Genomic DNA, 115343 nt, shown 5'->3' on the forward strand with positions numbered 1-115343 from the left:
GTGAGCCAGAACTCATCTTCTTTGCTCGAAACGTGGAGGCAAGTTGTTGCCGACCTCAACACTTTGAGCCAGCAACCCGATAGTGGCATTGCGCCATTAACCCCCACCCAACGCGCCTACCTCAACCTTGCCAAGCCAATTGCCATTGTTGATGGTTATGCCGTGTTGTCCACCCCGCACTCCATGGCAAAACATGCCATCGAGCAGGACCTCAGCGAATCACTAACCAAGGTGTTGTCGCTGCGTATGGGCCGTTCTTTCAGCTTGGCAGTCAGTGTCGAGCCAGACCAAGAACCAGCCGAAACTCCTGCCCCCACCCAGCAGGAATTCAAATATCAGCCGCCTCAACAGCAGCAACCGCAACACCAACAGCCTCAGCAACAAGCTGCGCCGGCCAACCACAACAGGGCCCCCGGGCAATATGAAGTGGGGCAGCAGCAGGACGCGTCGCAAAGCAATGGTTGGGAACGCACCCACGCTGACCCCGGGTTTGAACAGCCCACCCCGCAACGTATTCCGCGTGAAACCCCTGCTCACAACCCTAATCGTGAGGTGTCACTGAACCCGAAGTACACCTTCGAAAGTTTTGTGATTGGTCCCTTCAACCGTTTTGCCAATGCGGCAGCGGTGGCCGTGGCGGAAAGCCCAGCGAAAGCATTTAACCCACTATTTATTTCTGGTGGTTCGGGCTTGGGTAAAACTCACCTGCTGCACGCAGTGGGAAATTACGCTCAAGAATTGCAGCCTGGCCTGCGTATTAAGTATGTGTCCAGCGAAGAATTCACCAATGACTACATCAACTCCGTGCGTGATGACCGTCAAGAAACCTTCAAAAGGCGTTATCGCAACCTCGATATTTTGATGGTTGATGATATCCAATTCCTGGCCGGTAAAGAAGGTACCCAGGAAGAGTTTTTCCATACTTTCAACGCATTGCACCAGGCAGATAAGCAAATTATCCTGTCTTCAGACCGTCCTCCCAAGCAGCTCACCACGCTGGAAGATCGTCTGCGCACCCGTTTTGAAGGTGGCCTGATCACCGATATTCAGCCACCAGATCTGGAAACGCGTATTGCGATTTTGATGAAGAAGGCCCAAACCGATGGCACCCATGTGGATCGCGAAGTTCTCGAGCTGATTGCCAGCCGTTTTGAATCTTCGATTCGCGAGCTCGAAGGCGCGCTGATTCGTGTTTCTGCTTATTCTTCTTTGATTAACCAGCCGATTGACAAAGAAATGGCAATTGTGGCGCTGCGCGATATTTTGCCAGAGCCAGAAGATATGGAAATTACCGCTCCGGTGATCATGGAAGTCACCGCGGAATATTTTGAGATTTCCGTTGATACCCTGCGCGGAGCTGGGAAAACTCGTGCGGTTGCGCATGCTCGCCAGTTGGCAATGTATCTCTGCCGCGAATTGACAGATATGTCTTTGCCCAAGATTGGTGATGTTTTTGGCGGTAAGGATCACACCACCGTGATGTATGCCGACCGTAAGATCCGCCAGGAAATGACAGAAAAGCGCGATACTTATGACGAGATCCAGCAACTAACCCAGCTGATCAAATCGCGCGGCCGAAACTAGGACATAAAACTAAGAAATATCTGACACCGGTCGAATTACAAAAGAGGGCCTTGCTGCAATGTGCTGCGGTAAGGCCCTCTTTTTGTCATTTTGGGTAAGTTTCCACAGGTTTTTGGGTGATTTTTTGTTATTTCCGCAGCTCGGGGAGTGGCCTCAAAAGTTATCCACAATGTTAGTCACAGCCCTGTAATTACAAACTTGTAATTCCGTGAGCTTCATCACTTTCAAAGAGGGAGGAGCTTACTCAAAGCCCTGTGCATAAACCTCCCAAAACTGGGGATAAGCTGGGGATACATTTAGCTAAAATGTGTATAACTATGACCCCGCGGAATCTATCCACAGCACCTCGAAGTTATCCACAAGCAATTCACAAGCGCCTTCACACGGCGGAATTTGGCAGCTACCTTGGCTAATGAGGGTCTATCCACAGTTTGAACAGGACTTACTGTTACTACCAATTTTCTTACTAAGAGTTAAATAAAAGAAAGAGGGGTTGGGGAGAACATCGTGAAATGACAAAACTTCCGGTCGTGCTCATTGAGCAACAAGCGGCAAAGACGGAATTACAAATTCCTGAACTACCGGGTTCCCGGGTAGGTTGGGTTTGTGTAATTCAGAGGATTAACCCTCAAGGCCCAAACTTCGATCATGAAGTTTGACCTATTAGTGAAAATCTGAATTTAGTTAAACCTTGAACTAATTTGATCTATCTTTCCCAAGGAGCTTTAAAACAGCATGGAGTCACAAAATGTGTCCTTCCGTGTGGCCAGGGAGGACCTGGTTACCGCGGTAGCCTGGGTTGCTCGAAACCTGCCCACCAAACCGACTCAGCCGGTATTGCGCGCCATGCTGATCACTGCCGATGATGAAGGCCTAGAACTTGCAGGCTACGACTACGAGGTTTCCACCCGTGTTCGTCTTTCAGCAGAGGTTTCCCAGCCTGGCCGCATCGCCGTAGCCGGTAAGCTGCTCTCCGAAATCACCGGAACCCTGCCCAATAAGCCAGTTGATTTCCGTATCGACGGCTCAAAGGTGCTGGTAACTTGTGGTTCCTCCCGCTTTGAGCTGCCATCAATCCCACTTGATGACTACCCTTCATTGCCAAAGCTTCCAGAATCCACCGGTTCCATCAATGCCAAGCTTTTCACCGAAGCTGTTTCCCAGGTTGCAGCTGCTGCCGGCAAGGATGACTCCCTGCCCATGCTCACCGGCGTGAACATGGAAATCACCGGAAATAGCATTAATTTGGCTGCTACCGACCGTTTCCGTTTGGCACTGCGCACCTTTGAATGGGATTCCAAGGATCCAGAGCTCAATGCGAAGCTGCTCATCCCGGCAAAAACTCTGCTGGAAAATGCACGTTCCCTCGACACCGGCATCAACGATCCCATCGACATTGCCGTTGGCACTGGCGAGCAGGTTGGCCGCGAAGGACTTTTTGGCATTCACACCGATAACCGGGAAACCACCACTCGTTTGCTCGACGCAGATTTCCCCAATATCGCACCTTTGTTGCCTAAAGAGCACACCGCAATGGCCTCGGTAGAGATTTCTCCGCTGGTTGATGCGATTCGACGCGTATCCCTCGTGGCAGACCGAAATGCCCAGGTCATCTTGCAATTTAGCGAGGGCCAGGTCATTTTGTCCGCAGGCGGCTCCGATGCCGGACACGCTGAAGAAACCCTGCCTTGCGCATTTGTGGGTAAGGATCTCACCATCGCCTTCAACCCGGGTTACCTCAAGGATGGACTTTCTGTAGTTCCAACTCCGCGGGCTGTTTTTGGTTTCACCGAGCCTTCTCGCCCGGCAATTATGATTCCGGAACCAGAAGAATTCCCTGAAGCAGATGAGCGTGGCGTTTTCCAAACTCCGGAAACCTACTTCACCTACCTGCTCATGCCAGTACGCCTACCAGGCTAAATAACCTCGCACCCCAAATAGCGCCTGTCTTGTAATTTTTAGCAAGGCAGGCGGCTTTTCAGCTCAAATTTCTTTAAAGGAGGCCATGAGTCATGTACATCCGTTCTTTGGAATTACGTGATTATCGCTCATGGCCAGAGCTCAAGGTTGATTTAGAACCTGGAATTACCATGTTCATCGGCCGTAATGGCTTTGGAAAAACAAATATCGTCGAGGCCATTGGCTATTTAGCGCATTTATCCTCCCACCGGGTATCCCAGGATGCTCCGCTGGTTAGGGCAAATGCTGCGAATGCCAGAATTTCTGCAATCGCAGTTAATCAGGGCAGAGAACTTGCGGCTCATTTGTTGATCAAACCCCACGCCGCCAACCAAGGGCAGCTAAATCGCACCAAAATGAAGTCCCCGCGGGAAATCCTCGGGGTCATCAAAACTGTGTTATTTGCTCCGGAAGATTTGGCATTGGTGCGCGGTGAACCAGCCGAGCGGCGCCGCTACCTAGATGACATTATCGCTACTCGCCAGCCGCGCATGGGAGCTCTTAAAGCTGATTACGACAAGGTGCTCAAACAAAGAAACGCCCTGCTCAAGACGGCTACCATTGCGCTGCGTCGCGGTTATGGCAATGAGGAAGGCGCAGCAGCGCTTAGCACTTTGGACACCTGGGATGGACAGTTGGCACAGCTGGGCGCTCAGGTGATGGCGGCGCGTTTTGCGCTGCTCAAGGAGTTGGGCCCTAAAATTCACGAGGCCTATGCCACGATCGCGCCGGAATCCCGCCCGGCGCAGGTGAATTACAAAACCACCATCGATCACGGCCTTGCTCAATTCGAGGAATTTGATGCTGGCATTATCGAGGCAACCCTGCTGACAGAGCTTGCCGCCAAGCGCCAGCGCGAGATCGAAAGAGGATCAAGCCTAGTCGGCCCGCACCGCGATGACCTGGAGTTATTGTTGGGTGATCAGCCTGCCAAGGGCTTTGCCAGCCACGGCGAGACCTGGTCTTTTGCGCTTTCTTTAAGAATCGCGGAGTTCAATTTGTTGCGCTCTGATGGCACCGATCCGATCCTCATCCTCGACGATGTTTTTTCAGAACTTGACGCTGGCCGCCGCGAAAAATTGGTGTCCATCGCCCAAGATGCTGAACAAGTAATCATCACCGCCGCCGTTGGCGATGACCTCCCTGACAACCTCAAGGATGTGATTTCCGCGCAGCACACAGTCTCCGTCGCCGACACCGAAACCGGCCGAATCTCCCTGCTGGACGCGCCATGACCGACCCCATCGATCAGGCTTTTGAACGCATCCGCCAAGAAGCCAAAAAGCGCAACGGCAAGGTGCCTGACCTGCACCAAAAGGATGCTTTTCGACGAACCCCTGCGCGCCGTAGCCAACAAGGTAGCGTCGAAAAGCACAAAAAGGGCCGGCCCACCGGCCTTGACGGCCGCTACAAGCGTTATGAACGCAGCGCTGAGTCTTTGGGATCCATTCTTAACAAGGAAATTCAGAACCGGGGCTGGGCGAAGGAGATCGCGGGTGGCTGGGTCACAACAAATTGGGAAGAGCTGGTGGGGCCGAAGATTGCGCAGCATACCAAGGTGGAAATGATCAAGGATAAGAAGCTTTTTATCACTTGTGATTCCACCGCGTGGGCCACCAATTTACGCCTGATGCAGAAGCAGATTCTGCAGGTCATCGCCCAAAAGGTGGGTCCAAATATTATTGTGGAGCTGCGTATTTATGGCCCTCAAGCACCCAGTTGGCGTAAAGGTCCTTTGCACGTTAAAGGACGCGGTCCGCGCGACACTTATGGTTAATTCGGAAACAAAAATCGCCAAAAACCTACCTATTTTCCCGTTTAACGCCTTATGCCTCGTACCGTGTGGGGACCTAAACGTGTAAGATGAAAAGGTCTGTATCGGATAAGTAGCGAGGAGTGTTCGTTAAAAGTGGCAAACACTGAACACAATTATGACGCTTCATCGATCACCATCCTTGAAGGTCTTGAGGCGGTACGTAAACGCCCGGGCATGTATATCGGTTCCACTGGACCGCGCGGCCTGCACCACCTAATTTGGGAGGTCGTTGATAACTCGGTGGATGAGGCCATGGCTGGTTATGCCACCAAGGTCGATGTCACCCTGCTCGAAGACGGTGGCGTCCAAGTCATCGATGACGGCCGTGGCATCCCCGTCGATATGCACCCATCAGGTGCACCAACGGTGCAGGTCGTGATGACCCAGCTGCACGCCGGCGGTAAGTTTGACTCCGATTCCTATGCGGTTTCCGGTGGTCTACACGGCGTTGGTATTTCCGTGGTTAACGCCCTTTCCACCCGTGTTGAGGCTGATATTAAGCTGCACGGCAAGCACTGGTACCAAAATTTCACCAACTCTGTTCCCGATGAACTCATCGAAGGCGGAAACGCCCGCGGAACCGGTACCACCATCCGTTTTTGGCCGGATGCAGAAATTTTTGAGACCACCGAGTTTGACTTTGAGACAATTTCTCGACGTCTCCAGGAGATGGCATTCCTTAACAAGGGCCTGACCATCACCTTGACCGATAGCCGCGCTACCGATCAAGAACTCGAATTGGAAGCATTGGCAGAGCAGGGCGAAACTGCCCCTGAGCTGTCCCTGGATGAACTCGACAATGAAACCGAACTTGTCGAAGAAGCCGGCGATGCGCCAAAGAAGCCTAAAAAGCGCGAGAAGAAAAAAGTCTTCCACTACCCAAACGGTCTTGGGGATTATGTTAACTACCTCAACCGCAGCAAGACTGTCATTCACCCATCTATCGTGGCTTTTGAAGCCAAGGGTGAAGACCATGAGGTAGAGATTGCTATGCAGTGGAATTCCTCCTACAAGGAATCTGTACATACCTTCGCCAACACCATCAACACCCATGAAGGTGGCACTCACGAGGAAGGTTTCCGCTCTGCGCTAACCTCCCTCATGAACCGCTATGCCCGCGAGCACAAGCTGCTCAAGGAAAAGGAAGCAAACCTCACCGGCGACGACTGCCGTGAAGGTCTTTCCGCCATCATCTCGGTGCGTGTTGGTGATCCTCAGTTTGAGGGTCAGACCAAGACCAAGCTGGGCAACACCGAAATCAAGTCCTTCGTGCAGCGTATGACCAATGAACACGTGGGACACTGGTTGGAAGCTAACCCTGCTGAAGCCAAGGTCATTATCAACAAGGCCGTTGGATCTGCGCAGGCTCGCATGGCTGCCCGTAAGGCCCGTGACCTGGTGCGACGCAAGTCTGCAACCGATCTTGGTGGTCTTCCTGGCAAGCTTGCCGATTGCCGTTCCAAGGATCCTGAGAAGTCCGAACTCTACATCGTGGAGGGCGACTCCGCAGGTGGCTCCGCAAAGTCCGGCCGTGACTCCATGTTCCAGGCCATCTTGCCGCTGCGCGGAAAGATCCTCAACGTGGAAAAAGCACGCCTTGACAAGGTGCTAAAGAATGCCGAAGTTCAGGCCATTATCACCGCGCTTGGCACCGGTATTCACGATGAGTTTGATATCAACAAGCTGCGCTATCACAAGATTGTGTTGATGGCCGACGCCGACGTTGACGGTCAGCACATTGCAACCTTGCTGCTTACTTTGCTCTTCCGCTTTATGCCAGAACTTGTTGCACAAGGCCACGTCTACTTGGCACAGCCACCGCTGTACAAGCTGAAGTGGCAGCGTGGCGAGCCAGGCTTCGCCTACTCCGATGATGAGCGCGATGAGCAGCTCGCTGAAGGTCTGGCCGCTGGTCGTAAGATCAACAAGGATGACGGCATCCAGCGTTACAAGGGTCTCGGCGAGATGAACCCGAATGAGCTATGGGAAACCACCATGGACCCAACCGTGCGTATCCTGCGTCGTGTTGATCTTAATGACGCACAGCGTGCCGATGAGCTCTTCTCCATCCTTATGGGTGACGATGTTGTGGCCCGCCGCAGCTTCATTACTCGTAATGCTAAGGATGTTCGCTTCCTGGACGTCTAAAGCTTGGGAATCATTTTCAATTACTCGCCCTATCCTGCAATTTTTGTGGGATGGAGGCGGGTTTTTGAGTCCCGCGAGTGGTGGGAAGGGAATAAGCGTGCGGATTTACGAAAGTGCAGGCTTAATTTGTACTTTTCTTCGTAAATCCGCACCGCATGGGACGTTTTCTGATCCCTATTCGCCCCAAAAATGGCTCTCAAGACCTCAGCTTGCGTAAATCCGCACGCCTGGTGAATAAAACTCCAAAAGAGGCTGAAAAACTAAGGCTCTCAGAGGCGATTTAAGGCCCTTTATTAGCAAGGTTGAGGCAAATACTCATTTGCGCTACCTCGAAGCCTTATATGGGAGAGAGGAAAGTTCTGCGAATTTCCCCAAAGTGAATACCCTGGGAATAGTGAAATCAATTGAACCAACCACAACTTCTCATGTGCCAATGCCTGATGGATCAACCACTCCGGTGCAGATCTGGGCTGCCGCAGATCCACAGGCAACACTTGTAATGGTGTGGCCTGGGTTTGGAATGGGCGGATACTATTATCGACCACTTGCATCTTTGCTGCTAAAAGCAGGTTTTAACGTAGCAATCGGAGAGTTAAGAGGTCAAGGGCAAAGCACAGCAAAGGCCACTAAGAAAAATCAGTGGGGCTATCATGACCTGGCTGCCATTGATTTTCCATTACAGATTGCCGCAGCTAAACAGGCTTTGGGTCTAAAAGCGGATCATCCCATGAGGTTTCTTGCACATTCGATGGGTGGGCAGATTTCTTGTCTTTTTGCAGGCCGTCCCGAGGCGAAAACTTATAATCTGCAAAGCATTTTTGGTGTTGGTTCAGGTTCACCGTTTTTTAAGGCTTTTGGCCCTAAAGAACGTAGAAGGCTGGGTGCTGGCGCTGTCTTATTAGGTGGTGTCGGCGGGCATGTTTTGGGATTTTGGCCCGGAAAGATCTTCGGCAAGGACATTGTGGGTTATGGCAGGCAGTCTGGCACCCATATGAAAGAGTGGCAGCACTTTAATCGCAAGAATTCCCTCGAGAATCTCACTGGCCAAGATCTCAACTATGTTCAGGAAATGAAAAAAGTCAGCATACCGCTGACTTTGTGTAGAAGTGCCAATGATGAGGAATGTCCTGAGGCTTCTATTGATGCATTGGCAAGCTTTTTGCCCACCGCGCCCCTGTGCAAATTGATTGTGCCAGGGGAGCTGGGACATAATCGCTGGGCTCGAGAGCCAGCGGCGACGGTGGAGCTATTTAAGCAGGCTTAATAGCCGATTGAGCGCAGGCAGAGCTTGCGCCATTGTTTAACAAAAAATCCGATGAAGAAGGCGGCAAAGATTGTGCCTTCGCGAACTCCCACTAGCTCTCCCATTGCAATCAATGAGATGATGCCGGCGATGATTACCAAGGTCCAGTCCACAATTTGTTTCATAGAGCCAAATTGCATGGAGGGGAACTTCCGTACCAGCGCATAAACAAAACCTTCGCCGGCGATATAGGTGATATTTGGAAGCACCTGGATAAACACACCAATGGACATCAATAAGGTGGCGCTGATAACCCACACCCAGGCCAAGATGTAATTATCGGTTTCCGCCCAGCCGGTTACTAACAGGTTGAGATCACAAAGAAATCCGAAGACAAATGCCCAAAGAAGTTGGATGAACATGTTCATCTTGAAATCTTTGCGCAGCACAATCATCTGGCCGATGATCAAAATGACATTAAAGAGGATCGTCGTGGTGCCAACCGAGAGCGGGCTAATAAACGACCACACCGCGGGGATTGCGGAAATGGTGGTGGTGCCCAAACCCACGTGCACGGTCATGGCAATGGCAAAAGACATGATGTAAATGCCAATAAAAAACATGGCCCAGCGAGTCGGCAGGTTAAAACGCTGCGCCGGATCGAGGGGCTTCTTTTGTGGTTCCGGCGCAGCTGAATCGGTAGGAGACACGTGCCTTAGTGGGTGTTTTTCTCAATAAGTGCGCCGATGGCAGGGAGTTCTTCAATAATGACCTTGGAAGCCTTGCCACGCACGCCCTTGTAGACCTTGCCAAGTCCTGGCACAGTGATGGTTTCGGCATTGCGGTCAGCGACATTGAGGATGGCATCCATCGCACGCTGCTCATTCGCGGCTAGGAATACACCGAAGTCAGAGCCACCGGAGGTGGAATATTCCTGCCACAGGCCATCAAGGGAGTCTGCCATCTCAGGCAGGAGGCGTCGTGAGCCCTTGGCGACGATATCGGCGTCTACCTTGGTGGCGGCTGCAAGCGCGCCCTTAAGCGCCATACCGGTGAGGCCAGACTGCTTTTCGACGGTGGTGGTGATAAAAGATGCCATGTCATTAACGGCGGCATCGAAGTTTGCAGAGACGATGAGTTCTTTAAGTGTGGTCATGGACTCATCTTAGGTGAATGAGAAAAGGTCGGCGCTCAAATGGGACTTGAGGGGCCGACCTTTTTCGCACACAGTGTTGCGATCCTTCCTCCACAAAAAACTGAAACCACAACAGCCTCTGTAATCACAACAGTCACAAAGCTTACATATCTTCACAACTATGCTGCAACAAATGCCAAAGGATCTTGTCTGATGGGATGTAAAGCTACATGGATGGCCGCCGTGCGCAGGATATGGGAATCGGCACGTTGAATGCGTAATTGGCTGCCAGTGGATTCGCGTAGGCGAGTGACCACAATGCGCAAGCTATCTGGATCCAAAGTGAAGGCTTCACCAGCAAAAACGATGGAATCAGGATCCACTACGTCCACTGCGGAAATCACCGCGTCAGCAAGCTTGTGGGCGCGTTCATTAAGGATTTCGCGGGCTACGGTTTCGGTCCGAGCTCGGCTGACCAGCTCGGCGAAAGTACGGGCAGCAATGCCGCGTCGAGACGCTTCTTTAAGGGTATTGGAATTACCAAAAGCTAGTGGAGTGCGTCCGGAATTGGGTCGGTGCACGGCACCATTAAAAATCCAGGCGTGTGAAACAACCTCACGCGCATAAAAGTACAAGGTAGAAGGCTCAAAATACGGCGTGGGATTAAGTGGGGCGTTGATAATTTCGGTGCCCGCCATCGCCGCTACACCGGTTCCGATGGAGATAGGGAAGGGGAGAAACTGCTGAATATCCACCTTTTCCCAGCCATAAGCAGGTGAAGTAACAGTGCCGTCCGGTGCCACATGGGCGGAAAAAGCCAGGCCAATATTAAGCGGATCGGGCAGCCCGGCACCCAGATTTTGCAATTGATTAATCACAAAATCGAGGGTTTCTGGCGGTGTGAAATTAGTGACATCATGGTCAAGCTTTTGGTGCCTAATAACACGTCCTGCCAGGTCACAGACTGTAATTTCAGAGCTGCGCACACCGATGTGAGCACCCCAGGCGACCAAATGGCGGCCATCAATGCCCAGTTTGGTGCGGGGGCGTCCGGAGCGCGTGCCGTCCTCATTTTGAGCCCGAGTTTCTTCCACCAAACCAGCATCAATCAGCGCGGATACATGCCGGGTGATACCAGCCTGTGAAAATCCCAAATCTTGTTGCAGCGATGTGCGGTCGGCATCGGTGGCGCGAATTTGATGGAAAACGCGGGCGATGGGAAGCTGCGGGGCGCAGATGTGGATCGGCGTGATTTGCTGTGTGAGTATAGGCACATGCTAGACAGAGTGGTCTTTAAAGTCATTATTAAAATTCACCACATTTAGGTGTGGAAATAAAGAAAATCTAGACTAATTGGTCTATATATTGCGACTAAGTAGGATGCGCTGAGTGACGGCGGCAAAAGTTTCATTACGTCCGCTTAGTGGCTCCAAAGTGCGAATCAACTCGGAGACCCGCGCCGCCATGGCCTCTGCGGAAGCGTGTACCTCAACTCCATAAAAGCTGGCCGTACTCACGGCTGATATCGCTGCCAGCGCTGCAAAATCGCGCACTACCACGCCGTGTACCGCCCCCACTTCATCGGCGATTACCAGCAATTGCTCGGGACTTAAGCCCCTCATCGCTGCTGCCTAATACGCTTTTCGACGCTTGCATACTCGGCCACGTAACCGCGTGCCAGCTCTGCGACCTCGGCGTCTTCCAAAGCGCGGCCGGCGGCCGCAATGATCGCGCGAATTGCAGCTTCCTGTTTGCTGCAACCTTGTGCCCGGGCAAGCAGGGTGAGCGCGCGGTCCTGGGCGTCGTTAAGCCTTAAAGTCATTGCCATGAAGAAATGGTATCGCTTTGATACCACTTTATGGGGCTACAGGGCGTTAAAAAGCTCTGTGGACTAAAATTAGGCAGGTTGACACGAAGAAAGGTGATCAGTGAGCGACGACAATACCGCACAATATGACCGCATCAATCCCATTGATATCAATGAGGAAATGCAGTCGAGCTATATCGATTACGCCATGTCCGTCATCGTCGGCCGTGCCCTCCCAGAGGTTCGCGATGGCATGAAGCCGGTTCACCGCCGTGTGCTTTATGCGATGTTTGACAATGGTTACCGCCCCGACCGCAGCTATGTGAAGTCCGCAAAGCCAGTGGCAGACACTATGGGTAACTTCCACCCACACGGTGACTCCGCAATTTATGACACTTTGGTACGTATGGCTCAGCCATGGTCCATGCGTTATCCGCTGGTAGATGGCCAGGGTAACTTCGGTTCCCGCGGCAACGACGGCCCGGCAGCAATGCGTTATACCGAGTGCCGCATGACTCCATTGGCGATGGAAATGGTGCGCGATATTCGCGAAAACACCGTTAACTTCTCTCCAAACTACGATGGCAAGACTCTCGAACCAGATGTTTTGCCATCTCGTGTGCCAAACCTGTTGATGAACGGCTCCGGCGGCATCGCCGTGGGTATGGCCACCAACATCCCACCACACAACCTTAATGAGCTTGCCGACGCCATCTTCTGGATTCTGGAAAACCCAGACGCCGAAGAATCTGAAGCACTCGAAGCTTGTATGAGCTTTGTGAAGGGGCCGGACTTCCCAACTGCTGGCCTGATCATCGGTGATAAGGGCATCCACGATGCCTACACCACCGGCCGTGGCTCAGTTCGTATGCGTGGCGTGACCTCTATTGAAGAAGAGGGCAACCGCACCGTCATTGTTATTACTGAGCTGCCTTTCCAGGTAAACCCAGATAACCTGATCTCTAACATTGCCGAGCAGGTTCGCGACGGCAAGCTCGTGGGCATCTCCAAGATTGAAGATGAATCCTCCGACCGTGTTGGTATGCGCATTGTGGTTACCCTCAAGCGCGATGCCGTAGCTCGCGTGGTGCTGAACAACCTGTTTAAGCACTCCCAGCTGCAGACCAACTTTGGTGTGAACATGCTGTCCATCGTTGATGGCGTGCCTCGTACCCTGCGTCTGGACCAGATGCTGCGTTACTACGTGGCGCACCAGATCGAAGTCATCGTGCGCCGCACCCAATACCGCCTCGACAAGGCTGAAGAGCGCGCCCACCTCCTTCGCGGCCTGGTCAAGGCCCTGGATATGCTGGACGAGGTCATCGCGCTCATCCGCCGCAGCCCAACCCCAGATGAAGCCCGCACCGGCCTCATGTCGCTTCTCGACGTCGACGAGGCGCAGGCTGACGCAATTCTGGCAATGCAGCTGCGTCGCCTGGCGGCACTGGAACGCCAAAAGATCATCGATGAGCTCGCTGAAATCGAGCTGGAAATCGCTGACCTGAAGGACATCCTGGCAAGCCCAGAGCGTCAGCGCAGCATTGTCCACGATGAGCTAAAAGAAATCGTCGACAAGTACGGTGACGAGCGTCGTTCCAAGATCATTGCCGCTACCGGCGACGTCTCTGAAGAAGACCTCATTGCCCGTGAAAATGTGGTGGTCACCATTACTTCCACCGGTTACGCAAAGCGCACCAAGGTTGATGCTTATAAGTCCCAAAAGCGTGGCGGTAAGGGCGTACGTGGCGCGGAGCTCAAGCAAGACGACATCGTGCGCCACTTCTTTGTGAGCTCCACCCACGACTGGATCCTCTTCTTCACCAACTATGGCCGTGTCTACCGACTCAAGGCCTATGAGTTGCCAGAGACCTCTCGCACCGCACGTGGCCAGCACGTAGCTAACCTTTTGGAATTCCAGCCAGGTGAGCAAATTGCCCAGGTTATCCAGATCGAAAGCTACGAGGATGCTCCTTACCTCGTCTTGGCAACTGCACATGGCCGCGTCAAGAAGTCCCGTCTTTTGGACTATGAATCTGCCCGTTCCGGTGGACTCATCGCCATCAACCTCAACGAGGACGACCGTCTGATCGGTGCCGCTTTGTGTGGCGAAAATGATGAACTGCTCTTGGTCTCTGAATACGGTCAGTCCATCCGCTTCACTGCTGATGATGAGCAATTGCGCCCAATGGGCCGTGCCACCGCCGGTGTGAAGGGTATGCGTTTCCGTGAAAACGATCAGCTGCTGTCCATGTGTGTAGTTCGCGATGGTGAATTCTTGCTGGTAGCTACCTCTGGTGGTTATGGCAAGCGCACCCCACTGGAGGATTACTCCACCCAAGGCCGTGGTGGCCTGGGTGTTGTGACCTTCAAATACACCCCGAAGCGTGGACGTCTCATCGGTGCTATCGCCGTGGAAGAAGATGACGAGATCTTCGCCATCACCTCTGCCGGCGGCGTAATCCGTACCGTGGTCAACCAGATTCGTCCATCTTCACGTGCCACCATGGGCGTGCGTTTGGTAAACCTCGAAGAAGGCGTCGAGTTGCTAGCCATCGACAAGAATGTCGAAGATGAAGGCGAAGAAACCGCAGAAGCAGTAGCAAAGGGTGCAGTCGAAGGACCAGCTTCCAAGGCAACTGCAGAAAGCACCGTTGAAAGCACAGACGATAGCGACGAGGAGTAAACCTTGGCATCTCGAGAAGTATCCATAACCCGAATTTCGCCACTAGCCACCTTCCGCGTGGCACTGGCCATGTCCATCATCGGACTCGTGGCGTGGATCATCTGCGTGTCTTTGCTTTATTTCGGACTCAATGCAGCAGGTGTTTGGCAAAACCTGAATACTGTCATCGGTGGAGTTGGCGCAGAACAGTCCATCACCTTCGGTCTAGTACTCAGTGTGTCCGCACTGCTGGGTGCGATCGCCGCGATCACCATTGCAATTCTGGCGCCTTTGGCAGCCATTATCTACAACGCGATTGTTGATCTCTTTGGTGGCCTGAGAATTCAGCTCCAAGAAGAAGTTGATTAACTCTTAAAACAGTCCCTGCTTAAACCCTTGAAAAATAGGGTTTAAGCAGGGGATTTGTTAGTTTAAGAAGTTATGGGTAAAGTCTTACCTCGTTCCTAAGGGGCCTATAGCTCAGTCGGTTAGAGCGCATCGCTGATAACGATGAGGTCGCAAGTTCGATTCTTGCTAGGCCCACCAGGAATAAAGGGGCATTAGCTCAGTTGGTAGAGCACCTGCTTTGCAAGCAGGATGTCAGGAGTTCGATTCTCCTATGCTCCACAGTTCAAAAAGAACCACTTTCCGGATCGGGGAGTGGTTCTTTTTCTTTTCTCCCGTTTTTTAGGGGCTGGGAAAAGGGGCTTTGCGCTGCCGTTTTGGTAGTTGCCAAGCTTGTCGGTAGAGTCTTTCATTGTTCCCATAAGGGCCTATAGCTCAGTCGGTTAGAGCACATCGCTGATAACGATGGGGTCGCAAGTTCGATTCTTGCTAGGCCCACCAAATAACTAAAACACCGGGTGTTAAGAATTAATTTTCTTAACACCCGGTGTTTTTGATTTCTGCCGGATTAGCCCTGATTAACAGGCTTAGCGGTTGTTATATGAAAAGCAGGGTCATTTTCATGTGCAACTTCTAATGTTGCTGTGCTTCGTCGGAGTTCTCCGCCAGCGGATAAAGCTGCAATAAGGAAGACAATGAGACCAGCGAGGGTTACTAGCGCGCCAGCCAATAGGGGAGATGCGTATCCGAGTCCAGCAGAGATGGTTAGTCCACCGATCCAGGCACCTAGAGCATTGCCGACGTTAAAAGCTGCGATATTCGCACCTGAACCCAAAGTTGGGGCTTCGGTGGAATAGGACATGATTCGCATCTGAAGTGCTGGGACAGTTGCAAAACCAAAGCCACCCATGAGGAATAGCGCAATGATGGTAGCGATCTGATTGCCAGCCACCTGAGAGAATATGGCGAGGATGATCACTAGCCCGATGAACAGAGTTAATAGAGTACGTCCAAGGTTCTTGTCAGCAGCACGCCCACCGAGGAAATTGCCCACAAAGAGGCCCACGCCAAACAAAACCAGCAGCCATGGCACGGTTGTGCTGGCGAATCCCGAGACGCCAGTCAAAGTGAATGCCATATAACTAAATGCGCCGAACATACCGCCATAACCAAGCACGGTAATCAGAATTGAGGCCCACACCTGCCCCGAGGTGAAGATGCGGAACTCGCTGAGGATGCTGCCATTGTTTTGTGGCTGTGCAGCAGAAGCAGGAATTAGGACAATAATGCCGATGAGTGCGATGACACCAATGATGCTGATCGCCCAAAAGGTTGCACGCCATCCGGCTGCTTGTCCCAGAAATGTGCCTAGTGGAACGCCCAAGACATTCGCGCTAGTTAAGCCGGCGAACATCATTGAAATTGCGGCAGCTTGGCGGTTTGGAGCTACTAGTCCAGCTGCAACGACGGAGCCGATGCCAAAGAACGCACCATGGCAAAGTGCTGCGATTATGCGACCCAGCATAATAATTTCATAACTTGGGGCAAGTGCCGAAAGCATATTCCCCATGATGAACAAGACGAGCAAAGCAACCAGCGCCACCTTGCGATTAAGCCGTGTCATGGCAATGGTGAGGATAATTGCGCCGACAGCGACGGCGAGTGCATAGCCGGAGATGAGATAACCGGCGACAGCCTCGGTGACATTAAAATCTGCAGAAATTTCGGGTAGCAGTCCCATAATGACGAACTCGGTGAGTCCGATTCCGAACCCGCCGATGGCGAGTGCGAGCAGTGCGAGAGGCAATGCGTGGTCCTTTCGGAAAGAGCATCAATGAAGTGATAGATGCATAAGCAATTAAGCGCGTATGCAATAGTTGCAAACGCAATGAAAATATACTTGCACACGCGCACTATCGGCGCAAGTAGTGTATTCTGAGCAAGAGTAAAAATAAGGAGGGGTTCATGGGAATCACGGATGATGCAGTGGAGATTCGGGCACGTGGTTGGCGCACTTTAGCGGCCTTGCACGGACTTATTGAAGCTGAGCTGGAGCGCAGCCTGCAGAAGGAACATGGACTCTCTGTCGTAGAATTCACGGTTCTTGATGCACTTAGCCGACAGGATGGTTGGAATATGCGTATGAGACAGTTGGCCCGTGCTGCAGCTTTATCCAGTAGCGCTACAACTCGCCTGGTCACCCGCTTGGAAGATCGCAATCTTCTCACCAGGATCTTGTGTGAAGATGATCGCCGCGGTATCTACACTGAGCTCACTCCCGAGGGGCAAAAGCTTCTCCACGACGCCCATCCAACCCATGATGAAGTATTGGCGTCAGCACTTGATCAAGCCAGGGAACTGCCGGAGCTAGCCCCTCTTGTTTCTGCTATTTATGAATCGCAAACCGCCGTCTAAAGTTGCTGATTTTTTTCTTTAGGGTGTGTGGGTGTAAGATTTGAAGAGCAATTTGGGGCATTAGCTCAGTTGGTAGAGCACCTGCTTTGCAAGCAGGATGTCAGGAGTTCGATTCTCCTATGCTCCACAAATTAAAGGATCCCGAGCCAGAAATACGGCTCGGGATCCTTTGCGTTTTAAGGCTCCCGAAAATGTCGTTGACCTTTTGCTCTTGGCACCACATGTTAAGGCCTTAGAGGGGCGTACAGCGCGTGGGTTTTCAGGTTGTAAAATGGGTTTTATTCACAAGGTGTGCCGATTCAGACCAATTGGCGTGGAGCGGCCATGTATTTACGTAGATTAGGGCCCCAAATTCCGGTAGTTAGAGCCCAATCTACGTAAAGTAGATAATGTGAAGCATATTTTGGGGCGGATTGGGACCACATCAAGACGGTTGCCGGAAAATGTGGAGCAGGCAGCGGATTTTTTTATAAAGCATGTTCGGGTGTAACATAATAAGAGCAATTTGGGGCATTAGCTCAGTTGGTAGAGCACCTGCTTTGCAAGCAGGATGTCAGGAGTTCGATTCTCCTATGCTCCACAAATGAAAACCTCCTTGGAAAATTATTTCCAAGGAGGTTTTTGCTTATTCAGCTGTTTTGGAGATGGTCTCTTCCAGGGCAGCCTGGATTTTCTCCATGGTCTGCGGATAAGCGGCGGTGATGTCGATGTTTAGCTTGTCGGCAAGCACAAACACCCACCACATGGTTTCGGAGAGTTTGTGCTCTAGCTCGGCACGGGCATCGCCGTCGATATTCCAGGTGCCTTCTTCGGCAAGCAGCAAACGGCCGATATTTCCGACATCGTTGGCAAAGCCGATCTGTAATTCGTGCATAGACCAGGTTTTGCCATTAAAGCGCTCTTCGAGAATTTCATACAGCTTGCGGACTTCTAAAGCTTGGTCGCGTGCATCAGATAGTGGATTTGTCATTTAAGAAATACTTCCACAAGAGACGTCGAAAAGCGCTTTCTAAAGCGCCTAGCCAGTCACCCCGGTGAGCTCATTTGGGGTGGCAGGCAGGGTAGCGGAGGATAGGATCTTGCCATTGCTTAGGTCAACAACGTGCAGTTTATTGGTGGCGGGCTCGGAAACATAGGCGCGATCTCCCTGGATGAAGAGGGTTGGGCGAGCTTCCTGCCAAACTTCGGGTTCCATCCACGGCGCAATGACCGGGTAGGTGTGCAGAATTGAGCCGGAGTTTTGGTCGATAATATGCAGTTGGCCATCGGTGCCAAGCACTACGGCTTCGCCTGCAGGTCCGCGGCCGAGGGAGCGGAAGGAATAGGAAGTTCCCAGGTCAACGAGGGTGAGCTGGCCGGTTTCAGTGTTGGTCAAGGAGATGCGCTCGGGACGCTCCAGCTTGGCATTTTTATCAACTTTGTAGTCACCCAGGATCACTGGAGACATGTCACTGCCAGCCTGATTGCCGATGCGTCCATAGGAATCGGGGGCTTGAATCTTGCTGAATTTGCCATCTTTGTAGATCAGCACGCCGTCTTCACAACCCAGTGCGATTACCTCATTGGCTGCCGCGGCCTCGCCGTGAACTCCCGGGCATTGTTCATTACGTGCAATTTCCTTGCCCTCGGCATCAAAAACAATGGCACCATTACGAGAATCAGAATTTCCCAGGGTGTGCAGCAAATCGCCATTTTCCAAGGCCACAGCCACACCATGATGAGGTTCCAGGGCTTCTTTTACCATTGGCTCAGCGTCTCCATTTTCCTGGAGATCAGCGGATTCAAAAATTTGAATTTTGCCATCGCCGTCACCAAAGAGCACGGTTTTGCCAGCATGTCGCACTACGTGACCTGGCTTTTGGGTGCCATAAACAGTGTCGGTGAGCTCAGGTTCGGCGGTGTAGCTGTGGGTATGATCGCCATGCGGTTCGGTCCAGGCACCAGCATCAAAAACCTGGAAGCCCGCGCCGGTTGAGACAAAGACGTGTCGGCCATCGCCTGCGGAGTTGAGGCGATTAAAACCTTCGAGCGGGGTATCTTCCAAAACTTCCAAAGTATTGGCATCGAGGGTCAAAATGCCGCCATCGTAGGTGGTCACAATGCGTGCCTGCGGAGAATCCGCTTCCTGGGCAGTGCCACTACCGTGAGCTTCGTGTCCATCTTCAGCGTGCATAGCGCTTGTCGACGCCGCTGCGCTGGAGGAGGTTGCACCAGAATCAACTGTTTGGGAACTGCAGCTGCTGAGCAAAATGGAGGTGGTGGAAATCGCTGCTATGGCCAGCAATTTATGTGAAGGCTTCATATCATCTCCTAAAGATGGGCTTGGGTCAGTGCATCTGAGATGCGTTGGGCATTGATCTTTTGCATGCTGAGGTAATCGCCGGCTTCACCATCAGCTGCGGTGAGAGATTCGGTATAGAGGGGCACTACTTGCACCTTGATTCCGGCGTTGCTGGCTAGCACGTCGGCAAGCTTTTGCGGGCTGGAGGAATCGGTGAAGATGGCTGGCACGCGGTTCTCGGTGATGGCAGTTGAGATATCTGCCAGGTCAGCTGCAGAAGGTGCGGCTAGGGTGCTGCCGCCCGGGATGATGGTGGCGATCACGGAATAATCAAAACGCGCGGCGAGATATCCAAAAACATGGTGATTGGTGACCAGCTTGCGGTTTTGTGGTGCCACCTTATTAAGTAAGGTGCTCACTTCTCGATCCAGCTCTTGTAACTGGGTGCGATATGCGCTGGCAGATTGAGAAATTTCGGCGGCCTGCGCCTCATCCACATTTGCGATGAGTTCAGCCTCGATGATCTCGGTGGCGGTAATCATGCGCGCCGGGTCGGTCCAAAAGTGTGGATCTTTGACGCCAGGGGAGTACTCAATGGGATTGATGAGCTCTCCCACCTCAATCACCTCAACTCCCTGACTGCGTGCATTATCCAGATTGGCTAAGAGGCCCTTTTCAAGCCCCAGACCATTGGCGACAATCAGATCGGCATTTTCCATCGCAGCAGCTTCCTGTGCAGAAATCCCAAAAGAATGTGGATCGGCATTGGGCTTCATAAGTACCTGTACATCGGCGGAATCTCCCACCAATTGGCTAACAACATCGCCCAGAATATTGGTGGTAACCACGATGTCTGGGGTGGTGTCAGTGGTGGAGCATGCGGTGATACCGAAGGTAAAAGTGCAGCACATAGCCACTAAAGCGGCACTGCGTGCACCAACCCTTTGCCTGTTATTGAAAATTTGTTTCAGTATCACGCGTTGCAGTTTAACTTACTAATGACATTCTTTGTCAATAAGCAAATAAAGAAAATCACAGCACTTAATAAGGTGATGGTGGCGCCCGCGGCGGTATTGGCATGCCAACTAATCAATAGGCCACTATAAATTTCTGCACATCCAAGTGCTGCAGCAAGGGTCATGATTAAGGGGATACGTCCGGTGTGTGCAGCTAAAATACATGCCGTTGCAGGTGGTCCAATAAGCAGTCCAAAGACTAAAAGGGTGCCCACAATTTGGAAAGAAACCACTGTCGCCAAAGCGATCAGGATCAACATGATCAGGTGGGTAAGGCGGGGGTGAAGGTTGAGGGTGTGTGCCTTGCGTTCATCAAAAGTCAGCGCCAAAAAAGGGCGATGGAAAATCCATAACATCAGCGCGCCCACCAGAACTGCGGCAATGATGAGGTAAATATCTACCGTCCGTACGCCTAAAATATCGCCAAAAAGAAACGCTGTAAGGTCAACTGCCTGGGAATCTGAGCGGGAGACTATCACCACGCCAAGGGAAAGCATGGTGATAAATTGCAGGCCAATGCTCACATCCTGGGAAAGTGTGGATTTACGCGCGGTCCACACCACGCCACCGGACATGATTAGCGCACTAATTCCGGCGCCGATCATGAGGTTTCCGCCAAGGAGGGATGCGATGGCGACTCCGGGCAGCATGCCGTGAGACATGGCATCGCCAAAAAATGTCAGTCGGCGCAGAATTACCCAGGTGCCAATGAGTGCACATAAGACGGCGACCAGACAGCCAGCTATTAGTGCGCGGAAGACAAATGAGGCGGCAAAAGGTTCGATGAAAAACTCCATTTGGAAATGATAACCGTTATCATTAAGGAATGGGAGAAATCAGAGTAAAGGACCTTAGCTGCGCATATCGCAATGTCACAGCCTTAAAGAACATCAACGCCAGCTTTCCCCAGGGCAGTCTCACGGCACTAATCGGCTCCAATGGCTCTGGAAAATCCACTCTTCTAGGAGCTCTAGCCGGCACCATCACACCTGTCTCGGGGAGTATCAGCGGACTGCCTAAAGAAATAGCTTTTGTACCGCAGCGCAGCCACGTTCCGGAAAATTTACCAATCAGCGTGTGGCATACCGTGAGCATGGGACGCTGGCTCAGCCGCCGCCCCTGGCAACGCCTCAGCGCGAGCGACCGCAACATTATCAACAGCGAACTAGAACGCCTGGGTATCAGTGACCTCGCCAGCCGCCCGCTTGGCGAGTTGTCCGGTGGCCAGCGCCAAAGGGCGCTTATAGCGCAGGGGTTAGCGCAGCAGGCACCGCTTTTGCTTTTCGACGAACCCCTCTCTGCCATCGACGCCGATGCTACTTTATTAATAGCCAAGGTCATTGCAGAGGAAAAGGCAGCTGGCAAAACCATCATCATCGCCACGCATGATGTAGCGCAGACGCGAGATGCAGATCGGACCATCACCTTGGAAAGGGGTGAGATAAAGTGCCAGCACAAAGCGTCTGAATCGATAATGTGACCTGTGGAAAGTTTGACTTGTGCCTCTGACCTGCGTTGACTTAAGCAAATGAAGCTTCCAAAAATCGCTGCGTTATTAGTTAGCGCAACACTCCTCTTAACAGGTTGTTCGGCAACCGGTGGGGCCCCCAGGGATACCCAAGGAGAAGGAGGCGGGGGAACCGTCGATACGCCCCGTCTTGTCGTGGCAATGGTAAGCCACGGCGCTCCTGGTGATACTTTTTGGGATTTGGTCCGCCAAGGTGCTGAAGACGCTGCGCAAAAAGACAATATTGAGCTGCGTTATTCCTCCAACCCCGAGGTTCCTGAACAAGCCAACCTTATTCAAAATGCCATTGATTCTGGTGTAGATGGCATCGCCATGACCATGTCTAATTCCCAGGCACTCGGACCTGCTGCGCAAAAAGCTGTTGATGCAGGTATTCCAGTGGTGGGACTTAATGCTGGAATGACGGACTACCAAAACTATGGAATGTCTGGATTTTTTGGCCAGGATGAAACTGTCGCTGGCACCAAAGCTGGTGAGCGCTTGGCTGCAGAAGGTGCACAGGATGTGCTTTGTGTAATTCATGAACAAGGCAATTCTTCACAGGAAGCACGCTGCGCTGGTGTGGCCCAGGGCCTCGGCAAAAAGGTGGAAAACCTTTATGTCAATGGCATGGATCTGACCTCGGTGAACTCCACTCTGCAGGCAAAATTGGCGCAGGATCCCAATATTGATTGGGTGATGGGGCTAAATGCAGCTGTGTCTATGACCATTGCTGATGCTGCAGCCTCGGCAAATTCTGCGGCCAAGATCGCCACCTTTGATACCAATGCCCAGCTTATGGATGCAATCCGCACTGGCAAGATCCAATTTGCCATTGATCAGCAGCCTTATTTGCAAGGCTATATGGCAGTGGATTCCCTGTGGTTAGCCCACCGCAATGGCACAACCGTAGGAGGCGGACGCCCGGTTTATACCGGACCAAGCTTTGTGGATTCCAGCAATGTTGAGGTTATTGCAGAAGCCGTCAAGGAAGGTCTGCGATGAGCATAAATACCAAAAGCAGGGGTGCGTCGACAAGCGTTCTTGAACGCGCCCTGAAGCGCCCCGAACTGACCAGCCTGGTTGGCGCAATTATTGTTTTTATTCTTTTTATGGCGGTGGCGCCGGCGTTTAGGTCCTGGGATGCGATGGCGACGGTGCTGTACGCCAGCTCGACAATTGGCATTATGGCGGTGGCCGTGGGGCTGCTGATGATCGCTGATGAGTTTGATCTATCAACCGGCGTGGCCGTGATTACGGCGGCGCTGGCGGCCTCGATGTTTAGTTATAATCTGTGGCTAAATACGTGGGTCGGCGCGCTGATCGCATTGGTGATTTCCCTGGCCATCGGCTTTTTTAATGGTTATCTGGTGGTGCGCACCAAGATCGCGTCCTTCCTGATTACCCTGGCTTCTTTCCTCATGCTGCAGGGTATTAACCTGGCGCTGACCAAGCTTATTTCCGGTACGGTGGCCACACCCACCATCGCTGATATGGAGGGTTTCCCCTCTGCACGCGCGGTTTTTGCCAGCTCAATCCCTATTTTTGGGGTAAATGTCCGAATCACTGTGTTTTGGTGGTTGCTCTTTGTCGCGCTCGGTACCTTTGTGCTCTTTAAAACCCGCTTTGGCAACTGGATTTTCGCCGTTGGTGGCGATGAAGATGCAGCTCGCGCCGTGGGTGTGCCAGTGCGTCGAGTGAAAATTTCGCTCTTTATGTTTGTGGGTTTTGCTGCCTGGTTTGTGGGCATGCATAACCTCTTTATGTTTGATTCCATCCAAGCTGGCCAAGGTGTGGGCAATGAATTTCTCTACATCATTGCAGCAGTTATCGGTGGAATTTCCATGACCGGCGGCCGTGGCACGGTCATTGGCACCATGATTGGCGCGCTGATTTTCGGCATGACCAACCAAGGCATTGTTTATGCAGGTTGGAACCCTGATTGGTTCAAATTCTTCCTCGGTGCAACGCTTTTGCTCGCCGTGCTTTTGAACCATCGTTTTGAAAATTTCAATAAGGAGCGCTCATGACCGCCTTGATTGAATTACGTGAAATTTCCAAAAAATATGGCAGCTTCCAGGCACTTTCCAATATCAACCTGAGCGTGCGCGCCGGGGAAGTCACCTGCGTGCTGGGCGATAATGGCGCCGGCAAATCAACCCTCATTAAGATTTTGGCCGGACTGCATAATGCCAGCTCAGGCCAGATTTTATTAGAGGGGGAGGAGCATCAATTTAATTCCCCGCGTGATGCTCTTGATGCCGGAATTGCCACCGTCTACCAAGATTTGGCAGTGGTGGGGCAGATGAGTGTGTGGCGCAATTTCTTCCTCGGCCAGGAACTTACCGGCGCTTTCGGAGTCCTCAAAAAGGACGAGATGCGCCAGATCACCGAGCAGCAATTGCGTGAAATGGGCATTGAGCTGCGCGATGTGGAGGTTCCGGTGGCCTCCCTTTCCGGCGGTCAACGCCAGGTGGTGGCCATTGCGCGCGCCATTTATTTCGGCGCGCGCGTGCTGATTTTGGATGAGCCAACCGCAGCACTCGGCGTGAAACAATCCGGCATGGTGTTGCGTTTTATTGCCGCCGCCCGCGATAGGGGGATTGGTGTCATTTTTATTACCCACAATCCCCACCACGCCTATTTGGTGGGCGATCATTTCATTTTGCTCAACCTCGGCAAGCAGATCCTCGACGTGCCCCGCGCGGGGGTCACCCTCGAGGAACTGACCGTGCAGATGTCGGGTGGCGGGGAGCTTGACTCCCTCAGCCATGAATTACAGCGTTAAAAACCCGCTTTTCGACGCCGCCCCGCACCGCCTGGCGCCCCCGGCAGGGGCGTGCTACTTGTCGCCCTTTTTATCGAACTCAGCCTGAATTTCTTCAGCCTCAGTGAGTTCCTCCGCAAGGTCCTCCTCGATTTCAGCTTCAGTTTCAGCTTCGAGGGGGACTTCGCTGTCTACTACAGCTTCTTCCACTGGCTCAGCCTCTTCGTTTACCGGAGTCTGGGTGGAGTACACCAACTTTGGCTCTTCCTCTACAATTTCTGGCTGCTCAGCGGCCTTCTTGAGCTGTACCTCAACACGTGGAGGCTGGGTGCCTGGGGCATCCTTCTTTTTCTTGTTGATCACGGCATAGGCAATTGCTGCCACACCGGAGGTAGCCAATGCAGCCAGGGAAAGGTTACGAACCCAGTGAGTTTCTGGTTCGCCCTTGACCTTCTTTACTGCCTTATCCTGCACCTTTGCCGCCTTCTTGCTGAGCTTCTTGCCGGACTTACGAGCATCCTTCAAGCTGGCAGCACTTTGCTTTTGTGCCTCCTCCAGCGCCTTTTCGAGGCGAACGCGGGCAGCCTTGGTGACATTTCCGGCCTTATCGCGGGACTCAGAATAGATATCCTTGGCAGATTCGACAGCCTGATCTGCCTTTGGAGCATAGGTTTCAGCGGCACTGGACAAAGCTTCATAGGTTTCAGAAACCTTACGGTCACGGTAGTCGCTGTAGGCATCATAAGCCTTGCGACCTGCAGCCAAAGCAAGATTTAGATTGGCAAAAGCACTCATGTTCTACTCTCCTTAGATCGGTAGATTTTCTTAAACTCCACACTAGTGAAACCACGGGACATGTGGTTGGCGTTATGATGGTGACTATGACTTTAAAGACCGCAACCGCGATCATGCATACAAATCGCGGAGATATTTCAATCGAGCTTTTCGGCAACCACGCCCCTGAGACCGTAGCCAACTTTGTTGGTCTTGCTCAGGGCACCAAGGAGTACCGCTCCGAGAACGCTAAGGGTGGCAATGAAGGCCCATTCTACGATGGCGCTGTTTTCCACCGCGTTATCGATGGCTTCATGATCCAGGGTGGAGATCCAACCGGCACCGGCCGTGGCGGCCCTGGCTACATGTTCGGCGATGAATTCCACCCAGAGCTGCGCTTTGACCGCGCATACCTGCTGGCTATGGCAAATGCCGGCCCTGGCACCAACGGCTCTCAGTTCTTCATCACTGTGACCCCAACCCCTCACCTCAACAACGCTCACACCATCTTTGGTGAAGTTACCGATGCTGAGTCCCAGAAGGTTGTGGATGCTATTGCAACCACCGCGACCGATTACTCCGATCGCCCAACCGAGCCAGTTATTATCGAGTCCATCGAGATCGTCGAATAATTCCTGTTAAATCTTTCAGGCCTGCCACATGTTGGCACGGCCTGATTTTTTATGTCGCGACCTAATATAAAGGGCACTATCTGCTCAGTTTTGGGCGGCTGACAAACCACCATGTGGAGACGACCCTTGCCTATGAACCTTGAACGCATCTTCCGCCAAGCCCCGGCTACCAATACTATTTCCTTGGCTATCGTGGCGGTTTATCTTATTACAGCTTTTCAATCACGATCCTTAGCCAATAATTTGAGTTTCAGTTCTCTGGGCGATTCGTGGATTCTCTATGCTCCCGCCATGACACATGGTTTTGGACCATTAAGAGCAGTGGGAGCCATCTTCTTGCATATTGGCCCCGGACATATGTTGCTGAACTTAATGCTGCTGTGGCTGTTGGGTAGAGAACTAGAAAAGTACTTTGGTGCTGCACTCTTTATGCTCATCTATTTAATTGGTGGCATTGGAGCTTCAGCGGCGGTGGTGTGGATGGATCCGCTTTCTCCAACAGCTGGAGCATCTGGCGCAATTTATGCCATGATGGCCATTTTGGTGGGCCTTTTTGCACGTCGTGGTGCTGATCTACGCGCGCCCATGGTGTTGATTGCGGTCAATTTGGGATATACCTTTTTGGCTACCAACGTCTCTTTATGGGGTCATCTTGGTGGATTAATTACCGGCGCACTGTTGGCATGGCCATTAATGAAGGCCACTACACGACGCGCACAGTGGAAGATTACAATTTGTGCCTTGATTGCAGTTGTCATTGTGCTCTTTTGGGGAATTCCATATCCATAAAGCTGATTAACTTAAAGAAAAATCGCCCTTTCTTTGCTCTTAACAAACAGCAAAGCGGGGGCATTTTTTGTACCTATTGTTGAATAGGTACCCTTTTAAATTACAAAAATGTAATTTAAGGCAATCTCAGGTTTGAAAAAGGTTGTCCACAATGTGTGCAGTGAATAATTATGCATTTATACACAAGAATAACTCTTTAATCTAACAACCTTGTGCACAATACTGGAAATAATTGTGGATAACTTTAATTCCCCAGATTTATCCACAAGAGTTATCCACACTGTGGATAGTCACATTCTTGTAATTTAAAGACCTTTGAGGTGGTCGTAAAATTCGAACATGAACTCAATCTGGAATTTTGGCTTCCTCACAATCCTTATTCGAACATCGGAGGGATAAGTGGAAACTGTTCACAGAGTTATCCACAGCCTGTGGAATGGATGGGGATAGTGGAAAAATAATGCAGAAAACAAGCCATTCACATTTTTATCCACAGATTGTGGATAACTCTCAAGTCAAGGATGGGTAGAAACTTATCCACAGGAGAATGTGGGGAACTATGAATGTCTGTGGATAACTAGGGTAAGGCGCCTCCAGTTCCTTAAACTGCGGAATCGAAAACATTTTCGTACGGTTCGGGGGTAATGGATTTAAATAACTAATAATCCGCTAAGTGGTTTAGCTTCGGCTTCTATTGCAATTTGGAGGTGAACGAGAGGTGAATTGGGGAGGTTGACACTTTGTGTACCCATTTCCCATAAGCCGGACACTTTTAGCATTGTTTACCCATCTAATCCGGGATTTAATTTCTATAGATCATTCGAAATGCTCAGGTGGGAAAACATAAAGGAGGTACGCATAATGCCAACAACACTTATTCATGGTGGCACAGTGGTTAGCTCAACTGGTCGGGGAGCAGCGGATGTTCTGGTAGAAGATGAAAAGATCGTGGCGCTATTAGCTCCAGGGTCAGTGCTCTTGGGGGAAAATCTTAAAGAAAATGTAGATAATCTCGTCGACGCCACGGGAAAATACGTGGTACCAGGCGGAATTGATGCCCATACCCATATGCAAATGCCCTTTGGCGGCACAGAAGCCTCCGATACTTTTGAAACTGGTACCCGCGCAGCAGCCTGGGGCGGAACTACCACGATTGTGGACTTCGCTATCCAAAAGCACGGGGAAAGAGTCTTTGATGGTCTGGAAGCCTGGCATGACAAAGCTCGTGGAGAATGTGCCATTGATTATGGCTTTCATCAAATTATCGGTGAAGTAAACCGAGACTCCTTGGATGCCATGGACCACCTCATGGATGAAGGTGTTTCTAGCTTTAAACTTTTTATGGCTTATCCAGGCGTTTTTTATAGTGATGACGCCCAGATCTACAAGGCGATGCGGAAATCTGCCGATACCGGTTTGCTTTCCATGATCCATGCAGAAAACGGGCCGGCTATCGACGCGATGGTGGAGGAACTGCTCGCCCAAGGAAAAACGGATCCTTATTATCACGGTGTGGCACGCGCTTGGCAGATGGAAGAAGAAGCTACCCACCGCGCCATTATGCTGGCGAACCTTACAAATGCGCCGCTTTATGTAGTGCATGTTTCGGCCAAACAAGCAGTCGCCCAACTAGCAGCTGCCAGGGACAATGGGCAAAATGTCTTTGGTGAAACCTGCCCGCAGTACCTCTATTTATCAATGGAGGATCAATTGGGGGCAGAAGGTTTTGAAGGTGCAAAGTGGGTCTGTTCTACACCTTTACGTTCAAAGCATGAACATCACCAGGAACATATGTGGCAGGCCTTGCGCACCAACGATATTCAAATGGTTGCCACCGATCACTGCCCATTTTGTTTTAAGGGACAAAAAGAAATGGGTATTGGAGATTTCTCCAAAATTCCCAATGGCATTGGATCTGTGGAACACCGCATGGACTTGATGTACCAGGGTGTTGTTGATGGACAAATCTCCTTGGAACGTTGGGTCGAAATCACCTCAACCACTCCGGCTCGTATGTTCGGCATGTACGGACAAAAAGGTGTGATTGCACCCGGTGCTGACGCTGACATTGTGCTTTATAACCCTGCTGGTCACACCTCTATTGGTGTAGACAAAACCCACCATATGAATATGGATCACTCCGCCTGGGAGGGATTTGAAATCTCGGGACATGTTGACACTGTGATGTCCCGTGGCCGCGTTGTGGTGGATAACGATACTTACCTGGGCAGCAAAGGACACGGAAAGTACATCAAGCGCGAGGCTTGCCAATACCTCGTCTAAAAACCACATCCTATTGAGAAAAGAGGCACTACATCATGACTATCTCGCTTACCCCAGAACAGCTCTTCCTCGAGGATTTTCACGACACCTATCAATTTGGAGCAACACCGGCGAATGGAGTGGATCGCCAAGCAGGCACCCGTGAACATGGTGAAATCAGAGATTGGTTCACTAAAAAGGCACAAGCCGCCGGAATGGAGGTACGTGTTGATTCAGTAGGAAACGTTTTTGCGCTTTATACCTGGAACCCTGAGGCAGATTATGCGCTGTTGGGATCCCACCTGGATTCCCAACCTTTGGGTGGCCGTTTTGATGGATGTTATGGCGTCATTGCTGCCTTACATGCAGCTCAGCAACTTAATGAAGAAGTACTAGCTGGAAAAGTCGAACCAAAACACAATATTTGTGTTGTTGATTGGTTTAATGAGGAAGGTGCTAGGTTCCAGCCCTCGATTATGGGTTCCTCGGTTTATGCCGGGTTCATGGATGAAAAGAAAATCCTCGATACCAAGGATGCCAAAGGCATCAAGGTTCGAGACGCTTTGGAAGAAATTGGGTATTTGGGCACAGATAAAGCTCCAATTCCAGTGGCATATGCCGAAATCCATATTGAACAAGGCCGTTTGCTTGAACGTCATGAAATTGAAATCGGTGCGGTAACTCAGTCGTGGTACACCCAAAAATTGCTGGTCACCGTCAATGGTGAACAATCCCATACCGGTGCAACTTATATGGCTGATCGTCATGATGCACTCACTGCAGCTGCAGAAATTGTCCTCATGACAGAAGCCGTGGTGGAAGGATTCCCTGGCGAAGAAATTGTCACCTCAGTAGGGCAATTAACGGTGGAACCTAACTCTCCAATTGTGGTGCCACGCCAGGTGGATATGGTTATTGATCTTCGTGCTCACCTGCGCAGCCAAGTAGAAGAAGCGCGCGCCACCTTATTAAGCCAATTTAAAGATTTGGAAAAGCGTCGCGGCTTAACTGTCTTGGCTCAAGACTTTGATATTCGTGATCATCAGTATTATCCCCTCGATGGAATTGAACTCACCGAAAAAGCTGCTGCTGAAGCAGGTCGCAGTTGTATGCGCATCGAGACGATGGCTGGGCATGATTCAGTTCCACTAAATCGCATTGTGCCAACAGTGATGGTTTTTGTGCCATCAGTTGATGGAGTTTCCCACTGCGAAAGGGAATTCTCCCGCGATGAAGACTTGGTTGCAGGACTTAAAGTACTTAAAGAAATCGCATTTCAGCTGGTTGGTGGCTCATTAGATGCCGATGAAGCAAAGGTAGATAGCGCTCTAGACGCCATGAAATAAGTGCTTATGCACTAACAACATCAGCTTTGGATTGGGTATCGCATGACCACAACAGTTCTTTCCGCACCACCGTTGAAGCAAACACCGCGTCCACCTTTAACAAAGATGCAAAAACGAGCACTTTTGGGCGCCGGAGTTGGACAGTTTATTGAGTTTTACGATTTTGCACTTTATGGCATTGTCTCCGTAGCACTTGCGCATCACTTCTTCCCGGCAAGTTCTGCCACCGCCGGCCTGCTTATGCTTTTTGCCACCTATGGAGTGTCGTTTTTATTCGACCAGTTGGCGGGCTATTTTTCGGCTCGCTCGGTGATCGTTATGGAAGGAAAGTGGTGCTAAGTGCCTCCATTTTGCTTATTGGTTTTGCCACAGGATTGATTGGATTCCTGCCCACAACAGCTACCTGGGGATTCGCGGCAACTGTTGGTCTAATTTTTTGTCGTTTGCTCCAGGGGTTTTCCGCCGGTGGAGAATCGGTAGGTTCTCCAGCTTTTGCCTTTGAACATGCACCACGGGATCGTCGCGGATTTTTTATCACGATCACTATTGCGGCTACGGCCTTACCAGCAGTTTTTGCCTCTTTGTTGGTGTTGTCGCTGCAATCCTGGCTTGGTGAAGAAACCTTTATGCAATGGGGTTGGAGGATTCCATTCCTGGTGGCAATTCCATTGTCCGTTTTAGGATTGTGGATTCGCCGTCGGACTGAGGAATCACCTGCTTATATGCAGATGGTGGAAGCTGCTGAGCAAAAGGATATCGGAAGTCCACTGCGCGAATCCTTCCAATTAAATGGAGAGAAAATCTTCCAGGTCATTATCATCATGGGATTTACTGCCATGGGATTCTATTTCCTGTCGGGATATTTCATTCCCTATGTGCAAACTGCAGGTAACCTCAGTGGAATTCAAACTTTGGCTATTAACGCTGGTGCCATGACTTTATATACCGTTGCTTTGCCTTTGTGGGGTCTCCTTGGCGACAAGGTCGGACGCCGCAAGATGCTTATTAGCGGAAGTATCGCGGTTGCAGTGACAATCATTCCGGCATTTATGTTGGTATCCAGCGGAAATGTGTGGCTGGCACTGCTTGGTCAGATCATCTTCGTATTGGCAATTACCAGTTATGGTGGCGGTTGTTATGCCTTCTTCATTGAGGTTTTTGATACTCGCACCCGAATGACTTCCGCTGCCTTTGCTTATAACGTTGGCTATGCAATTTTCGGAGGCACTGCTCCCTTTATTGGCACGCTTATGGTGGAGAAATCCGGTGTTGGATATGCGCCGTCTTTTTATATCTTGGCGCTTGCAATCGTTGTCTTGCTGACAATTTGGCTGACCAAGGTTCCTGAAACTAGGGAAGTAGTGTCATAAACTAAATTTTCTTTCTCACCCCAGCCGTACTGCATTGCGCAGTACGGCTTTTTTGTATGTCTAAAAATGCCGGGTTTGCTCACTAAAAATTGCTTTAGTGAGCAAAACCTCCACCCTGAAGAAAGTGATTTTTACCTCAAAACGCGCTGAGCGGCAAGGATTTATTCAAGAAAATTTGGCACTGGTAACACCTGTGTTTTATATTAGAAACGCCTTATAAGGGATAAGGGCTTGTTAAGAAAATGCTTTACCAATTTTTGGGGAAGAAGGAAATAAAAAGCGGCATTTTTCAGGCTAAACGCCTGGTCTCCCTATCTGTGGCGGCCAGTCTTTCACTTGGGATTTTCACCTTAACAGCGCCTGATGCTGCAGCCTATGATGTCTCAGGAATGCTCAGCTCTTCTCGTGGTACTGCTGATTACTCTGCTTCTCGCGCAGCTGATTTAAATGCTCAAGAAGCTGAGATCATCAATTTGGTTAACCAGCACCGCGCAAACAATGGTCTTGCTCCACTTGCCGTTAGTGCCGAGCTTTCTGCTTCTGCGAAGCAGTGGTCACAGCGTATGGCAAGCGATGGACGCTTGTATCACTCCGGTCTTAACCTTGGCGAAAACTGTGGTTGGGGAAGCTACAATATGACCCCTCAGGAGATTGTCCAAATGTGGATTGATTCCCCAGGTCATAATGCAAATCTGCTCAACCCGGACTATAGCGTAATTGGCGCCGGAATCGTCATTGATTCCAAGGGTCAAACTTGGTCGACCACTCAGTTTTACTTCTAAAAATTTATAAAACAAGAAGCCTTTCTCATGAAAATGGGGAAGGCTTCTTGTTTTGTCATGGGCACTGTGTTCAAAAGATTGTCATTGACGGCACAGATTGAGGCTTTAATACCTGTCGTTCTATTGGTTTACTAAAAGGGTCTTCACCTCATTGAGGAACACCTCAAATACCCACATCCCAATTACAGGGAGGAGTAAACCATGACCACATTTCTTCCGACACCAAAATTCTTAAGCGGCGGGGAAGTACATCCACCGATGGCAGCTGCTGAAGCCGTCGCGGAAGCAAACCGCTGTTTGTACTGTGCAGATGCCGCTTGTGTGCAGGCCTGTCCCACACATATTGATATTCCGGAATTCATTCGAAAGGTTTCCACGGAAAATACCACCGGCGCTGCCACCACCATTTTGGAAGAAAATTTTCTGGGTGCCACCTGTGCCCGAGTTTGTCCGGTTGCGGAACTCTGCCAGGGCGCTTGTGTGATGAACAAGATGGCGGAAAAGCCGATTGAAATTGGGCGCCTCCAAAGGTTTGCCACCGATCACCTTGTTGAACAGGGGATTAAGCCATTTACTGCAGGAACTCCAACCGGCAAGAAAGTACTTGTGGTTGGTTCAGGTCCGGCAGGTTTGTCTGCTGCAGCAGAGCTGGCCAAAGCCGGTCACGCGGTTACCATTTGGGAGCGTCGCGAGCTTGCCGGCGGCTTGTCCACCTATGGCATTATCACTTTGCGCGAACCCGTTGAGGTTGCGCAAAGGGAAGTGGATATGGTGCGTGAGCTGGGTGTTCAGATTGAAACAAACACCTCTCTAAAAAATGCAGAGCAACTACACGACGTCGCAAAGCACTATGATGCCGTATTCCTGGGCCTCGGACTGGGCGCGGTGCCCGCGCTGGACATCCCCGGTTCGGAATATATTTTGGATGGGCTGCACTATATTTCTGAGGTTAAAACCAATGCGCCACAGGCGCCCGAGCCTCGCAACGTGGTTGTTATTGGCGCAGGTAACACGGCAATTGACGCCGCAACCACGGCGCGCACCCAGGGTGCGCAGGCTACCATTGCTTATCGACGAACCGCTGCCGAGATGACTGCATTTGAAGATGAATACCTTTTTGCAGTAAAAGCGGGCATAAACTTTGTGTTCTTAGCCAATCCGGCAGAAGTATTAACAACAGATGGCAATGTCACCGGACTACGTTGTACCCGGATGACACTGGGACCCGCTGATGCGCAGGGGCGTCGACAAGCAATTCCCTCCGGGGAAGCAGACCTTGTCCTGGCCTGCGACACTGTGATCGCAGCGATTGGTCAAGAAAAATTCGACTCAGAAACTGGCTTTGAGCTGCCACTTAACTCCGGATACTTGGATGTTGCAAAGGACCTAGCGCTCGCGGCAGCCGAGTTGGACAACGTTTTTGCCGGCGGTGATGCCATCCGCAGAACGGGCGACGCCTCCACCGTCATGGCAGTTCAAGATGGAAAAATCGCAGCGCGATCCATCACTGCCTTCTTGGAAAAGGAGCAGCACAATGGCTGATTTGAGCACTAACTTCCACGGAATTAAAAGCCCCAACCCTTTTTGGCTCGCCTCCGCGCCACCCACCAACTCCGGTTACCAAGTAGATAAAGCTTTTGAAGCTGGTTGGGGCGGCGCAGTATGGAAAACCATCGGGCCACCGGTACAAAATATTTCCAACCGCTATGGCTCTTTTACTAAAGATGGCCACCGCATGATGGCGATTAACAATGTGGAACTAATTTCCGATCGCCCTTTAAGAATCAACCTTAAAGAGATCGCCGAGGTGAAAAAGCGCTGGCCAGACCGTGCTGTCATCGTCTCCGCCATGGTGGATGCAGACCCCAACGCCTGGCGCACCATCGTTAAACAAATTGAAGATACCGGCGCCGATGGCATCGAATTGAACTATGGATGCCCACAGGGAATGTCCGAACGTGGCATGGGATCGGCAGTTGGCCAATCGCCCGAAGCCTGCGAAATGAACACCGCCTGGGTCACCGAATACGCCAGCATTCCGGTAATCCAAAAACTTACTCCCAATGTCACCGATGTCCGGCTCTCAGCCCGCGCCGGAGTTCGTGGCGGCGCTCAGGGATTATCCCTGATCAACACCATCAACTCAATCACCAAAGTTGATCTAGATACTTTCACCGTTTCCCCCACAATTGGCGGACGCTCCACCCACGGTGGATATGCCGGACCTGCGGTAAAACCCATCGCCTTGCATATGCTCTCTGAACTAATGCATGATCCCACTATCCAAGAATCCGGCTTGCCGATCTCTGGAATGGGCGGAATTTCCACCTGGAAAGACGCCGCGGAATTCTTACTCCTCGGTGCTACCTCCCTGCAGGTATGCACCGCTGCCATGACCTATGGCTTCCGCATCATCGATGATCTTTGCGATGGTCTTTCCAATTGGATGGATTCCAAAGGTTTTGACACCATTGCAGATTTCCGTGGCAAGGCAATTGACGTTCACGGCGACTTTAATGATCTAGACCTTGCCCACAAATCAGTAGCCCGCATTGATCCTTCCAAATGTATTGGCTGCAATCTTTGTGTTACTGCCTGCCACGACACTGCCCACCAATGCATTGACCTGGTCGGACCCAATGGAACCGTGGTTAATCCCGGCTTTAATCCTGATCTCAATGGAAAAATCACCTTGGATATTAGGCCTACTCCGCAGGTCCGAGAATCCGATTGTGTGGGATGTGCTCTTTGTGCCAATGTCTGCCCAGTTGATGACTGCATTGACATGGTGAGTGTGCCTTCCGGCCGGGAATCCGTGACTTGGAATCAACTCACCGCTGCCAACCCCGAGATCGCCAATGACTGGGATGTCATGGAGAAATGGCGAGAGGAGGTTGGCATTGAAATCCATTAACCTCGCCAAGCTGTCCCTTCCTCCATGAGCGCTCAAATAAGCGCCTGGAGTTTGGGTCGCCCCGATTTACCTGCGGTCTTGCCGTTGGTCTTGCTCTCGGTCTGGCCTGCGGTCTTGCCGGCCACGTCCTGACACGTCAAGTTTTTAACAATCCCGTTTGTTCCCGTTCAAACCCGTACACAACAACCACTGGAAAAATCTAAAAACCTTGAACTTCTTGAATCTCTCGAGCCCTTATACATTTTTGAACCGCACCCGAAGGAGCCACTGTCATGAGTACCCCAGTGACGAGCAATTATTATGACAGCACTTTATACAATGCTGATCTCCGACCAATTCCCCGCAAAGCCCGCACCTGGAATAGCTGGGCATATATGGCGCTGTGGATCGGCATGTGTATTAACGCAGCAACCTGGACCCTAGCCGCAGCACTCATTGCCATGGGCATGGACTGGATCCAAGCAGTTATGACCATCGTGGTGGCTAACATGATCATTCTCATCCCCATGGTGTGTAATAGTCACGCCGGTGCAAAACACGGTATTTGCTTCCCGGTTTTCTCCCGCGCAGCATTCGGAACCCGCGGTGCTAACCTCCCTGCGCTGATTCGTGCCACCGTCGGTTGTGGTTGGGCAGGTATCCAAACTTGGTTTACCGCTCTTGCACTCGACCTCGCCATCGGCGCAGTTGTCGGCTCCGCCTGGACTGAAGCTCCCACTCTTTCCCTCGGATTTATCGGCGAAATGCGCATTACCCTCTGGGCTTGCTTCCTAGTTACTGCAGTTCTGCAGGTTATTGTCATCGCCAGGGGCTTTGAAGCTGTAAAGCAGATCCAGCAGATCTCCGGACCAATTATCACCGTGGCAATTGTTGTCCTGCTGGTTTATTTGCTCATCCGCAGTGGTGGAAACCTCGGCCCAGTTGTAAGCCAGCCTTCCCAAGTTGGTTGGGGCAAAGAGTTCTGGCTTGGTGCTTTCCCTCCTGGTCTGATGGCTAATATCGCTTTCTGGGCTGCACTTTCCCTCAACATGCCAGACTTCACCCGCTTTGCACAGGATCAGAAATCCCAAATCCGTGGCCAGATCTTTGGACTTCCCACCTCAATGTTGGCTTTCTCCCTGCTTGCTGTACTTACCACCTCCATCGCAGCTTATGTTTTTGATGTGCTTCCCGATACCCTCTGGAGCCCAGATGCACTTGTTGCAGTATTGGGTAACCCGGCAGTTGTTGTCATCGGTGCCCTGATTATTACCCTGGCTAACTTCTCCACCAACGTTGCAGCGAACATGGTTGGACCGGCACTGGACTTCACCAATATCTTCCCGCGTTATATCTCACGCAGCACCGGCGTCATTCTGGTAATGGTCATCGGAACCTGCATGTTGCCATGGAAGCTGCTGGCTAGTCCCGAATCCTATATCTTCGTGTGGCTTGGTTTCTACGGTGGCGTCACCGGCGCTATCGGTGGCATCTTGATCGCCGATTATTGGCTGATGCGTCGCACCAAGCTTAATGTTCCTGCACTTTTCCTCCGTGAAGGTGAATACACCTACAACAAGGGTTGGAATATGAAGGCAGTTATCGCCTTTATCGCTGGCGCCATTGCCGCAGTGGGTGGCGCTTACTCCGACATCGTTGATGGCGTAGCTACCGGACCGTTCCCCGAGCATGGCTTCATCCCAATCTTGCAGCCACTATATGACTACAACTGGGTTGTCAGCTTTGTGGTCGGCATGGCGGTCTACCTGCTGCTCAACGTTCCAAATATGGGTTACTTCAAAACCGTAAAGGATATTCCTTTCCCTGAAGTTCATGATGTTGCTGGCCCAGCTACCTCAGAACCTGTAGTTGGTGCAGCCCCAGTAGTTGCCAAGGTCTAAAAATTTTTAAGAAATCACAAAATGCCATCTCCTTTAAGGGAGATGGCGTTTTTATTTATGCCACCCAGAGGTGGCAGGGGTTTTAAAACGGCGCTTTTCGACGCAACCGAGTTTAGGATCGTGCACGCACCGCTAGTGAAAGGGTGAACTGGGTATCTCCATCATTGAGATCAACACCCAAAAGCCTTTCAATGGTGGAAATACGTGAATAAAGTGCCGTGCGGGAAAGATACATGGCATCTGCTGCAGCTGACCTGGAAGTAGGGAAGCGCAGAATGGTTTCCAAGGTTTCCAAGAGATCTGAACCATGGCGGGAATCGTGAACCAGCAAAGGCTCTAGGGTGGAATCCACAAATGCTTGTACTCGGACATCACCGCTAAGCGAATGCATAAGTCCATCAATTCGGTCACGGGAAACTCTAAAAAGATGCACTCCATCGGCGCTTCCCAAGAATTCTGAACGCCTGACCTGGTGCAATGCAGATGATAGGTCGACTGGGCCAGTTAGATCGCTAGAAATAATAATGGAGACCCGTGGTGCGAGGGAACGTAGTCTATCCATTAGTTGATTGCAACGCTGCGGAATATTGCTTTCGGCAGTTAGCGTCCATGCACAGTTAATGCGATCGGGAAATTCTGGGGAAACTGCAGCTAAGGCAAAGGAACGGGGCGCAGTGGATTCCAAAATGCGGCGGACTTCTTCAGCTGCAATTCGGTTGCCGTGGAATCGAATATCCAGCGCTAAGATTTGTCTATCCCGGGTCGGGAAGCCGGTAGCCTCCAGTACCGTCCTTTCACCATCGACCGTGGTGAAGCGGTTATCCATTAACCTTTGCAGCGATACACGATCCACTAATTCATTCCAAGAATTTGGATTGGCAGAAGCTACCCTTTCAATGGCTAAGGCCATAGCTGCATGGCGCAAAATATAAGATCCGTGCGCTGGATTTTCAGTAGTGCCGCGGAAATACAATCTGCCCCAGTGGCTTCCCTGAGCTTGAATATCAATAAAATCCCAGGTGATAGTGGGATCAGTAGGGTCACATACTCGGATTGGTTCAGCAATAAGACCTTGATGACGGTTTTCCAAAGACCATAATCTGGACTTCTTTTCCCAGTCTGCAAGAAGTTCAGAAGGTAGTTCATGACCTTCCGAATAGTAGATCACGCGGTGGGCTAGATCTTCTAGTACTACGGGGCAACCAAGGAGACGGGACGCATGAATAACAAGTTGTTCAGTGGGTGCGCCATTAAACATCAGGGACCAAAAAGATTCTGAAATATCGCGCATGGCTGCAGTTTGGGCAAACTGCTCGTTGAGAATGCGAGTGTGAACTTCTTCAGTAACACTGACAAAGCGCAGCTCACGGTGGGTAACAATGAGGGGAAGACGATGTCTTTCACATTCTTTTTGCACAGCTGGGGGAAGTTGCTTCCAATGAGTGCCTAATTCCACCAAAAGGCCGGTGGCTTCTGCGCGGGCAAATTGGTCAATATTCATCCTGATCTCGGTATCGTCCTCACCAAGCCCAAGACCAGTGGTTAAAAGCAGCTCATGGCCACGCAGTAATTTTCCAGCGCGGGGAGATTCGGCAACATGTACCCAGCGCACATTGTGGTCTAATTGCTCATGCCCATAGAGAACTTCAACCTGGGCACGTCTGAGAACGGGGAGCTCAAGGACCTCTTTTAAGGTAATTGTTGATGGTGGTTCAACTGAAGAAAGAGGCGTGCGTGCGTGGGGATGGAGTTTAGGCTGTTGCCCTGTGCTCCGGCCCACGGCGGAAGAGTTCATTGGGACAGGCATGGACTTCACTTTCGGCTTTAAGGATGGGCATCAGCTAGTTGGTGCCTTTTAAAGACAATCATAACTGTCAACCAATAGAAAATTTCTTCGGCCACCCAATATTGCCGCCTAAAAGTGTGAACATTGTGTAATTTTCTTCCACTTACCTGCCACAGTATGAACCTATAAAGCTATAGATATTGCTGTCATACTGGGATCCACGGAAGTATTTAACGTCAGTTTTTGCCCTTGAAGGTGCTTTGAGCTGAGCTTTTAGTTAACTCCGCAGCAGTGCCCAAAAATTCATTAAAAAGTTAAATCACAACTGATTTGAAAACAAAAGTAACTAACACAGTGTCATTGTGTGGTTCGCCAACTTTTTTTAAAAACCCCAAAATCCCCAGGAGATAAGCAATGTCACAAACCCTTAGTGCCACCCTCAGCACTACCTCGGAGTCGCCTGCGACGGCCAATGCAACAGCACAGCCACCCATTATTGGGCACATTATTAATGGCCAGCCACACACTGAGAGCGAACATTTCAGCAAGGTCTTTAACCCAGCGACAGGGCAGGTCACTGGACATTTAGCACTAGCCACCACGGAGACAGTCGCTGCCGCAATTGCCGCAGCACAGGCTGCCGCACCGAGTTGGCGGGCTACTGGCCTGGCAAAACGTGCAGCTGTGATGTTCAAATTGCATGAGATCATCACCTCGCGCCGGGATGAACTGGCGCTGATTATCAGTAAAGAACAAGGAAAAGTACTGTCCGATGCCCAGGGTGAGATCACCCGTGGTTTGGAAAATGTGGAGTTTTGCGCTGGTCTGGTCCATCACATGAAAGGCGAGTACCTGGAACAAGCAGCTCAGGGTCTTGATGTTCATCAAATCCGGCAGCCACTCGGCGTTGTCGCATGTATTACTCCCTTCAATTTCCCCGCCATGGTGCCACTGTGGATGATCACCACCGCCATTGCCGCCGGCAACACCGTCATCCTCAAACCCAGCGAAAAAGATCCCAGCGCCGTTAACTGGATCGTCGAAGCCTTCCATGAAGCTGGGTTGCCAGCCGGTGTGCTTAACCTCGTGCACGGAGATAAAACTGCAGTGCAGACGCTTATCGATGACCCCCGCGTGCAGGCCATCAGCTTTGTGGGGTCTACACCCATTGCGCGCGCTATTTATACCCAGGCCACTGCCCAAGGTAAGCGTGTGCAGGCGCTCGGCGGCGCCAAAAACCATATGGTGGTCATGCCTGATGCAGATCTTGACGCAGCCGCGGATGCCGCCATTTCCGCTGGCTTTGGCGCTGCCGGTGAAAGATGCATGGCCATTAGTGTGGTGGTTCCAGTGGGTGATATCGCTGATGAACTCATCGCAAAAATCTCCGAACGAATGGCAAAACTTACCATCGGTGCTGGCACTGATCCTACTTCTGAAATGGGGCCAGTAATTACTGCCGAAGCTAAAACTCGTATCGAAGGCCTTATCGATGGAGCCACAGCCGACGGAGCCACAGTAGTTGTTGATGGTCGCGTACTGGAATTGCCGGCAGCTGGATTTTTTGTGGGACCAACACTCATCGACAATGTTGTCCCGGGCATGGCTGTTTATGATGAAGAAATTTTCGGTCCTGTTCTTTCGGTGGCCCGTGTCAGCAGTTTTGATGAGGCCGTGGCATTGATCAACAACTGCCAATTTGCCAATGGCACAGCGGTATTCACCCGTGATGGCCGTACTGCCCGCGAGTTTGAGTACGCCATCGAGGTAGGAATGGTTGGCATCAACGTTGCCATCCCGGTTCCCATTGGTGCTTTTTCCTTTGGCGGTTGGAAGGACTCACTTTTTGGTGACACTCACATCTACGGCCCGGAATCCTTCAACTTCTATACCCGCCGCAAGGTGGTTACTTCCCGCTGGCCACAGCCCGAAGAATCCCAGATCAACCTCGGTTTCCCCACCAACTAAAAGGAGCAAGAACATGACAACGGTAGCTGCCCCAACATCCCATGTTTTTCATTCATGGTCGGCCCAAGACCACGTTGATTCTTTACATGTTGTCGCCGGACAAGGCGTATTTTTTGAAGATGACAAAGGTCAGCAATATCTAGATTTTGCCTCCCAATTGGTCAACCTCAACTTAGGCCACCAGCATCCTCGACTAGTCAAGGCACTGCAGGCACAAGCTGAAAAACTAGCTACTATCCAGCCAGCCTTTGCTAATGATGCCCGTTCTGAGCTGGCCCGTTTAATTTCTGAGGCAGCACCCAGATCGCTTAACCAAGTGTTTTTTACCAATGGTGGAGCCGATGCCAATGAACATGCGGTAAGAATGGCTCGCTTACATACTGGACGCAGAAAAGTTATGTCTATGTACCGTTCCTATCACGGCGCTACGACGACGGCGATTAGTTTGACCGGCGATCCTCGCCGCTGGGCTAATGAGCCCAGTGATAGTTCAGTTGTGCACTTTTTCGGCCCCTACGCCTATCGCTCCGCCTTTTGGGCAGGATGTGAAAAAGAAGAATGTGAACGCGCTTTGGCACATTTGGAAGCACAAATCATTTTAGAGGGCGCAGCTACTATCGCAGCCATCATCATTGAAACTGTGGTGGGAACCAATGGCATTTTGGTGCCACCGCCTGGTTATCTTCCAGGTGTGCGCGCCCTGTGTGATAAATACGGAATTGTCTATATCGCAGATGAAGTCATGGCAGGTTTTGGCAGGACTGGCACCATGTTCGCAGTGGAGAATTTTGGGGTGGAACCTGATCTTTTAACCTTTGCTAAGGGCGTGAATTCAGGTTATGTCCCATTGGGTGGTGTGGTTATTTCTGATGATATTGCCGCTACTTTTGCTCATACTGTGTATCCCGGTGGTTTGACCTATTCCGGGCATCCTTTGGCCTGCGCGGTAGGTGTGGAAACCTTCGCAGTGTTTAAAGATGAAGATATCTTGCAGCGCACTCAAACCTTGGGGCAAGAAGTGGTGGCACCATTTTTGGCTGATCTTTGCAAGGACTTTGAGCAAGTAGGTGAGGTTCGTGGCCTGGGCTTATTCTGGGCAATAGAGTTGGTTAAGGATTCTCGCAGTAGAGAAGCCTTGGTGCCTTTTAATCCGAGTGCGGAGGAAAATGCGCCAATGTTACGCATCGGAGCAGCCCTCAAGGCAGCTGGCTTGTGGCCGATGATTCAACAAAATCGAATCCACATCGCACCGCCATTGATTATTTCGGAGGCAGAGCTAAAGCGGGGGTTGGAGATTATTAAGCAGGTACTCAGCGCAGAATTAAGGGGGTAAGTGACAGAAAGTGTGTCCGGATACGAGGGTGTCAGATGGTTTGTGTGTGAGGGAATCCCCACACATCAAGGAGATGAACCAGAATGACTACCGTGGCTAAACGAGATCCAGAAGATTCCGCACGGATCAAAGCAATCGAAGAGAAACTACTCGCCAATCCCGAAATGGCGAAGCTCATCGGTGAGCTCGGCACCTCCACCACCGACGCCAATGACCTGGTTAGGGGCCTACTCCAGGCCTCGATCAACCGGGGTTTGAATGCTGAAATGGATGCCCACCTCGGCTATGAGCACGGTGATCGGGATGGTAAAACAGAAGCTGAACAGGGCAATCATCGCAACGGTTACTACCCCAAGCGGGTCGATTCCAACTACGGTCCCGTCGATGTTGCTGTCCCCAGAGACCGCAACGGCTCTTTCTTGCCCACGATGGTACCCAAAGGCTCCCGCCGGCTCACCGACGTCGATGACATGATCATCAGCCTCTATGCCGGCGGGATGACCGTACGCGATATCCAACACCACATGATCACCTCCATGGGTGTCGATATTTCCCACGAGACGATCTCCGCGATCACCGATGCTGTTTTGGATGAGGTGATGATCTGGCAAAACCGCCAACTCGATGACTTCTACCCGGTGATCTTCCTCGATGCACTACGCATCAAAGTCCGTGACGGGGGCCGGGTGGTCAACAAATCCGCCCTCACCTGGCTATTGGGGTGGATATGGAGGGTATCAAGCACATCCTGGGTATCTGGTTGGCTAAGGAAGAAGGAGCATCATTTTGGGCTCATGTGTGCGCCAACCTGGCCTCCCGTGGGGTCCAGGACGTGTTCATCGTGTGCTGTGACGGGCTCAAGGGCCTGCCGCAGGCCGTGGAAGCCACCTGGCCTGATTCGATGGTCCAGACCTGTGTGGTGCACCTGATCCGGGCGGCGAACCGGTGGGTGGCCTACGGGGATCGCAAGGCGGTATCGGCCCAGCTGAAAAAGATTTACACTGCCCCGACCGAGGACACCGCACGCGCGGCGTTGGAGGAGTTTGAAGCATCTGAACTGGGGGTCAAGTACCCGCAGTCGGCGAAGGTCTGGCGGGATGCCTGGGATCGGTTTATCCCGTTTCTGCAGTTCCCGCCGATGGCACGGAAGGTGATCTATACGACGAACTCGATTGAGTCGATGAACAATGAGCTGCGCAAAGCTACCCGGAACCGGGTGCAGTTCACCAATGATGAGTCTGCGATCAAGACGCTGTGGTTGATGATCTGCAATATTGAGGATAAGCGGGCGGCGAAACGCGCTAAGCAGGGAAAACGGGTGGCTGCCAGCAGCGGCCGGTTGATTGAGGGTCGCAAGGTTGCCAATTGGAAGCAGGCGATTAATCAGATGGCGGTGGCGTTCCCAGACCGCTTCGAGGCTTACCTTTAACTTTTAAATCCGGGAGCCCCACACACAAACAACTTGACACGCTCCCGGATACCGGAATAACCCCAGACCACCACCCCTAAACCAAGGTTAAATAGCTCCCCAACAGCTATTCACCACTGCTTAACCCACCCCAAACCACCAATCTGGTAGATGCCATCGGTTGGATATTTCCCCGTGACAACCAACCGACCACGCTGCCCCGTATGCAGCAACACCACCAAGAAAAACGGCACCACCACCAAAGGAACCACCAGGTGGCGATGCACCCACTGCGGACACAGCTTCACCAGAACCACCCAAACCACCCACCAACACGCCGCGACTTTCAGACTGTTCATCACCTGGATCACGGGCAAGAAATCTTTGTCTGAACTTGCCCACGAACACGGCTGCCACCGCCGTACCCTGGCCAGGAAATTCACCTGGTGCTGGTGGATCCAACCACCCACCACCCCAGACCCTCATCGTGTCTACGACCAGATCTTCCTCGACGGCACCTACCTCAACGGCGGCTGTTTGCTCATCGCCTCCACCACCGATCACGTTATCTCCTGGCACTGGTGCCACAAAGAAAACAAGGCCGCCTACACCGCCCTATTACAACCACTGACCCCACCACTAATCGTGGTCATCGACGGTGGCCAAGGAGCCTACTCAGCCATCAACACCCTCTGGCCGACCACGAAAATCCAACGCTGCCTGGTCCATATCCAGCGCAACGTCCGCCGCAACACCACCAGCAGGCCCAGAACCGATGCCGGCAAAGCCATCTACCGCATCGCCTTAAACCTCACCAAGGTCACAACCCCAGAGCAAGCAGCAACCTGGGTAACCCACCTGCATGATTTCAACACCGTCTACCGCAGCTATATGGACGAAAAAACCTACATACCGAAAAATCAACGCTCCGGTGACAAAGCATGGGTTTTCACCCACGCCCGGGTGCGTAAGGCCTACAACCAGCTGGAATACGCCTACAAGCGGGGATTCTTATTCACCTGGCTCCAACCACCAGCAGGCATCCTCGACCCAGAAACACTCGCCTCGACCACCAACGCGCTGGAAGGCGGCGTCAACGCCCCACTGAAAGAACAAGCCCGGTTACACCGTGGCCTGCCGACACACCGCCAACGCGTCGCGATCGACTGGTGGCTTTACTTAAAAACGCAAGCACCCGACGACCCTGTTCGGATCGCCGGGCGCCAGTAGTGGGGTCACCACGCACGTCTACTTGCACATGAAGTAACTGAGACTGACATCGTAAACATCCACGGACACGATGACGGTCGGCCAGCTACCTACGACAACGCGATCGACACCACGTATTCATACTCTATGGGTATCCGGCAGGGATCGGTAGGCCGATAACCCGGGGACTGGCTCCTGTGACACGCCGGAGCCAGACACACTTTTTGTCCCTTAACCCGAATTAGTTAACGCAATAAAAAAGCTCTTAGCGTTTCCCGCTAAGAGCTTTTTTGGTGGCGGTTAGCGCCAACCCATGGTCATCAACAAGCCGATGATCATCAGGCCAAAGCCAATGCCATAGTTCCAGGCACCAAGCTGAGCCATAAATGCAATATCCTCACCAGCAAGGTAATTGGTGATCAACCAGGCCAGGCCGATGATCATAAAGGCAAACATGATCACCTTGTACCACATTGGGGTGCCGGTGGAATTGATCTTCACCGGAGTGCGGTTAGCGCTGGGATTGCTGGAAACCGGAGTTGCTGCGTTATTGGTAACTCTTGCCTTTGGCATTGTTCACACCTTCATGTTTCTATTGCTTGCTTTTAATCGGAGCCCGGCAACCGGTACTTTCTCATTTCGAGCTTAATGTACCAGCTGCCGGGAGAGGTAGCTTAAGGGCTGGGAACCAGGGCAGTGAGATTAAATTGATACAGCCTAATCGTCACTGAGGCATCTTTACGGAACTCTGTTTTTGGTGTTGGGCTTTGGAATCCGATGGTGTTTTGATCAACCAAGGCTGCGGTTGGAATAGGTTCGCCCACAATTAGTGACTGATCAGGGGCGGTCCAACCAGCTGCCCGCAGTGCCGCAAGTGCCTCCTGGGTATTCATCCGTGCCAAATCAGGGGCAGTGATAATCATGCCGTTTGAAATTTGTACCGAAATGGTGGAACCCTTAGGCAATTCGGTGCCTTCATTGGATACTGAAATAACTTCACCGGCAGGCAGTGAACTATCCACCTCAGTTACCTCAGGAACAAAACCTAGAGAGATCAGGTTTTGTTGGGCTTGCTCCCATTTCATACCAGTAGTCAGTGGAACTCGAACATTTTCCACACCTGAGGATACTGTCAAAGAAACCGCTGCTCCGATGGCTACTTCCTGGCCAGGCGTAGGGGTTTGGCTAATAACATTTCCAGCGTAAACAACGGCAGAGTATTCTTCGCTGACATTTTGGTTGAGGGTCAGGCCTGCTGCTTCAATTGCTTGAGCTGCAGCTTCCAAGGACATTCCAGAAACATCAGGAACCTGCACCATTTGGCGCCCGGTGGACACGGTCAAGGTAACGGTGGCTCCGATGCGGATATCTGAACCAACATTTGGGCTGGTCCGGATAACCAAACCGGTTGCTACATCGGCACTAGCTTCTTGCACAATGTTGACCACAAAGCCCGCAGCTTCCAATTCTGTCTGTGCCTCTTGCTGTGGCAAGCCTTGGACATTGGGGATCGTGCGGGTGGTGGGTGCTGCTGTATTGCTGGTGTAATCATAGGTAAATGCAGCTGCAATACCTATTGCACCCAGTCCCAAAATAAGCGCCAGGGCAGTGAGGATCCGAGCTTTGCGCTTGGATTTCTCGCGTTGGCGGGCACGCGCTTGGGAGCGAGATTCTTGTGGCACTCCGTTAGGAGTGTCAGCCTGGGAACCCGCAGCCGCCGCGCCGGCGGCGATTGCGGTGGAGGTGCGCGTCGCAACGCGCGTTGGTGCTGCAGGTTCTGCGGCAACTTCTTCGGGTTTTTCTACATGTGCTTTGGCTGCATGGGAAATTGCATTGCGTGATAAACGTCCCAGGTCAGAAGCCATCTCACGGGCCGATTGATAACGGTCTGCGGGATGTTTAGCCATGGCAGTCAAAATTACAGCATCAATATTTAGCGCCGCGGTTGGCGTAAGATCCGCAATGAAATCCGAGGGCGGAGTGGGATCATCTTGGACGTGCTGATAAGCCACCGCAAAGGGAGACTCGCCTTCAAAAGGTGGTTTACCGGTGACAAGTTCATACATCACGCAGCCAGCGGCATAAATATCGGAACGTGCATCGGCGGGCTTGCCACGAGCCTGTTCCGGGGAAAGATACTGCGCGGTGCCAATTACCGCAGAGGTCTGAGTCATCGCGGAAGTGGAATCATTTAGCGCGCGGGCAATACCAAAGTCCATCACCTTCACTCCACCGGTGTTGGTGATCATGATATTTGCGGGCTTTACATCGCGGTGAATAATGCCTGCTTCATGGGAAGCCTGCAGCGCCTCGCACACTGGAATCATGACAGTGGCAGCTTCGGTAGGGCTAAAAACGCCATCCTCGGCAACAATATCGCGCAGGTTTCTACCCTGGACCAGCTCCATCACAATAAAAGGCACGGAAATGCCATCGCGATCAACTTCACCGGTATCAAAAATCGCGACAATGCTGGGGTGGCTTAGCTGTCCAGAATTTTGAGCTTCGCGGCGGAAACGTTCCCTAAAATTGGAATCCTTGGCCAGGTCTGAGCGCAGCATTTTTACTGCGACCTCCCGCCCAATGAGGGTGTCGGTGGCCGCGAACACTTCGCTCATGCCACCGGAACCAATATTGGCTCCGAGCGCATAGCGATCAGCGATCACAAAGGTCACTGCGCTTCTCCTACTTCCATTAATTGACTAACAGCCTCGGCTAGTTCAGAAACTGCAGCATCAGTCTCGTTGGGAGTGTTATCGCCGGTAGGCATTGGGGTGACGGAAAAACGAGAGCTTGAACTAGTGGTTGAAGGGGTTTCTTCTTCCGAAGTTGTTGAAGGTGTACTGGTCTCTTCACTTGTCGTTGGACGCTGTGAAGTTGTTTCAAGGGAGCTGCTTGGCACCCGTGAAGTGGTACGCGGTGGAACATACACCGAGGTGGTTTCTTCCACCGTTGGCGTAATGGTCTGAGTAATTGTCTGCGGAGTGGTAGTTTCCTCAGGAGTTTCTTGGAAAAGCATACCTGTGGCACCCGCATAAATGACAGCACCAATAATAATTGCGAGCAAAGCAGCAATAAAAAGCCCAATGCCAATACCTGAACCACGCAGGGGAGCTGCTTCTTGGGTAATCGTCGCAGGCCGGGCCACCTTGCCTAACATCGCCGTGGAGGCGCTTGGCGACGGCGCCTCGGCCTGCACCATCAAGGCCTCAGTGCGCGGTTGCGGTGGCCGCTTACCCAAACGCACTGCTGAAACGGCTAAAGCCATTTCATTTCCATCCGGGAATCGACGACCCGGATCCTTGCGCAAGGCAATGCCAATGAGCTCACGCGTTTGGGCAGTGATGCTGGTGGGCATCTGTGGCGGTGCCTGGTTGATATGCGCAATTGCCACCGAAACGGAAGAATCGCCACTAAAAGGCCGACGGCCAGCCATCATTTCATAGCCGACCACACCCAAAGAATAAATATCAGAAGCTGCCGTTACTTCCTTGCCCTGCGCCTGCTCCGGGGAGACATATTGCGCAGTACCCACCACCATGCCAGTGCGAGTAAGTGGCACCGCAGCTGCCGCCTTGGCGATGCCAAAGTCCGTAATCTTCACAATGCCATTGGCAGTAATGAGCATATTGCCCGGCTTAATATCGCGGTGCACCATGTTCATGCGGTGAATCACGGAGAGGCCGTGCGCTGCTTGCTCCAGCACATCCAAGGCGAGATCCTCAGCTAGGCTGCCTTCTCTTTCCAAAAGGTCCGCCAGGGATTCACCGCGCACAAACTCCATGACAATAAAGCAGAAGGTGTGGCCAGCGGGATCAGGGACCTCGCGATAATCATAGGTGGCTACAACATGTTCCGAATCGATATTTTCCGCAGCCTGCGCCTCATTTCGGAAACGGCTGAGGAACTCCCGGTTGTCAGAGAACTCAGGGCGCAGCACCTTAATGGCTACTTCGCGATCATTAATAATGTCATCAGCCAACCACACCGTGGACATGCCACCATGGCCAATAATCCACTGCAGGCGATAGTCATCGCCGATGAGCTGTTGGAGACGTTCGATACCGGTGTTGTCTTCTGCACTCATGATTTAAAATCCTCCCGCTGCCTGCAACACTGCACGGCCAATTGGGGCTGCAACCTTGCCACCAGTTGCAGTGGTGCCAAATCCACCACCATCTTTAACTAACACAGCAACGGCAACGTCATTATTAAATGCCACGTACCAGGTGTGTGGTGGGGTATTTTCATCACCATGTTCTGCAGTACCAGTCTTGGAGGCAATCTCCACTCCGGCATAACCGGAAGTATGACGCTCTGAAGCCTTCATGAGCTCAGTGAGCTGCTCTGCAATTTCTGGCTCAATTCCGCCAGCAGATTCAGGCTTATGGCTGCTGAGTTCACTAAGATCCTGGCCGGTCACGCGGGAGACCAAATAGGGTTCCATGCGCACACCACCATTGGACACAGTGCCAGCCATGACAGCGGCCTGCAGCACAGTCATTTCTACATCGCGCTGACCAATGCTGGACTGACCGAGAGCCGCATCGTCTGGGATTTCGCCCAGGTCGCCAGGGACATTATCCAGACCAAGGTCATAGGATTGCCCCACGCCAAAGTCTTCCGCAGCAGCACGCATAGCATCTGCTCCGACATCAATGCCGGTTTCTACAAAGGCAGTATTACAGGAATATTGGAAAGCGGTTAGCAAGGTTGTGGTGCCACCACCATCACAGGTTTGGCCACCATAGTTGGTCAAGGTGGTGGTGGTGCCAGGCAGTGTTACTTCCGAAGCGGCGGTCACCGTGGAATCTGTAGAATAACCATTTTCCAAGGCAGCGGCAGAGGTGATGATCTTAAAAATAGATCCCGGAGGCAAAGATTCCTGAGTGGCGTGGTTGAGCAAAGGAGCACCCTCATCAGAGGTGTATTCCTCCCAGGCAGACTCAGCGGTATCTGGATTTACAATCTGATTCGGGTCATAACTAGGGGAGGAGGCCATGGCCAATACCTCGCCTGTGCTTGGGCGCAAAGCTACCACTGCACCCTCATAATCACTTTGGCTAAGTTGCTCATAGGCGACTTCCTGCACTGCAGGATCCAGGGTTAATTCCACATTGGCACCATGTGTTGTCTTGCCCGAAATAACATCAAGCCACTGCGAGGTAAACAGGGAAGAGTCGGTGCCATTCAGCACGGAGTTAAGTCCAGATTCTAAGCCGGCAGCGCCATAAATATCAGAGAGATAACCTACCACTGGGCCAAAGGCTTCTGGCTCGGTGACATATTCACGCTGATAGAGCTCATTGGCATCTTGGTTGGACTGCGCCAAGATTTGACCACCTGCAGAAATCTGGCCACGTGGAGTAGATTTCATCTCCAAAAAGGCACGGCCATTAAGGGGGTTCTGGGCCAAGTCATCTTCGCGGAAGGTTTGAATCCAGCTGAGGTTGGCAATAAGCACCAGAATCAACAGCAGGGAAAAGAGCGAGGCAATTCTTATTGAGCGGTTCATGCGTTGACCCCCGGATTAGCAGTATTGCCTGAAGTCCCTGCCACCTCTGGATCAATGCCCTGTTGCTCGAGCTGTTTGATCATGGCAGGCCGGCGAGCGCTATCAGAGATGCGCAAGAGAATGGCCAACAAAATGTAGTTAGCCATCAGGGAAGAGCCGCCCTGAGACATATATGGAGTGGTAAGACCAGTCATCGGCATCAGTGCGGAGATACCAGCTACCACCACAAAAATCTGAATCATAATGGTCATAGACAAGCCGGAAGCAACCAGCTTGCCATAACTATCGCGTGCCAAGGTAGCGGTGCGCAGACCGCGGGTAACCAAAATTCCGAAGAGCACAATAATGGCAGACAAACCGATCAATCCCAGTTCCTCACCAATAGCAGCGAGAATAAAGTCCGAGTGCACCACCGGAATCATATTGGGATAACCCTGGCCGATGCCGGTTCCGGTAATGCCACCCCAGCTCATTCCGAAGAGTGATTGGGAGAGCTGGAAACCAGTGGTGTCATAGTGTGCAACTGGATCAATGAAGTTCTGCACACGTTCCTGGATCTTGCCGGAAACTTGGTAGACCGCATAAGCACCGGTTGCCACCAGCACTGCACCAATGAGCAGCCAAGAGCCACGTCCGGTGGCTAGATAAACCATGGCCAACACCGTGCTAAAGAGCAGCAGCGCGGGGCCAAAGTCATTGGCGCCAGCCATGATGAGGATGGCCAAAGCCCACACCACCAGAATGGGGGCGAGGTCACGCAAACGCGGGAAGTCCATGCCTAGGAAGCGGTAACCCGCCACTGTAAACAGCGCACGCTTGGTAGCCAAAAGCTGAGCAAAAAACAGCAGCAGCAAAATCTTGGAAAACTCACCTGGCTGGATGGAAAAAGGCCCCAACCAAATCCAAATGCGGGCTTCCACGCCACCTGGTTGTGGCCACACCAAAGGCAAGGCCAAAAGTACAAGGCCGATAACACCAAGCAGATAGGAATAGCGGGAGAGTGACTTATAATCGCGCAGCAGCACCAGAACTACAACCATGAGGACAGCGCCCACCAAGGTCCACATCAACTGGCTATTCACAGTGGAGTAGCCAGTGGCTAGGTCGAGACGATAAATCATCACCAGTCCAATGCCATTAAGTAGTGCCACTACCGGCAGCATAATTTGATCGGCGAAGGGAGCAACCCATGCCATCGCTAAGTGGGCAATGGTGAATACGCCAATGTATCCGCCGATGAGCATGACGATGTGCATGCCCAGTTCGTTGCCCAAAGCAACTTCGAGGCTGATAAACATGACTGCCACAACGACAGTGGCCAGCAGCAGAAGCCACATTTCAGTGCGGCGTAGCTTTAGTCTTTCCAGTGTGCTCATGACACCTCCCTGCAGTTAACTCCGGGTTCGTTGCGATCTCCACCGGTGGTTGTTTCTTTATTCACACAAACGGGTAAGGCTTGAGCCGCGAGTCTTTGCATTTGTGCTTGGACTTCGTCATAGGATCCTGATGGTAGGTCTGCGACACTACCGCGCAATGACTCAGGAAGATCATTAATAGAAAAAGCAGCAGCTCCCTCACATGATTCTTTGAGAGTCAGGGTGCCGGCGCCATCTAAACAGGCCACTTGGAATTGCGAGTGCAAATCCTTGCCAAAGACCCGATAATCAACGCCTTGTTCAATGGAGATTGTTTCCTGGTCATTCACAGCAACATAGAAGGTGCTGTCAATACGGGAGTAGCCCCACCATCCTGCGGCAACTACACCGATGAGGATGACCAGGGCTACAACCAAAACCGCAAGCTTGCCAGAACTCTTCTCCGGTGGATCCTCAATTTCAGGTCCCTCCGGAGCTCCGGAATCTGATGATATTTCCGGCGCCGGATCAATCACCTTAGGTCGCCGCGTAATTGCGGCTGCTCTGCCTGCAGCAGTATCTGGGTGTGATTCCTCGGTTGGCTCACCATTAAGTGCCCCAGCGGTAACTGGTACCGAGGCTGCATCTGCAGAATCAGAATCAGAATCTGGAGCAGGTACAACATCTGCCACCACCACGGTGACATTGTCTGGACCACCAGAGCGCAAAGCTAATTCAACAAGCTTCTGGGCAGCTTCCTGTGGAGTGCCAACACGCAAAGTTTCTTCAATAGTGGAATGGGTTACCGGATCGGAGAGGCCATCCGAGCACAACAGGAGTCGATCACCAGGCTGAGCTGGGAATTGCTCAAGGGTTGGTTCAATTGGGTGGCCGGTATAAGCCTTCAAAATTAAAGAACGCTGTGGGTGGGTGGATACATCTTCTGGATCCAGCTTGCCCTCAGCAACCAAGGACTGTACAAAAGTATCATCCACAGTGACCTGCACCAGTTTGTTCTCGCGCATGACGTATCCACGACTATCGCCCACATGGCATAGTGCCAGGTCAGTGCCGTTAAACATAAAGGCCGTCAGGGTGGTGCCCATGCCATCGCGCGCCGGGTCTTCATCAATGCCAGCAGCGATGGAAGCATTGGCCTCATTAGCAACCAAGCCAATGAGTGCCAGCATGTCATTGTCACCAGGGTCCACGTCGAGTGCCCGCAGGTGGTTAATCATTAACTGGGAGGCAACCTCACCAGCTGCGTGGCCACCCATACCGTCGGCAAGCGCTAAGAGGTGAGGACCCGCATAAGCGGAATCCTCATTATTTCCTCGCACCAGGCCGCGGTCAGAGGCCACCGCATAATTAAGTTTCAGCATTAGGGAACAAGCCTCACTGTTGTACGACCAATCCGGATATCTGTGCCTACTGCAACCTGTTCAGGTTGATCAATGCGCACGCCGCCCACAAAAGTGCCGTTGCGGGAATCCAGATCCTCGACAAACCATTCAGAACCACGCTTAAAAATGCGTGCGTGGGTGCCAGAGGCGTAATCATCGCCGACCACAAAGGTGCAATCAGGGCTCCGACCCACGGTCATATCCTCGCTGACCTCGATAGAGGAACCCGCAAGCGGACCCTCCACCACAGTAAGCAGGCGGGGAGCGCTGGAACGGTTAAACGCGCGCGCTAAACCTTGGGGGGCATTAACAGTGCTTGTCGACGCGGGCCCGGCCACCTTCAAATCGGCGCGCATTGCGCGCAAGGCCATTAAAACGAAAAACCACAACACAACAAGAAGCGCGATGCGCAGCCCCAAAAGGACCAGAGAATCCATACTCAACCTCTCCCTTTAAGGGCTAACAATGCGAACTTCGATATTGGAATGCCCAACGGTGATGACATCGCCATCAGCCAGGAGCCAATTGTCAACCGGAGTGTCATTAACTGTAGTGCCATTGGTGGACTTCAAATCAACCAAGATGGCATCTCGGCCATCCCAGGTGATTTCTGCATGCTGGCGTGAGACGCCAGTATCCGGCAAACGGAGGTCTGCGTCATTGCTGCGACCAATGATATTGGAACCTTCTTGCACCACATAGGTGCGGCTGGAACCATCTTGGAGCAGGAGAGTGACAGTTGGGCCACTACGCTTCATGGCATTGAGGCGATTGGCTTCCATCTGAGACTGTGATACTCCTTGAGCTAGAGGCCGATCCGCAGACTGCGCGGGCAGGAACTCCGTGCCGGTATAAGGGGAACTATCAGACACGTTCTTCGACTCACTTTCCGCGATCGGCAGGATGCCGTCGCCTTCCAAAGGCAGATAACCGCTACTCAACTCGGGATCGGGATCTTTTTCCGATACCGACTTCAACTGGCCGGTGTGCAAAGAAGAATCTTCTGCAATCAGTACAATCACCGGGCCAGGTAATGTCCAGCCACTGTTCCTGCAAAATCTCATCATTTGATCAGTGAAACGAGCTGGCTGATCAGGGAAACGTTCAATGAGATTTTCAAAATCTTTAGGGCTCACCGAAACTTTAAAAATATTCGGTGCTTCAACATAGCCATCCGCAGTATGAACAACATTGTCCTCAGCCTGCTGCTTGAGAAGTTCCTCAAGCTCGGCTGGAACAACACGACCACGGAAAACAAACGCCAACGCGTTATCAAGGCCGCGTTGTAAAGAACTGTCTAGCTTGGCGAGACTGTTCATCGCATTAGCCACTCGACTTGAATTAGCCAATTGCTCGCGACCTCCTTTTCCTTAACATGTTGGGTGTTCCATAGGTGCTTCCTTTATGAAAACGCCTAAGGGCATGGCTTTGTCCCGCCCTGTGGCTGGGTTTTTAATTAAAATCCCAACACAGAGATAAGGAGCAAAGCGCACGATAGCGTCATTATAGAGGTGAAGACGCCTGTAGTTATAGGCGAAACCATCAAAAGCGGAATAGTTATCGCATTGTTGCCAACTAAAAACTAATCTTTTAGCTGGTGATTTGGTATTTCCACGGGTCCTCATGATATCTTTATCAAGTCGCAAAAATGACACCCTGCCCGGGTGGCGGAATTGGCAGACGCGCTGGCTTCAGGTGCCAGTGTTCGCAAGGACGTGGGGGTTCAAGTCCCCCCCCGGGCACAAAAAGTAGTTTTCGAGCTGCTCAGCCGGAGTTCACATTCTTTATTGACTGTGAACTCCGGTTTTTTGTATTCCCGGTTTTGGTGCTTAACCCTTATTCAAAATCGAGGCGGAAGTGCTCGGGCTTTACCCAGCCCAACTTGGAGTAGAGCCAGCTAAAAAAGACTGAAAAGAAGATTGGGGCAATAATAAAGACCCCTACGACGATGGTGATGTTGCTAGTAGTCCAGCCCCAGCCTTCATAATTAAGTGCTGCGAGTGGACCAACGAGGCCAGAAATACCAAAACCAGCAGAAATCGGAGTGCCGGAGATTTTAAAGATTCCGCCGAGTGCTCCGAGGACTGCTGCTGTCGAGAGAATAGGCAAGAAGTTTAATGGCCGGCCCCAGACGTTTGCCATTTGCACCTTCGGTGATCCCAGTAGTGGAAGCAGTGATTTACCTGGTCCATTTGCTTTCCAGCCGGTGATACATAGGCCAAAACCAGCTGCGACAACACCTAGGTTGGCAGTGCCGGAGGAGACGCCGGTCATCATAATGGCGGTTGCTAAACCAACGGTGGAAACAGGGGAGACGATCATGACGCAGAACACCACTGAAAGCACGATGCCCATGACGATTGGTTGCAGATCGGTTGCACCGTTGACCAAGCTTCCGATCCAGGCCGTTAATTGTTTGACGATGGGGTAGGTGACAATCCAGCCGATTCCGCCTGCAATCACGACGGTAATTGTTGATAAGAACAAGACGGTATATGAGCCGAGTCGGTGTCCGATGAGAAGGAGAAGACCAACGGCGATTGCGGCCGTGAGGCCGGAATTCAGTACGAGGCCTGTGCCTTTAACAATGAATCCACCAGCTTCTTGGGGAGTTGCAACCCCTGAGCCCAAGACACTGGCCAGGCCCACGCATGCTGTTTGGATGGGACTCAGCTTGAACTGCAGGCCCACCATGACACCGATCAGAATTGGCAGCATTGCCGAGGACAAGCTCACCATATTGATCAGGGTTTGGCCCTGAGGAAAGACCGGCAGCAAGGCGGTGAAAATTTCACCAAGCAGGGCTTGAGGTACAAGTGCCACAACCACTGCAATGGAAATACCATTGAGCACGTTCATGGTGAATTTGCCGGCAGTGAGTTTTTCCTGCGGCTCATCTGGCCCGGTGGGTGAGACTGCTCGAATTGGCTCTGCGGATTCCGGACTGGTGGAAACCGGGGTATTGGCCGATTCATTATCAGTGGATATTGTCATACAGATTAATTTAAGGCCCGCCATGGGAAAATCACGGAATTAATTGCATACTACAAACCATAAGGCGATTAGAAAATATATCCATTATGGTATTTAAGTGGTGTGAATAATCCTGCGCGGCCGGCGTTGGGGCGTTGAATATTGAAGATTTGGGCACACGGTTCCGGGCCGTGACCTTCGTTCTTGAACTGTATGCACGCTGATTGCCTGTCTTGCGCGTCTCTTTTTTGCAATGTCTGCATATTCAGACAAGTAGCTAGATAAACTAAGCAGTGGGAATTAGTTCAGATTCCTGGTGCTAAACCTTCATAAAGGAAATACCCATGACTCTAAATTCAGAGCATTCTTTTGAACCCCACGCCGCCAGCCATCACGCACGCCTGAATTGGTTGCGCGCCGGAGTCCTCGGCGCAAATGACGGCATCGTCTCTATTGCGGCTTTGCTGCTGGGTGTTATTGCCACCGGCATGGGGGATGGGGCGATCTTACTTGCCGGTATTGCTTCCACCATTGCGGGTGCAGTGTCCATGGCTTTGGGTGAGTACGTTTCTGTTTCCGCACAGCGAGATTCTGAAAAGAGTCTGGTGGCTTTGGAGCGTCGCGAGCTTAAAGAACAACCGGAGGAAGAACATCAGGAATTGGTGGGCATCCTTTCCGGTTATGGAATTTCCAACGAGACTGCGGTTAAGGCTGCGCGTGAAATTGAAAAAAGCGATCCACTGGCAGCGCACCTGAAGCTGGAATTGGGTATGGATAGTGATGAACTCACCAGTCCTGTTGCAGCAGCGGTTTCCTCTGCAATTTCTTTCTTGGCGGGCGCCTTGCTGCCAATGCTGTCAGTATTCCTCGCACCAGATGGCACAAAGGCCATGGTGGTTACGATTGTCACCCTGCTTACCTTGGCTTTGACTGGTTATATTTCAGCCATGTTGTCTGGAACTTCTCGAGTGCGTTCTTGCCTGCGTCTGCTTATCGGCGGTGCTTTAGGTCTCGCGCTTACCTATGGTTTGGGTTCGCTTTTCAGTTAAAGAGAACATGCTGGTCGGGTTTCCCCATCTTTTAGGTAGGAAATTATCCCTAGATTGCCAACTAATTTTTCTAAAATCTAAAAAGAATTTTTAGACCAGATGAGGCCTTCTTAATTGTTGAGACGGTAGGAGCTGGTTGCGCTTCCCGAAAGGCTCAACAATGTTAGAGATCTTTGGTCTTCCTGCTCATATTCTTTTCCTGCACGCTGCAGTTGTACTTGCCCCAATTGCTGCCATTGTGGGCATAGTTTATGCGGTCCGCCCGCTATGGCGCCGTGTAATTGAATGGCCAGCAGTGATTGTTACCTTCATTGCCACCATCGCTACGCTTTTAACCGCCAGTGCTGGTGAAGCCCTCGAGCATGCCATGCCGCGCAATGAGCTTATCCGTGAGCACGCAGAACAAGGCGACCTTATGAAAATTGCAGCACTGCTTTTTGCGGCGTCGCTCTATGTATTGATTGCGCTTAATGGTCCATGGTTTGCTGCAAAACTGAAGTTCTTGGGTAAATTACAAGAAATGCGTTGGTTGCATGTTCTGTTTCAGGTACTGACTGTTATTGCTGGCATTTTTGTTATCTACCAGGTAATTGTTACCGGTAATACCGGTGCTGCAGCAGCGTGGTCGGATTGGCAGAATTCCTAAAAATTAAGATCTTTCCCTCCAGCGACTAAGCTTGAAACTGAGTTTAATCATATTTTTGTGATGGAGGGTTTAGTGATGTCCGAGGATAAACCTCAATTAGGCCGTCGTGAGCGGAATAAGCAGGAAAAACTCGAGCGCATCACGGCCGCAGCAACTCAGCTTTTTGCCAAGCATGGGGTAGCAGATGTTACTACCCAGCAAATTGCGGAAGCTGCCGATATCGGCACTGGAACCCTATTTCTTTATGCAAAAACTAAGGGTGAGCTGCTGCTGCTGGTGCAAAATAACAATTATGCAGCTGCTTTAGCTCGTGGTAAAAAAGCTGCTGCTCAAGAATCTTCCGTACTAGATGCAGTAATGGCGCTGGTTACCCCAGTGATCCAATGTAATCGAGTGCAGGAGTCTAATGGACGCACCTATTTACAAGAGATGGTTTTTGGCGATCCTAACGAACCACATCATGCTAAAGCTTTGGAAATTGTGGGGGAGACCGAGCAAGAAATTAAAGCCCTCATTATGCAATATGCAGGCATCGAGGAAACTGAAGCTGCTGCATTAACGCAGGTGGTTTCGGCAACGATGTTTGTGACACTATCCTCGGCCTTAAATAAGGAGAAAGGCCCAACAGAGCTAATTGCAGAACTCCGTGGGCTTTTAAGTGTGATTTTTAAAGGTTAGAGCTAAAAACTGTCTTGCCGCGGACAGTGGAATTATCCAAGGATTTGAGAGCTGCTGGTATCTGGGTAAAGGGAAGCGTTTCTCCGACCACGGGACGGATCAGGTTGTCGTCGATTAGCGTGGTTATTTTTTTAAGCTGTGCGCCGGAGGCGTGCATAAAGAGGAACTGGTAGCTCACACCTAACTGCTTGGCGCGACGTCGGGTTTTGAAGCTGAGGGCGGCGGTGGCGAGGCGCACAATGGGGTTGAGTCCGGCGTCTGCGGCAAATTCTGGGGTGGGAGGACCGGAGATTCCCACAGCAATGCCACCTTTGCGCAGGATATGCAGGGATTTGAGGAGGTTTTCGCCACCCAAAGTATCCAGTACCACGTCAAAATCAGAGAGTACGGTGGAGAAATCTTGGCTACGATAGTCGATGACTTCATCAGCGCCAAGTTCCAGTAAGAATTCCTTATTCTTGGCTGAGGCAGTGGTGGCCACATGAGCGCCAAGGTGCTTAGCTAGCTGGATGGCAAAATTTCCCACACCACCGGCACCTGCATGAATGAGCACTTTGTGGCCGGGTTGGACATTGGCAATTTCTACTAGTGCTTGCCAGGCAGTCAGCGCCACTAGCGGCAAGGAAGCTGCTTCTGCCGTGGTGATTGAGGTAGGTGCGAGGGCGATATCATTTTCATTTACTGCAATACGCTCGGCAAAAGTACCAATGTGGAAATCGCGGGGGCGGCCATAAACTTTGTCACCAACCTGAAAGTTTTGGACTTTAGAGCCAACGGAAAGCACTGTGCCGGCTAGGTCATGGCCTAAAATGAGTGGCATTTTATAGGGCAAAATAGCCTTAAATTCGCCGGTGCGGATTCTCTCATCCAAGTGGTTGAGGCCAGCTGCTTCAATTGCGATCAGCACATCATGTTCGCCGATAGTGGGCTCTGGGACTTCTTGTTCTTCAACCTCTGCTTGGTATTTACTGAGGACAAATGCGCGCATAAGGGGTACTCCTGAATTTATGTGAGTGTAATCAATTCTGAGTTTACTCATATTTTCCCCTTGGAGAAACAGGGTTTCAGGAATAAGAAACTATCCCAAATGCCCATGGGGGTATATGGTGGGAAGATCAAATAAAGGAGAATTTCATGCAACTTGATCCCGACGAGCTCAAGCCAGCACTTAATCGCCTCAAGCGTGCACAGGGCCAACTTTCCGCTGTGGTGCGCATGTTGGAGGAAGGACGCGAATGCAAAGACGTGGTCACCCAACTTTCAGCAGTGACTAAAGCACTTGATCGCGCTGGTTTTGCCATTATTGCCGCAGGCCTTGAACAGTGCTTGGCGGATCCAAATGGCGAAATGGATAAAAAAGAGATGGAAAAGCTTTTCCTGACCCTCGCTTAGGAAAAATACAGGACTAAATAATACCTGAGCTTTAGGTCTCTCATGCGATAGTAACCTTTCGGATAGTATCGTCGCTATGAATTTAGCTGAGATCTCCGCAGTGGCCGGGATAAATGCCACCATCGGCCATACTCCTTTGGTAAGGCTCGACCGCCTCAGCACACGCCCAGATATTCATATCTGGGCCAAACTTGAGGAATTTAATCCCGGTCGCAGCACTAAGGATCGCACCGCTGCAGCCCTGGTTAAAGCAGGAATTGCCGATGGCACCTTGAGTGCCGGAGTCAGCGTGATTGAATCCAGCTCGGGAAACCTCGGCATGGCTTTAGCACGGGAATGCCTTCTGCATGGTTGGCCTTTTCATTGTGTGGTGGATCCACGTGCCAATCCGCGGGCACTAGCCATTATGAAAGCCTTTGGCGCCATTGTGCACCTGGTGGAGCGGCCTGATTCTGAAACCGGTGATTGGCTAATTGCGCGCCGGGCACTTGTGCACACGCTTCTTAAAGAAATCCCCAATTCAATTTCGCTGGATCAATATTCCAATAAGGCTGCTTTTGATGCCCATGCTGAAGGCACCATGAGCGAAATCCTCCACGATCTTCCTAACACTCCGGATGTTTTGATGGTTGCTATGAGTACCACTGGCACAATCGGCGGTTGTATAAAAAAGCTGCATGAGGTGGGCGCTGCAACCCACGTAATCGGAGTGGATGCCCAAGGCTCAGTCCTTTTTGGTGGCGCCCGAGGCGTTCGTACCCTGCCGGGATTTGGGGCAGGTGTGGTGCCGGAATTAGCTACTTCTGTCCATCCTGATGAGGTTGTGCGGGTTTGCGATATTGATGCCGTTGCCGGTGCGCGGATCTTGGTAAAAAGAGAGGGAATTTTAGCAGGAGCCTCTGGCGGTGCGGTGGTTGCTGCATTGTTGCCCAAAATTAAGGATCTACCTGCAGGTTCAGAGGTTGTTATTATCCTCCATGATGCTGGTGCTGCTTATGTGGACACTATTTTTGATGATGCTTGGGTGTTAGAAAACCTCGGCGTGAGGGCCCTTGAACTTGAACAGAAAATGGCGCAGCTATGAGTACGCCAATCACCGTCGCCATTATCGGTGCAGGTCCCAGGGGTTTGTGGGCTGCAGAAGAATTGTTATTTCAAGCCAAAACCCATGGGGTAGCAGTCCATATTGATATGTGGGATCCCCAGGAAGTGGGAATTGGTGCAGCGTATAACCCAGCGCAACCGGATTATTGGCGGCTAAATGTTAATGCCAGCCTCATTCGTAGTCGCACCACAACATTTAATCAGTGGCGCACAGATTCCAGTGACCCTTTTCCGCCACGCGCGTTGGTAGGCAAGTTTTTTCAGGCAACGTTTGTGGAATTACAAGAAAACCTCCCGCCGGGCTGCACCATCAAACACATTAAAAAGCGAGCGGACTCTTTGGAACAGGCCGGCGAGCTGTGGAACGTGGAGGGCAAGCTTTATCACGAGGTACTTCTAGCAACCGGCCATGCCCACAGCTGGGACGGCGCTTTGGAAAACGCACTGAAGGTGTATCCGCATGCTCAATTGGCACAGATTTCAGCTGGTCGGCGGGTTGCTGTCCGTGGTGCTGCCTTAACTTTTATTGATGCTGTTTTAGCGTTAACTGAAGGGCGCGGTGGCTATTTTGATGAAGCAGGTTATCACCAAAGTGGAAAAGAACCGGCAAAAATTTATCCTTTCAGTCGCCGTGGCCAATTTATGGAGGTCAAACCAGATCCTGGGATTTTCACCATTAATCCCGAGATTATTAATCGATATGCAGCAAAAATTAAGATCGCCCGCGATATGGACGATTTTAAAGAAATTTTAAGCAATTGCGCCTCGGACCTATTGGGTACAAATGACAAAAGTGCTGTTCAGGCCATTCTTGCGTGTCACGGCCAAGAGGATCCCGTCGCAAAGCTTCGTCTTTCCCTGCAGGTTGCGCGCGGCGAGGTACCCCCTGGCGCCGAGTGGGCGGTAGGGCAGGCGTGGCGCTCGCTTTATCCGGCAATTGTGCAGCGCACCTCTTATGGCGGGCGCGCCAGTTTAGCTGGATTTGCCCAGCTTGCAGCCCATCTAGAGAGCTTAGCTTTTGGGCCTCCGCCAGTTAATGCGCAAAAGATTTTGGCGCTTATCGACGCCGGCATCGTCGATACCGCAGCCTTGTCACCGGCCGGCAGGCTGCCAGCAGTCGACGCCACAATCGATGCCGTATTGCCTCCACCAGGACTTAATTCCCCGCTCAGAAATAGCCCGATTGCCCAGCTTGCGGCCCATAATCCAGGGCAGTGGTTGGATGCTCAGGGCGGGGTGGTTGGCCTTAAACATGTGGCTGTAGTGGGCCGTGAAAGTGAAAATGTTGTTTTAGGTCCCGATACTTTATCGCGGACTCTCCATAATGTGATCCCGAGGTGGGCTGCAACAGTGATCAAAAATTCTGCACCAAAAACCCTAGCAAATCCGCGCATGATGGCAATAGAGCCGTTGACCGCCAGGTTGGAGCCTTGGGCTATTGATTTATTAGATGATAGGCAGCGCTGTCAAGAGATCGTGGCAGAGTTTGGCTCCCCGGCAAATGTGCTGCACCATGCGCCTTTATTAAGAAATTGTGCAGAATTGGTGGCTGCCGGTGCGGATGCTGGTGTGGAAACCAGAGTATTTTTTGCCCGCAAAGCCAATAAAGCTCTGACTTTTGTTGATGCCATTCGCGATGCCGGACACGGTGTGGATGTGGCAAGTTTTAGGGAGCTGCAACAGGTGCTTAATCGTGGGGTTAAGGGTGAAAATATCATTCTCAGCGCCGCGATTAAACCAGATCCATTGCTGGAACTTGCTCTCAAAAATGATGTACGGATTTCGGTGGATTCGGTTGCTGAGCTGCAGCGCATTAGGGAATTGGCTAGCCAACTTCAGCTCACAGCATCAGTGGCACCACGTTTGGCCCCTAATCCTGCGCGTTTGCCCGCTACCCGTTTTGGCGAGCTCCTTGATGTGTGGATTGCTCAGCTGCCCTCATTGTCTAAGGCAATACAGCTGGTGGGAGTCCATTTTCATCTACACGGATATAGCGCTAACGATCGAAAAACTGCCCTCCAAGAAGCTTTTGTGCTTATCGACGCCGCGACCGCAGCGGGTCACCGCCCCAGTTTTATTGATATTGGCGGTGGGGTACCGATGAGTTATCTCGACGATGCTCAGCAATGGGAATCATTCCACGATTCTTTGCAGCAAATGAACGCAGGCCATAAGCAACCTTTTACTTGGAAGGGTGATCCTTTGGCGAACACCTATCCTTTCCATCAAACTCCTACCCGTGGAGCGTGGCTTGCAGAAGTTCTTGCAGGTACTGCACCTGAGTTTATTAAGCGCGGATTGCGGCTCCACGTGGAACCGGGACGTGCAGTTTTGGATGGTTGTGGCGTTATTTTGGCACGGGTGGCATTTCTAAAACACCGCAGTGATGGAGTTCCTTTGGTGGGTGTGGAGATGAACCGAACTCAGTGTCGCACCACCTCGGACGATATTTTGCTAGATCCTATTTTGGTACCGCAGCCGGTCGATGCATGGCCGGGTGTGGGTACGCATTGGGAGCCAGGAGCTCGTGGCTTTTTGGTCGGCGCCTATTGCATTGAAGATGAGGTGATTATTAGGCGTGACATGGTCTTCCCGGAGGGAATTGCAGTAGGGGATATTATTGCCATTCCCAATACTGCGGGTTATTTCATGCACATTGTAGAAAGTGCTTCCCATCAGATTCCCTTGGCTAAAAATGTGGTGTGGGGTGCGGAACTTAGCGTTGATGATATCGATATTTAATAATCTATGGACAATAAACTAAAGGATAAACTAAACTTTGGTTTAATATTTGAGTCGAAGGGAAAATCATGCGCAAGGTCTTGATCGCCGTGGTCACATTAATGCTGCTAAGTACCCCAATTGCTGCAGCTCAAGATGTTTTTGATGGTGGCCGAGTAGGGGGTGCTGTTAGTAATTTAAGCAGTGGTTCATCAACTCCTGGAGCTGAACTAAGTGAGGTTGAAACCCCCGTCAACCTCGAGCAATATGCTGGCAAGTGGTATCAAATTGCAGCTGTGCCACAGCCTTTTACTTTGCAATGTACCAATAACACCACGGCAGAATATGGGGTACTAGATGCCCAAACCATTTCTGTTCGTAATTCCTGTGGCACGCCTTTTGGTCAAACCTCAGTTATTGAAGGTAGCGCAACTGTGCGTTCGGAGGCTTCTTTAAGAGTTAACTTCCCGGGCATCCCTTTTCAGGATCCTAATGGGCCGGTTAACTACCGCATAACCTATCTGGCCGCGGATTATTCACTGGCAATTGTGGGAGATCCGCAGCGTAAATCCGGATTTGTACTTTCCCGAACTCCTGCCATTAGTGATCAAAAGTGGGAAGAGGTGCGATCCACTATTAGTGCACGTGGCTGGTGGGATTGTTCCTTTTTAAGCTCTCCAACAATGGGGGGACGCAGTGACGTCACCCCATTGTGCTTAATGTGAGGAAGACTCGAACCAATCCACGCCCTCAAGTAATAGTTCTTGGGTCATATCTTCAAAGAACCTAATAACAACTTCGCGCTCTTCTGGCGTGAGGCGTGCGGCAGATTGGAAGCGTTTTGCATGCTGCTTGCCAACCGTCTGCATGGCAGAGGTTCGCGTGGAAGGGGTTACCTCAATGGCAAAGGCGCGACGGTCAAAGGGGTGCACTTCACGAACGATGTGCCCTCCTTTTTCCAGGCGATTGAGTAACTTGGTAATAGATGCTGGTGACAGGTTGAGGTAGTGGCCAAGCATGCCAGGAGTAACTACTTCATTCTGGTGTTTGGCGACAATAAGATAATGCAAGGCGCGCATGTCTTGGGTATTGAGCTTCATATATTTCTCGGAAGCTTCAGCCACGGCGCGTTCGGCGTTTCTTAAGTCGGCAAGGGACTTCATGACTCGCCCAATCTGGGCGACTTCTTCGGTGCTTAAGGAAGAACGATCCACAAGTTCACTATTTGGGTCGCTGGAATCTACATCGAAGAGGTTTTGTGAAATCGCCTGCCATTGTTGGGGTTCTTGCGGATCGGACATAGATGGATATTAACCCTTTTTTTAAGAAAATGGGATACCTTACACTGTTGGATAATTTAACAATTTGCATATATAAAGGTTTAAGGCCATGAAAACCCCTCTTCAGAGCGTATTTCCCGGCATCTTGCGTAAGCTCTTGCCCTTGGTGTTAATTCTTGTCTGGCTGCTGGGTGCCGGAATTGGCGGACCATATTTTGGAAAAATTAGTGAGGTCTCTACCAATGATCAAACTCTCTACCTACCAGAATCTGCCGATGCCAGTAAAGTGCAGCAGCAGGTGGGAGCTTTTAGGGATTCTGAAGACATCCCTGCAGTTGTAGTTTTTGCAGCTCAAGAAGCTTTAAATGGGGAGCAACTGGCACAACTTAAACAAGCGGTAGCTCAGTTGGAAAGTATCCCCGGAGTTGCTGCAGGAATGTCGCCTCTGATCCCTTCGGAAGATACCAAGGCAGCAGAAGTTTTTGTGCCCATTTCCAGTTCGGCGGTGGTCGGAGACACAGTTGCAGAGATCTCACAGTTCCTGGCAGAATCTACCCCGGCTGGAGTGGAAAGTTATGTCACTGGACCTGCTGGTTTTGCCGCTGATATTGGTGCAGCCTTTGCAGGCATTGATGGGCTCTTGTTAATTGTAGCCCTGGCAGCGGTGTTTATTATTTTGATCTTTGTTTATCGATCCCTGCTTTTGCCGATTATGGTGCTCTTAACCAGCCTTTTTGCTCTAAGTACGGCAATTTTGGCGGTATGGTGGCTAGCTAAGTGGGGAGTTGTTTTAATTAGTGGCCAAACCCAGGGTATTTTGTTAATCCTGGTGATTGGTGCTGCCACTGATTATTCCTTGCTTTATGTGGCACGTTTTCGCGAACAGCTAAGGGGGCATCAAGATAAATGGGTGGCCAGCAAGAATTCCATCAAGGGTGCGGTGGAACCAATCGTGGCATCCGGAAGCACAGTTATAGCTGGTCTTTTGTGTCTGCTGCTTAGTGATTTGAAATCAAATAGCACTCTCGGCCCGGTGGCAGCCATCGGCATTGTTTTTGCCATGTTGGCAGCTTTGACGCTGCTCCCAGCGCTACTCCTCATCTTTGGCCGCGCAGCTTTTTGGCCCAAACGTCCACACTTTGAGCCAGCAGTGGTGCTTAAAGAAGAAGGTCTGCCACCTCGCGGGCTGTGGGCGCAGGTGGCCAAGGCGGTGCGCCTTCATCCACGTACCGTATGGGCTGGTTCTTTGGTGATTTTGCTGCTCGGTGCTGCAGCCTTGCCACAGCTCAAGGCTGATGGGGTGGCACAATCTGAGTTGGTTATTGGAGCCTCGCAGGCTCGTGAAGGCCAACGGGTATTGGGCGAGCATTTCCCGGGCGGTTCTGGAAGTCCGGTATATGTACTGGCTCCGGAAGCAGAACTACCAGCAGTTATATCTGTCCTGGAGGCCAAGGGGTACTTTCCGCAGCTCACGGTGAGTTCTCAGGGTGTGCCGGGCGGGGCGGCGTCGATAAGCGCAATTAAAAGTGGAGTGGCACCCACCGTGGTGGAGGGGAAGGTATTGGTTCAAGCCACGCTTGGGGCGGCGCAGGATTCGGCACAGGCGCAAGATATGGTGCGTGAAGTGCGCGCTGATCTTAACAATGCAGAATTAAATGCCCGGGTGGGAGGGGTTACTGCGACGGCAATCGACACTAATGATGCCTCGATTCATGATCGAAACCTGATCATTCCAGTGGTGCTCGCAGTGATTTTGCTGATCCTGATGCTTTTGCTGCGGTCTGTGGTGGCACCGGTGCTGCTGGTGCTGACCACAGTGTTGTCCTTTGCGGCGGCCTTGGGAGTATCGGCGCTGGTCTTTAATGGAATTTTTAAGTTCCCGGGTGCAGATCCGACGGTTCCGCTTTATGGTTTTGTCTTCTTGGTTGCATTGGGTATTGATTATAATATTTTCCTGGCCACTCGCATCCGCGAAGAATCGCTGCGACATGGCACTCACGCCGGTATTTTGCGAGGTCTCAGCGTTACCGGCGGCGTTATTACCTCCGCCGGCCTGGTCCTGGCAGCTACCTTTGCGGCACTTTCGGTAATCCCTATCCTGTTCCTGGTGCAGCTTTCTTTTATCGTGGCATTTGGTGTGCTGCTTGACACGTTCTTGGTCCGTGCCTTTCTGGTGCCAGCCCTCTTTTATGATCTCGGGTCCAAAATCTGGTGGCCCGTCAAGCTTGCTAAAAAGCTTTAAAAGCGTGCTTGTCGACGCCTTCCTCCCGCACCACCTGTGCTAGACGGCTGCCAAGCAGCCCGCGCTGGCCTAAACGTTGATGCGGAAGTTGGATTTTCCACGCCACAATAATGGTATGGAATCCGCGACGCAATCGGTTAAGCAATTGGATACTGCCACGAAGTGCGCGGTCATCCATGGTGAGCACTAAATCCTTTTGCAGCCAGATTGTTTCATGCGGGCGCACCGCAAAAGAGAGTTGCATATCCTCGTGAACAAAAGTGTCACTGAGATCAAGAGTATGGTGAACCTCATCCCACCATTGTTTGCGGATGGAACTATTGGATCCAAAGAGTGGGTAGTGACCCAGGGCGCTGCCCACCAAAGAACGATAAAGTCCCAGATAGAGCTGGGAAATTAACTCGCCTTTAACTCCAGGAACGGCAAAACGACCACTGCCACTAATGCCGACTACAATGCGTTCTCCGGCCTGATGGGACAAATCCGCTTGCTCCCAGATTTCATGAACCCGCTGGATGAAAGTGGGATCCACAGTTACATCAGCATCGATACGCAGGATGACATCTGAGGTAGCAGCATTAAATCCTGCTGCATTAGCCCAGGTAATTCCGTTGCGTGGTTCATTAACCAGGCGTACTTTAAATGCCTCAAAAGACTGTGCAACTGCTGCGGAATGATCAGTGCTGCCATTGTTGACCACCACTATTTCATCAGCTGGCACAGTCTGCTTCGTGAGGGAGTGGAGACAGGATTTCAGCAGCTCTGCATCATTAAAACAGGGAATAACCACACTGAGGGTGCGGGAGTATTTATGCGCTGTACTTGGCATGGTGGGGACGTGTCCATTCCAATAAAATAGTAGCATTATGGAAAATATAACTTCATAGGTAGTTTACGTGATGAGTGGGGTTAAAGTGGCTTTAACAATAATGTGGTTCAGGGATGATCTTCGGATTGCCGATAATCCTGCCCTCAAGTGGGCCCAAGAACGAGGTGAGGTAGTTGCCGTATTCATTGAGGAACAGCATCAAACTCTCCGCCCGCTCGGGGCAGCAGCGCGCTGGTGGCAAGAAAACAGCTTGCACCACTTGGAGCATCAGCTTTCAGCAATAGACCTTAAATTTTGCCGTTTAGCCGGTGATCCGCAACAACTGATAGTGGAGCTTGTACACCAAACAGGTGCCGATGCCGTCACCTGGAACCGGCGTTATCACCAGCCTTTATGTGCCCTTGATGCAGCTCTTAAAGCTTCCCTCATACAACAGGGGCTTGAGGTACATAGTCATGCCGGTTACCTGCTTAATGAGCCATGGGACATCAAAACTGGGCAAGGAACTGCCTATAAAGTATTCAGTCCTTTTGCTAAGAAATCCTTTGCCCTTGCTGAAAATGCAGCGCAGACTATGGTGCGAGATCGGGAAATGCCAGATCTGGAGCCGGGTTTTGTTTTAGGAGACGCTGCGATCGGAGTTGTTCCTGACTGGCAACAGCGCTTGGCACAGCATTGTGCACCTGGTGAAATCAGCGCGCGCCAGAAATTAGATAAGTTTCTGGATTTCCTTAGCTCCGGCGGTGATTACAGCACCGATCGCGATGACATGGCCCATGACGGCACCAGTGGTTTATCACCTCATCTTAGATTTGGTGAATTAAGTATTCACCGGCTGTGGTTTGAAGTATCTTCCCGAGCTGAAAGAGGGGAAATCGCCCCAGAATCTGCGCAGGCTTTTCTCAATGAGCTTTTGTGGCGAGATTTTTCCTGGCACCGGCTTTATGCGCATCCCATGATGCACTGGAACAATATCCGCAGCTCCTTTGATCGTTTCCCGTGGGAATGGGATCAAGCAGAAAGCCTACGTTTAGCTAAGAGTCAGCGTGACCCTCGCCGAGCTTATAGTGACAGTGCATTTCAAGAAACCTTTGCTGCCTGGCGCGCCGGGCAGACGGGAATTCCCTTAGTTGATGCGGGTATGCGGGAGCTGTGGGAATCCGGAACTATGCACAATCGAGCTCGGATGGTGGTGGCCAGTTTCCTCACCAAAAATCTGCTTATCCACTGGCGGCATGGCGAACAATGGTTCTGGGATACCTTAGTTGATGCGGATCTTGCAGCGAATGCCTTTAACTGGCAATGGGCCGCCGGATGTGGAGATGATGCCTCTCCATATTTCCGAATCTTTAATCCAGAGACCCAAGCCAAAAAATTTGATCCCCAGCGTCGCTATATTCGACGCTGGATTAAAGACTTTGATACTCCGAGCTACCCGCCAGCAATTGTTGATCTGGCTACTTCGAGACAAGAAGCACTGGAGGCCTATCAAAGCATTAAATGAGCTGAACTAGTCAGCGGTAGGAGTGGATTGTGCCTGCTTAATGATGTTGCGCATCATAAACGGGAAAATGAAGGCATGAAAAGGGCTGACTGCCCACCAGTAGAGACGGCCAGGCAAACCTTTAGGCTCAAAAATGGCGCGTTGGGTATAGGTTGTGCCACCAGTGGGATTTTCTTCTAATTCAAAGGTGAGCCAGGCGTTGCCATCAACTTTCATCTCTGCTTGCAGTACCAAATGATGGGGCTTTTCCATCTCCACTACGCGCCACCAATCCAGACGATCTCCAACAGCTAGACGGAAGGGATCTCGCCGTCCTCCTAGGCCAGGACCTCCGACCAACTTATCGGCAATGCCACGAATCGCCCATAATTTAGGGGCAGAGTACCATCCGTGGGAACCTCCGAGGCCTTCGATCACTGGCCAAATTTGTGTAGCAGCAAGTTCTGTCGAGGCGGTTCTAGTATCTTCAAAAACCTGGCCGCCAGCCCACTCCGGATCGGTGTCACGAGCTGCCCATGCTTTGGGGATCTCGCTTTGGTTTAATGTCCAACTACGGTCCCAGGAAGTGGGAACTCCGCGGGATTCCTGAGCGCTAATAGCCAATTTCACTGCCTCGCGATAGTCGATAAACCCGTTTGCTGGATCGGGGATGATCGTGGAAATAGTGTGTTCTTCGCATACGGCATCTTCTGCCATGGACTGCGCTAGCGGCAGAGCTAATTCAGCTGGAACTGGAGTGACCAGCCCAATCCAAAAACCGGAGAGTTTGTCCATTGGAAGATTTACCGGGATAGAAAACACAAAACGACGCAGGCCTCGGATTTCGCCATAAATCTTCAATAACTCTGCAAATTTATAGCGCTTGCCACAGCCAATATCGCAGGCTTGATTAACTGCGGAACGAAGGTCTGCGCTGAGCACCAAATAATGTAAAGCATCACGGATAGCCAGGGGTTCAATATAGTTATTGATCCATGAGGGAGCCACCATGATTGGCAGTCGTTCGGTGAGATGGCGAATGATCTCGAAGGATGCAGATCCTGATCCGATCAGCGTTGCTGCGCGGAGAATAAGCGCAGGTACAGGTGCGTCCAGCAGAATCTGAGCGACGTTTTCCCGAGAACGCATATGTTTTGAAAGATCTGCGGGTGTGCGTCCGCGGGGGTTTAGTCCGGAAAGATAAACAATCTGTTGTATTCCCGCTGAGTGCGCAGCCTGAGAAATATTATGGGCAGTATTCTCCTCTACTTTTTCAAAGTCTTGGTTCTTGTTACCCATGGAATGAACCAAGTAGTAGAGCACATCAATCCCTGCGCAAATTTTGGCAACGTCTGCGGCAACACTGAGGTCGGCCTCCACCAATTCCACATCTTCGTGCCAGTCAAAGCGACGTAGGCTATCAAGATTTCGGGAGGTAGCGCGAACTTTAAAACCTGCAGCAAGCAACTCCGTGATCAGGCGCCCGCCGACATAACCGCTAGCTCCGGTAACAAGGACTCTTCTCTGTGGGTGAGTAGCGTGATAGTTGAGAGTAGGGGCGGAGCGAAAACTCATAGTTTTGATCCTTAAGATGAGGGAAAACCTGGAAGGTCAGCAGTCAATTCACTTTGGGTAAATTTTGAAGACGCAGTGTTATCTTATGGTGTAGTATATCTGATGTGATAGTAGACGGATGTTGTTTTCCAAAATGATGGAGAGAAAGATTTGAGTCTTGGAACTCCACAGGAGACGCCGAAACGATGATGGTCGAGATAGAAACCAGCGCGATAGATTATGAAATTCGCGCGATGTTCCGCACAGTCATTGATAAAACTGAGGGCCATCATCCCAGCTTTAGAAAAGCACTGCATATAGCCGCCAATTCTGCCTTGGGTGGAAAGCTACTGCGTCCGCGGCTCTTTTTGGATCTCTACGAGGTTTTAGCGGATCCAGACGATAAATTCCGCTATGACGGGGTGGAGTCTCCGGTTAAGGAAATAGCAGCAGCTATCGAGGTTCTGCACTTTGCATTCCTCTTACATGATGATGTCATCGATGGAGATTTCATTCGTCGGGGTCGCCCCAATTTCATTTCCCGTCTCGCTCAGCAATCTAAAATCAGCACCGATGACCATCATGATGCTGAGCGCAAAGAATGGGCGCGCTCCAGCGCCATCCTGATTGGTGATCTGCTGCTTGCAGAAGTCCATCAGATTTTTGCACGCCTTGACCTGCCACATGCTAAGCGTCTGCAGCTGCTCGATCTTTTAGACCATGCAATTACTGACTCCATTATTGGTGAGTTTATGGATGTATCCCTGAGCAAAGGGCTTATTAGTCCGCAGCTAGCAGACGTTCAGCAAATGAGCCGACTTAAAACCGCCACTTATACCTTCGAATTGCCCCTCTGTAGTGCAGCCATCATGGCTGGATACGACCCGCAAAAGAGCGCAGAGTTCGCAACTCTAGGCGGACTTTTAGGACTGCTTTTCCAATTCCAGGATGATTTCCTCTCTGCTTTTGGTAATCAGGCAGAGCATGGAAAAGACGAGCTCTCCGATGTCCGGGAAGGCAAAGAAACACTTATTATTGCCTATGCGCGAAAAACGGCAGCCTGGCCTCTTATTCAACCCTACTTTGGAAATGCAAACCTCAATAAGGAAAATATAAGAGAGATTAAAGAACTTCTTGTCACGTGTGGTGCCCAAAGTTTCTTGGAAGACACAATTGCACACACCGCTCGTTTGTGCAGAGATCAGATCCTGAGGATCACTGCATTTAGCCCAGCGGAAGTTCCAGTTTTACTTAATGCATTAGTGGATTCGCTGGAAGGCAGACGCTCATGAATTCTTCTTCATTTCTTCATAATGCGATGCTGCGCTATGACCGTACTGCCAGCAAAGCAGCAGGTCAGGTTATTAGCAACTATTCCACTAGTTTTGGCATGGCTACCGCTCTCTTAGCCAAAGACATGCGTCACGATATCCGCAATCTCTACGCAGTAGTACGCATAGCGGATGAAATTGTCGACGGCACTGCCACCGCAGCTGGCCATACCGCAATAGAAGCCGCTGAAATTTTGGATAACTATGAAAAGGCTGTACTTAATGCACCACAACAGCATTTTCATACCGACCTCATCCTGCAGGCATATGCAGATACTGCACGCCGCTGCCATTTTGATGAGAAGCTTATCCAGGCATTTTTTGCTTCAATGCGCCGCGACTTAAGCCAACATACCTATGATCCCCGAGAATTTAAGGACTATGTTTATGGCTCTGCAGAAGTCATCGGGCTGCTCTGCCTCAACGTCTTTTTACAAGGCCACAATCCCAGTTCCGAAGAAAAACAACGCCTGGAACATGGAGCCCGCAGTTTGGGTTCGGCTTTTCAAAAAATCAATTTCCTCAGGGATTTAAGCCATGATCAACAAGAACTTGGGCGTTCATATTTTCCCGGTGTGCTGGACATAGATGATGCTGGAAAGCAGGCCCTTATCGCTGAGATTCGAAAGGAAATCCGTACAGCTCAAGATGCCATTCCTGGCTTGCCACTCCAAGCGCGTGCCGGGGTGATTGCAGCCTCGGAACTTTTTACAGAATTGGTTAACCGCATTGATAAGGCTTCAGCTGCAGATCTGAAAAATAAGCGCATTAGTGTGCCACACAAGACAAAAATGCTTATTCTCGCGCGCGCTGTACCCCAAGCTTTGAAAAAGAATCTGGAGAGGAACCATGAATAAACAACAGCATGCCGTGGTAATTGGTGCTGGCGTCGCGGGACTGACTACCGCAGCGCTATTGGCCAAAGATGGTTTTGAGGTAACCATCGTGGAAAAAAATGGGGAAGTGGGGGGTCGCGCCGGGGACTTGAGTGACCCCAATTATCCAGGTTTCCGCTGGGATACTGGTCCTTCGTGGTACCTCATGCCAGATGCTTTTGATCATTATTTTGAACTTTTGGGCACCACCACTGAGCAAGAACTGGACCTTAAACTCCTTAACCCTGGGTACCGTGTTTATTCCGGTTCGGAAGATCCCATAAATATCCCATTTGGCAAGGAAGCTGCCATTGAGTTTTTTGAATCTGTAGAAAAAGGTGCAGGAGCGCAGCTGCGCGCCTATCTTGATAGTGCTCAAGAAACCTATGAGATCGCGATAAATCGCTTCTTGTACACCACTTTTAGTGCGTTGGGTCCGATTCTGCACCCAGAAGTGCTAAGCCGCGTCGGAAAGCTTTTATCTTTGCTTTCTCAATCAATGCAGGTATACGTTAATACCCGCTTTAAGGACACTCGGCTGCGCCAAATCCTGAGTTACCCCGCTGTGTTTTTGTCTTCTAGTCCTGATAAGACTCCTGCGATGTACCATCTCATGACCCATACCGACATCGTGCAAGGTGTGCGCTATCCACAGGGTGGTTTTGGTGCAGTTATTCAAGCGTTTTATCGGCTGGCGCTGGAACAAGGTGTAAAGGTACGGCTTAACACTGCCGTGAGTTCTATTATGACCAGCACTGATCAACAACGCACCCGTAGTACCGGAGTCCGGGTTGTTAATGAGAGGGGTCAAGAGGAGCAGATTCACGCTGACCTAGTGGTTTCCGCAGCAGACCTACATCACACGGAAAACCATTTACTACCTGAGCATTTGCGTTCCTATCCAGAAAAATATTGGGAGAAACGCGATCCAGGCATAGGAGTTGTACTTGTGCTGTTGGGTATAAAAGGTAAGTTGCCCGAGCTTGAGCACCATAATCTTTTCTTTAGCCAGCAGTGGGATGAGGATTTTTCGGTGGTATTTGACGGGCCTTCAGCAGCTCGTCCACTGAACGCATCCAAATCAATTTATGTGTGCATGACTTCTGCCTCTGATCCAGATACTGCTCCAGCCGAGCATGAAAACCTCTTTATCTTGGTACCTACTCCGCCGGCGGCGGAACTTGGTCACGGTGATTGTTATGGTCACGAAGCCTCAGCGGCAGTGCAAGATATTGCGGCAGCTGTCATCGCACAAGTGGCTGAAAGAGCAGGGATTGTCGATTTAGAGCAAAGAATTGTGGTGCAAAAAACTATTGGCCCGGCCGACTTTGTGGAGCGTTATAACTCTTGGGGTGCCGGAGCGATTGGACCAGCTCACACTCTTAAACAATCTGCCTTTTTGCGTGGTCAAAACATATCCAAAAAAATAGATGGGTTGTATTACGCAGGTTCCACCACAGTTCCTGGAGTGGGTGTTCCAATGTGCCTTATCTCGGCAGAAAATGTTATTAAACGTATCCACGCAGATACCTCACCTGGACCTTTAGAGCATCCTTTAGAACAAGTGGTGAAAAGATGAGCGAGTTTAGCTATCTGGGAGCCTTAGCGATCTTTATTGTCTGCATGGTGATTTGCGATCGCCAGTGGAAATTGGCATTTTTTAGAGATTTCCCAAAAGCCGCCCGTGTTATTGGCTTCGCATTCGTTGCATTCCTAGCTTGGGATTTATGTGGAATTGTTAGCGGTACTTTTTATCGGGGTTCATCGCCTTATATGACTGGCATTGAATTAGCTCCCCATATGCCAATTGAAGAACCTCTATTCCTCTTCTTCCTGTGTTATCTGACCCTCAATTTAAGTACTGCGGTGGCACAGGGTTTTGGGGTCCGCGTCCCCGAGGCACCAAAGGCAGGTAAAAAATGACATATGTGCTTTTTAGTATTCCTTTTATCTTCATAGGTCTTGGAATCTTCATCTTTAAGCTGCAACGCATTCCAAAACTATTAGTTATTACTGGAATTACCGCCGTCGTATTGATGGTCTTAACCATCATCTTTGACAACCTCATGGTGTGGGCGGGGCTCTTTGGCTTTGGGGAAGGCAATCACCTGGGCATCATGATTGGCCGTATCCCAATTGAAGATCTGCTGTATCCACTTTTTGCCGTGTTATTAATACCAGCGTTGTGGCTACCTACTTCTGGGAAAAGTGAAGATGGATAGTCTGAAGGTAGTCTTTGGCGCTTCGCGCCCCATAAGTTGGGTAAATACCGCCTTTCCCTTTGCTATGGGATATGTGCTCAACGGTGGCGCCTTAGATTGGGTCTTGTATATAGGTACTTTTTTCTTCCTTATCCCTTACAACATCGCTTTATATGGCATTAATGATGTTTTTGATTATGAATCAGACATTAGAAATCCGCGTAAAGGCGGTGTAGAGGGGGCAGTGGTAGCCAAGAAGTACCACGGGTTGTTGTTGTGGGCCTCGGCTGTTACGACGATTCCCTTTATTATTGTGCTTTTTGCGGTGGGTACATGGGTGTCATCACTGTGGTTGATTATCTCTATTTTTGCACTTATCGCTTATTCAGCTGCAGGGCTGCGCTTTAAAGAAAAACCTGGTCTTGATGCGATCACCTCTTCAGCGCACTTTGTTACTCCAGCTCTCATTGGTGCCACGCTGGTAGGCAACATGCCTTCGAAAGAGTTTTGGCTAGCCATGATTGCTTTCTTCTTCTGGGGTATGGCCAGCCAGATTTTGGGAGCAGTCCAAGATGTTATTGCCGATCGTCAGGCTGGTTTGGCGTCGATAGCTACAGTCTGGGGGGCCCGGACTGCAATTCGGCTTGCCACGGTGTTATATGTGCTGGCAGCCGTCGTAGTATTCGTTCTCCCCCCTCCTGCCTGGGTAATTGCGTTGGCAAGTTTAGGGTATGCACTTAATGCTGCTCGGTTTTGGAATATTAGTGATTCCACCTGCGAGGCTTCACGATCAGCGTGGCGGGTGTTTTTAATTCTGAATTATGTCACTGGTGCGCTGCTCACCGTGTTAATTGTGTATGCTGTGTGGTCCTAGCTCTAGGAGATGCGAGTGGCAAATTTTTAGGGTGATACCTTTGCTCTAATGAGAACAGTTTTTCAACTAGTGCAGAATTTCCACAAAGAAGCGAGGGCTGCGGGCTTGCCAATTAAGTGGGGTCCGGCACGCGGCGAGCTTGGTGTGCTGGAGTTTCCGCGCAGCGTCAATACGACAGAAATTAAATATATTGCGCACACCAAGCTCGCTGATTCCACCTTGGAGGATATGCAACGCGCGTGTGCACAGCTCCAGCAGCAAAGTGAAAGCGCTGGCCCCACCTTCAACCCGGGTTTTGTGCTGGGACTTATTGAGAACACCATGGTGGAGGTTTATGGTGGCCTCGAGCAGCGTTGGTTTGCCGCTCTTGCTTTGTTGATCCGCCCGGAAGTCGAGTGGATTGGCGTGCATGGCACGCAAAAACTAGATATTCGGGTGCGCGGCGACCTAAGCGGGCTAGTTGCGGTTGCTGATGAGCTAGGTAGTTTGCTTGGCGACGCCTGGACGGTGGGAATTGCGTATGAAAAGCACAAAATTGTCTTGGCGAATAGGGCTTTTAGCGCTGCATTTTTGCGCGACTGTCTAGATTTACTGGAGCACGCACAGGAAGCTATTGCGCCTTTTGAGATTCGAGTCCTAAGCAATACTCAAATAACCATGTCTGGTTTCTCCAACTATGCGCTTGCCGGGGATGCTTTAACTAATGCTGCCAAACTTGCCCAATTGGCAAGGCCTTTTGCGCACTGGAAGGAAGGAGTAAATCCCGTCCTAGAAATAGCAATGGACTATGAACCAGCTCCACGCGCAGAACTTTTTCAGGATGCGCCGCCTCAGATTGATCCTGCTTTTGATGATTTTGAAGCTTTATTGCGCACAGAGGTAGCTGAAGTAGCTCATTCCTGAGTTTTTCCTGCTCAGTGGATTAATAAAGAGCTGTGAGCAGGTGAACGGCATGTGAATTGCAATTTAACTCATTTAAATTAACTTAGGTGTTAAATGGGAATACCTTTCACCTTTCCTCACAGGAAACGTTCGGGATTCTGGCACAAAAGTGGTTCATGCTTATTGGCATGAGCAATCAAACATTGTTGTCGGGGGTGAAAACCGCGCCCCACCGTTTTAATAGGTATGAGATCAAATACTTGGTCGCCGAAAGTGATATTCCGGCACTTCGAGAGCAACTTAAATCTCGAATGTATACGGATCCACTTTCGCCGTCCGGTGGATATCGCGTGGAATCCCTCTACTTCGATTCCCCGGATCTGCGCTGTTATCAAGAAAAAATTGAGGGACTAAAGTTCCGGCGCAAATACCGAATCCGCACCTATGGTGATGGAGTTTTAACTCCCGAGTCCATGGTGGCCGTAGAGATCAAACAACGAGTAAATAAAGTTACTCAAAAGCGCCGTCTTGACCTTCCTTTTTTCCACGCACTCGCGCTGGGCGATAGCACCGGCGGTGCGGTAGGCGCAGAGGTAGACGTCGACAAGCTTCTTGAAATATCCCCAGAAAATCAGCACGCGCTGATTCGGGAAATGGCCTCATTTGCCAAAAACTATAGGCTGCGCCCCATCGCTACAACTACCTATCGCCGTGAGGCATATGTGGGTGTGGATACCGAAAGTGGTGCGCGTGTGACCATTGATCACGGTGTTGCTGGCCGCGACCGGGACTTTTTGCTTGGTCAAGAACTTGATGATCGCCCCACTGTGGACCAGCAATTGGCGGTCGTGGAAATCAAATGTGATGAGCGAGTTCCATTTTGGCTCACTGATATGACTGCTCAGTTGCAAATGTCAGTTATTCGCATGTCCAAATATTGCGAAACCATTGAGGCTTTTGACCGTCGCCCAGCCTCAGCTGCCGGCCTTGTTGAACAAATCTTTTAACTTCTACCGAAAGAAATACCGTGACCACTGATCTCACCTCCATTTTTGATTTCCAGGATCTCTCCGGAACCTTCTCCGTGATCGACGTCCTGATCACCCTCGTCCTTTCCTTTGTCCTAACCTCGATCGTTGGTGTGGTTTATCAAAAGACTCACCGCCACATTTCCTATAGCCAGTCCTTCGTCCAGACTTTGGTACTGGTCGGCATGGTCATCGCCATCATCATGCTCGTTGTTGGATCCAATATTGCCCGCGCCTTTGCGCTGGTTGGTGCCCTTTCTGTGATTCGTTTCCGAAACGCCGTCAAAGAAACCCGCGATGTCGGCTTCCTGTTCTTGGCCATGGCAATTGGCATGACCTGTGGTACCCGCTTCTACATCTTGGCGATCGCTGCCACCGTGGTTGTCTGTGCCGTGCTGCTTATTATGTTCCGCTTCGACTGGTTCAAAGCCAATATCCAGCGCCAGATCATCAAGGTTCAGGTACCTGCCGATGGTCAAGCTGACTCCGGTAAGTCCTATGACGAAGAAGTTGAAAAGATTTTGGCTGATCACTGCACCAGCTTTGAATTGGTCTCCGCGGAATCTGTCCGTGGCGGTGCACTAACCGAATTCTCCTACACTGCCCAGATGCGCAATACCGTCAAGCCTCATGAGCTGGTAGCCAAGCTGCGTGACGTGAACTATGGCCAAAAGGCAGCAGTACTCACCGGCCACGATCAGACGGATGTGTAAACCCTATGCCTATCTACCGATCTGCAAAATGGAGGATGAATAGACGCCTCTTTTTAGGAACAGCAGCCTCCGTCATCGCAGTTGGCGGAGTAATCGGAGGAGTCCAGGTAGTTCCCTATATCTCCTCCCAAGAAGTACAAGCTACCGCCACTGACACCTCCGTTATTGATGTGGGTGAGGGCAATGTAGACCTCTTTGACACTTCCGTATCGCATGAAGTCTCCTTGCAGGTATCCCAAGAAAACCTGGATGAAATGCTTGCCGACTACCAAGAGGATGAATCCAAAACCTGGGTCAAGGCAACCATCACCATCGATGGCGTGACCATTGAAGATGTAGGTATTCGCCTTAAAGGTAACTCCACTTTGCAAAGCCTCAGCGGGGAAAGCCGGGGCGGCGCACCAGGTGTAGCTGCTGAGGATTCAGCCACGGATGCTGCCGACACTTCAACTTTGCCAGAGGGTATGGAACTACCCGAGGGGGTGACCGAAGAAGATATTGCTAACTTCCAAGCCCAAATGGCGGAAGGTGGCGGAATGGGCGGAGGTATGGGCGGTGGCATGGTGTCCCTGGACATTAATGATTCCAGCACTTGGCCTTTCCTCATTAGCTTTGACAAATATGAAGAGGGCCGTGTTTACCAAGGCATGAGCCAGCTTTCTATTCGCCCTGGTACCACCGTGGTAAATGAGGCAATGGCACTCGCACTAACCGATGCCACTGGCCAAGCAACTCAGCAATCCAGCTTCATGACCTTTAGCCTGAATGACTCCGCAACCACCACTCGTTTGATCATCGAAATCCCTGATGAAAACTATGCCAACAACCTCGGTAATGGCGTGCTTTTTAAGGCGGATGCTTCCAGTTCCTTTACTTACCAAGGTGAAGATCAAACTGATTATGACGGACAATTCACTCAGATCAATGGTGAAGGCAACGGTGATATTCAGCCGATTATCAATCTATTAAAGTGGCTTGATACCGCATCGGATGAAGAATTTGATGCTCACCTGGCGGATTACGTCGATGTGGAAAGCTTTGCTCGTTATGTGGCAATGCAGAATCTGCTGGTCAACTCCGATGACATGGCTGGCCCGGGTAAAAACTATTACCTCTGGTACGACTATGACACTGGTTTGATCAGTGTGGTGTCTTGGGATCTGAATATGTCGATGTCCGGTTCTACCGAATCCGGCCCCGATGATGAAATCTCCATGGGAGGCGGCGGTGGTCGTGGCATGATGGGTGCTGATGCAACTGCAGCTGATACCGCCACCGATACAGCAGATACCGCTACGGCGGATGCTGCAGCTGCTGATACCGCAACTGCCACCGATACAGCAGCAGTGGAGGCAGAAGCAGGGACAGTGGAAATGCCTGCAGGTATGCCGGAGGGCATGACTCCACCTGATATGTCAGCCACAACTGGCACGACTGATGCAACAGCAGATACTGCCGACACCACCGCAGCCACCGGTGAAACTGATGATGCTGCAACTGCGGATACTCAAACCCAACGCCAAGGTCCAGAAGGAATGGAAGAGGGTGGCATGGGTGGCGGAATGATGAGCGGAAATGATCTCAAAGAACGTTTCCTCGCATCAGATGCTTTTGCGGAAGTTTATGAGCAGGCCTATTGGGATCTTTATGAGCAGATGTACGGATCCGGCACTGCCAATGAACTTCTAGATGAGATCGCAGCATCAGTTCCTGCCAGCGATTCCGTTAGCCAAGAAGATATCGATGCCAAGGTGACAACAATCCGCGAGTGGATTGCTGCCCGCACAGAGGCGTTGAGCACACTGAAGGATGCAGCGGAGTAGCAGTGGTTTTACATCCAGTTACTGCGCTTGAAGATCCAATAGAGCAGCACGGTGAAACCGATCATGGCAATTAGAGCCATCGGATAGCCAAAAGCCCAGTGCAATTCGGGCATGAGATCAAAGTTCATGCCATATATGGAGGAGATCAACGTCGGGGCGAAGATAATAGCCGCCCAGCCGGAGATCTTCTTCATATCTTCATTTTGGCGTTGGGCCACCAAGGTGGCGTTGACGCTAAGAATTTGTGAGAGCGATTCACGATATTCCGTGACACGGGTGTTGTCACGGGTGAGGTGGTCGGCGACGTCATCAAGATAAGCACGCAGTTCTTCGGGCATGCCACTGCGGATGAAGTCTTTGTTGAGGCGCTGTACCACTTCGATTACTGAGCTGGTGGTGTGCTGCATATCGATAATTTCCTGGGACAGGTTATAAATACGTTCGGCTACGGCGGCGTCGCCGGAGAATACCTGACGTTCAATCTGTTCCTGGTCGATTGCGATACCGCGCAGCACGGGGGAGAAGCCGTCAACGATAGCGTCGATCATGGCATAAGCTACTGCGCGAGGTCCCAAACGCAAGAGTTCGGCGTCGCCAAGCAACGTCCTTATTCTGGGGTCAATATGATTGGCATCGCCAAAGTTGGAGGGGCTGGTGCCGTCAATCCACTGGTTATCCTGGCACAAAATAACAATTGCCTGAGGCTTCATCAGAATATGGAATTCGGCGAAATCCACTTCTTCGCGGCTGTCGATATAACGAGCTGAGCGGATGGAAATGAAGGTGATGTCTTCATAACGGTCCAGCTTGGGACGCTGCTGACCGATCAACAAGTCCTCCACGATGGTGGGGTGAAGATCCCAGGCAGCAGCAAGCTCTTCAATAGCTGGCTTGGAAGGTGCGGGATAAAGCGACATCACCATCCGGTTGGAAGCGCCTTCGGCGAATTTAAGGCCATCGGTAACGGTGGCGCCCAGTGGTGGGCGCACAGGTACGCCGTCGGTGACATAGCGGGTGAGCGGCGAAACCTCTTCTGGGACTGGGGTGGAGTTGGGAAGATAGCGTCGCCGGAGCATGTCGCGTCTGCGAATCGCCCCGTTGGTGTCGTAATTATTTGGCATTCTCAACTCCTTCATCAGTTCCGTCCTGCTCATACTATTAAGCCAGTATCGTCGATAGATTGGGAAATGACCTACTCAGAGCAAAAAATTCAGGCATTTCCACCTCAATAAAGGTCACACTAATTCCATTTTTTAATGGTTTTCCTCAAAAGCCTACAAAACCCACACTATTGTAGGTTAGGCTCACCTTATGCAATCTTTTACTGGTAAAACGCTCAAAAAATATGCCGCAATTTTTGCACTTTCAACTACTGCGCTACTGGCCTCTGCTTGTACCTCAAGCGATAATTCAAACGACACCAGCAGTGCCGCTACAAACAGCATTGCAAGCCAAAACGGTGAAATTACCGCACAAACTCGAGAAATTAGTCATGCCCATGGCACCACTGAAGTTCCAGACGCTGCCCAAAGAGTAGTGGTTTTGGAACCGGTGCAATTGGATACCTTAGTAGCTTTGGGCACCATTCCAGTTGGAGCAGCTGTGCTTAATGAAACCACGGGCATACCTGATTATCTAGGAACTGCTGCTCAAGATATTGCCATGGTGGGAACTGTGGCAGAGCCAAATGTAGAGGCCATTGCGGCACTGGAACCAGATCTCATTATCGGTACCGAAAGCCGGCACTCGGCCCTATATGACAAACTCGCCTCCATCGCGCCGACCGTTTATATGGCATCTCAGGCTGATCCTTGGCAAGACAATGTAAAAATGGTGGCTAATGTCATGGGTGATAACGCTGGTGGTGAGCAACTGCTTGCACAATATAAACAGCGTTGTGCGGAGGTCTCGCAGGAAATTTCCGAACTTGATCCAGGCGAGCGGACTGCGCAGTTAATTCGTCCCAGAGACAATATCTATAGCCTTTATGGCCCCACTTCTTTTGCCGGATCCACTTTGGAATGTGCAGGTTATAGCATTCCAGAGCATGAGTGGGAGGATATTTCCCTGGATGTGGCAGCTGAAAACCTCACCTCAGCAGCTGCTGGTTTAGTGCTGGTTACTTCGGCTACACTAGATCAAGACAGTGAAGTTATCCAGGGAATTCGGGATTCTTTAGGGCAAGTTAATCCCGACGGACAAATTGCAGTGGTGGATCAAGCAATCTGGATTACCGGCGTTGGCCCCCTTGGTGGACAAGCAGTATTGGAAGATCTATTAAGCGTTGTGCAATCCAAACAGGGCTAAGCACACCTGGCTAAAGGTCCTAGTAGGCAGGGGCTATAGTGATCTCCGTGCCTGATCGAACTCCCTTAGCCAAAATTCCCCTCAATCGTCTAGCAATTATCGCCCTGATTATTGGTATCGGAACTGGCCTTTTTGTTGCAGCTCTTAAGCTTTCAACAATTTGGGTGGAACGTGTGGTTTATGGGGCTGATCATCTACATAATCAAAATCAAATTGCGCAGACCAGTCCACTACGCCTGGCAATCACGTTGGTGATTTTAGGTTTTGTTTCTTCTTGGGCGTGGTTTTTTGTGCACCGACCCAGCCGCAGATCCAGCCACGGACCCGCCTCCAAAGCCGAAAACGGGGACCAAAACGGAGACCAAGCCAGCCCCACTGAAGTCTCCGTCGTTGGTGCCATGCGCGGGGAGAAGATGCCTTTTTATCGCACCGTGGTTTCCGCCTTTTTACAAAGTATTACTGTTGCTGCGGGCGCGCCGGTTGGTGCAGAAAACGCTCCACGCATTGCAGGCAGTTGGGTGGCAGAAAAATTTAGCAGTAGCTTGCAGTTGGATTTAGAGGCCAAGCGAATTTTGGTGGCAGCTGCTGCCGGTGCGGGATTGGGAGCAAGTTTCCATTTGCCTTTGGCAGGTGTGCTTTTCACTTTGGAAGTACTGTTGGCGGAGGCGACTACCCGCGCCGTGGTGATTTCAATTATTACAACTGCAGCTGCGGTGGCAACCACTGGTTATTTTGTGGACACTCCTGATGTGTATAACGCGGTTTCTTTGACGGAGAGCCCGGGGATTATGCTGGCTGCGCCTATTGTCGGAGCTATTGCAGGTTTGGGTGGCCATTGGTTTTCGCGGGCAGCTAATAAGGCGGCCGCTGCAGCTCCCAAAGGTTCCAAGATTTTATGGCAAATGCCCTTGGGTTTCGCCGGGATTGCAGCAGTGGCATATCTTTACCCCACTAGCGTGGCTAATCCGCGCTGGGTGGCAGATACGATGCTCTCGGGTGGGCTGGTTTTTAGTGTCATAATTTTATTGTTGGTGCTGCGTACCGTGCTGTTTTTGGTGGCGTTCAGGGTCGGTATGGTGGGCGGAAACCTGATCCCCGCCTTCGCGCTGGGGGCGCTGGTGGGTGGCGGCGTCGGCAAGCTTTTGGAACCTTTAACCGGGGTGCCGGTCGCAGCCTTTGCGCTGCTGGGAGCGGCGGCGTTTTTGGCGGCAACGATGGCCGCGCCGCTTTTTGGTTTGATTGCGGCGGTGGAGTTTACCGATATGGAGCCCCAGGGCTATCTGTCGATTTTTGTGGCCGTCGCGGCCGCGATTATCGTGGTGCGCCTGTGGCTGGTAATTACGCAGGGTAAGCAGGCAATTCCGGTCACTTACGCGAGCTGGACAGGGGAGCTTAAATAAGCTTTTCGACGCAAAAACGTTGCCTATGGCTGGGATTACACCAGTACATGATTATGGAGATACTTAACATTTACTGAATTTCTGCATCCAAACGCAATATTGGGGTTAGAATTCCATTTTGATTTAGGCTTTACCTTCCGCGACGATCAGTTCGAGGGGGGAAGTGGGCTGATGTGTGCCCTCTGCTAGGTAAATGAGGAAAAACAATGCCAAATATTCGTGAGCGTAAAAAGCGCGAAACTAAAGATTGGCTGGCGCAAGTAGCTACTTAGATGCTGCTGAACATGGCATTCACGGAGTGAGTCCGGCAGAGGTATCTAAAATTGTGGGCGTCTCAACCTGTACCTTCCACAATTATTTCCCCACCCGCGAAGATGCTGTGGCACACCATATGAGCAAAGTGTTGGCTTCTTGGCCAGATAATATTGCCGAGGCACCTGCAGATTGGGACATCATCAAGGTATTGGTGGAAACCACCAAGTCCAATATCCAAGGTGATAGCGAGGATGATTTTACCTACGCTGACGTGCTGATTCTTTCAGTCACCTTGAGCAACCTGGGCAATATGAAGCCACATGACTTTGTTATTGCCGGGTTGCGTGGGGCAGCAGAAGCCTTGTCCAAACGTGCAGGCCTTTATGAGATTCCGGATGAGCACTTGGTGATGGTGCACTTTGCTTGGGAGGCAGTGCACGGCGCAGTGTTGGGCGCGCATGGGGCAGATGACACGGAATCTGCCTTCATGCCTTTGTTTAGAGCAGCCATCACCACCGTGGAGCGAGTCTTACGTGAGGGTCTTTTTGAGTTCCCGGAGGGTGTTTAGCCCACAGTTGCAGGTACTGGGGAGGTAGCGGGAGCTGCCTCTTTTTGTACTCGCATCCATACGATGAAGCCCCAGGCTACAAAGACGCCGTAGACCAGGTAAAGCACTGCGGAAGGGTAGTAACCGGCTAGGAAGAGTAGTGGTACACCAACGATGTCCACGCCGATCCAAATCAGCCAAAACTCAGTCCAACCGCGTGCCATGCCATAGGTGGCCAAGATGGATCCCACAAAGATCCACGCATCAGCCCACGGGCCCCAAGATCCCAGTGCTTGGAAGATCCAGGCGAATCCGAGGGTGCCCACAATTGCTGCAATGATCAGGCCGGTGCGCTCCTTAGGTGAAGCCCAGCGGGGTTGTACGGCAGCATTTTCTGAATCACCGGCAGCGGCGTGGCGACGGGTTTTAGACCACTGATACCAGCCAAAAACGCTGACGGTAATGAACATAATTTGGCGGCCAGCTTGGCCATAAAGATCAAGGTTTTGTGGGGTGTGGAAGAGTCCACCCATAAACACGGTGAACAATAAAACATTGCCCACGATGCCAATTGGCCAGGCCCAGACTCGGCGCTTCATACCTGCCCATGCGGAGAGCAGTCCAAAAACATTTCCAATAATCTCGCGCCACAGGATGGGTACTCCACCGATCCAGAGGGTGGCGTCGAGCAATTCAGTTATCGGATTCATGATTAATTCCCCTAAAAGGATTCAAAGCCATGTAATCCTCGGGGCTTGTCTTTCCGGGTTCTAAAAAACACCTTTGAAAGAGGCCTAAAATCCAATTTCAAAAAATGCGTCTTAAAAACCGCGGTTCTCTTTCATCCGGACTATGACCGTCGGCTCCGGAATCACACCGGATCTGCTGACCTGCATCTTTTTAAGGAAGCAGCGCTCGCGGGCTGAGGAGCTTATATCGGATAAACACCTATACCGCCGGTGGGGAATTACACCCCGCCCTGAGAACATTTCTCACTATAGTACTTTCCGCGGAAAGTGTGAAGAGGTTTAACCACAATGGAAGAAATGAACGCAAGGTGACCGGTTCATGAAACTTTTTCAAGTCACCGGACACCGGCATAAGACATAACTACCGTGGCGTTCAAGCCCATTAAAGGAGGACTTGTGACCACCACCTATCCGAACTTTCTTGAAAACTCTTCGCTTTCGCATGATGCAGAGCACTGGGACAGGGAAGGAGGTGCACAAGTAGCAGACACATCCACCAAGACCATGACCTATGTTCTAGATACCTCAGTTTTATTATCTGATCCAGTATCTTTAACTCGGTTTGCAGAGCACGATGTTGTGCTGCCCATCGTTGTTATTACAGAACTTGAAGCCAAGCGCCACCACCCGGAGCTTGGCTTTTTTGCACGCCAAGCCCTGCGTATGTTGGATGAACTCCGCGAAGTCCATGGTGATCTATCCAAGCCACTGCCCATTGGGGAAGAAGGCGGGCATATTCACGTAGAACTTAATCACCAAAATGTTGAAGCATTACCTGCCGGTTTCCGCCTCGGTGATAATGACACCCGCATTTTGGCTGTGGCTAAAAACCTGCAGCAAGAAGGCCATGACGTGGTCTTGGTTTCTAAAGACCTACCCATGCGTATTAAGGCATCAGCCAGTGGCATTGCAGCGCAGGAATATCGTGCAGCACTCGCTCGCGATAGGGGATATACCGGAATCACCCACGCCAATATCAGCAATGAGCAGCTCAGTGAGCTTTATGAGGTAGGCGAGGTTAAGATTCCCGAGCTTGAACACCTGCCCATCAATCATGGTTTTACGCTGAAATCCCACAGCGGTTCTGCGCTGGGCCGGATGAATGTGCACAAGGTTGTTGAGCTGGTTCCTGGCGATCAACAAGTTTTTGGCATTAATGGCCGCAGCGCAGAACAGCGCATTGCCATTGATCTGCTTAATGATGATGAAGTGGGCATTGTGTCCCTCGGCGGCGCGGCCGGTACCGGTAAGAGTGCCCTTGCTTTGTGTGCTGGTTTGGAAGCGGTTTTGGAGCGCCGCATTCAGCGCAAGATTATTGTCTTCCGCCCACTTTTTGCCGTCGGCGGCCAGGAACTCGGCTATCTGCCTGGTGACCAGGATGAAAAGATGGGCCCCTGGGCTCAAGCAGTGTTTGACACCCTCGGTTCCATGGTGAGCCAAAACACTATCGACGAGGCCCTGTCCCGGGGACTCATTGAGGTGCTGCCCCTCACCCATATCAGGGGCCGTTCTTTGCATGATGCCTTTGTCATTGTGGATGAGGCACAGTCCTTGGAACGCAATGTACTGCTGACCATGCTCTCACGTATTGGCCAAAACTCCCGAGTAGTGCTCACCCACGATGTGGCCCAGCGCGATAACCTGCGGGTTGGCCGTTATGACGGCATTGTCTCTGTGGTGGAAGCACTTAAAGGCCACGAGCTTTTTGGGCATATCACCCTGCAGCGTTCGGAGCGTTCCCGAATTGCAGAGCTGGTAACTCAAGTTCTCGACGCACCTTCCCTATAGGCCCCATAGAAAAATCCCCAGCAGCTGTGAAAACACAGTTGCTGGGGTTTTGCGTCGAAAAGCACAGTTTTAAGCGCTGAGTGGCACTACGCCAACCAGGATGGAGACCGCAAGCATCGCAATGGAGACCACGCCTGCACGCCACAGCACCTTCTTATGGTGATCGCCGAGGTTGACATTAGCCAGGGAAACTAACAGCAAGATCGCTGGAACCAGCGGGCTTTGCATGTGAACTGGCTGGCCGGTGATGGAGGCGCGAGCCATTTCAACGGGGGCGATGCCAAAGTGGGAAGCGCTCTCAGCAAGCACCGGCAAGATACCGTAGTAGAAAGCATCATTGGACATAAAGAAGGTCATTGGGATGGAGAGCAAACCAGTGATCACAGCCAGGTGCGGTCCCATGGAAGCCGGGATTACCGTGGTGATCCAAGTAGCCATGGCATCCACCATGCCGGTGCCGTTAAGCACACCAACCAGCACGCCGGCTGCCAAAACCATGGAGACCACGCCAACAATGCTGGAGGAGTGAGCCAGCATTTCAGTTGCCTGATCCTTCACCTTTGGGAAGTTCACTGCCAGTGCTAGGCCAGCGCCCACCATGAAGATGAAGGCTAGTGGGAAGATATCGGCAACCAGCAAGACCATGACGGCTGCGGTAAGAATCGCATTGAACCAGAAGAGCTTGGGGCGCAGGGTCGCGCGGTGGGGATCAAGCAGGGTGTCAGTCATGTTCTCGGTGAGGGTGGATTCATCGAGGTTAATGTGCTTTTCTTCTTGATCAGCACGCTCTTCTACCAAGATGCCGCCGCCAGTTGGGCCGGTTTTATCGCCCGGGGTTCCGGTTTGTGGAGTACGGGGAGCAGCGCCAGCACCGCCGAGAGGCTCATCGGTATCTGCATCTGCTGGGCCACCGAAGCGGGAGGAATCAATCTTGCCCAAACGCTTGCGCTCAGAAAGGCCCAAGAACCATGCAAAAAGGAGGGAAATAACAACACCGGCGATGAGGGAGGGAACCATAGGAACAAAAACTTCTGCCGGATCCAGACCAAGTGCAGAGGCAGCGCGTACAGTTGGGCCACCCCACGGCAGGATATTCATAGTGCCGTTAATTAAACCAGCCACACATGTAAGAACCACAGGGCTCATGCCCAGACGCAGGTAGATCGGCAGCATGGCAGAGGTGGTGATGATGAAAGTGGTGGAGCCGTCACCGTCGAGGGAAACTACACCAGCCAAAATGGCGGTGCCCAGCACAACCTTGGCAGGATCATCGTGTAGTACGCGGGTGATGGCGCGGATCAGTGGATCAAAAAGTCCAACGTCAATCATGATGCCGAAGAACATGATGGCAAACATCAACAGCGCTGCGGTTGGCGCCATGTCTTTGATGGCATCAAGTGCCATATCGCCCAGGCCTAGGCCAGCGCCGGCGATAAGTCCGAAGATGGTGGGTACCAACAACATGGCAACCATAGGAGTGAGGCGACCCAACATGATCAGTGTCATGAAGGTCAAGATCATGGAGAAGCCGAGTACTACCAGCACGCCGTCTGAAGGCGTGTGGCTAATCGCGTAATCTGCGGCTAGAAGTATTGTTGAGCTGCTCATCGCTGCCCTTCCTGAGAGTTCTTGTTGAGAGTTCTGAAGAACCCTCGTATCGAAAGCCCCGAGTGTTCTACTTTGCGCTTGGCAGTCTAAGGTGGCGTGGGTCACGTCAAAAGTCTTGTGTGCATTAGCTGAAGTTGTGTGCAAAAGAAGAGTTTTGCGCATTGTGCTCACATACTTTCCGAAGTAAAAGCCCAGGAAAGTTAATGTGGGCGGGGTCACCCCCGGGGGTGTCTAGGTCGTAGTTTGTGAATTTTAAGGAGGTGGGTAAGATCCGCTTTGCTACCCGAATTCTGGTTATCCAGATCCTCACGGTCGCACTTGTTGTCAGCGTCTGTGCCGGAATTACCGCTGTCCTAACCATGGATCAGCTCAAAACTGAAGCGGAGCATTCCGCACTTGCTATCAGTCGCTCTGTTGCTGCCAACCCCCAGGTCAGAGCAGAGGTAGCAGTCGATACTTTCAGTGGTGCTAATCCCAGCGCCACCGTCTTGGCAGCTGGAAACTTACAAGAATTTGCACGGGCCACAGCTGAGAGCACCGGTGCCCTTTTTGTGGTGATCACCGATGGCAATGGCATACGTCTGGCACACCCTGACCCCACACGTTTAGGAGAAGTAGTAAGCACCAGCTTCGCAGCAGCTATGCGCGGGGAGGAAACCACCTCCTGGGAAACCGGCACCCTGGGCAATTCCGCGCGTGCCAAAGTTCCCATTTTCGCGCCGGGTAGCAGCACCCCAGTAGGGGAGGTGAGCGTGGGATTTGAACGTGAAAGTGTGTACTCCCGCCTGCCAGTTATTTTGTTTTCTCTGCTGGCGGTCTCTATATTGGCGCTGCTTATCGGGGTGGCCGTAGCATTTTTATTACGCCGACACTGGGAAAGAATCACCCTCGGCCTGCAACCTGAAGAACTCATTACCCTGGTCCAAAACCACACCGCCGTGCTCGAAGGTATTGACGAGGGCGTGCTCGCCCTCCACCCCGATGGCACCATCGGCGTACACAACAAGCAGGCGCAAGAGATCCTGGGCGCCGGCCCCATGCGCGGGCGCACCCTTAAAGATTTAGGGCTTGACGACGAAAACCTGGATGCAATATTCAAGGCACAGCGTCCCGAAGCAGTAGTACACAATGGTCGAATTCTCTATGTGGCATCCCATCCGGTGCACCGCGGCGAACAAACCCTGGGACATGTAATCACTATTCGCGATCGCACCGACATTATTGAACTTAGTGAACGCCTGGACTCCGTGCGGAATATGACCCACGCTTTAAGAGCTCAAAGACACGAGTTTGCTAATCGAATCCACACAGCAACAGGGCTTATTGATGCCGGACGAATTGGAGAAGCCGCGGACTTCCTAGGTGAAATCTCCAAAAATGGAGGCCAATCCCATCCGCTCATTGGCGCAGCTCACCTGAATGAAGCATTCTTAAGTTCCTTCCTCAACACTGCTTCTATCACCGCCTCGGAACGAGGTGTCAGCCTTAAAGTCAGCGCAGATACTTTGGTACTGGGAGAGGTAAAAGCTGCCGAAGATGTGGCCACTATCTTGGGTAACCTTATAAATAATGCAGTTTCTGCAGCTGTACAAGGTGATGAACCACGCTGGGTAGAAATCACTTTGCTTGATGATCGCGATACCTTAGCCATTAGTATTGCCGATTCCGGACCTGGAATTGCTGCCGGTGTTGATGTTTTTGCGGCAGGCGCTGAGCAAAAAACAGCAGAAGATAATGTAGAGATTCATGGCCATGGCATTGGCCTAAAATTAAGCCGCGCACTTGCTCGCTCCCACGGTGGCGACCTGTGGGTTATCGATCCCGGTTCCACTGCCGGGGCTGTATTTGGTGTGCAACTACCTGGAGTAATGGAGGAAAAATGAAAGATAAAACGCTGCAGGTTTTAGTTGTTGATGATGATTTCCGCGTTGCTGGAATCCACGCCTCCATTGTGGATCAAGCCCCTGGATTTAGTGTGCTCGCAACTGCACGCACCATGGCGGAAGCCGCTGTTCATATCGCCAACTCCACTCCAGATTTACTGTTGGTTGATGTTTATCTTCCCGATGGTGATGGCATTGAACTAGTACGCACCCACAACATTGATGCGCTCGTGTTAAGCGCTGCCGATGATGCGCATACTGTGCGCCGTGCCCTGCAAGCTGGAGCTTTAGGATATTTACTCAAGCCTTTTCCGCAAAAAAGACTTGTTGAAAGGCTTGATTCCTATGCTCGCTATCGTCATGTTATGTCCGGATCACCGGGACTATCCCAAGAAAAAATTGATCAAGGTCTAGCCATTTTGCACGGTTCCCAAACCACCTCGGCAAACTCCCGCTCGGCCACTGAACAACTGCTTCTTGATGCCCTGCAAGGGCAGGAAATTTCTGCGGCAGAAGCTGCGGAAATAGCGGGAGTATCACGTGCGACGGCGCAACGTCGATTAGCAGCAATGGCGAACCAAGGAGTGGTGGAAGTTCGCCTCAAATATGGACAATCAGGACGTCCAGAACACCTTTATTCCCGCCCTGAGCTTTAAGAAGGTGCTGTTGCAAAGTTGGGCGGAGGAGCGGCGAAGACTCAGTTTCTCATTCCCTGATGGCCGCTGCGTGTGGGCGTTGTCAGGCCGTCTCGAAGATCCGGTTGACGATCACCGCGTCCGGGTTTGGTTGCCCGTGAGGTCAAACATCGTCCCCTGACTTTTCCGCAAGCAGTGCATCGCTTCTATCCCTTTCAGAGTCCGGTAGGAAAACGTTAGGTTTTTGAACACCCCCTTCGGCCCCAGGATCGGTTTCAATGACGTTGTTGAGATACTTCATCTGCCGGTGTTCCACTGCCGGTGTTCCACTGTCGGTGGGCAGATGCCTTCTTCCTTGAGCTCGGAGATCGCCTTGGCCAGGAGACGCTTCGCTGTTGCGATATTGCGTTTCGGGGAGAGATAAAAGTCCAGGGTCTGCCCACCGGTGGTGATCGCCCGGCAGGCTACGCTTAGTCATCATTTCTATGAGATCGCGGTAGCTCACCTCGTAGCGGTAGTACTATCGCACCGTCTATAGGATGATTTCTCGAGGGAAATGACGACCGGAGAAGATGTCTATGGCTGTGATTATTTCACGCAGGTCTTTCTACTGCCCCAACTTTGCAACAGCACTGCGCAATATGGGTTGGACCATCACTGAAGAGCAAGAACAAGATATCTACTACCTGTGGAAGGTAGTGGGTCGCATGGTTGGTATCGCTGAGGATCTCATGGAAGGCAATGATGACATTGCATCTTCCGAGCGCACCATGGATGCCATTCACTCCGTTGATGGCGAACCAGATCAAGCATCCCAGGATCTTGTTGATGCTTTGATGACGGGCTTTGTGGTCAACGTCAATGCGCTTACTGAGGTTCCAGAAGAGTCCTTGGCTGATTGGACTGATGCATACAGTCGCATCATTCATAGCGATGAGATCGCAGATAGTTATGGCGTGGCAAAGTCCCTGATGCTTCCAATCATTCAGATGAAAACTGAAGCCCGTGCTGAGCGCTATAACTTGCTGCGTGCAAACTCAGAAGCATTGCAGGCGGAAATTGAAAAAGATGAGCAGATGCTCATCGCGCTGCTAGATGATGAGGCTGCGTATCTCAAGCAAGACAACGGAATTGTCACCAAAGCTAGCGCCTAAGACTAAGAGAGAAAAAGTTATTGGCCTGCGTGGCTAAAAACCTTGACTCAACCCCCGCTCTGACCTTAAAGCAGTAGCAAAGGTCGGTAGCGTGGGGACACAAGTTCAAAAAAGTAGTTTGAAACACATTTTCTTCCTAATGAAAGGCAAGGCACTTAAATGTCAGTTCAGTACCGCGTGCAGAACCCAGTAAACAATGAGATTGTTGAGACCTTCGAGTCTCCTACCGATGAGCAGATCCAGGAGATCCTCGCAAAGTCTGCTGAGGCTTTTAAGACCTGGCGCAACACCACCATTGAAGAGCGCGCAACCATTGTTTCCCGTGCCGCTGAATTGCTCCGCGAGCGTCGAGTAGAGCTTGCCAAGATTGCTGCCGAGGAAATGGGCAAGGCAACTCCACAGGGCGAATGGGAGATCAACTTCTCCGGCGATATCCTGCAGTTCTACGCGGATAACGCTGCAAAACACTCCGCTGACCTGCCAATTGAGAACATCGATGGCGGCAAGGCAATTGTGCGTCGCCTGCCACTTGGCCCGCTGCTGGGGATCATGCCATGGAACTACCCTTACTACCAGGTAGCCCGTTTCGCTGGCCCTAACTTGATGAACGGCAACACTGTCATCTTGAAGCACGCAGAAATTTGCCCTAAGTCTTCTGCTGCAATGGAGCAGGTATTCATCGATGCAGGCGTGCCAGAAGGCGTGTTCATCAACGTTTATGCCACCCACGAGCAGATCTCTACCATCATTGCTGACCGTCGTATTCAGGGTGTTTCCCTCACCGGTTCCGAGCGCGCAGGTTCCATCGTTGCAGCTCAGGCCGGTAAGGCACTGAAGAAGTGCGTTCTGGAGCTCGGTGGCACCGACGCCTACATCATCCTCGACACCGCAGACGTCAAGGCTGCAGCTGAAGAGGCATGGGCAAAGCGTATTGAAAACGTTGGCCAGGCTTGTACCTCCAACAAGCGCATCATCGTCATGGCAGATATCTACGATGAATTCGTAGATGAAATGGTCAAGATTGCTGAGAGCTTCACCAAGGGCGATCCTCGCAACTCTGGCGCTAATGAGTACTACCCAATGTCTAGCCGTCAGGCTGCAGAAAACCTCAATGACCAGGTACAGCGTGCAGTTGCTGCAGGTGCAAAACTGCGCACCGGCGGCGTGCTGGATGAGCAGGGCGCATACTTCTCCCCAGCAGTGCTTACCGATGTTCCAGTGGGATCCGATTCCTACTATGAGGAATTCTTCGGCCCAGTTGCTGAGGTCTACAAGGTTAATTCCGATCAGGAAGCAATCGAGCTGGCCAACAACTCCAACTATGGCCTCGGCGGATCTGTTTTCGCTCAGGATGAGGAGCGCGCTAAGCAGGTTGCGGACAAGGTTGAAACCGGCATGATCCACGTGAACCTAGGTCAGGCATTCAGCCCGGCACTTCCATTCGGTGGCATCAAGAACTCCGGCTTTGGCCGCGAGCTGTCAGTCCTTGCAATGGATGAGTTTGTGAACAAGCAGACCTTCTACGTAAACGACTAGCTTTTAACGCTTTTCGACGAAAAGATGAATCTTTTCGTCGAAAAGCGTTATTTTTTTGTAATTTGCCAGGCGCGCAGCGCTAAATGGATATCAAAGGAGCGGGGACCGGTAGCCCAATCGGCGCCGATAATGCTAGAAATCTTATCGATACGCTGGCGCACAGTATTGGAATGGACAAAAAGCGTTTTGGCAGTGGCCGCAATATTGCGCGCATTATCAAAATAAGTCACCGCAGTGGTGGCCAACTCCGCATTATTGCGCTGATCAAATTCCAATAACGCACCCACCGTATCCGCGATAATCTCCTGCAGCGAAACTTTATCTAGCCCCAAGAGCAGACCTAACGACCCAAAAGTAGTGGGGGTTGCCACCTCATTAAATAACTGCAGGGACTGCATACTGGTTGCCAAAGTAATGGCTCGGTTATGTGCTTTAGCAACTTCATCGAGGTCATGCGGGATTTCCACGGCGCCAATATGGATCTTAAAGTTTTCCGCATTAAGCCAATCCATCAGATTTGCCAGTGCGTCTTCCACTCCTTGCGGCGCTTCAAAAAGTACACAGAGCCGGTTTTCATATTCAAAAACCACATCATTAGCTGCCAGATGCTGCTTAATGGCGCGAGCTTGGGGCAGGGCAGTGGGTGCAACCAAAACCGCCAGGTACACATTGTTATTTTTGGCCAAATTAAGCCCGGTCATGCGCTTAATTCTTAAAAGATCTTCTTCCACGGCCGTACCTGCAATAAAACGGCGCAGTAGATCATCAACTTGTCGGCTTTCTGCTTCCACCACGGCTTCCCTAAACAGCACAATGGTGGCAAAAGCCTGGGCGGCGCGGTGCAAAATTGCAGCTTGATGGCCCTGTACTCCGCGATTTACGCAGATGGCACCAAGTTGGCGCTGATTAAAAGAAATAGCCAATACGGAAAAACCGTCCTCGTGAACAATTTCTCCCGCCTGATGTGAGCGCGTGATGAGAGATTTAATGAGTTCTTCGGTGGGCTTAGGATTTGCGGCGCTATCTTTGCCACTTTCCGAAAGGAAGCCACCTTCGCGATAAAACCACACTTCGCAATCAAGAGCATGGTTAACAACTTCCCGAATTGCCTTTAATTGAGTGCCTCTAGAAAGCACCTCCATTAGCTGCGAATCTGCCTCAGATAAGGCGCGCAGTTGAGTGACCTGCAGCTGGCTTCTTTCATTTGCCTTTCTTAAAGCCGCCACATTTTGTTCTAGATCGGCGATGAGCTGCGAGGTTTCCATTGCCACCGAGGTCATGGAGGCTAGCGAATCCAAGATGATTTTTTCTTCTGCGGTATAACGCCGTGGCCGACGATCACCCACCATCAAAGTGCCGATGATCTCTCCATTAATAACCAATGGTGCACCCATAATTCCGCGTACGCCTTCACCACGTACTACCTCATCAACATGGGGAGTACGGCTGAGTTCAGGATCTGAACCTTGATCATAAGTCCAGGAAACCTGCTTAGTTTGGGCAACATTTCCAATAACGCCGATGCCCAAGGGGATTTCCACGGCGCGGAATTCCTCCGTAATAACCCCGGAGGTGGTGAGTACTCGGGTGATTTGATCATCAAGATCATTAATACTGATATACGCCACGTCCGAACGGATAATGCGCCGGCTACTTTCCACCAGCTCATCGAGCACTTTATCTTTATCTTCACCACGGGAAAGATTTTTGGCGGTACCCATTACCGATAGTGCAATATCGCGCCAATGCCGCTCGGAGCTAATGCTATTTTCTACCGCGCGCACAATATCTAACTCTTGAGCGCTTAATTGTGAATGAAGATCTTCAGGCACCGCTCTGCCGGACCACATGCGTTCTAAAATCTCGACAAGCTGGCTCATCTGATCCTCATTTCAAAAAATTATCACCTGGCATTAGTAGCTGCACGTATTAATTACCCTAGGTTAGCGCTCGAAATAGCAAAAAGTGCTCAATCCGCACAGGGAAAGAGCACTTTTTAGGCGAGAAGTGAAGCTTTACTTATTCTTTGGAGCGAAGACCAAAGCGCCAGCGATAGCAGCCATGAAGAGATCCTTGGAAATAGCAATGCCATCCTGTGATGGGCGGATGCCGTCTTCCTGGGTCATTACTGGATTGCGGAAGTAGATAGCCAGCAGGCCGGCAGAGAAAACACCAAGTCCCAGACCAGCGATACGGTTGGAAACCACTGGGGTAAGTAGTGCTGCGCCAATGCCGAGCTCGGAGTAAGAAACAACCTTGCCGAAGGTCTTAGCATCCAGGTTGGATACCGGTGGAACACCAGTTGCTGCGAGGCCTTGAATGCCGGCTGCAGCTTCGGATGGAAGGTTCATCTTTCCGTAGCCGGATTGTAGAAGATATGCGCCAGAGACGCCACGCAAAATTGCATTAGAAATGCTCATTTAAAAATCCTTAAATTGTGTTGATGATTCATTTCAACTTTAGCGACGAGCTGAAGACGGTGTTGTGAAGCATCCACGTAGCACTTCTAAGGTTTTTTAAAGAACAAGCACTTCAGGATTTGATGGCGATGGCCGAAGTGCTGGTGAGTTGCACTTACTTAGCTAATTACAGTCCTGCGGGGTGGAAGTGATCAAAAACTTCTATTTCCTACTTGACAGCATAAATTGAATGGTGTTCAAGGTTGTTGAGTTGTCCATTATGGGGCGGGGAAGAGTTTAGCCTTTAGCTCCATTGCTCTGGTTTTAGGTATATTTGGGCCTCAATGCACAGTGTATTAAATTTGAATAAATATAGCTTTATATGCCTTTTTATTATTTTGCACCGAGTTTCCTTGGTTAAGGTTCTATTTGGGGGAGGGAATCGGCTTAAAGACTTGCCAATATTGGCTGCTAAGGCAGTGTGGGACCTGTTTTGAAAGCTTGAAAGTATTTCAAAATATGCCAAAAGTGGAGAAAATTAATATTAATTCAGTCTATTAATGTAGGAACTTACATTAAATAACGTAGACTACAATCGGCTAACTCTGTAATATATGTCTCACTTCCTTTTGGAAGATCCTTACTGGAATCCAGAAGATTCAAGGTGGTTCAAGAGATAAAAGGGAATTGGGATATCTGTTATAAACGTCAGTTTTGGCGCTTTCCACCCGACAATCTCAGTTAAATCTCAGTGGCTACAAGATTCAGATTTTAGTTAGATAAACCCTCTGCTACTCCCTGGTGAGAAGGAGTCCTGCAGAGATCCTGAGCCTCAATTGTGGTTCCGGCTTCTATCTCAGGTTTCTCAAAATTTATAAGAACAAAGAGTTCATGTGGATCTTCACAGTTCCAGTGGGTTCATCGAAGAAACCGTTGAAAATCAGCCTTTTCAACATTCGATCCAAAAAGGAAAAATACAATGACTCAATCAGCAGCAGTACGCAATAACGTGCACCCGCCCGGAGCCGTTGATAGCAAGCAGAGCCGCCGCTCACTTCGCGCAAGTACTATTGGCCAGCTTTTGGAATGGTATGAGTGGAGCTCCTACGCGGTGTTTGCACCATTCATTGCGGTAGCAATGTTTGATAAGAGCAACCCTGCTTCTGCATTGTGAAAGCGATTGCGCCTGGTTATTTTGAAACTGATTTCACCGTGGCGCACCGCCAAGCTTCCGAGCGTGAGGCGCAGATGATGCAGCGTGTGCCGGCGCATCGCTGGGGCAAGGCCGAGGAGCTGGGCGGTGCGGTGGTTTTCCTGGCCTCCGACGCCTCTACCTTCGTATCTGGTTCGACCCTGACCGTTGATGGCGGTTGGCTTGCCCGTTAAAACCTAAAACTTGCTTGTCGACGCGCCGATGCAGGCGAGTATGCAGGTACGCAGCTGAGCTGCGGGCGCCCGCGCTGCTGTCGACGTGCTGCCGGCGTTGGTGCCGGTACTGGTGGAAATTTTAAGAGAAATCTAATTGAACAGTGTATTGAACGGTGTTCAATTTGGTGTTAGAATGTGTTCCACTTAATAAAATTCTAAGGGGAGTGCTGTATGTCTATTCTTGAAACCGCCCGGCAGCAAGTCCTGGAGCAAGGCGTTGGCCTAAACCAAGAGCAACTTATTGAGGTCTTTAATTTGCCCGAGGATCAGATTCCAGAGCTTATGGAATTGGCCCACCAGGTTCGTTTGAAGTGGTGTGGTGAAGAAATTGAGGTTGAAGGAATCATCTCCCTCAAGACTGGTGGCTGCCCAGAGGATTGCCACTTCTGTTCCCAGTCTGGACTTTTTGAATCCCCAGTGCGCTCGGTGTGGCTTGATATTGCGCAGTTGGTAGAAGCTGCAAAGCAAACTGCAAAGTCTGGTGCTACCGAGTTCTGCATCGTCGCTGCAGTAAAGGGGCCTGATGAGCGCCTGATGAAGCAGCTAGAAGATGCAGTTGCTGCCATTCACGCTGAAGTGGATATTGAGGTCGCCGCATCTATTGGCACCTTGACCCAGGAGCAAGTTGAGCGTTTGGCCAAGGCCGGCGTGCACCGTTATAACCACAATCTGGAAACTGCACGTTCCTATTTCCCTGAGGTTGTTACTACTCACACCTGGGAAGAGCGTCGCGATACTTTGCGCATGGTGGCCGAGGCTGGCATGGAAGTTTGCTCCGGTGGCATTTTAGGCATGGGTGAGACCATTGAACAGCGTGCCGAGTTTGCAGTGCAGCTGGCAGAGCTCAACCCACATGAGGTTCCGATGAACTTCCTGGATCCACGCCCGGGCACTCCTTTTGCTGATCGTGAGCTTATGGATAGTCGCGATGCGCTGCGTGCCATCGGCGCTTTCCGCCTGGCCATGCCACACACCATGCTGCGTTTTGCCGGTGGTCGCGAACTCACCCTTGGTGAAAAGGGTGCCGAGCAGGGACTTTTGGGTGGCATTAATGCACTGATCGTGGGCAATTACCTCACCACCCTGGGGCGCCCTATGGAAGAAGATCTTGACATGATGGGCCGCCTGCAGCTGCCAATCAAGGTTCTTAACAAGGTCATCTAATGGTTGACGAGCTGCAATTTGCCATGTTGACCGGCATTAAGCCGGAGTTTCACCCCAATACTGGCCGTCCCTTCTCCGAGGACCAAGTCCTTTCACCTTCTGCACGCGCCGGCTACGAGGCGCCACGCTATTGCCAAATCTGTGGCCGCCGCATGAAGGTGCAAGTACGTCCCGATGGCTGGGATGCTCAATGCTCCCGTCATGGCGAAGTGGACTCTGCTTATTTGGGGCAACGCTAATGCGCGGTCTCCTTATTGACGGGGAGGGGCGCTGCGTTCACTATCACGGTCCCTTCGATGTGGTTGGCAACAAATGCGCCACCTGTAATCAGTGGTGGGCGTGTCATGCCTGCCATGAGGAACTTGCCGGCCACCCTTTCGGAAGAGTGCTTATCGACGACCCCTCGTCGCTGGAGTGCGGAAGTTGCGGGGAGTTGCTGTCCTATGGGCATGAACAATGCCCGCAATGCGGGCATCAATTTAACCCAGGGTGTTCACTGCACCGTGACTTCTACTTTCTGGTGCCAGAAAAAGTGGCTTGACCTGCAAAGTTGTGCAACCTAGCGGTCCCGTGTAACTTAGTGGAAGTCGCCGCGACCGACAACGCCCCGCCAGTCACACTGGTTGATGAGGCGGAAAGGAAAACAAGCGGATCGACAAACATAATCGATAGAAAACAGGAAAAACAAGGAATTTGCTTTCTTGACTACCAGTTACTAAGATTGATCAAGCTGCCAAACACCTACTCGAGATAAAAAATTGGGTTTGTTGTTGGTATGTGTATGTTGTTTGAGAACTCAATAGTGTGCCATTTATTTTATTATGTTTACCATAATCCCCAAACATGGTTTGGGGTTGGTCATGCCGGGTGGTGGGTTGCATATATCCCACCACTGTAAATAAGGAACATGCTCTTTGGGGTGTGTTTTAGTTTTTGTGCATGGTTGTGGTAGAACACTTTTGTTTCCCACTCTTTGACCCCGTCGGGTTGGTGGGGAACGTTTTTTGTTTTATTTTTATAACCATTATTTTTGGTTAACAGCCAGTCAATCACCCTTTTTTGTGGTGGTTGGTTGTTTGTTGTTGGCTGGGTTTTGGGCTTTTCACGGCCTTGATTTTTTTTCATATTTTGTGGAGAGTTTGATCCTGGCTCAGGACGAACGCTGGCGGCGTGCTTAACACATGCAAGTCGAACGATGAAGCTTAGCTTGCTAGGTGGATTAGTGGCGAACGGGTGAGTAACACGTAGGTAATCTGCCCTGCACTTTGGGATAAGCCTGGGAAACTGGGTCTAATACCGAATAGGACACACTATCTTTACGGTGGTGTGTGGAAAGCTTTTGCGGTGTGGGATGAGCCTGCGGCCTATCAGCTTGTTGGTGGGGTAATGGCCTACCAAGGCGTCGACGGGTAGCCGGCCTGAGAGGGTGTACGGCCACATTGGGACTGAGACACGGCCCAGACTCCTACGGGAGGCAGCAGTGGGGAATATTGCACAATGGGCGAAAGCCTGATGCAGCGACGCCGCGTGGGGGATGAAGGCCTTCGGGTTGTAAACTCCTTTCGCTAGGGACGAAGAGTTACATTGACGGTACCTGGAGAAGAAGCACCGGCTAACTACGTGCCAGCAGCCGCGGTAATACGTAGGGTGCGAGCGTTGTCCGGAATTACTGGGCGTAAAGAGCTCGTAGGTGGTTTGTCGCGTCGTCTGTGAAATCCCGGGGCTTAACTCCGGGCGTGCAGGCGATACGGGCATAACTTGAGTGCTGTAGGGGAGACTGGAATTCCTGGTGTAGCGGTGAAATGCGCAGATATCAGGAGGAACACCAATGGCGAAGGCAGGTCTCTGGGCAGTAACTGACGCTGAGGAGCGAAAGCATGGGTAGCGAACAGGATTAGATACCCTGGTAGTCCATGCCGTAAACGGTGGGCGCTAGGTGTAGGGGACTTCCACGTCTTCTGTGCCGCAGCTAACGCATTAAGCGCCCCGCCTGGGGAGTACGGCCGCAAGGCTAAAACTCAAAGGAATTGACGGGGGCCCGCACAAGCGGCGGAGCATGTGGATTAATTCGATGCAACGCGAAGAACCTTACCTGGGCTTGACATATACCGGATCGGCGTAGAGATACGTTTTCCCTTGTGGTCGGTATACAGGTGGTGCATGGTTGTCGTCAGCTCGTGTCGTGAGATGTTGGGTTAAGTCCCGCAACGAGCGCAACCCTTGTCTTATGTTGCCATCACGTGATGGTGGGCACTCATGAGAAACTGCCGGGGTTAACTCGGAGGAAGGTGGGGATGACGTCAAATCATCATGCCCCTTATGTCCAGGGCTTCACACATGCTACAATGGTCGGTACAGCGAGTTGCCACACCGTAAGGTGGAGCTAATCTCTTAAAGCCGGCCTCAGTTCGGATTGGGGTCTGCAACTCGACCCCATGAAGTCGGAGTCGCTAGTAATCGCAGATCAGCAACGCTGCGGTGAATACGTTCCCGGGCCTTGTACACACCGCCCGTCACGTCATGAAAGTTGGTAACACCCGAAGCCAGTGGCCCAACCTTTTAGGGGGGAGCTGTCGAAGGTGGGATCGGCGATTGGGACGAAGTCGTAACAAGGTAGCCGTACCGGAAGGTGCGGCTGGATCACCTCCTTTCTAAGGAGCTTTAAATAAACTCATCCTCAACAGTTGTTGGGTTGTATGGGTTGTTGGTGTTGGAACCCATGTGTGGTTGCCATCAACACAAATTAATCGGGTGGAGATGACCCTTGGTGTGGTAAACACTTCTCTCTGTGGGGGAAGATAAAAATAGGTGGCATGCTGTTGGGTGTCTGAAATGACATGTAATGTGTTGTTTCTTCATCAGATCATGATTATCCAGTGATTGTGCACGGTTGTGTGTGGTTGGTGGTGGTGATGGTGTGTTGTGTGAGAACTGTATAGTGGACGCGAGCATCTTTATTTTTTGTATATTTTTTTGTGTATCCGAACGTGACACACGATGAATGCTTGTTTGAGTGTTTGTTGGTGTGTTGTCTTAGTGTTTTGTTTTTAAGAGCACACGGTGGATGCCTTGGCATATCAAGCCGATGAAGGACGTGAGAGGCTGCGTTATGCCTCGGGGAGTTGCCAACTAAGCGTTGATCCGAGGATGTCCGAATGGGGAAACCCAGCTGCAGTAATGTGTGGTTACCTGCCGGTGAATATATAGCCGGTTGGGAGGTTTACACGGGGAAGTGAAACATCTCAGTACCCGTAGGAGAAGAAAACAATTGTGATTCCGTTAGTAGTGGCGAGCGAACGTGGATGATGGCTAAAGCTTATGTGTGTGATACCCGGCAGGGGTTACATGTAGGTGGTTGTGGGGTTACAGCGTGTGTGTTCTGCCGGACACTGGCACATGGTTAATTGATTAGTGGAAGTGGTGTGGAAACGCCTGCCGTAGAAGGTGATAGTCCTGTACGCGAAGATCAGTTGGTGTGTGTGGTTGTTTTTCCCAAGTAGCAGCGGGCTCGTGGAATCTGCTGTGAATCTGCCGGGACCACCCGGTAAGCCTGAATACTTGATATGACCGATAGCGGATTAGTACCGTGAGGGAATGGTGAAAAGTACCCCGGGAGGGGAGTGAAATAGTACCTGAAACCGTGTGCTTACAATCCGTCAGAGCCTCACTTGTGGGGTGATGGCGTGCCTTTTGAAGAATGAGCCTGCGAGTCAGCGGCATGTCGCGAGGTTAACCCGTGTGGGGTAGCCGTAGGGAAACCGAATCCTAATAGGGTGTGTTAGTGGCATGTCTTGGACCCGAAGCGGAGTGATCTACCCATGGCCAGTGTGAAGCAGAGGTAAGACTTTGTGGAGGCGCGAACCCACTTAGGTTGAAAACTGAGGGGATGAGTTGTGGGTAGGGGTGAAAGGCCAATCAAACTCCGTGATAGCTGGTTCTCCCCGAAATGCATTTAGGTGCAGCGTTGTGTGTTTCTTGCCGGAGGTAGAGCTACTGGATGGTTTAGCGGGACCAACATCTTAGCGACATCAGCCAAACTCCGAATGCCGGTAAGTCAGAGCACAGCAGTGAGACTGCGGGGGATAAGCTTCGTAGTCGAGAGGGAAACAGCCCAGATCGCCGGCTAAGGCCCCTAAGGGTGTGCTAAGTGGAAAAGGAGGTGGGGTCGCGAAGACAGCCAGGAGGTTGGCTTAGAAGCAGCCATCCTTGAAAGAGTGCGTAATAGCTCACTGGTCGAGTGATTCCGCGCCGACAATGTAGTGGGGCTTAAGCACACCGCCGAAGCCGCGGCAATGATACTTTATTGTGTTGTTGGGTAGGGGAGCGTCGTGCACGCGTTGAAGCAGCCTGGTAATGGTGTTGTGGAGTGTGTGCGAGTGAGAATGCAGGCATGAGTAACGAATGATGAGTGAGAAACTCATCCGCCGGATGACTAAGGGTTCCTGGGTCAAGTTAATCTTCCCAGGGTGAGTCGGGGCCTAAGGCGAGGCCGACAGGCGTAGTCGATGGATAACGGGTTGATATTCCCGTACCCGAGTGTGTGCGACCATGGTGAATCAGTGATACTAACCACCCGAATGCTTCCATGTGTCATCTTTGATGATGTGTGGTTGTGGTTTGCGTGGGACCTGATCTGGTAGTAGCTAAGTGATGGGGTGACGCAGTGAGGTAGCTAAGCCACTTATTGGATTGTGGTGTAAGCGTGTAGCACTGTTGGTAGGTAAATCCGCCAACTATTAATGTGTGAGGCGTGATGCAGAGCCCTTTTGGGGTGAAGTTGGTGATCCTGTACTGTCGAGAAAAGCCTCTAGCGATGTACATATTCGGCCCGTACCCTAAACCGACACAGGTAGTCAGGTAGAGAATACTAAGGCGTTCGGGTGAACTGTGGTTAAGGAACTCGGCAAAATGCCCCCGTAACTTCGGGAGAAGGGGGGCCATCATAGGTGAACACCTTTGCGGTGGGAGCGTGTGGTGGTCGCAGAGAATAGAGGGAAGCGACTGTTTACTAAAAACACAGGTCCGTGCGAAGACGTTTAAGTTGATGTATACGGACTGACGCCTGCCCGGTGCTGGAAGGTTAAGAGGACCGGTTAGCTGTTAAAGGCGAAGCTGAGAATTTAAGCCCCAGTAAACGGCGGTGGTAACTATAACCATCCTAAGGTAGCGAAATTCCTTGTCGGGTAAGTTCCGACCTGCACGAATGGCGTAACGACTTCCCTGCTGTCTCAACCACAGGCCCGGTGAAATTGCAGTACGAGTAAAGATGCTCGTTACGCGCGGCAGGACGAAAAGACCCCGGGACCTTCACTATAGCTTGGTATTGGTGTTTGATTCGGTTTGTGTAGGATAGGTGGGAGACTTCGATCATATGACGCTAGTTGTGTGTGAGTCGTTGGTGAAATACCACTCTGATCGGATTGAATGTCTTAACCTTGGCCCATGATCTGGGTTGGGGACAGTGCCTGGTGGGTAGTTTAACTGGGGCGGTTGCCTCCCAAAATGTAACGGAGGCGCCCAAAGGTTTCCTCAGCTTGGTTGGTAATCAGGTGGTGAGTGTAAGTGCACAAGGGAGCTTGACTGTGAGAGTGACAACTCGAGCAGGGACGAAAGTCGGGACTAGTGATCCGGCACCAACTTGTGGTTGTGGTGTCGCTCAACGGATAAAAGGTACCCCGGGGATAACAGGCTGATCTTCCCCAAGAGTCCATATCGACGGGATGGTTTGGCACCTCGATGTCGGCTCGTCGCATCCTGGGGCTGGAGTAGGTCCCAAGGGTTGGGCTGTTCGCCCATTAAAGCGGCACGCGAGCTGGGTTTAGAACGTCGTGAGACAGTTCGGTCTCTATCCGCCGCGCGCGTTGAAACTTAAGGAAGGCTGTCCCTAGTACGAGAGGACCGGGACGGACGTACCTCTGGTGTGCCAGTTGTTCCGCCAGGAGCAGGGCTGGTTGGCTACGTACGGAAGGGATAACCGCTGAAAGCATCTAAGCGGGAAGCCTGTTTCGAGATGAGGTTTCTTTTGAGGTTCCCTATAGATTATGGGGTTGATAGGCCAGATCTGGACGCATTGTAAGGTGTGGAGGTGACTGGTACTAATTTACCGACAACAAAACACAAACAACTTTAGGGTTGTTGGTGATACGCAAAACGTAACGAAAAATAGCAAAAAGATTTGCTCGCGTCCACTATGCAGTATTTGACACAACACGCATCATTTTTTGTGGTGTGGTGGTTGGTTGTGTCGGTGGTGATAGTAGCAGGGAAACGCCCGGTCCCGTTCCGAACCCGGAAGCTAAGCCTGGTTACGCTGATGGTACTGCACTCGGGAGGGTGTGGGAGAGTAGGTTACCGCCGACCTAAAACTTAATTAGATAAACGCTGAAGCCCGTATGACACGTTGTGTTATACGGGCTTTAGTCATGTCTAAAAGGAGGGGTAGAACATCGTTGTGGTGTTCTTCCTTTTCTTGTGTGTTGGGGGGTGTGAGAAACAGTTTTGTTTCTCACACCCCCTTCGCATGCCTTGATATAGGGCGTATATAAGGGGAGGGAGAGGACCAAAACATTCCTCTCCCTCTCCTTAATTGCGTTTAGTAGTAGATATCAGTGGCAGTCAGTGTTATTCAGTATCTTTTTGCATTATGAAAATTAGCATTTGCCTTAACAGTGGAAAGTCGAGCTTCTGGACGTGACCCCTAATCTCTACACGGATGCGCTGGGCTTCAGTTACCTTTTGGGATCTTCATGGACATCAAATAGTGGTGAGTAGCCCATTGGTAGATATAGGTTTCTGCTTCCCGCCGGCGAGGTTCACGTGTGAAGTAAAACCGTCGATAACCAAACTCAGCAGCCGCATCTTCCAGCGCTGTTATAATTCGACGAGATAGACCTCGGCGTCGATAATCTGAACTGTCCCAGGTTTTGTTCCGTCTGAGTAGATGGGAAAATCTAGTACATGCCAAAGAAGTTTGACCAGGAAGCCAAGGACCGTGTGGTCCGCCTGGTAGAGGATCGTATCTTGGCCGAGAACCTTTCGATGCAACAAGCGTGCCAAGCAGTCGCACCAAAACTGGGCGTCTCGTGGCACACGGCCAGGCAATGGACGCAGCAGGCTCGCCGTGATGGTCTCACTCACCAACACCAGCCAGAAGACTTAGTCGCTGAAGTTGCCAAGCTGCGCCGTGAGAATCAAGAGCTGCGAGACACCAACGAATTGCTCAAGGCTGCATCGGCTTTTTTCGCATCGGAACTCGACCCAAAACGTCGGAAATGATCCAGTTCATTGACAAACACCGCGATCGTTTCTCAATCGAGTTCATGTGCGTAGGACGTTGAACACCCACCGTGCGGGCGGCTTTATCACCTCCCGCGGCTATCGCCAGTCCAAGGCTCGCGGGCTAAGCTCACGTCGTCTGCGCGATATTGCTTTGGTAGAACACATCCGCGAGATCCACGCTGAAAATTACGGTGTTTATGGAGTACGAAAGATGTGGCACACTCTTGCTCGCCAGGGGATTGATATTGGTCGTGAGCAAACCGCTCGTTTGATGCGACTGGCTGGCGTAGCAGGTAAGCCCAAAGGCCGAGCGCCGATAACGACCCGTAAACCCAAAGGCCCGGATAATCGTCCTGACATGGTCAATCGCGACTTTACCGCGCACAGGCCGAATCAGTTGTGGGTTGGGCGATATTACCTATGTGCGAACCCGAAAAGGCTTTGTGTACACCGCTTTCGTCATGGATGTGTTTTCTCGCCGCATTGTTGGCTGGGCCTTGTCCGATTCGATTCGCACTGAGGCTTTGCCTTTGCAGGCACTGAATCAAGCGATTGTGTGCGCTGAGGAAACGGCTGGACTGATTCACCATTCAGACCACGGATCGCAATACGTCAGCATTGTCTATAACGAGCGTCTTGCTGAGCATAAAATCGTTGCATCCACAGGAACGGTGGGTGATTCCTATGACAATGCTCTAGCGGAAAACGTCAACGGCTCGTACAAAAACGAGCTTATCCATAACAGGACGTGGGATGACGTTGTCGACGTGGAAATAGCGACATTCGAATGGGTTACTTGGTGGAATGAGACCAGAATCCATCAAGGGTTGGGCTACCGCACGCCAGATGAAGTTGAATCAGAATTTTGCCAGAGCAACCCGGGCCAAGAAATAATAGAAATCAAGGCAAACGCCTAGGAACAAAACCCGGGGCACTTCAATCCTTGGATGTCCAGATCTGCTTCAATCTTCAGTCGCTGCACAACGTTGGAGGAGTAAGACATCTCCGTAGGGCGCTTCAAAGATAAATGGAGGGAATGGATCATTTTCCTCTGGGCTCTATGCGTTGAGTATTCATAGGCGAGCACATCTACGAGAGAGCGAGCCTCAACAGCACTGAGTTGAAGAGGGACTAGTTCTCTCCAGCAATTGCATCTTTCGTTGCAAGCTTAAGATTGCGGATCGACTGCTCACCTTTGCTCGATGGCGTTGCGCCGCAATACCCAACCCGAATCAGCGCCGGCAACTATGCAGCGGATCTTTTCGGATTGAGAATTCGGGTTAAGACTCCCGAATGACACAAAGCATTTAAAAAGATGCTTTTCGACGTTGCTCTGTGGGGCTGTGACCTGCGCATTTGAAAACATCGGTGAGTGTGTGTAACTTAGTGGAAGTCGCCGCGACCGACAACGCCCCGCCAGTCACACTGGTTGATGAGGCGGAAAGGAAAACAAGCGGATCGACAAACACAATCATAGAAAACAGGAAAAACAAGGAATTTGCTTTCTTGACTACCAGTTACTAAGATTGATCAAGCTGCCAAACACCTACTCGAGATAAAAAATTGGGTTTGTTGTTGGTATGTGTATGTTGTTTGAGAACTCAATAGTGTGCCATTTATTTTATTATGTTTACCATAATCCCCAAACATGGTTTGGGGTTGGTCATGCCGGGTGGTGGGTTGCATATATCCCACCACTGTAAATAAGGAACATGCTCTTTGGGGTGTGTTTTAGTTTTTGTGCATGGTTGTGGTAGAACACTTTTGTTTCCCACTCTTTGACCCCGTCGGGTTGGTGGGGAACGTTTTTTGTTTTATTTTTATAACCATTATTTTTGGTTAACAGCCAGTCAATCACCCTTTTTTGTGGTGGTTGGTTGTTTGTTGTTGGCTGGGTTTTGGGCTTTTCACGGCCTTGATTTTTTTTCATATTTTGTGGAGAGTTTGATCCTGGCTCAGGACGAACGCTGGCGGCGTGCTTAACACATGCAAGTCGAACGATGAAGCTTAGCTTGCTAGGTGGATTAGTGGCGAACGGGTGAGTAACACGTAGGTAATCTGCCCTGCACTTTGGGATAAGCCTGGGAAACTGGGTCTAATACCGAATAGGACACACTATCTTTACGGTGGTGTGTGGAAAGCTTTTGCGGTGTGGGATGAGCCTGCGGCCTATCAGCTTGTTGGTGGGGTAATGGCCTACCAAGGCGTCGACGGGTAGCCGGCCTGAGAGGGTGTACGGCCACATTGGGACTGAGACACGGCCCAGACTCCTACGGGAGGCAGCAGTGGGGAATATTGCACAATGGGCGAAAGCCTGATGCAGCGACGCCGCGTGGGGGATGAAGGCCTTCGGGTTGTAAACTCCTTTCGCTAGGGACGAAGAGTTACATTGACGGTACCTGGAGAAGAAGCACCGGCTAACTACGTGCCAGCAGCCGCGGTAATACGTAGGGTGCGAGCGTTGTCCGGAATTACTGGGCGTAAAGAGCTCGTAGGTGGTTTGTCGCGTCGTCTGTGAAATCCCGGGGCTTAACTCCGGGCGTGCAGGCGATACGGGCATAACTTGAGTGCTGTAGGGGAGACTGGAATTCCTGGTGTAGCGGTGAAATGCGCAGATATCAGGAGGAACACCAATGGCGAAGGCAGGTCTCTGGGCAGTAACTGACGCTGAGGAGCGAAAGCATGGGTAGCGAACAGGATTAGATACCCTGGTAGTCCATGCCGTAAACGGTGGGCGCTAGGTGTAGGGGACTTCCACGTCTTCTGTGCCGCAGCTAACGCATTAAGCGCCCCGCCTGGGGAGTACGGCCGCAAGGCTAAAACTCAAAGGAATTGACGGGGGCCCGCACAAGCGGCGGAGCATGTGGATTAATTCGATGCAACGCGAAGAACCTTACCTGGGCTTGACATATACCGGATCGGCGTAGAGATACGTTTTCCCTTGTGGTCGGTATACAGGTGGTGCATGGTTGTCGTCAGCTCGTGTCGTGAGATGTTGGGTTAAGTCCCGCAACGAGCGCAACCCTTGTCTTATGTTGCCATCACGTGATGGTGGGCACTCATGAGAAACTGCCGGGGTTAACTCGGAGGAAGGTGGGGATGACGTCAAATCATCATGCCCCTTATGTCCAGGGCTTCACACATGCTACAATGGTCGGTACAGCGAGTTGCCACACCGTAAGGTGGAGCTAATCTCTTAAAGCCGGCCTCAGTTCGGATTGGGGTCTGCAACTCGACCCCATGAAGTCGGAGTCGCTAGTAATCGCAGATCAGCAACGCTGCGGTGAATACGTTCCCGGGCCTTGTACACACCGCCCGTCACGTCATGAAAGTTGGTAACACCCGAAGCCAGTGGCCCAACCTTTTAGGGGGGAGCTGTCGAAGGTGGGATCGGCGATTGGGACGAAGTCGTAACAAGGTAGCCGTACCGGAAGGTGCGGCTGGATCACCTCCTTTCTAAGGAGCTTTAAATAAACTCATCCTCAACAGTTGTTGGGTTGTATGGGTTGTTGGTGTTGGAACCCATGTGTGGTTGCCATCAACACAAATTAATCGGGTGGAGATGACCCTTGGTGTGGTAAACACTTCTCTCTGTGGGGGAAGATAAAAATAGGTGGCATGCTGTTGGGTGTCTGAAATGACATGTAATGTGTTGTTTCTTCATCAGATCATGATTATCCAGTGATTGTGCACGGTTGTGTGTGGTTGGTGGTGGTGATGGTGTGTTGTGTGAGAACTGTATAGTGGACGCGAGCATCTTTATTTTTTGTATATTTTTTTGTGTATCCGAACGTGACACACGATGAATGCTTGTTTGAGTGTTTGTTGGTGTGTTGTCTTAGTGTTTTGTTTTTAAGAGCACACGGTGGATGCCTTGGCATATCAAGCCGATGAAGGACGTGAGAGGCTGCGTTATGCCTCGGGGAGTTGCCAACTAAGCGTTGATCCGAGGATGTCCGAATGGGGAAACCCAGCTGCAGTAATGTGTGGTTACCTGCCGGTGAATATATAGCCGGTTGGGAGGTTTACACGGGGAAGTGAAACATCTCAGTACCCGTAGGAGAAGAAAACAATTGTGATTCCGTTAGTAGTGGCGAGCGAACGTGGATGATGGCTAAAGCTTATGTGTGTGATACCCGGCAGGGGTTACATGTAGGTGGTTGTGGGGTTACAGCGTGTGTGTTCTGCCGGACACTGGCACATGGTTAATTGATTAGTGGAAGTGGTGTGGAAACGCCTGCCGTAGAAGGTGATAGTCCTGTACGCGAAGATCAGTTGGTGTGTGTGGTTGTTTTTCCCAAGTAGCAGCGGGCTCGTGGAATCTGCTGTGAATCTGCCGGGACCACCCGGTAAGCCTGAATACTTGATATGACCGATAGCGGATTAGTACCGTGAGGGAATGGTGAAAAGTACCCCGGGAGGGGAGTGAAATAGTACCTGAAACCGTGTGCTTACAATCCGTCAGAGCCTCACTTGTGGGGTGATGGCGTGCCTTTTGAAGAATGAGCCTGCGAGTCAGCGGCATGTCGCGAGGTTAACCCGTGTGGGGTAGCCGTAGGGAAACCGAATCCTAATAGGGTGTGTTAGTGGCATGTCTTGGACCCGAAGCGGAGTGATCTACCCATGGCCAGTGTGAAGCAGAGGTAAGACTTTGTGGAGGCGCGAACCCACTTAGGTTGAAAACTGAGGGGATGAGTTGTGGGTAGGGGTGAAAGGCCAATCAAACTCCGTGATAGCTGGTTCTCCCCGAAATGCATTTAGGTGCAGCGTTGTGTGTTTCTTGCCGGAGGTAGAGCTACTGGATGGTTTAGCGGGACCAACATCTTAGCGACATCAGCCAAACTCCGAATGCCGGTAAGTCAGAGCACAGCAGTGAGACTGCGGGGGATAAGCTTCGTAGTCGAGAGGGAAACAGCCCAGATCGCCGGCTAAGGCCCCTAAGGGTGTGCTAAGTGGAAAAGGAGGTGGGGTCGCGAAGACAGCCAGGAGGTTGGCTTAGAAGCAGCCATCCTTGAAAGAGTGCGTAATAGCTCACTGGTCGAGTGATTCCGCGCCGACAATGTAGTGGGGCTTAAGCACACCGCCGAAGCCGCGGCAATGATACTTTATTGTGTTGTTGGGTAGGGGAGCGTCGTGCACGCGTTGAAGCAGCCTGGTAATGGTGTTGTGGAGTGTGTGCGAGTGAGAATGCAGGCATGAGTAACGAATGATGAGTGAGAAACTCATCCGCCGGATGACTAAGGGTTCCTGGGTCAAGTTAATCTTCCCAGGGTGAGTCGGGGCCTAAGGCGAGGCCGACAGGCGTAGTCGATGGATAACGGGTTGATATTCCCGTACCCGAGTGTGTGCGACCATGGTGAATCAGTGATACTAACCACCCGAATGCTTCCATGTGTCATCTTTGATGATGTGTGGTTGTGGTTTGCGTGGGACCTGATCTGGTAGTAGCTAAGTGATGGGGTGACGCAGTGAGGTAGCTAAGCCACTTATTGGATTGTGGTGTAAGCGTGTAGCACTGTTGGTAGGTAAATCCGCCAACTATTAATGTGTGAGGCGTGATGCAGAGCCCTTTTGGGGTGAAGTTGGTGATCCTGTACTGTCGAGAAAAGCCTCTAGCGATGTACATATTCGGCCCGTACCCTAAACCGACACAGGTAGTCAGGTAGAGAATACTAAGGCGTTCGGGTGAACTGTGGTTAAGGAACTCGGCAAAATGCCCCCGTAACTTCGGGAGAAGGGGGGCCATCATAGGTGAACACCTTTGCGGTGGGAGCGTGTGGTGGTCGCAGAGAATAGAGGGAAGCGACTGTTTACTAAAAACACAGGTCCGTGCGAAGACGTTTAAGTTGATGTATACGGACTGACGCCTGCCCGGTGCTGGAAGGTTAAGAGGACCGGTTAGCTGTTAAAGGCGAAGCTGAGAATTTAAGCCCCAGTAAACGGCGGTGGTAACTATAACCATCCTAAGGTAGCGAAATTCCTTGTCGGGTAAGTTCCGACCTGCACGAATGGCGTAACGACTTCCCTGCTGTCTCAACCACAGGCCCGGTGAAATTGCAGTACGAGTAAAGATGCTCGTTACGCGCGGCAGGACGAAAAGACCCCGGGACCTTCACTATAGCTTGGTATTGGTGTTTGATTCGGTTTGTGTAGGATAGGTGGGAGACTTCGATCATATGACGCTAGTTGTGTGTGAGTCGTTGGTGAAATACCACTCTGATCGGATTGAATGTCTTAACCTTGGCCCATGATCTGGGTTGGGGACAGTGCCTGGTGGGTAGTTTAACTGGGGCGGTTGCCTCCCAAAATGTAACGGAGGCGCCCAAAGGTTTCCTCAGCTTGGTTGGTAATCAGGTGGTGAGTGTAAGTGCACAAGGGAGCTTGACTGTGAGAGTGACAACTCGAGCAGGGACGAAAGTCGGGACTAGTGATCCGGCACCAACTTGTGGTTGTGGTGTCGCTCAACGGATAAAAGGTACCCCGGGGATAACAGGCTGATCTTCCCCAAGAGTCCATATCGACGGGATGGTTTGGCACCTCGATGTCGGCTCGTCGCATCCTGGGGCTGGAGTAGGTCCCAAGGGTTGGGCTGTTCGCCCATTAAAGCGGCACGCGAGCTGGGTTTAGAACGTCGTGAGACAGTTCGGTCTCTATCCGCCGCGCGCGTTGAAACTTAAGGAAGGCTGTCCCTAGTACGAGAGGACCGGGACGGACGTACCTCTGGTGTGCCAGTTGTTCCGCCAGGAGCAGGGCTGGTTGGCTACGTACGGAAGGGATAACCGCTGAAAGCATCTAAGCGGGAAGCCTGTTTCGAGATGAGGTTTCTTTTGAGGTTCCCTATAGATTATGGGGTTGATAGGCCAGATCTGGACGCATTGTAAGGTGTGGAGGTGACTGGTACTAATTTACCGACAACAAAACACAAACAACTTTAGGGTTGTTGGTGATACGCAAAACGTAACGAAAAATAGCAAAAAGATTTGCTCGCGTCCACTATGCAGTATTTGACACAACACGCATCATTTTTTGTGGTGTGGTGGTTGGTTGTGTCGGTGGTGATAGTAGCAGGGAAACGCCCGGTCCCGTTCCGAACCCGGAAGCTAAGCCTGGTTACGCTGATGGTACTGCACTCGGGAGGGTGTGGGAGAGTAGGTTACCGCCGACCTAAAACTTAATTAGATAAACGCTGAAGCCCGTATGACACGTTGTGTTATACGGGCTTTAGTCATGTCTAAAAGGAGGGGTAGAACATCGTTGTGGTGTTCTTCCTTTTCTTGTGTGTTGGGGGGTGTGAGAAACAGTTTTGTTTCTCACACCCCCTTCGCATGTCACAAAACTTTTTGGTTGAAGATGTACTAACAGGTTTCAAACTCATTGGCAGTAGTGCTCTTTAGATTCCTGTTCTCTGCACCGCAACTGGAGCAGTCAAAGGATGACCGTTAACTTAGGTTGAGGAGGTGCTGAGCTAAAAGCTACAAAGATGAAGCTTGAGGTTCGCACAAAGAACTTAATAATAGGCGCCATCCTAATGTTGTTCCCGAGTCTTAAAACCTAGCAGAGCGAAGCTCAAGAGAGCCACCCAATAGCTCCACTCATAGGAATGCGCCTCTCCTCCAACGCATAGGAATGGAGGAAAAGCGCAAGTTCTAAAAGAATCTAAGCCTTAGCGGAAGACTGCAAAAGGCCTGGATTCATAAGCTGCAGGTACAGAAGCTGGATCCTGTGCTGGGCGGCGTCGTTGTGCAACGCGGCCTACAGTTGCCGGGATCAAAACAGCTGCGGTAAGAGTTGCTGCGAGAGTGAAAGCAAGGTTGATGCCGAGGGAGATGGTGCCGGCCATTGCTACCTCAGAGTTAAGTCCATTTCCATCGCGGATGGCTAGGAATACCGAGGTGGAGATGGCGATACCGATAGCAGCCCCTAGGGAGGAGGACATCTTGAATACGCCAGCGCCAGCGCCGGTGCGTTCCTTTGGCAAGGTGCCCAGAGCTGTGTCGGTAACTGGGGTTGCAAAGAGCCCCAAGCCGATGCCGTAGAGGGAGAAGCCAAGTAGGGAGATTGCGATGTACGCACCTTCGGACACGTTGGTGATCATCATGAGGGCTACGGAGATTGCAACCAAA

General features: G+C 51.3%; 93 protein-coding genes, 6 tRNA genes, 6 rRNA genes, 5 pseudogenes and 1 riboswitch (1 of these 111 running past the window's edge). Of the genes and pseudogenes, 75 read left to right on the top strand and 35 right to left on the bottom strand.

The features are described from left to right. From dnaA to H924_RS00030, 6 genes are all read left to right on the top strand, one after another. Nucleotides 1–1584 (top strand): chromosomal replication initiator protein DnaA, encoded by a 1584-nt coding sequence (gene dnaA / locus H924_RS00005; protein WP_015649922.1) that lies wholly within the window; start codon nucleotides 1–3, stop codon nucleotides 1582–1584. Nucleotides 1585–2319: 735 nt separating this feature from the next. Beyond that, nucleotides 2320–3504 (top strand): DNA polymerase III subunit beta, encoded by a 1185-nt coding sequence (gene dnaN, locus H924_RS00010; RefSeq protein ID WP_015649923.1) that lies wholly within the window; start codon nucleotides 2320–2322, stop codon nucleotides 3502–3504. A 92-nt stretch (nucleotides 3505–3596) separates the two neighbouring features. Next, nucleotides 3597–4778: a DNA replication/repair protein RecF gene (gene recF / locus H924_RS00015; RefSeq protein WP_015649924.1), complete on the top strand. Its 1182-nt coding sequence runs from the start codon at nucleotides 3597–3599 to the stop codon at nucleotides 4776–4778. After that, nucleotides 4775–5320, top strand: a complete 546-nt coding sequence (locus H924_RS00020; protein ID WP_015649925.1) for a DciA family protein — start codon at nucleotides 4775–4777, stop codon at nucleotides 5318–5320. Before recF ends, H924_RS00020 begins: the two co-directional genes overlap by 4 nt. Before the next feature lie 132 nt (nucleotides 5321–5452). Beyond that, nucleotides 5453–7507, top strand: coding sequence for a DNA topoisomerase (ATP-hydrolyzing) subunit B (gene gyrB / locus H924_RS00025; RefSeq protein ID WP_015649926.1), 2055 nt, complete (start codon nucleotides 5453–5455; stop codon nucleotides 7505–7507). A 394-nt stretch (nucleotides 7508–7901) separates the two neighbouring features. Continuing rightward, on the top strand, nucleotides 7902–8771 hold the full coding sequence (locus H924_RS00030) for an alpha/beta fold hydrolase (RefSeq protein ID WP_015649927.1): 870 nt from the start codon (nucleotides 7902–7904) through the stop codon (nucleotides 8769–8771). Here the strand turns inward: H924_RS00030 and H924_RS00035 are convergent. The 5 genes from H924_RS00035 to H924_RS00055 all read right to left on the bottom strand — a co-directional run bounded on the left by H924_RS00035 (nucleotide 8768) and on the right by H924_RS00055 (nucleotide 11713). Further along, nucleotides 8768–9460, bottom strand: coding sequence for a YczE/YyaS/YitT family protein (locus H924_RS00035; protein WP_015649928.1), 693 nt, complete (start codon nucleotides 9458–9460; stop codon nucleotides 8768–8770). The genes H924_RS00030 and H924_RS00035 overlap by 4 nt on opposite strands. Nucleotides 9461–9465: 5 nt before the next feature. Further along, nucleotides 9466–9906, bottom strand: coding sequence for a DUF6918 family protein (locus H924_RS00040; protein ID WP_015649929.1), 441 nt, complete (start codon nucleotides 9904–9906; stop codon nucleotides 9466–9468). A gap of 158 nt (nucleotides 9907–10064) precedes the next feature. Beyond that, entirely contained in the window at nucleotides 10065–11159 is a 1095-nt protein-coding gene (locus tag H924_RS00045) for an ROK family protein (protein WP_015649930.1), read from the bottom strand. An 84-nt stretch (nucleotides 11160–11243) separates the two neighbouring features. Further along, nucleotides 11244–11507, bottom strand: coding sequence for a hypothetical protein (locus H924_RS00050; protein WP_015649931.1), 264 nt, complete (start codon nucleotides 11505–11507; stop codon nucleotides 11244–11246). Further along, on the bottom strand, nucleotides 11504–11713 hold the full coding sequence (locus H924_RS00055) for a hypothetical protein (protein WP_015649932.1): 210 nt from the start codon (nucleotides 11711–11713) through the stop codon (nucleotides 11504–11506). The genes H924_RS00050 and H924_RS00055 overlap by 4 nt, the downstream gene beginning before the upstream one ends. Before the next feature lie 100 nt (nucleotides 11714–11813). On the opposite strand from H924_RS00055, the gene gyrA reads away from it, so the two are divergent. The 5 genes from gyrA to H924_RS00080 all read left to right on the top strand — a co-directional run bounded on the left by gyrA (nucleotide 11814) and on the right by H924_RS00080 (nucleotide 15200). After that, nucleotides 11814–14375 carry a DNA gyrase subunit A gene (gyrA, locus tag H924_RS00060; RefSeq protein ID WP_015649933.1) on the top strand — a complete coding sequence of 854 codons (2562 nt, stop codon included), beginning with the start codon at nucleotides 11814–11816 and terminating at the stop codon, nucleotides 14373–14375. A gap of 3 nt (nucleotides 14376–14378) precedes the next feature. After that, on the top strand, nucleotides 14379–14723 hold the full coding sequence (locus H924_RS00065; RefSeq protein WP_015649934.1) for a DUF3566 domain-containing protein: 345 nt from the start codon (nucleotides 14379–14381) through the stop codon (nucleotides 14721–14723). 100 nt (nucleotides 14724–14823) lie between these two features. Next, a tRNA-Ile gene (locus H924_RS00070) sits at nucleotides 14824–14900 on the top strand. Between the two features lie 8 nt (nucleotides 14901–14908). Further along, nucleotides 14909–14981: transfer RNA gene (locus H924_RS00075), tRNA-Ala, on the top strand. A 142-nt stretch (nucleotides 14982–15123) separates the two neighbouring features. Continuing rightward, nucleotides 15124–15200, top strand: a tRNA-Ile gene (locus tag H924_RS00080). A gap of 67 nt (nucleotides 15201–15267) precedes the next feature. On the opposite strand, the gene H924_RS00085 is transcribed toward H924_RS00080, so the two are convergent. Next, complete coding sequence (locus tag H924_RS00085; RefSeq protein WP_015649935.1) at nucleotides 15268–16506, bottom strand: MFS transporter; 1239 nt, start codon at nucleotides 16504–16506, stop codon at nucleotides 15268–15270. 158 nt (nucleotides 16507–16664) lie between these two features. Between H924_RS00085 and H924_RS00090 the strand changes: the two genes are divergently transcribed. The 3 genes from H924_RS00090 (at nucleotide 16665) to H924_RS00100 (ending at nucleotide 17694) form a co-directional block, all read left to right on the top strand. Then, nucleotides 16665–17114: a MarR family winged helix-turn-helix transcriptional regulator gene (locus tag H924_RS00090; protein ID WP_015649936.1), complete on the top strand. Its 450-nt coding sequence runs from the start codon at nucleotides 16665–16667 to the stop codon at nucleotides 17112–17114. Nucleotides 17115–17168: 54 nt separating this feature from the next. After that, nucleotides 17169–17241 (top strand) — tRNA-Ala (locus tag H924_RS00095). Nucleotides 17242–17621: 380 nt separating this feature from the next. Further along, nucleotides 17622–17694: transfer RNA gene (locus H924_RS00100), tRNA-Ala, on the top strand. A 45-nt stretch (nucleotides 17695–17739) separates the two neighbouring features. Here H924_RS00100 and H924_RS00105 read toward each other — a convergent pair. From H924_RS00105 to aztB, 4 genes are read right to left on the bottom strand one after another with little or no spacing between them, the layout of a single operon-like run. Next, entirely contained in the window at nucleotides 17740–18084 is a 345-nt protein-coding gene (locus H924_RS00105) for a nucleoside triphosphate pyrophosphohydrolase family protein (protein ID WP_015649937.1), read from the bottom strand. Nucleotides 18085–18132: 48 nt separating this feature from the next. Beyond that, a complete protein-coding gene (gene aztD / locus H924_RS00110; RefSeq protein ID WP_015649938.1) occupies nucleotides 18133–19416 on the bottom strand; it encodes a zinc metallochaperone AztD in 1284 nt (427 codons plus the stop codon). A gap of 8 nt (nucleotides 19417–19424) precedes the next feature. Further along, complete coding sequence (locus H924_RS00115; RefSeq protein ID WP_015649939.1) at nucleotides 19425–20372, bottom strand: metal ABC transporter substrate-binding protein; 948 nt, start codon at nucleotides 20370–20372, stop codon at nucleotides 19425–19427. Next, nucleotides 20369–21208, bottom strand: a complete 840-nt coding sequence (aztB, locus tag H924_RS00120; RefSeq protein WP_015649940.1) for a zinc ABC transporter permease AztB — start codon at nucleotides 21206–21208, stop codon at nucleotides 20369–20371. The genes H924_RS00115 and aztB overlap by 4 nt, the downstream gene beginning before the upstream one ends. Nucleotides 21209–21237: 29 nt before the next feature. On the opposite strand from aztB, the gene aztA reads away from it, so the two are divergent. Genes aztA through H924_RS00140 form a run of 4 tightly spaced genes read left to right on the top strand, consistent with a single transcriptional unit; the run spans nucleotide 21238 to nucleotide 24706 of the window. Further along, nucleotides 21238–21891: a zinc ABC transporter ATP-binding protein AztA gene (aztA, locus tag H924_RS00125; RefSeq protein ID WP_015649941.1), complete on the top strand. Its 654-nt coding sequence runs from the start codon at nucleotides 21238–21240 to the stop codon at nucleotides 21889–21891. A gap of 48 nt (nucleotides 21892–21939) precedes the next feature. Continuing rightward, nucleotides 21940–22923 carry a substrate-binding domain-containing protein gene (locus H924_RS00130; protein WP_029703587.1) on the top strand — a complete coding sequence of 328 codons (984 nt, stop codon included), beginning with the start codon at nucleotides 21940–21942 and terminating at the stop codon, nucleotides 22921–22923. Next, on the top strand, nucleotides 22920–23948 hold the full coding sequence (locus tag H924_RS00135; RefSeq protein ID WP_015649943.1) for an ABC transporter permease: 1029 nt from the start codon (nucleotides 22920–22922) through the stop codon (nucleotides 23946–23948). The genes H924_RS00130 and H924_RS00135 overlap by 4 nt, the downstream gene beginning before the upstream one ends. After that, complete coding sequence (locus H924_RS00140; protein WP_015649944.1) at nucleotides 23945–24706, top strand: ATP-binding cassette domain-containing protein; 762 nt, start codon at nucleotides 23945–23947, stop codon at nucleotides 24704–24706. Before H924_RS00135 ends, H924_RS00140 begins: the two co-directional genes overlap by 4 nt. A gap of 54 nt (nucleotides 24707–24760) precedes the next feature. On the opposite strand, the gene H924_RS00145 is transcribed toward H924_RS00140, so the two are convergent. Next, entirely contained in the window at nucleotides 24761–25480 is a 720-nt protein-coding gene (locus tag H924_RS00145) for a hypothetical protein (RefSeq protein WP_015649945.1), read from the bottom strand. A 74-nt stretch (nucleotides 25481–25554) separates the two neighbouring features. On the opposite strand from H924_RS00145, the gene H924_RS00150 reads away from it, so the two are divergent. From H924_RS00150 to H924_RS00190, 11 genes are all read left to right on the top strand, one after another. After that, nucleotides 25555–26091, top strand: coding sequence for a peptidylprolyl isomerase (locus H924_RS00150; RefSeq protein WP_015649946.1), 537 nt, complete (start codon nucleotides 25555–25557; stop codon nucleotides 26089–26091). Nucleotides 26092–26223: 132 nt separating this feature from the next. After that, nucleotides 26224–26880 (top strand): rhomboid family intramembrane serine protease, encoded by a 657-nt coding sequence (locus H924_RS00155; protein ID WP_015649947.1) that lies wholly within the window; start codon nucleotides 26224–26226, stop codon nucleotides 26878–26880. Nucleotides 26881–27741: 861 nt separating this feature from the next. Then, entirely contained in the window at nucleotides 27742–29163 is a 1422-nt protein-coding gene (gene hydA / locus H924_RS00160; protein WP_015649948.1) for a dihydropyrimidinase, read from the top strand. 35 nt (nucleotides 29164–29198) lie between these two features. Then, nucleotides 29199–30488, top strand: coding sequence for a M20 family metallo-hydrolase (locus tag H924_RS00165; protein WP_015649949.1), 1290 nt, complete (start codon nucleotides 29199–29201; stop codon nucleotides 30486–30488). Between the two features lie 42 nt (nucleotides 30489–30530). After that, nucleotides 30531–30827 (top strand): hypothetical protein, encoded by a 297-nt coding sequence (locus H924_RS14450; RefSeq protein WP_245533878.1) that lies wholly within the window; start codon nucleotides 30531–30533, stop codon nucleotides 30825–30827. Further along, complete coding sequence (locus tag H924_RS00170) at nucleotides 30761–31858, top strand: MFS transporter (protein WP_245533932.1); 1098 nt, start codon at nucleotides 30761–30763, stop codon at nucleotides 31856–31858. Before H924_RS14450 ends, H924_RS00170 begins: the two co-directional genes overlap by 67 nt. Before the next feature lie 97 nt (nucleotides 31859–31955). Continuing rightward, entirely contained in the window at nucleotides 31956–32078 is a 123-nt protein-coding gene (locus tag H924_RS14650; RefSeq protein ID WP_281167549.1) for a hypothetical protein, read from the top strand. A gap of 22 nt (nucleotides 32079–32100) precedes the next feature. Further along, nucleotides 32101–32640 carry a CAP domain-containing protein gene (locus H924_RS00175; protein WP_015649950.1) on the top strand — a complete coding sequence of 180 codons (540 nt, stop codon included), beginning with the start codon at nucleotides 32101–32103 and terminating at the stop codon, nucleotides 32638–32640. A gap of 201 nt (nucleotides 32641–32841) precedes the next feature. Next, complete coding sequence (locus tag H924_RS00180; protein ID WP_042392344.1) at nucleotides 32842–34182, top strand: NAD(P)-dependent oxidoreductase; 1341 nt, start codon at nucleotides 32842–32844, stop codon at nucleotides 34180–34182. Next, on the top strand, nucleotides 34175–35554 hold the full coding sequence (preA, locus tag H924_RS00185) for an NAD-dependent dihydropyrimidine dehydrogenase subunit PreA (protein WP_015649952.1): 1380 nt from the start codon (nucleotides 34175–34177) through the stop codon (nucleotides 35552–35554). Before H924_RS00180 ends, preA begins: the two co-directional genes overlap by 8 nt. A gap of 272 nt (nucleotides 35555–35826) precedes the next feature. Next, nucleotides 35827–37434 (top strand): NCS1 family nucleobase:cation symporter-1, encoded by a 1608-nt coding sequence (locus tag H924_RS00190; RefSeq protein WP_015649953.1) that lies wholly within the window; start codon nucleotides 35827–35829, stop codon nucleotides 37432–37434. Between the two features lie 112 nt (nucleotides 37435–37546). Here H924_RS00190 and H924_RS00195 read toward each other — a convergent pair whose 3' ends face one another. Beyond that, nucleotides 37547–39241 carry a PucR family transcriptional regulator gene (locus tag H924_RS00195; protein WP_015649954.1) on the bottom strand — a complete coding sequence of 565 codons (1695 nt, stop codon included), beginning with the start codon at nucleotides 39239–39241 and terminating at the stop codon, nucleotides 37547–37549. Nucleotides 39242–39634: 393 nt separating this feature from the next. Between H924_RS00195 and H924_RS00200 the strand changes: the two genes are divergently transcribed. The 4 genes and pseudogenes from H924_RS00200 (at nucleotide 39635) to H924_RS00215 (ending at nucleotide 45318) form a co-directional block, all read left to right on the top strand. Then, entirely contained in the window at nucleotides 39635–41188 is a 1554-nt protein-coding gene (locus H924_RS00200) for a CoA-acylating methylmalonate-semialdehyde dehydrogenase (protein ID WP_015649955.1), read from the top strand. Between the two features lie 13 nt (nucleotides 41189–41201). Beyond that, on the top strand, nucleotides 41202–42521 hold the full coding sequence (locus H924_RS00205) for an aminotransferase class III-fold pyridoxal phosphate-dependent enzyme (protein WP_015649956.1): 1320 nt from the start codon (nucleotides 41202–41204) through the stop codon (nucleotides 42519–42521). An 83-nt stretch (nucleotides 42522–42604) separates the two neighbouring features. Beyond that, nucleotides 42605–43950, top strand: a pseudogene (locus H924_RS00210) (IS256 family transposase). Between the two features lie 174 nt (nucleotides 43951–44124). Continuing rightward, nucleotides 44125–45318: pseudogene (locus H924_RS00215) on the top strand (IS1249 family transposase). 120 nt (nucleotides 45319–45438) lie between these two features. Here the strand turns inward: H924_RS00215 and crgA are convergent. The 8 genes from crgA to H924_RS00255 form a co-directional block, all read right to left on the bottom strand. Beyond that, nucleotides 45439–45711 carry a cell division protein CrgA gene (gene crgA / locus H924_RS00220; RefSeq protein WP_015649959.1) on the bottom strand — a complete coding sequence of 91 codons (273 nt, stop codon included), beginning with the start codon at nucleotides 45709–45711 and terminating at the stop codon, nucleotides 45439–45441. 101 nt (nucleotides 45712–45812) lie between these two features. Next, the gene (pknB, locus tag H924_RS00225; RefSeq protein WP_015649960.1) at nucleotides 45813–47813 is read right to left on the bottom strand and encodes a Stk1 family PASTA domain-containing Ser/Thr kinase; all 2001 of its coding nucleotides are present in this window, start codon (nucleotides 47811–47813) and stop codon (nucleotides 45813–45815) included. Further along, nucleotides 47810–49225, bottom strand: coding sequence for a serine/threonine-protein kinase (locus H924_RS00230; protein WP_015649961.1), 1416 nt, complete (start codon nucleotides 49223–49225; stop codon nucleotides 47810–47812). Before H924_RS00230 ends, pknB begins: the two co-directional genes overlap by 4 nt. Before the next feature lie 3 nt (nucleotides 49226–49228). Further along, nucleotides 49229–50653 carry a penicillin-binding transpeptidase domain-containing protein gene (locus tag H924_RS00235; RefSeq protein ID WP_015649962.1) on the bottom strand — a complete coding sequence of 475 codons (1425 nt, stop codon included), beginning with the start codon at nucleotides 50651–50653 and terminating at the stop codon, nucleotides 49229–49231. After that, entirely contained in the window at nucleotides 50650–52029 is a 1380-nt protein-coding gene (locus tag H924_RS00240; RefSeq protein WP_015649963.1) for an FtsW/RodA/SpoVE family cell cycle protein, read from the bottom strand. Before H924_RS00240 ends, H924_RS00235 begins: the two co-directional genes overlap by 4 nt. Next, nucleotides 52026–53390, bottom strand: coding sequence for a PP2C family protein-serine/threonine phosphatase (locus tag H924_RS00245; RefSeq protein ID WP_015649964.1), 1365 nt, complete (start codon nucleotides 53388–53390; stop codon nucleotides 52026–52028). The genes H924_RS00240 and H924_RS00245 overlap by 4 nt, the downstream gene beginning before the upstream one ends. After that, nucleotides 53390–53848: an FHA domain-containing protein FhaB/FipA gene (locus H924_RS00250; RefSeq protein WP_015649965.1), complete on the bottom strand. Its 459-nt coding sequence runs from the start codon at nucleotides 53846–53848 to the stop codon at nucleotides 53390–53392. The genes H924_RS00245 and H924_RS00250 overlap by 1 nt, the downstream gene beginning before the upstream one ends. Before the next feature lie 15 nt (nucleotides 53849–53863). Further along, nucleotides 53864–54730 carry a DUF3662 and FHA domain-containing protein gene (locus H924_RS00255; RefSeq protein ID WP_029703598.1) on the bottom strand — a complete coding sequence of 289 codons (867 nt, stop codon included), beginning with the start codon at nucleotides 54728–54730 and terminating at the stop codon, nucleotides 53864–53866. A gap of 339 nt (nucleotides 54731–55069) precedes the next feature. Between H924_RS00255 and H924_RS00260 the strand changes: the two genes are divergently transcribed. Beyond that, a tRNA-Leu gene (locus tag H924_RS00260) sits at nucleotides 55070–55153 on the top strand. Between the two features lie 94 nt (nucleotides 55154–55247). Here H924_RS00260 and H924_RS00265 read toward each other — a convergent pair. Beyond that, complete coding sequence (locus tag H924_RS00265; RefSeq protein ID WP_029703599.1) at nucleotides 55248–56270, bottom strand: PTS transporter subunit IIC; 1023 nt, start codon at nucleotides 56268–56270, stop codon at nucleotides 55248–55250. Nucleotides 56271–56728: 458 nt separating this feature from the next. On the opposite strand from H924_RS00265, the gene H924_RS00270 reads away from it, so the two are divergent. The 3 genes from H924_RS00270 (at nucleotide 56729) to H924_RS00280 (ending at nucleotide 58757) form a co-directional block, all read left to right on the top strand. Then, nucleotides 56729–57433: a VIT1/CCC1 transporter family protein gene (locus H924_RS00270; protein ID WP_015649968.1), complete on the top strand. Its 705-nt coding sequence runs from the start codon at nucleotides 56729–56731 to the stop codon at nucleotides 57431–57433. 160 nt (nucleotides 57434–57593) lie between these two features. Continuing rightward, the gene (locus tag H924_RS00275; RefSeq protein WP_015649969.1) at nucleotides 57594–58079 is read left to right on the top strand and encodes a DUF2231 domain-containing protein; all 486 of its coding nucleotides are present in this window, start codon (nucleotides 57594–57596) and stop codon (nucleotides 58077–58079) included. Between the two features lie 75 nt (nucleotides 58080–58154). Then, nucleotides 58155–58757: a TetR/AcrR family transcriptional regulator gene (locus H924_RS00280; RefSeq protein WP_015649970.1), complete on the top strand. Its 603-nt coding sequence runs from the start codon at nucleotides 58155–58157 to the stop codon at nucleotides 58755–58757. On the opposite strand, the gene H924_RS00285 is transcribed toward H924_RS00280, so the two are convergent. After that, nucleotides 58747–59745: an NADP-dependent oxidoreductase gene (locus H924_RS00285; RefSeq protein WP_015649971.1), complete on the bottom strand. Its 999-nt coding sequence runs from the start codon at nucleotides 59743–59745 to the stop codon at nucleotides 58747–58749. The two genes, H924_RS00280 and H924_RS00285, sit on opposite strands and share 11 nt — an antisense overlap. Nucleotides 59746–59891: 146 nt before the next feature. Between H924_RS00285 and H924_RS00290 the strand changes: the two genes are divergently transcribed. The 4 genes from H924_RS00290 (at nucleotide 59892) to H924_RS00305 (ending at nucleotide 64699) form a co-directional block, all read left to right on the top strand. Further along, complete coding sequence (locus H924_RS00290) at nucleotides 59892–60149, top strand: metal-sensitive transcriptional regulator (RefSeq protein ID WP_015649972.1); 258 nt, start codon at nucleotides 59892–59894, stop codon at nucleotides 60147–60149. Between the two features lie 76 nt (nucleotides 60150–60225). Continuing rightward, nucleotides 60226–61233 (top strand): pyridoxal-phosphate dependent enzyme, encoded by a 1008-nt coding sequence (locus H924_RS00295; RefSeq protein WP_015649973.1) that lies wholly within the window; start codon nucleotides 60226–60228, stop codon nucleotides 61231–61233. Then, nucleotides 61230–63995, top strand: a complete 2766-nt coding sequence (locus H924_RS13755; protein ID WP_015649974.1) for an FAD/NAD(P)-binding protein — start codon at nucleotides 61230–61232, stop codon at nucleotides 63993–63995. Before H924_RS00295 ends, H924_RS13755 begins: the two co-directional genes overlap by 4 nt. A 68-nt stretch (nucleotides 63996–64063) precedes the next feature. Next, nucleotides 64064–64699, top strand: coding sequence for a lipocalin family protein (locus tag H924_RS00305; protein ID WP_015649975.1), 636 nt, complete (start codon nucleotides 64064–64066; stop codon nucleotides 64697–64699). Here the strand turns inward: H924_RS00305 and H924_RS00310 are convergent. Beyond that, nucleotides 64691–65275 carry a MarR family winged helix-turn-helix transcriptional regulator gene (locus H924_RS00310; protein ID WP_015649976.1) on the bottom strand — a complete coding sequence of 195 codons (585 nt, stop codon included), beginning with the start codon at nucleotides 65273–65275 and terminating at the stop codon, nucleotides 64691–64693. The two genes, H924_RS00305 and H924_RS00310, sit on opposite strands and share 9 nt — an antisense overlap. Before the next feature lie 88 nt (nucleotides 65276–65363). Between H924_RS00310 and H924_RS00315 the strand changes: the two genes are divergently transcribed. After that, nucleotides 65364–67496 (top strand): MMPL family transporter, encoded by a 2133-nt coding sequence (locus H924_RS00315; RefSeq protein WP_015649977.1) that lies wholly within the window; start codon nucleotides 65364–65366, stop codon nucleotides 67494–67496. Here the strand turns inward: H924_RS00315 and H924_RS00320 are convergent. After that, nucleotides 67483–68325, bottom strand: coding sequence for a glycosyltransferase family 2 protein (locus H924_RS00320; RefSeq protein WP_015649978.1), 843 nt, complete (start codon nucleotides 68323–68325; stop codon nucleotides 67483–67485). The genes H924_RS00315 and H924_RS00320 overlap by 14 nt on opposite strands. Nucleotides 68326–68395: 70 nt before the next feature. On the opposite strand from H924_RS00320, the gene H924_RS00325 reads away from it, so the two are divergent. Then, complete coding sequence (locus H924_RS00325) at nucleotides 68396–69829, top strand: cryptochrome/photolyase family protein (RefSeq protein ID WP_029703601.1); 1434 nt, start codon at nucleotides 68396–68398, stop codon at nucleotides 69827–69829. Between the two features lie 6 nt (nucleotides 69830–69835). Here H924_RS00325 and H924_RS00330 read toward each other — a convergent pair whose 3' ends face one another. Beyond that, the gene (locus H924_RS00330; protein ID WP_015649980.1) at nucleotides 69836–71383 is read right to left on the bottom strand and encodes an SDR family oxidoreductase; all 1548 of its coding nucleotides are present in this window, start codon (nucleotides 71381–71383) and stop codon (nucleotides 69836–69838) included. A 185-nt stretch (nucleotides 71384–71568) separates the two neighbouring features. Between H924_RS00330 and H924_RS00335 the strand changes: the two genes are divergently transcribed. The 10 genes from H924_RS00335 to H924_RS00380 all read left to right on the top strand — a co-directional run bounded on the left by H924_RS00335 (nucleotide 71569) and on the right by H924_RS00380 (nucleotide 81089). Further along, on the top strand, nucleotides 71569–72654 hold the full coding sequence (locus tag H924_RS00335) for a polyprenyl synthetase family protein (protein ID WP_015649981.1): 1086 nt from the start codon (nucleotides 71569–71571) through the stop codon (nucleotides 72652–72654). Beyond that, entirely contained in the window at nucleotides 72651–73550 is a 900-nt protein-coding gene (locus tag H924_RS00340) for a phytoene/squalene synthase family protein (RefSeq protein WP_015649982.1), read from the top strand. The genes H924_RS00335 and H924_RS00340 overlap by 4 nt, the downstream gene beginning before the upstream one ends. Next, nucleotides 73543–75147, top strand: coding sequence for a phytoene desaturase family protein (gene crtI / locus H924_RS00345; protein WP_015649983.1), 1605 nt, complete (start codon nucleotides 73543–73545; stop codon nucleotides 75145–75147). The genes H924_RS00340 and crtI overlap by 8 nt, the downstream gene beginning before the upstream one ends. Further along, nucleotides 75144–75491 (top strand): lycopene cyclase domain-containing protein, encoded by a 348-nt coding sequence (locus H924_RS00350; protein ID WP_015649984.1) that lies wholly within the window; start codon nucleotides 75144–75146, stop codon nucleotides 75489–75491. Before crtI ends, H924_RS00350 begins: the two co-directional genes overlap by 4 nt. Continuing rightward, complete coding sequence (locus H924_RS00355; protein ID WP_015649985.1) at nucleotides 75488–75790, top strand: lycopene cyclase domain-containing protein; 303 nt, start codon at nucleotides 75488–75490, stop codon at nucleotides 75788–75790. The genes H924_RS00350 and H924_RS00355 overlap by 4 nt, the downstream gene beginning before the upstream one ends. Further along, the gene (locus H924_RS00360; protein ID WP_015649986.1) at nucleotides 75783–76643 is read left to right on the top strand and encodes a prenyltransferase; all 861 of its coding nucleotides are present in this window, start codon (nucleotides 75783–75785) and stop codon (nucleotides 76641–76643) included. Before H924_RS00355 ends, H924_RS00360 begins: the two co-directional genes overlap by 8 nt. Before the next feature lie 48 nt (nucleotides 76644–76691). Beyond that, nucleotides 76692–77546 (top strand): hypothetical protein, encoded by an 855-nt coding sequence (locus tag H924_RS00365; RefSeq protein WP_029703608.1) that lies wholly within the window; start codon nucleotides 76692–76694, stop codon nucleotides 77544–77546. A 167-nt stretch (nucleotides 77547–77713) separates the two neighbouring features. After that, the gene (locus tag H924_RS00370; RefSeq protein ID WP_245533879.1) at nucleotides 77714–78532 is read left to right on the top strand and encodes a polyphosphate polymerase domain-containing protein; all 819 of its coding nucleotides are present in this window, start codon (nucleotides 77714–77716) and stop codon (nucleotides 78530–78532) included. Between the two features lie 20 nt (nucleotides 78533–78552). Then, a complete protein-coding gene (locus tag H924_RS00375) occupies nucleotides 78553–79266 on the top strand; it encodes a DUF4956 domain-containing protein (RefSeq protein WP_015649989.1) in 714 nt (237 codons plus the stop codon). Between the two features lie 35 nt (nucleotides 79267–79301). Beyond that, nucleotides 79302–81089 (top strand): CotH kinase family protein, encoded by a 1788-nt coding sequence (locus H924_RS00380; protein ID WP_015649990.1) that lies wholly within the window; start codon nucleotides 79302–79304, stop codon nucleotides 81087–81089. An 8-nt stretch (nucleotides 81090–81097) separates the two neighbouring features. On the opposite strand, the gene H924_RS00385 is transcribed toward H924_RS00380, so the two are convergent. Next, nucleotides 81098–82210, bottom strand: coding sequence for a magnesium and cobalt transport protein CorA (locus tag H924_RS00385; RefSeq protein ID WP_015649991.1), 1113 nt, complete (start codon nucleotides 82208–82210; stop codon nucleotides 81098–81100). A gap of 190 nt (nucleotides 82211–82400) precedes the next feature. Between H924_RS00385 and H924_RS00390 the strand changes: the two genes are divergently transcribed. The 3 genes from H924_RS00390 to H924_RS00400 all read left to right on the top strand — a co-directional run bounded on the left by H924_RS00390 (nucleotide 82401) and on the right by H924_RS00400 (nucleotide 85619). Beyond that, on the top strand, nucleotides 82401–83396 hold the full coding sequence (locus H924_RS00390) for an ABC transporter substrate-binding protein (protein ID WP_015649992.1): 996 nt from the start codon (nucleotides 82401–82403) through the stop codon (nucleotides 83394–83396). A gap of 38 nt (nucleotides 83397–83434) precedes the next feature. After that, complete coding sequence (locus H924_RS00395; protein WP_015649993.1) at nucleotides 83435–84796, top strand: chloride channel protein; 1362 nt, start codon at nucleotides 83435–83437, stop codon at nucleotides 84794–84796. Nucleotides 84797–85094: 298 nt separating this feature from the next. After that, nucleotides 85095–85619, top strand: coding sequence for a hypothetical protein (locus tag H924_RS00400; protein WP_162139368.1), 525 nt, complete (start codon nucleotides 85095–85097; stop codon nucleotides 85617–85619). Here H924_RS00400 and pnuC read toward each other — a convergent pair. Further along, nucleotides 85616–86308: a nicotinamide riboside transporter PnuC gene (gene pnuC / locus H924_RS00405; protein WP_015649995.1), complete on the bottom strand. Its 693-nt coding sequence runs from the start codon at nucleotides 86306–86308 to the stop codon at nucleotides 85616–85618. The two genes, H924_RS00400 and pnuC, sit on opposite strands and share 4 nt — an antisense overlap. 119 nt (nucleotides 86309–86427) lie before the next feature. Further along, nucleotides 86428–86589, bottom strand: a riboswitch (FMN riboswitch). Nucleotides 86590–86743: 154 nt separating this feature from the next. On the opposite strand from pnuC, the gene H924_RS00410 reads away from it, so the two are divergent. After that, nucleotides 86744–88135, top strand: a complete 1392-nt coding sequence (locus tag H924_RS00410; RefSeq protein ID WP_015649996.1) for a PhoH family protein — start codon at nucleotides 86744–86746, stop codon at nucleotides 88133–88135. A gap of 69 nt (nucleotides 88136–88204) precedes the next feature. Here the strand turns inward: H924_RS00410 and H924_RS00415 are convergent, their stop codons facing one another. Further along, nucleotides 88205–89743, bottom strand: coding sequence for a CitMHS family transporter (locus H924_RS00415; RefSeq protein ID WP_015649997.1), 1539 nt, complete (start codon nucleotides 89741–89743; stop codon nucleotides 88205–88207). Nucleotides 89744–89988: 245 nt separating this feature from the next. Between H924_RS00415 and H924_RS00420 the strand changes: the two genes are divergently transcribed. Further along, entirely contained in the window at nucleotides 89989–91626 is a 1638-nt protein-coding gene (locus tag H924_RS00420; RefSeq protein WP_015649998.1) for a sensor histidine kinase, read from the top strand. Continuing rightward, nucleotides 91623–92282 (top strand): response regulator, encoded by a 660-nt coding sequence (locus H924_RS00425; protein WP_015649999.1) that lies wholly within the window; start codon nucleotides 91623–91625, stop codon nucleotides 92280–92282. The genes H924_RS00420 and H924_RS00425 overlap by 4 nt, the downstream gene beginning before the upstream one ends. A gap of 82 nt (nucleotides 92283–92364) precedes the next feature. Here the strand turns inward: H924_RS00425 and H924_RS00430 are convergent. Next, nucleotides 92365–92790, bottom strand: a pseudogene (locus H924_RS00430) (hypothetical protein). A 49-nt stretch (nucleotides 92791–92839) separates the two neighbouring features. Here H924_RS00430 and H924_RS00435 point away from each other — a divergent pair. Together H924_RS00435 and H924_RS00440 are read left to right on the top strand one after the other, a co-directional pair. After that, nucleotides 92840–93415: an oxygenase MpaB family protein gene (locus tag H924_RS00435; RefSeq protein ID WP_162139369.1), complete on the top strand. Its 576-nt coding sequence runs from the start codon at nucleotides 92840–92842 to the stop codon at nucleotides 93413–93415. A 159-nt stretch (nucleotides 93416–93574) separates the two neighbouring features. Continuing rightward, the gene (locus tag H924_RS00440) at nucleotides 93575–94951 is read left to right on the top strand and encodes an NAD-dependent succinate-semialdehyde dehydrogenase (protein WP_015650002.1); all 1377 of its coding nucleotides are present in this window, start codon (nucleotides 93575–93577) and stop codon (nucleotides 94949–94951) included. A gap of 47 nt (nucleotides 94952–94998) precedes the next feature. On the opposite strand, the gene H924_RS00445 is transcribed toward H924_RS00440, so the two are convergent. Then, entirely contained in the window at nucleotides 94999–96831 is a 1833-nt protein-coding gene (locus tag H924_RS00445; protein WP_015650003.1) for a helix-turn-helix domain-containing protein, read from the bottom strand. Nucleotides 96832–96966: 135 nt separating this feature from the next. After that, nucleotides 96967–97371: a hypothetical protein gene (locus H924_RS00450; RefSeq protein WP_015650004.1), complete on the bottom strand. Its 405-nt coding sequence runs from the start codon at nucleotides 97369–97371 to the stop codon at nucleotides 96967–96969. 958 nt (nucleotides 97372–98329) lie between these two features. Here H924_RS00450 and H924_RS14035 point away from each other — a divergent pair. From H924_RS14035 to H924_RS13760, 5 genes and pseudogenes are all read left to right on the top strand, one after another. Continuing rightward, a pseudogene (locus tag H924_RS14035) lies at nucleotides 98330–98521 on the top strand (MFS transporter); the annotation flags it as partial. After that, a complete protein-coding gene (locus H924_RS00460; protein ID WP_015650006.1) occupies nucleotides 98521–98736 on the top strand; it encodes an SDR family oxidoreductase in 216 nt (71 codons plus the stop codon). The pseudogene H924_RS14035 and the gene H924_RS00460, both read left to right, overlap by 1 nt. Before the next feature lie 213 nt (nucleotides 98737–98949). Further along, the gene (bioB, locus tag H924_RS00465) at nucleotides 98950–99942 is read left to right on the top strand and encodes a biotin synthase BioB (protein ID WP_015650007.1); all 993 of its coding nucleotides are present in this window, start codon (nucleotides 98950–98952) and stop codon (nucleotides 99940–99942) included. After that, entirely contained in the window at nucleotides 99942–100181 is a 240-nt protein-coding gene (bsaP, locus tag H924_RS00470; protein ID WP_015650008.1) for a biotin synthase auxiliary protein BsaP, read from the top strand. Before bioB ends, bsaP begins: the two co-directional genes overlap by 1 nt. Continuing rightward, nucleotides 100181–100483 carry a CHY zinc finger protein gene (locus H924_RS13760; RefSeq protein ID WP_155861904.1) on the top strand — a complete coding sequence of 101 codons (303 nt, stop codon included), beginning with the start codon at nucleotides 100181–100183 and terminating at the stop codon, nucleotides 100481–100483. The genes bsaP and H924_RS13760 overlap by 1 nt, the downstream gene beginning before the upstream one ends. A gap of 317 nt (nucleotides 100484–100800) precedes the next feature. Here the strand turns inward: H924_RS13760 and H924_RS00480 are convergent, their stop codons facing one another. Continuing rightward, nucleotides 100801–101067, bottom strand: coding sequence for a hypothetical protein (locus H924_RS00480; RefSeq protein WP_015650010.1), 267 nt, complete (start codon nucleotides 101065–101067; stop codon nucleotides 100801–100803). Nucleotides 101068–101069: 2 nt separating this feature from the next. On the opposite strand from H924_RS00480, the gene H924_RS00485 reads away from it, so the two are divergent. The 3 genes from H924_RS00485 (at nucleotide 101070) to rrf (H924_RS00495) (ending at nucleotide 106302) form a co-directional block, all read left to right on the top strand. After that, nucleotides 101070–102593, top strand: a 16S ribosomal RNA gene (locus H924_RS00485). A 386-nt stretch (nucleotides 102594–102979) separates the two neighbouring features. Beyond that, nucleotides 102980–106061: ribosomal RNA gene (locus H924_RS00490) — 23S ribosomal RNA — on the top strand. 124 nt (nucleotides 106062–106185) lie between these two features. After that, nucleotides 106186–106302, top strand: a 5S ribosomal RNA gene (gene rrf, locus H924_RS00495). The 16S, 23S and 5S rRNA genes sit together here, the layout of an rRNA operon. A gap of 364 nt (nucleotides 106303–106666) precedes the next feature. On the opposite strand, the gene H924_RS14765 is transcribed toward rrf (H924_RS00495), so the two are convergent. Continuing rightward, nucleotides 106667–106906 carry a GNAT family N-acetyltransferase gene (locus tag H924_RS14765; RefSeq protein WP_404825328.1) on the bottom strand — a complete coding sequence of 80 codons (240 nt, stop codon included), beginning with the start codon at nucleotides 106904–106906 and terminating at the stop codon, nucleotides 106667–106669. Between H924_RS14765 and H924_RS14700 the strand changes: the two are divergent. From H924_RS14700 to H924_RS14710, 3 genes and pseudogenes are all read left to right on the top strand, one after another. Then, nucleotides 106854–107217 (top strand): annotated as a pseudogene (locus H924_RS14700) (transposase). The gene H924_RS14765 and the pseudogene H924_RS14700 sit on opposite strands and share 53 nt — an antisense overlap. A gap of 46 nt (nucleotides 107218–107263) precedes the next feature. Further along, nucleotides 107264–107740 carry an IS3 family transposase gene (locus H924_RS14705; RefSeq protein WP_015650012.1) on the top strand — a complete coding sequence of 159 codons (477 nt, stop codon included), beginning with the start codon at nucleotides 107264–107266 and terminating at the stop codon, nucleotides 107738–107740. Further along, the gene (locus tag H924_RS14710; protein ID WP_318532973.1) at nucleotides 107682–108137 is read left to right on the top strand and encodes an integrase core domain-containing protein; all 456 of its coding nucleotides are present in this window, start codon (nucleotides 107682–107684) and stop codon (nucleotides 108135–108137) included. The genes H924_RS14705 and H924_RS14710 overlap by 59 nt, the downstream gene beginning before the upstream one ends. 746 nt (nucleotides 108138–108883) lie before the next feature. Here the strand turns inward: H924_RS14710 and H924_RS00510 are convergent. Next, nucleotides 108884–109150, bottom strand: a complete 267-nt coding sequence (locus tag H924_RS00510) for a hypothetical protein (protein ID WP_015650010.1) — start codon at nucleotides 109148–109150, stop codon at nucleotides 108884–108886. Nucleotides 109151–109152: 2 nt separating this feature from the next. Here H924_RS00510 and H924_RS00515 point away from each other — a divergent pair. The 3 genes from H924_RS00515 (at nucleotide 109153) to rrf (H924_RS00525) (ending at nucleotide 114385) form a co-directional block, all read left to right on the top strand. Further along, nucleotides 109153–110676, top strand: a 16S ribosomal RNA gene (locus H924_RS00515). 386 nt (nucleotides 110677–111062) lie between these two features. Further along, nucleotides 111063–114144 (top strand): 23S ribosomal RNA (locus H924_RS00520). Between the two features lie 124 nt (nucleotides 114145–114268). Continuing rightward, nucleotides 114269–114385, top strand: a 5S ribosomal RNA gene (gene rrf / locus H924_RS00525). Nucleotides 114386–114883: 498 nt separating this feature from the next. Here rrf (H924_RS00525) and H924_RS00530 read toward each other — a convergent pair. Continuing rightward, nucleotides 114884–115343, bottom strand: partial view of an MFS transporter gene (locus tag H924_RS00530; protein ID WP_015650014.1) — the final stretch only. The gene runs 1022 nt beyond the window's last position; the window shows 460 of its 1482 coding nt (coding positions 1023–1482); its start codon lies beyond the right edge, outside the window — the gene reads right to left on this strand; its stop codon occupies nucleotides 114884–114886.

The organism is Corynebacterium callunae DSM 20147 (genome assembly GCF_000344785.1).
GTDB classification, from domain to species: Bacteria; Actinomycetota; Actinomycetes; order Mycobacteriales; family Mycobacteriaceae; genus Corynebacterium; species Corynebacterium callunae.

Excerpts from the sequence above, each read along its gene's own strand:
- dnaN (WP_015649923.1), top strand. The coding sequence starts at position 2,320 with ATGGAGTCACAAAATGTGTCCTTCCGTGTGGCCAGGGAGGACCTGGTT.
- recF (WP_015649924.1), top strand. The coding sequence starts at position 3,597 with ATGTACATCCGTTCTTTGGAATTACGTGATTATCGCTCATGGCCAGAG.
- H924_RS00020 (WP_015649925.1), top strand. The coding sequence starts at position 4,775 with ATGACCGACCCCATCGATCAGGCTTTTGAACGCATCCGCCAAGAAGCC.
- H924_RS00040 (WP_015649929.1), bottom strand. The coding sequence starts at position 9,906 with ATGACCACACTTAAAGAACTCATCGTCTCTGCAAACTTCGATGCCGCC.
- H924_RS00050 (WP_015649931.1), bottom strand. The coding sequence starts at position 11,507 with ATGAGGGGCTTAAGTCCCGAGCAATTGCTGGTAATCGCCGATGAAGTG.
- H924_RS00055 (WP_015649932.1), bottom strand. The coding sequence starts at position 11,713 with ATGGCAATGACTTTAAGGCTTAACGACGCCCAGGACCGCGCGCTCACC.
- H924_RS00090 (WP_015649936.1), top strand. The coding sequence starts at position 16,665 with ATGGGAATCACGGATGATGCAGTGGAGATTCGGGCACGTGGTTGGCGC.
- H924_RS00105 (WP_015649937.1), bottom strand. The coding sequence starts at position 18,084 with ATGACAAATCCACTATCTGATGCACGCGACCAAGCTTTAGAAGTCCGC.
- aztD (WP_015649938.1), bottom strand. The coding sequence starts at position 19,416 with ATGAAGCCTTCACATAAATTGCTGGCCATAGCAGCGATTTCCACCACC.
- aztB (WP_015649940.1), bottom strand. The coding sequence starts at position 21,208 with ATGGAGTTTTTCATCGAACCTTTTGCCGCCTCATTTGTCTTCCGCGCA.
- aztA (WP_015649941.1), top strand. The coding sequence starts at position 21,238 with ATGGGAGAAATCAGAGTAAAGGACCTTAGCTGCGCATATCGCAATGTC.
- H924_RS00130 (WP_029703587.1), top strand. The coding sequence starts at position 21,940 with ATGAAGCTTCCAAAAATCGCTGCGTTATTAGTTAGCGCAACACTCCTC.
- H924_RS00135 (WP_015649943.1), top strand. The coding sequence starts at position 22,920 with ATGAGCATAAATACCAAAAGCAGGGGTGCGTCGACAAGCGTTCTTGAA.
- H924_RS00140 (WP_015649944.1), top strand. The coding sequence starts at position 23,945 with ATGACCGCCTTGATTGAATTACGTGAAATTTCCAAAAAATATGGCAGC.
- H924_RS00145 (WP_015649945.1), bottom strand. The coding sequence starts at position 25,480 with ATGAGTGCTTTTGCCAATCTAAATCTTGCTTTGGCTGCAGGTCGCAAG.
- H924_RS00150 (WP_015649946.1), top strand. The coding sequence starts at position 25,555 with ATGATGGTGACTATGACTTTAAAGACCGCAACCGCGATCATGCATACA.
- H924_RS00155 (WP_015649947.1), top strand. The coding sequence starts at position 26,224 with ATGAACCTTGAACGCATCTTCCGCCAAGCCCCGGCTACCAATACTATT.
- hydA (WP_015649948.1), top strand. The coding sequence starts at position 27,742 with ATGCCAACAACACTTATTCATGGTGGCACAGTGGTTAGCTCAACTGGT.
- H924_RS00165 (WP_015649949.1), top strand. The coding sequence starts at position 29,199 with ATGACTATCTCGCTTACCCCAGAACAGCTCTTCCTCGAGGATTTTCAC.
- H924_RS14450 (WP_245533878.1), top strand. The coding sequence starts at position 30,531 with ATGACCACAACAGTTCTTTCCGCACCACCGTTGAAGCAAACACCGCGT.
- H924_RS00175 (WP_015649950.1), top strand. The coding sequence starts at position 32,101 with ATGCTTTACCAATTTTTGGGGAAGAAGGAAATAAAAAGCGGCATTTTT.
- H924_RS00180 (WP_042392344.1), top strand. The coding sequence starts at position 32,842 with ATGACCACATTTCTTCCGACACCAAAATTCTTAAGCGGCGGGGAAGTA.
- preA (WP_015649952.1), top strand. The coding sequence starts at position 34,175 with ATGGCTGATTTGAGCACTAACTTCCACGGAATTAAAAGCCCCAACCCT.
- H924_RS00190 (WP_015649953.1), top strand. The coding sequence starts at position 35,827 with ATGAGTACCCCAGTGACGAGCAATTATTATGACAGCACTTTATACAAT.
- H924_RS00195 (WP_015649954.1), bottom strand. The coding sequence starts at position 39,241 with ATGCCTGTCCCAATGAACTCTTCCGCCGTGGGCCGGAGCACAGGGCAA.
- H924_RS00200 (WP_015649955.1), top strand. The coding sequence starts at position 39,635 with ATGTCACAAACCCTTAGTGCCACCCTCAGCACTACCTCGGAGTCGCCT.
- H924_RS00205 (WP_015649956.1), top strand. The coding sequence starts at position 41,202 with ATGACAACGGTAGCTGCCCCAACATCCCATGTTTTTCATTCATGGTCG.
- crgA (WP_015649959.1), bottom strand. The coding sequence starts at position 45,711 with ATGCCAAAGGCAAGAGTTACCAATAACGCAGCAACTCCGGTTTCCAGC.
- H924_RS00230 (WP_015649961.1), bottom strand. The coding sequence starts at position 49,225 with ATGAGTGCAGAAGACAACACCGGTATCGAACGTCTCCAACAGCTCATC.
- H924_RS00235 (WP_015649962.1), bottom strand. The coding sequence starts at position 50,653 with ATGAACCGCTCAATAAGAATTGCCTCGCTCTTTTCCCTGCTGTTGATT.
- H924_RS00240 (WP_015649963.1), bottom strand. The coding sequence starts at position 52,029 with ATGAGCACACTGGAAAGACTAAAGCTACGCCGCACTGAAATGTGGCTT.
- H924_RS00245 (WP_015649964.1), bottom strand. The coding sequence starts at position 53,390 with ATGCTGAAACTTAATTATGCGGTGGCCTCTGACCGCGGCCTGGTGCGA.
- H924_RS00250 (WP_015649965.1), bottom strand. The coding sequence starts at position 53,848 with ATGGATTCTCTGGTCCTTTTGGGGCTGCGCATCGCGCTTCTTGTTGTG.
- H924_RS00255 (WP_029703598.1), bottom strand. The coding sequence starts at position 54,730 with ATGAACAGTCTCGCCAAGCTAGACAGTTCTTTACAACGCGGCCTTGAT.
- H924_RS00265 (WP_029703599.1), bottom strand. The coding sequence starts at position 56,270 with ATGAACGTGCTCAATGGTATTTCCATTGCAGTGGTTGTGGCACTTGTA.
- H924_RS00270 (WP_015649968.1), top strand. The coding sequence starts at position 56,729 with ATGACTCTAAATTCAGAGCATTCTTTTGAACCCCACGCCGCCAGCCAT.
- H924_RS00275 (WP_015649969.1), top strand. The coding sequence starts at position 57,594 with ATGTTAGAGATCTTTGGTCTTCCTGCTCATATTCTTTTCCTGCACGCT.
- H924_RS00280 (WP_015649970.1), top strand. The coding sequence starts at position 58,155 with ATGTCCGAGGATAAACCTCAATTAGGCCGTCGTGAGCGGAATAAGCAG.
- H924_RS00285 (WP_015649971.1), bottom strand. The coding sequence starts at position 59,745 with ATGCGCGCATTTGTCCTCAGTAAATACCAAGCAGAGGTTGAAGAACAA.
- H924_RS00290 (WP_015649972.1), top strand. The coding sequence starts at position 59,892 with ATGCAACTTGATCCCGACGAGCTCAAGCCAGCACTTAATCGCCTCAAG.
- H924_RS00295 (WP_015649973.1), top strand. The coding sequence starts at position 60,226 with ATGAATTTAGCTGAGATCTCCGCAGTGGCCGGGATAAATGCCACCATC.
- H924_RS13755 (WP_015649974.1), top strand. The coding sequence starts at position 61,230 with ATGAGTACGCCAATCACCGTCGCCATTATCGGTGCAGGTCCCAGGGGT.
- H924_RS00305 (WP_015649975.1), top strand. The coding sequence starts at position 64,064 with ATGCGCAAGGTCTTGATCGCCGTGGTCACATTAATGCTGCTAAGTACC.
- H924_RS00310 (WP_015649976.1), bottom strand. The coding sequence starts at position 65,275 with ATGTCCGATCCGCAAGAACCCCAACAATGGCAGGCGATTTCACAAAAC.
- H924_RS00315 (WP_015649977.1), top strand. The coding sequence starts at position 65,364 with ATGAAAACCCCTCTTCAGAGCGTATTTCCCGGCATCTTGCGTAAGCTC.
- H924_RS00320 (WP_015649978.1), bottom strand. The coding sequence starts at position 68,325 with ATGCCAAGTACAGCGCATAAATACTCCCGCACCCTCAGTGTGGTTATT.
- H924_RS00325 (WP_029703601.1), top strand. The coding sequence starts at position 68,396 with ATGAGTGGGGTTAAAGTGGCTTTAACAATAATGTGGTTCAGGGATGAT.
- H924_RS00330 (WP_015649980.1), bottom strand. The coding sequence starts at position 71,383 with ATGAGTTTTCGCTCCGCCCCTACTCTCAACTATCACGCTACTCACCCA.
- H924_RS00335 (WP_015649981.1), top strand. The coding sequence starts at position 71,569 with ATGATGGTCGAGATAGAAACCAGCGCGATAGATTATGAAATTCGCGCG.
- H924_RS00340 (WP_015649982.1), top strand. The coding sequence starts at position 72,651 with ATGAATTCTTCTTCATTTCTTCATAATGCGATGCTGCGCTATGACCGT.
- crtI (WP_015649983.1), top strand. The coding sequence starts at position 73,543 with ATGAATAAACAACAGCATGCCGTGGTAATTGGTGCTGGCGTCGCGGGA.
- H924_RS00350 (WP_015649984.1), top strand. The coding sequence starts at position 75,144 with ATGAGCGAGTTTAGCTATCTGGGAGCCTTAGCGATCTTTATTGTCTGC.
- H924_RS00355 (WP_015649985.1), top strand. The coding sequence starts at position 75,488 with ATGACATATGTGCTTTTTAGTATTCCTTTTATCTTCATAGGTCTTGGA.
- H924_RS00360 (WP_015649986.1), top strand. The coding sequence starts at position 75,783 with ATGGATAGTCTGAAGGTAGTCTTTGGCGCTTCGCGCCCCATAAGTTGG.
- H924_RS00365 (WP_029703608.1), top strand. The coding sequence starts at position 76,692 with ATGAGAACAGTTTTTCAACTAGTGCAGAATTTCCACAAAGAAGCGAGG.
- H924_RS00370 (WP_245533879.1), top strand. The coding sequence starts at position 77,714 with ATGAGCAATCAAACATTGTTGTCGGGGGTGAAAACCGCGCCCCACCGT.
- H924_RS00380 (WP_015649990.1), top strand. The coding sequence starts at position 79,302 with ATGAATAGACGCCTCTTTTTAGGAACAGCAGCCTCCGTCATCGCAGTT.
- H924_RS00385 (WP_015649991.1), bottom strand. The coding sequence starts at position 82,210 with ATGCCAAATAATTACGACACCAACGGGGCGATTCGCAGACGCGACATG.
- H924_RS00390 (WP_015649992.1), top strand. The coding sequence starts at position 82,401 with ATGCAATCTTTTACTGGTAAAACGCTCAAAAAATATGCCGCAATTTTT.
- pnuC (WP_015649995.1), bottom strand. The coding sequence starts at position 86,308 with ATGAATCCGATAACTGAATTGCTCGACGCCACCCTCTGGATCGGTGGA.
- H924_RS00415 (WP_015649997.1), bottom strand. The coding sequence starts at position 89,743 with ATGAGCAGCTCAACAATACTTCTAGCCGCAGATTACGCGATTAGCCAC.
- H924_RS00425 (WP_015649999.1), top strand. The coding sequence starts at position 91,623 with ATGAAAGATAAAACGCTGCAGGTTTTAGTTGTTGATGATGATTTCCGC.
- H924_RS00435 (WP_162139369.1), top strand. The coding sequence starts at position 92,840 with ATGGCTGTGATTATTTCACGCAGGTCTTTCTACTGCCCCAACTTTGCA.
- H924_RS00440 (WP_015650002.1), top strand. The coding sequence starts at position 93,575 with ATGTCAGTTCAGTACCGCGTGCAGAACCCAGTAAACAATGAGATTGTT.
- H924_RS00445 (WP_015650003.1), bottom strand. The coding sequence starts at position 96,831 with ATGAGCCAGCTTGTCGAGATTTTAGAACGCATGTGGTCCGGCAGAGCG.
- H924_RS00450 (WP_015650004.1), bottom strand. The coding sequence starts at position 97,371 with ATGAGCATTTCTAATGCAATTTTGCGTGGCGTCTCTGGCGCATATCTT.
- bioB (WP_015650007.1), top strand. The coding sequence starts at position 98,950 with ATGTCTATTCTTGAAACCGCCCGGCAGCAAGTCCTGGAGCAAGGCGTT.
- bsaP (WP_015650008.1), top strand. The coding sequence starts at position 99,942 with ATGGTTGACGAGCTGCAATTTGCCATGTTGACCGGCATTAAGCCGGAG.
- H924_RS13760 (WP_155861904.1), top strand. The coding sequence starts at position 100,181 with ATGCGCGGTCTCCTTATTGACGGGGAGGGGCGCTGCGTTCACTATCAC.
- H924_RS00480 (WP_015650010.1), bottom strand. The coding sequence starts at position 101,067 with ATGAAAAAAAATCAAGGCCGTGAAAAGCCCAAAACCCAGCCAACAACA.
- H924_RS14710 (WP_318532973.1), top strand. The coding sequence starts at position 107,682 with ATGGATGTGTTTTCTCGCCGCATTGTTGGCTGGGCCTTGTCCGATTCG.
- H924_RS00510 (WP_015650010.1), bottom strand. The coding sequence starts at position 109,150 with ATGAAAAAAAATCAAGGCCGTGAAAAGCCCAAAACCCAGCCAACAACA.